Source organism: Mycobacterium sp. (assembly GCF_965230835.1).
GTDB lineage: Bacteria > Actinomycetota > Actinomycetes > Mycobacteriales > Mycobacteriaceae > Mycobacterium.
Window position 1 is genome coordinate 2766846 of the sequence record NZ_CBDDLW010000002.1, and the last position, 115343, is coordinate 2882188.

The following is a 115343-nucleotide window of genomic DNA, read 5'->3' on the forward strand; positions in this document are numbered from 1 at the left end:
TCCGGATGTCCTGTCGTGCGCCGTAGGACGAAACCAGGTGCAGGGTGGCGACGCTGGCGCCTATGTCCACGCTCTTGAAGGTGAAGGGGCGATCCCACCAGAGTTCTTCCATGGTGGCTTCCACCGAGTCGACCTCGTCGGGCGCCGCAAGGGTGCGAACGCCGACAGGGCCGATGGGCCAGTCCGAATTGAGCATGTCCATGGTCTGCTTCGCCCGCACACCGGGCGGCGTCCTGGTGTCGATCTGGCTTGCCGGGCTCGATGCGTTCGCATGCGAGGCTGTCGAGGAGGCGCAGCCTGGTGCTAGCGGCACTACCAACGCAGCGGCAGCGCCCAGCATGACGAAGCGGCGCAGCGCCCGGCGCTGGCTAGCCAGTCTCACCGGGCCCGACAACGTCGAGGACAACCTCGAACTCCAGCAGCGCTGCGCCAGTTGCCACCGGCTGGGCTTGGTAGCCGGCGTGGGCTTCGATGGCGGGTCCATTTGCCCACGCCTGAAATGCTTCATCAGACTCCCAGTGTGTCACTACGAAATAGCGATCTTCACCCGCTACCGGCCGTAGCAGCTGAAACCCGAGGAAACCCGGAGACTTCTCGACCGCGTGCGCGCGATGGGCGAAACGCTTCTCCAGCTCAGGGCCAGCGTCAGTGGGCACGTCGATCGCGTTGATCTTCACCACTGACATCCCGCTAGGCTACCGTGCCATTCTGATGGGGTTACCCGGCTCCCGAGTGATAGCGGACGTACTCGCAAAATGGCAGGTATGCCCACTGATCTGTTGACGCACCGGGGTGGACGGGGAGAGCCGCTGGTTCTGGTGCATGGGCTGATGGGTCGTGGTACTACCTGGTTGCGTCAGGTTGCGTGGCTCAGCGGGCTGGGCGCCGTATACACCTACGACGCGCCCTGGCACCGAGGCCGCGACAACGACGATCCGCTCCCGATCAGCACCGAGCGATTCGTCGCCGATCTGGGTGACGCGGTGCGCGCGCTGGGTGAGCCAGCCCGGCTGATCGGCCATTCGATGGGCGCCTTGCACTCGTGGTGTTTGGCCGCTGAGCGTCCCGACCTAGTTTCGGCGCTGGTGATCGAGGACATGGCCCCGGATTTCGTTGGCCGCACCACCGGCCCCTGGGAGCCGTGGCTGCACGCGTTGCCAGTTGAGTTTAGTTCTGCCGAACAAATATTCGCGGAGTTTGGACCGATCGCCGGCCAGTACTTTCAGGAAGCCTTCGACCGGACGGATACGGGCTGGAGGCTGCATGGCCACACCTCGCGCTGGATCGAGATAGCCGCCGAGTGGGGCACCCGCGACTACTGGGCGCAGTGGCGCGCCGTGCGGTCCCCGGCGCTGCTCATTGAGGCCGGCAACTCGGTCACGCCGCCCGGGCAAATGCTTGAGATGGCTGACATAGGCTGCAAAACAACGTATTTACGAGTACCCGAAGCGGGTCACCTGGTTCATGATGAGGCGCCCAATGCGTACCGGGAGGCAGTCGAAGCTTTCCTGACGGCGTTGAAAACGCGCGACTGATGCGGCTACTCCTCACCCGGTAATGCGAACCGGCCGTCCGGGGTTCGTGTTACCAGACCGTCGACAAGCAACGATTCCAATGCCCGGTCGCACTGCTGGGCATCGCTGAGCCACGCCACGTCTAGCTCTGTTCGAGTCACCGGAGATGTTTGGGCGCGTAGCACGTCGAGCAGGCGGCCACGCACCTGACGATCAGTTCCCGCGTAGCGTTGGGCGCGGCGCGCTGGACGGAGCGGGGGCGGATAGCCAGCCTGGCGCCACTCACACGCTTCGATCGGGCACAGCCCGCAGCGAGGCGTCCGCGCGGTGCACACGATGGCGCCCAATTCCATCAGGGCCACCGAAAACTCTGGCGCCGTCTGGTCTTGTGGCAGTAGCGCGTTGACGTCGGCGTGGTCGCGTGCGGCCGACGCCGGGCCCGGGTCGGCGCGGCCGTGCACAGCTCGGGCGACAACGCGGCGCACATTGGTGTCCACCACCGGCACCCACTGGCGGTATGCGAAACATGCCACCGCGCGTGCGGTGTAGCTGCCGACACCGGGAAGTGTTAGTAGGACCTCGATATCGTCGGGCACTACATCGTCGTGGTCTCGCGCAATGGTGATGGCGCACTCGTGCAACCACTTGGCCCGCCTCGGGTAGCCGAGCTTGCCCCAGGCGCGCAGAACGTCGGCGGTGCTTGCCGTCGCGGTGGCCGAAGCGGTCGGCCACCGTTGCACCCAGTCCGGCCAAATTTTCAGCACCCGGGCGACCGGAGTTTGTTGCAGCATGAACTCGCTGACCAGAACCTGCCACGCGCTGACGCCGGCTTCTCGCCAGGGCAGTTCGCGACGCGAGCGGTTATACCAGGCGAGTAGGGCCTCAGCTGGGATGGGTGGGGAGCCGGTCACGGGTGGGTGCGGCAGAATGTGAGACATGCCCAACTCCACCCCAGTCTCCGCATGGAAAGCACTCAAAGAGGGTAACGAGCGATTCGTCGACGGTCGCCCTGAGCATCCCTGTCAAAGTGTCGAACATCGGGCGAGCCTGGCCGCTGGCCAGAAGCCGACCGCGGTGATCTTCGGCTGCGCCGATAGTCGGGTGGCTGCGGAGATCATTTTTGACCAGGGGTTGGGCGACATGTTCGTCGTCCGTACAGCCGGACATGTCATCGATTCGGCGGTGCTGGGCTCGATTGAATACGCGGTCACGGTGTTGAACGTGCCACTTGTGGTCGTTCTCGGCCACGATACGTGCGGCGCGGTCAATGCCGCGCTGTCGGCGGTTGACAGCGGTGCGCTGCCTGGCGGCTACGTGCGCGACGTTGTGGAAAGGGTTGCGCCATCCATCCTGCTGGGCCGACGCGACGGTTTGACCAGCCCGGAAGAATTCGAGCAGCGGCACATCCATGAGACGGTTGCTCAGCTCATGGTTCGCTCGACGGCGGTCGCCGAGCGGGTCGCCGCAGGAAGTTTGGCGATTGTGGGGGCCACCTACCAACTCGCCGCCGGCAAAGTGGTGCTGCGTGATCACCGAGGCGACATCGGCGAACCGCAGTAGCAGATCTTTAGCGGTCATCGGCCGCTCAGCCGCATGGCGACCAATATGCCCGTTCGGTCAGCCAGGGCGGCAGCAAGCTGCTCCACCCCAGTGGTTGCCCGATGTGGCACCCAAGACGATCAGCGTCGCGACACGCCGAGAGAGGTCGAACAACTCGGGGTGACCTGGCCTTACCGTGAAAATGTGCTGGATCTTGAACCGCATGGCCCGTTGCCTACCGAGATTTACTGGCGGCGCCGGGGACTAGCCCTCGGTGTTGCCGTAGTCGTGATCGGCATTGCGGTCGCTGCGGTTATCGCTTTCGTGGGCAAAAGCGCCGGGGCCAAGCCTGTCAAGGACAACAAGCCTGGCTCCGCTGAACAGCACTCAGCCCCAGCGGCGCCGCAAGCCCCTAAGGCACCCCAAAAGCCTGGCCAAAACGAAGGTCACGCTGCCGCCCCGCCGGGGCGGAATCCAGCGGCTCCCACGCCTACCGCCGCGGTGAAACCGCCGCCGGTGCTCAAGGAGGGCGATGACTGCCCTGATTCGACACTTGCTGTCAAAGGTTTGACGAACTCGCCGCAATACTTCGTCGGCGACCAACCGAAGTTCACGATGGTGGTCACCAACATCGGGCTTGTGTCCTGCAAACGCGATGTCGGCGCCGCGGTGCTGGCGGCGTACGTCTATTCGTTGGACCACAAGCGGCTGTGGTCCAACCTGGACTGCGCGCCTTCGAACGAGACCCTGGTCAAGACCTTCGCCCCCGGTGAACAGGTGACTACAGCGGTGACCTGGACCGGGATGGGGTCGGCACCGCGTTGCCCGTTGCCGCGGCCTGCGATAGGGCCGGGTACCTACAACCTGGTTGTTCAGCTGGGAAATCTTCGGTCAAACCCGGTTCCATTCGTCGTGAATCCGCCACCGCCTCCACCTGGGCCGGCGCCGGCGCCAGGGCCACCGGCCGCCCCGCCACCGCCTGAGGCGCCGCGCGCAGCCCCTGGCAGGTAGCCGGCATTCGAGCCCGCCGGATTGCTCACTGGTCGGCGATGGTTGATTCCGCCAGCTGGGAAAGCCCTTCTCGAACGTGCCGAGCCCACACCGTGCCGATGCCCTCCACCGATTGCAGGTCGTTGGCGCTGGCCGCTAGCAGGCCTTGTAGCGTTCCAAATGCTCGGACTAGGAGCTCGACGTGGGCGAACTGCAGTCGAGGTATTCCGGCCATCGCACGGTAGCCGCGTGGACTCAGCGCTAAGTATTGGGTCTCGGTCGTTGTCGGGTATCCGAAAACCTTCGCCAGCACCGAAAGTTCTAGAAGTTCGGTGTCCGACATAGCGTCTAGCTCATCGAGGGTGCTAGAGATCTGCAGCTCGGACAGGGGCCCGGGGTTCGCGTGATAGTCGCGCACGATCAGGTCGCGGGCGGTGTCGTTACCGCCCAGCAACTCCTCCAGTTGCAACCGCAGCTGACGCCCGTCAGTGCCAAGCTCGACAACCTCGTAGTCGATCGCGAGACCGATCCGGTGTACCAACTCGAGCCGCTGCACGACCGTCATAACATCGCGCAGCGTGACGAAGTCTTCGATTTCGGCCCTCGACAATTGGCGGTTCATCTCATCGAGCCGGGTCTTGTGGCGTTCCAAGGTGGCGATCGCCTGATTGGCCCGCGACAGGATGGTTGCCGAATCGGCTAGCATTCGGCGCTCGCCGCCGACGTAGACCGTCACGATATTCATCGAGTGGCTGACCGAGATCACCGGGTAGCCGGTCTGGATCGCGGCGCGTTCGGCCGAGCGGTGGCGGGTTCCGGACTCATCGGTGGATATCGACGGATCGGGAACCAGCTGCACGTTGGCTCGCACGATGCGGGTGCCGTCGGTGGACAACACGACGGCACCGTCCATTTTGGAGAGTTCACGTAGTCGTGTTGGTGCGTAGGGGACATCGAGGGAGAAGCCGCCGTCGCAGATGGCCTCAACACGCTCGTCGTGGCCAAGAACGATCAGCGCGCCGGTGCGGCCGCGCAAGATCCGTTCCAGGCCGTCTCGGAGTCCGGTGCCTGGTGCCAGGCGGGCGACGGCTTCGCGCAGGGTAGGGCGAGTCACAGCGTGCATTCTGCTACGGACGGGCTACCCGATGGGGTGTGACTGGCCGGTCCGCGCGTCACCTGCTGGCGCGTCAGCGGTCGTTGCGCGGTCGTGGCGGTGGCGCCATGGTGGTCGGCGAGGTCGATCACGTGCTCTAGCGCTGAGACGATCGTGGGTGCGCGAAGCGTTCGCAAGCCCGGTGGCGCGATGTCGGCACCTGCGTCGCGGCCGGGGGGGATGAGCGCGAAAGTGAAACCCTGACGAGCGGCTTCAGCCAAACGTTGTTGCATGCCATTAACCTGCCGCAAATCACCTGCCAGCCCGACCTCACCGATCATCACCGCGGTCGTCGGTAGCGGCAGATTTGCGTATGCGGAGGCCAGCGCGATCGCGACTGCGAGATCCGATGACGGATTTGTCAACCGCATCCCGCCGACGGTGGACAGGTAGATGTCGTTGGGTGCGATGGTCAGTTGGGCATGCTTTTCCAGGACGGCGGCGATCATCGCTGCGCGGGCATGGTCTATTCCACTGACCGCTCGTCGCGGTGAGCCGCCGGACGGCGTTGCCAGCAATGCTTGGACTTCGCCAATGAGTGGTCTTCTCCCGTCCAGGGTAACGGTGATCGCGGTGCCGGGGACGGGCGTGAGCCGTTGATCCAGGAAGAGGTTCGATGGGTCTGCGACGGCGTCGATTCCGTTGCCGTGCAGCAGGAAGCAGCCGACCTCGTCAGCGGCGCCAAACCTGTTTTTGACGCCACGGACCATCCGGACTTCGCTGTTGCGGTCACCTTCGAAATGCAGCACAACATCGACGAGGTGTTCGAGCGAGCGTGGTCCGGCGATTGCCCCGTCCTTAGTGACGTGACCAACCAAAATCATTGCCGCCCCACTGGTCTTTGCCACGGCGGTGAGCCCAGCCGTTACGGCACGCACCTGGGTGACTCCGCCGGCGACGCCGTCGGACTCACTGGCGGACATCGTCTGTACCGAGTCGACGATGACCAGATCGGGTCGGACGGTCTCGATGTGGTCTAGCACCGCGTGCAGGTCGGATTCGGCGGCGAGGTAAACGTCGTCGATCTCCTTGCCGTCGCAGCCGGTCCGATCGGCGCGCAGCCGGATCTGACCGGCGGATTCCTCGCCTGAGATGTACAGCGCACGTTGTCCGGACTGTGCGCAGCGGTGAGCGACTTTGAGGAGCAAGGTTGACTTGCCGACACCGGGATCACCGGCGAGCAATGTCACCGAACCAGGCACCACGCCACCGCCGAGCACCCGGTCGAGCTCGTCGATGCCTGTTGAACGGCGCTGGCTCAGGGTCGGCTCGATGGAGCTGATCGGCATAGGTCGTGAGGTCGCACCGGCAACCGGACGGCCTGACCGGCGGCTGCGCCCGACCGCATGGTGCGGTTTCGCCTCGTCGACAGTGCCCCAGCTACCGCACTCTAGGCAGCGTCCAACCCACTTGGCGCTCAGATGGCGACATTCAGAACAGCGGTACTGGAAACGTGCATTGGCCACGCCGTGACCGTAGCTGGCGGGTATGACAGCTACGGGCAGCTAGATCAGGAATTGTCGGCGGGAGTCGAAGCATCTTCTCCGGGCGAAGCGAGCCCGGCCGAAATTGGCACCATCACGCTAGCTTGCCCAGCCTTCTCGAAATTGAAAGTGAAGCTATAGGTGAGGCCGTTTGAGATGGGCTTAGTCAACGTGACCGTCGCTTTGGCCGTCTCATTGGACCGCAACGGGCCCGGTGCGACCTTCTGGCCGTCCGGGCTACCGACCAATAACGTCCCGCCGGCAGGCAGCATTGCGTTGCCGGTCACCGCCACCGGACCGATCTCACTGGTGATGCTCGTCAGTCGGTCCGTCACGTCCGGCGATTGGTTGACGGCTACCAGCACCAGGCTCACGGCTCGGCCGGGCTGGAGGCAATCACTTGTCTGCTCGGCTTGGATACGGATGTCACGCAGCGCCACATTGTTGAGCGTGAGCTTGTTGCCATTGACAGCAGGCTCCTGAGTCGCCGTCTGAGAAATTTGGCCGGCTCCGCAGCCGCTCAGCGCGGCAGCAATCAGGCCGCCCATAGCGACCTGGGCGGCCAGTGAGCGAAGGCGGATCTTGCGGTTCACGCGGTGCCTCCTGCTAGGCCTCGTACTGGAGTCGTCACGTAGCTGTGACGGCATAATCAAGATGGTTCGTCTAAGTAGACTAGTGGTTAGCTTCCTGCTGCGGTAGGCGCCACCTCAATCGGGTCAGATTTGGGTTGTTAGCGGCGCCTACAGCGCCGGTGGTGATGTCCGTCGGCTAGGTGCCCTCAATCGATCGGCGTTCGCGGCCTAGCGGGCCAGAAAGCCCACCGGCGATGGCCCGATGCACCGCGCATTGCACGTCTGAAGCCGCCTGTCAACCCCCAGTATCCATCCGATGTGCCCCTGACCTGCACTGTTGATGTACGTGCGTTGCGGTGGCGTGTTAGGATGAAGCAACGAAAGGGGCTCGAATCAGATGATCTTCAAGGTCGGCGACACCGTTGTCTACCCGCACCACGGTGCTGCGTTAGTCGAGGCGATCGAAAGCCGAACCATCAAAGGAGAGCAAAAAGACTATCTCGTCTTGAAGGTGGCGCAGGGTGACCTGACCGTACGCGTGCCTGCCGATAACGCAGAATATGTTGGTGTTCGCGATGTCGTAGGTCAAGAAGGTCTTGACAAGGTTTTCCAGGTTTTGCGCGCCCCGCACACCGAAGAGCCAACCAACTGGTCGCGTCGCTACAAGGCCAACCTTGAGAAGCTTGCTTCCGGCGACGTGAACAAGGTCGCCGAGGTGGTGCGTGATCTGTGGCGCCGCGACCAAGAGCGTGGCTTGTCCGCCGGCGAGAAGCGAATGCTGGCCAAGGCCCGGCAGATTTTGGTCGGTGAATTGGCGCTTGCCGAGAGCACTGACGACGCCAAGGCGACGACCATCCTCGACGAGGTTCTGGCCGCCGCGTCCTGAATGCCCCGGGAAGCTCGGTGATCGGGGGTCCGGGCAGCGTTGTCGCAATCGTCCCGGCCGCCGGTTCGGGGGAGCGCTTGGCTGCGGGTGTTCCCAAGGCGTTCTATCGAATTGAAGGCCTCAGTTTGGCCGAGCGGGCTGTCGGTGGCCTGCTGGAATCTGGGGCAGTTGACACTGTTGTCGTAGCAGTGCCCCCGGACTGCATCGATGAGGCAAAACGCCTCCTCGGCAGCCAAGTCGTGGTTGTTCCCGGTGGCTCGAACCGTACCGAATCCGTCGGTCTGGCGTTGTCGGCTGTCGCTGCCTGGTCGGGGGCCTCGGAACCGGAGTTTGTGCTGGTGCACGATGTGGCGCGGGCGCTGACGCCGCCGGATTTGATCGTGCGGGTGGTTGCCGCGTTGCGGGCCGGCCAGGTTGCCGTCGTTCCGGCGCTGGCGCTTTCTGACACCATCAAGGCCGTGGATGCCAACGGGGTGGTTCTGGGTACGCCGGCGCGGGCCGGCCTGCGAGCGGTACAGACCCCGCAGGGATTCGCTTTCAGGCTGCTCGAGCGTGCCTACCGGCATCTTCCAGAAGCTGCTTTGACCGACGACGCATCCTTGGTTGAGCAGATCGGTGCCCAGGTCCAGGTAGTGCCGGGAGACGCACTCGCATTCAAGATCACTACCAGGCTGGATGCGTTGCTTGCTCAAGCGATTGTGCGTCGATGAACGAGTTGCCACGTGTCGGACTCGGTACCGACGTGCACGCGATCGAGCCCGGCCGGCCGTGTTGGCTGGTGGGGTTGCTGTTCCCGAGCGCCGACGGTTGCGCTGGACATTCCGACGGCGACGTCGCCGTGCATGCCCTCTGCGATGCCGTGTTGTCGGCTGCTGGGCTGGGCGACATTGGCGATGTCTTCGGCGTCGACGATCCGCGTTGGCAGGGCGTCAGCGGTGCCGATATGTTGGGCAATGTCGTCGAGCTGATCACCCAACATGGTTATCGGGTCGGCAATGCCGCCGTTCAGGTCATTGGCAACAGACCGAAGATCGGTTGGCGTCGGTTCGAGGCGCAGGCGGTGCTGTCGCGTCTGTTGAACGCGCCGGTATCGGTGTCGGCGACGACCACCGACGGGCTTGGCCTTACCGGGCGCGGCGAAGGCTTGGCAGCCATCGCGACCGCTTTGGTGGTTCCGCTCCGATCTTCCTAGCTGCTGCAGCGGCACACCCTGCATCGCGGCGAGAAACCGCCGCTGTTGCGGTATAGGCGAGTCCAGGCCGGCGGGCGTAGCGGGCGGCGATCTGGTCCGCGTGGCGGTTCAAAGAAGAGCTGGGCGAATTCAACCCCAGCAAGGCAGTAAGCTGGCACGTCGTGACCGATCGCGCTGGCCTGCGGCTCCATGATACGGCGGCTGGCGCTGTGCGTGATTTCGCACCGCTGCGGCCCGGGCACGTCTCCATCTATCTGTGTGGAGCCACCGTGCAGAGTCAGCCGCATATTGGGCATGTCCGCAGCGGAGTAGCCTTCGACATCCTGCGCCGATGGTTTGTTGCGCGGGGCTATGACGTCGCATTCATTCGCAATGTGACCGATATCGACGACAAGATTTTGACCAAGGCTGCTGCTGCGGGCCGGCCGTGGTGGGAGTGGGCAGCCACCCACGAACGAGCATTCACCGCCGCATACGACGCCCTCGACGTGTTGCCGCCGTCAGCAGAACCACGCGCTACCGGGCACGTCACACAGATGATCGAGCTGATCGAGCGCCTAGTCGAGGCAGGCCACGCTTACACAGATCTCCGGGAAGGCGGCGGCGACGTCTACTTCGATGTGCTCAGTTATCCCGACTACGGTCAGCTGTCCGGGCACAAGGTCGGCGACGTCCATCAAGGCGAGGGCGTGGCTAATGGCAAGCGCGACCAGCGGGACTTCACCCTGTGGAAGGGGGCCAAGCCCGGTGAGCCCTCTTGGCCGACGCCGTGGGGCCGCGGACGTCCCGGGTGGCATCTCGAATGTTCAGCGATGGCCGGCAGCTACCTGGGCAGCGAATTCGATATCCATTGCGGTGGGATGGATCTGATTTTCCCGCACCACGAGAACGAAATCGCGCAGAGCCGTGCCGCCGGCGACGGGTTCGCTCGCTACTGGCTGCACAACGGCTGGGTGACGATGGGTGGGGAGAAGATGAGCAAGTCGCTGGGCAACGTGTTGTCCATGCCGGCGATGCTGCAGCGGATCCGGCCAGCCGAACTGCGCTACTACCTCGGCAGCGCGCACTATAGGTCGATGCTGGAATTCTCCGAAACCGCCCTGCAAGACGCGGTCAAAGCCTATGTCGGGGTCGAGGACTTCCTACACCGCGTTCGTACCCGGGTGGGAGCGGTAGCTCCGGGCGAGTGGACTCCGCGGTTCGCCCAGGCGCTTGACGACGACTTGTCGGTCCCGATTGCGCTGGCCGAGGTGCACCGTGAGCGTGCGGAGGGCAACCGTGCGCTCGACGTTGGTGACCACGACGGCGCGCTGGTCAGCGCCCGCGCAATACGCGCGATGATGGGCATCTTGGGCTGTGACCCGCTGCACGAGCGCTGGGAAAGCCGCGATGAGACGTCGGCGGCGCTGTCTGCCGTCGATGTCTTGGTACAGGCCGAACTGGAGAATCGACAGCGGGCTCGCGAACAGCGCAACTGGGCGCTCGCCGACGAGATCCGGGATCGGCTTAAGAAGGCCGGTATCGACGTCACCGATACCGCAGACGGGCCGCAGTGGTCGCTATTGGGCGGAGACAGCAAGTAGATGGCCGGCAACTCGCGGCGCCGGGGAGCGGTACGCAAATCCGGCAGCAAGAAGGGCCCTACCGTCGGATCTGGTGGCCAGCGCAGGCGGGGCTTGGAGGGGCGCGGCCCCACGCCGCCGGCCCATATGCGGCCTAATCATCCCGCTGCGCAGCGACCCCGTCCGCAGCCGCGCCGGCACGGCAAACGCACCGACGAAACCGAAACCGTGCTGGGTCGCAACCCAGTGTTGGAATGCCTGCGTGCCAGTATTCCGGCCACTGCTTTGTACGTTGCGCTAGGTACCGAAGCTGACGAGCGATTGACTGAATCGGTTTCCCGGGCGGCCGATTTAGGTATCGACATCTTGGAGGTGCCGCGTACTGACCTGGACCGAATGACTGCCAACCATCTGCATCAGGGCATTGCGCTGCAGGTGCCGCCGTACGCCTACGCCGATCCCGACGATCTGTTGGTGGCTGCTAGGCAAGCACCGCCGGCGCTGTTGGTTGCATTGGACAACATTTCCGACCCGCGCAACCTCGGCGCGATCGTACGGTCGGTGGCAGCCTTCGGTGGCCACGGCGTGCTAATTCCCCAGCGCCGCTCTGCCTCGGTGACTGCAGTCGCTTGGCGCACCAGCGCTGGTGCCGCGGCCCGGGGTCGCGTCTCATCGCTGGTGTAAATGGTCACGGGCGTAGGTTCCGTCGCAACCGACGAAAGCTATGAAGGAGGGGCTACGCCCGTGACCAAGCGAGTATCGCCGATTGAGCGTGTGCGTGTTGAGATGGATCAGTTGTTCGCCGCGACCGAGCGGCCGTTGACCGAGATTTTGGAGGAGGTCGGGCGGTTATCGGTGCGTCTGGTGTTTCAGGTCGCCGTGGAGGCCGAGGTAGAAGCAGTGTTGGGCCGAGCCCGTCACCAGCGTCGGGTTCAGGACGGCCCGGGCGGGTACCGCAATGGGTATCAACCGCCGGCGACGGTGAAGACCACGATGGGCTCGGTCGAATTATGCCGCCCGAAACTACGCGACACCGACGAGCGGTTCTGTTCGCGGCTATTCGGTGCCGGGGTGACGCGCACCCACGCTCTGGAGGCGTTGGTGATTTCGGGATGGGTGCGCGGTTTGTCGGATCGCGACATCGAGGCCGCGTTGGCCGAGGTGCTGGGCTCGCAGGCGGCGTTGTCGCGCTCGACGGTGAGCCGGATTTGTGCGGCCATCAAAGACGAGTTCGCTGCGTGGTCGTCTCGACGCCTTGATGAGCTGGTGTTGGACTACCTGTTCTTGGATGCCTCGAACTTTCGGATGCATCCCAACGCCCCGGCCGAGCCGGTGCTGGCCGCCTGGGGCATCTGCACCGACGGCAAGCCCCTGTTTATTGGGCTGGCCCCAGCCGCAGCGGAGTCGGCTGATGCGTGGGCCGACTTCTTGGCTGACCTGAGGAACCGGGGACTACGCCCGCCGCTACTGGGCATCTCCGACGGGGCGCCGGGCCTGATCGCCGCATGGGAGACCACGTTTCCGGCAAGCCTGCGTCAGCGGTGTCTGATCCATCGCTGCCGTAACGTCATCGCCAAGACACCTGTCGCGGTCCAGGACGAGATCAAAGCCGCGTTCTGGTCGATCTTCGATGACATTGACCAGCCACCCGGCCAGCAGGCCGTGGATGAAGCCACCCGCCGCGCCGAGGAGTTCACCACCACATACCGCGGGCTCTACCCAGCCGCGGTCGCTTGCCTGGCCAACGACTTCGCCTCGCTGAGCGTGCATTTGCGCTTCCCCCGCCAACACTGGACACGCATCCGCCATTCCAACCTCATCGAACGCACCTTCGGAGAATCCCGTCGCCGGGTCAAGGTCATCGGCCGCCTACCCGGCGAAACCAGCTGTCTGTCGCTGGTATGGGCCGTCCTCGACCGCGCCAGCCGCGGCTGGCGCGGAGTCACCCAAACATCAGCGACCAGCCGCCACCTCCAAGAACTACGCCACCAACTGCTCGAGCCACCCCGCCCACTGCATCCCCCCACCACAACAACCACGACCGACACCACCGCCGCGTAACATGACCACCAGGAACATGCGCCCAGCGTTTTTACACCAGTCCTAAGACGCCACCCGGCCCGGATCCCGGTGGCCCGGGCCACCAATCTCACCCGGACCCTGCAGAGTTGGGCTGATCGCGGGCTGCGGGTGATCGGCTTGGACGCGGGCGGGGACACCACCGTCGACCATCTCGACGGTGCCGACCCGCTCGTCATAGTGGTCGGCTCGGAGGGCAAGGGGTTGTCCCGGTTGGTGCGACAGAACTGTGAACAGGTGGTGTCCATCCCGATGGCCGACCAGGTGGAGTCGCTCAACGCCGCGGTGGCTGCTGGTGTGCTTCTCGCCGAAGTCGCCCGGCAGCGCAGAAGCTGACCAGTTGCTGTCCTGCCCAGCGCACGCTCACGCGAATCGCTGCCGCGTTTGTGCGGCCACGCCACGTCGGCGGCCGGCGCTGCGCTCAGTGCGTCAAATGCCCAGCAGCTGCGCGCTTGCCCACAGTGCGACCACCGCCACGACTAGGGCGGCGGGAACGGTACACAACCCGAGCCGGGTGTACTCGGCAACGCTAGCCTCGACGTTGTGTTGACGTAGCACGCGGCGCCAGAGCAGGTTGGACAGCGATCCCACGTAGGTCAGGTTGGGGCCGATATTGACTCCGATCAACACGGCGAGGATGGCCACCGGACCGCTGGTCGCGGCCAAGGGCACCAGCACCAATGTCGCGGGCAGGTTGTTGACCATGTTAGCCAGCACCGCCGCAATCACTGCGGTTCCCAACAGCGCCAGTAACCCTGAACCGGTCGGCAGCAACCCGGACATCCTGGTGGACATACCGTTGACCATGACAGCTTGCACGACAACGCCTAAGGCGAGCACGAACAGCAAGAACGGCACGTTCACCGCATGCAGGATCTCTGCCGGCGACGTGTGTCCGCGGCGGAGGCTGCGCACTGCCAACACCGAAGCACCAGCAAGCGCAACCCATGCCGGCGCCACGCCCAGTGAGTGGCTGACCGCGAACCCGGCAAGTGTCAGCGCCATGACCACCAGGACAAAGATGGGCGGCTGCGGTGGTGGTCCGTGCTTCTGGTCATCCGGTTGCTCGCGCAGGTCCGAGGCGAAAAACCATCGGAAGATGATGTACACGGCTGTCACCGCGGACAGCCACGGCAGCGTCATCAGCAGGGTGAACTTGGTGAATGAGATATCGGCGGCGTTGAAGGCGAGCAAGTTGGTCAGATTCGATACTGGCAGGAGCAGCGAGGCGGCATTGGCCAGATGGGCGGTGGCGTAGGCGTATGGGCGCATCGGGGTCCGCAACCGTCGGACGGTAGCCAAGACCACTGGGGTCAACAACACCACGCTGGCATCCAAACTGAGCACTGCGGTGATGCTGGCAGCTATGACGAACACCTGCTTCAGCAGCCCTCGCGGTCCGTCGCTGGCCCGCGCCATCGCGGCGCCCGCGGCATCGAAGAGACCCTCGTCGTCGCACAGCTTCGCTAGCACCAGCACCGCACCAAGAAATCCGACCACACGTGCCAAGGAGGCCACCTCGGCGGTCGCCTCCTCAGCCGAGATTGCGCCGACCGCGATCAGGATGGTTGCTGCTGGGATCGCGGCCAGCGCCTCCGGCCAACCCCGCGGACGGGCAACCGCGAATCCAAGAACGATGGCAAGCAGGACTAGCGCGAGGGTCAGGGTCAACGGCTAGATCCAGGGGTCCTCACGCTGCCATACCGTCGGCATTTGCAGCGCGACGCCGTCCGCTGTGGCTAGCCCGTCGAGCACACGGATGGAATCGTCCAAGTCGTCGCCCACATAGGGCAAAGCCCGCAATGGCTTGGACAACGGGCGGAAAAAATCATCCCAGTGGATCAGAACGACACGGCGCGCGCCGACCGTGCGTACCGTCTCGGTCCAGTAGTCGACGAGATACGGCTCCGGTTTTAGGCCGAGTTGACCGACACTGAGGTAGACGACATCGGCGCGGTGGCCTGCTAATCCGCCTTTCACGAAACCAGCGCTGCCTTGGATCAACAGCCGTCGGTCGGACGGCCGGTGGTGGATCAGCGTCGACCACGCTTCACCGCACCGATAGGCCGATATTTTTACCGGCGGTATCAGGGGCTCGCTGATGACGCCGGGATACCGGTCGGGCGGGCAGTGGTGCGACGCCAGCAGTGTGACGTCGTAGCCGCCCAATCGAAGTGGTTCACCGGGGACCACGATGGTGAGACGGTTCTCCGGCAGTCCGTAGCCGCGCCCGACATTGGCCGTGGACTCGCCGCCGACCAGCTGTGCGCCGGTCCGATCGGCGACCAGCGCGGAGTCCATCGCATGGTCGACATGGGTGTGCACGGGTATTACCGCGGCAAGCCGCGACACGTTGGCCCGGGCAAGGCAGCCGTCGACGCGCGCCGGTGAAGGTGACACCTTGCGAGCGGCGACGTGGGCCAGGCTGGGGCGAGAGAAATATCCGTCGGTCATCAGCGCCGACGACCCGTCGTCGAGCAGCAGGGTCGCCACGCCTAGCCACATAACCGACAGCGGTGTATCAGCGGTGGCTGTAGGCACACTGAACCGATGTGAGTGCCGGGCTATGTCAGGCCGGCCGAATTTCAGCCGCATCAGCAGAACGCCTTGAGTTCGGTTCCGGCGGCTTTGAGCTGATCGCGCACTGCCGCTGCGATCTCCACGGCCGCTGGCGAATCGCCATGCACGCATACTGATTCGGCCGTGACGGCAAGTTGCGTACCGTCGACAGCCGTGACCTGGCCGGCGGTCACCATGGTAGCCACCCGCCGAGCAATCGCTGCCGGATCGTGCAACACCGCGCCCGGTTCGCGGCGGGAAACCAGCTGGCCGTCAGGCTGATAAGCGCGGTCGGCGAAGGCTTCGGCTACGGTGCGCAGGCCGCGACTGGCTGCCTCGTCGAAAAACACTGAACCGGCCATACCCAGTACCGGCAGTCCCGTGTCCACTGCTCGCACCGCCTCAGCGACGGCCGTGGCCTGCTCGCGGTCGGACACGATCGCACTGTACAGGGCGCCGTGGGGTTTGACGTAGGCTACTTCGGAGCCGGAAGCCTGGGCGAGCGCCTGCAACGCACCGATCTGATAAACGACATCGGCGAGCAGATCTTTGGCAGCAACATCGATGTAGCGCCTGCCGAACCCGGCGAGATCGCGGTAGCCCACCTGAGCTCCGATCCGGACTCCGCGTTGTGCGGCCGATCGACACACTCGCAAGAGGCCGGCGGGGTCACCAGCATGAAAGCCGCACGCGATGTTGGCACTGGTGACAATCCCGAGCATGGCGTCGTCGTCGCCAAGCCGCCAGACGCCGAAACCTTCGCCCAGGTCGGCGTTGAGGTCGATACAGGTCACTTAGCCAGCTTAGAAGCTAGGCCATCATGAGCTTCGGGAGTGAGCGGTGCGTCGGGCAGCTGAGCAAGCCGGTGTCCAACTCACAGCCAAAATCGCGATGGAGTTATTGCGTTGACGTGGTGTCCCGGCGCTAGCGCGCTTAGCGCTGAGTCACCCTGGCCGCGATTTGTTCGGCGATGTCGCGTGCTCCGGAACTGGTCGGGTCGTAATCGCATGTCACGATGTCGATGGAGATATTGTTGCGCACGGTCAGAGCTCGCTGGCAGTTCCATCCGTCGCCATCCTCCTGAACCTGCGAGACACCGAGTGTGCCGTTGTCGTTGGTGACGGCCGCAACGGTCCACACGGTGTCGGACTCGCCTGGGTTCACATCAAAAAACCGACGGTTTGAACAGGCGTTCCAGCTCTGCACAGAGGTGCGGTAGAAGGCGGCGGCCGCACGAGCGGAGGGGAAAGCGACGACGGCTTGAATAGCGTAGTGCTCGCGGTCTTGGGAGTCGTCGATGCTGTCGTCGAGCCGCTGGCCGCGTACCGCGGTCCAGCCGGTGTCGGCATAGACCTCTGCTTGCGCGGGGCCATCGATAGCCAGGCAATTCTTGTCGGCGACGCTATCACTCCAGTCCCACATCTCATCGGTGCCGAACCACAGCTCCATCGAGGTCGCACCCAGCGCTTTGTCGATCTCGTCGACGTCAAGCAGCAGTGTTTCGAGAGCAGAAACGGGTATCGGGTCCTGATTGAGCGGTCCGGCGTTGTTGGGCGCCACGGCGCTCCCGTCGACGGTGACTGTGCAACCGGCGGCGAGCATGCACGCACCGGCCAGAGCGGCTATCGGCAGGCGCATGGTTCCTCCCGGGATCGGCGTCGCGAGACGATGCGCGGGTGCCGCGCGACCGACTCGGCCGGTGCGACCAGCTTAAGCGCACGGCTGCCACCAGCGCCGGGGCAATCAAGAAAGACTAGGGGCTCAAACCGTTCGTGCGGACCGGCCAGCGGCCCGAGTAGTAGCGCCGGCTGGGCGATGTGCAGCGTCGGCGGTAGCCTCACGGAGCGTGAGTCCCACATCGAGTAGTCGGGCGACGCTGGCGTCGGTAGCGGCCGAACTCAATGTGTCGCGCACTACGGTCTCCAATGCTTTCAACCGGCCGGATCAGCTTTCCGCGCAGCTACGTGAGCGGGTTCTCGCCGCAGCCAAGCGGCTGGGGTACGCGGGGCCTGACCCAGTGGCGCGATCGTTGCGAACCCGAAAAGCCGGTGCTGTCGGTTTGGTAATGGCCGAGCCGCTGACCTATTTCTTCAGCGACCCGGCGGCGCGGGATTTCGTTGCCGGAGTTGCGCAATCATGTGAAGAACTGGGCAAGGGGCTACTACTGGTCGCGGTTGGGCCCAGTCGAAGTCTCGCCGACGGCACGGCCGCCGTACTCGCTGCCGGAGTGGACGGATTCGCGGTGTATTCGGTGTGTGACGATGATCCGTACCTACAGGCGGTTCTGCAGCGGCGACTGCCGGTGGTGGTGGTCGATCAGCCTAAAGGCCTGCCCGGTGTATCTCGCATAGGCATTGACGACCGTGCGGCGATGCGCAACCTAGCTGACCATGTGCTGGCGTTGGGGCATCGCGAAATTGGGTTGCTCACTATGCGACTTGGCACGGACTGCCGCCAAGGCCTGGTAGATGTTGAAAGGCTGAAGTCAGCGACCTTTGAGGTGCAGCGGGAACGCGTCATCGGCGTTTGGGAAGCGATGGCAGCTGCCGGCGTCGATCGGGACGCGCTGACCGTAGTGGAAAGCTACGAGCACCTGCCGACATCGGGCGGCAATGCGGCGAAGGTGGCGTTAGAGGCTAATCCACGGATTACGGCGTTGGTCTGCACCGCGGATATTCTGGCCCTGTCAGCCATGGATTACCTTCGGGCACACGGCGTTTACGTCCCCGGTCAAATGACCGTGACCGGGTTCGATGGGGTGCCCGAGGCGCTGAGCCGCGGGCTGACCACTGTCGCGCAGCCGAGCCTGCGGAAGGGCCGCCGGGCAGGTGAACTACTGCTGAATCCGCCGCGATCCGGCTTGCCGGTTGTCGAGTTGCTGGACACCGAGTTGATTCGAGGCCGCACGACGGGACCGCCAGCGTAGCTGGTCCGCAGGTGTTAACCGGCTTCCTGATTACCGATCAACAGGCGCACAGCCAGGTCCAGCCGCTTGCTGACGTCGGTAGCCGAAGCTCGTCGGGTGAGCCACGCAAGCAGGTTCGACAACCACACATCCGAGATCACTCGTGCTGTGTGGTATTGGTCCTCGGTGGGTACGCCGTCGCTCATCGCCCGCGCGAACATGGAGTCGATCAGCTTTTCGACTTGGTCGACTTCACTTGCTGCCGAAGCGTCCGCGAAAACGTAGGCACGCGTCATCGCCTCGGTGAGTAGCGGGTTGCGTTGCATCGCGCGGTTGAGCTTGGCGACCATGAAGCTCAGCCGCTGAAACGGAGTCCCGCCGCTGACTGCGGATCGGTCGGTTTTTGCGTCGATGCGGCTGAATTCACGACCTAACGCCGACACCAGTAGATGCACCTTCGACGGGAAGTATCGATACAGCGTCCCAACGGCGACATCGGCTCGGTCTGCTACGGCGCGCATCTGAACGGCCTCGTACCCGCCTTTCGACGCAATGGCCATGGTGGCATCTAGGATTCGCTTCCGGCGCTCTCGCTGCGCTTCTGAGCCAAGTTCGGACTCGGCCAGTACCGCCATCTTCATGACCTCGCGGGGCGGTGTATCGGGAGTCTGGCCCGGATTGGTGTTCGCTGGCGACATGAAGTGGGCAGCTCTCCTCCCGGGCGGTTCGTGCGCAAACGCTACACGTGCCGTGCGTAGATCTTGTACCTCCCGCAGCGAGTCGGCGGCGTGTACTGGTGTAATAGCTGTCGACTTGACGGTTGGTTGTTTGCACTATTAGAACACGTTATTAGAACACGTTCTAGTGCGTAAGAATGGTTCATTGCCCTGTGAAATTGCTGACGCGGAGGACTGATAGTGGTAGTGACCGTCACCGAGGAACAGATCGCGGCACGCGAGTTGGTGCGCGACTGGGCCCGCACGTCATCTTCCGGCGAGGCGGCGACCGCGGCGATCCGTGATGTCGAGCAAGGCAACCCGGATGCCTGGCGGCCAGTGTTCGCCGGCCTGACAGACCTGGGACTGTTTGGCATTGCCGTCGCCGAAGACCGTGGCGGAGCCGGCGGCAGTATCGAGGATCTCAGCGTCATGGTCCAGGAGGCGGCCGCGGCATTGGTGCCGGGGCCGGTGGCGACCACAGCCTTGGCCACATTGGTTGTCTCTGATCCCGAACTGCAGGGTGCGCTGGTGTCGGGCGAACGATTCGCTGGGTTGGCGTTCGATGGCGATGCGCAGCTAGATGGCGAGGCTTCTCGGGCAACCGGCACGTTCCCCTGGGTGCTGGGCGCTACGGCCGATGCGCTACTGCTGTTGCCGGCCGCTGGGAAATGGCTGCTCGTGGACGCCAGCAGCGACGGCGTGCTCGTCGAGCCGCTTGACGCTACCGACTTCTCTCGGCCGCTGGCGCGAGTGGTGCTGACCTCGGCGCCGGCCGTTGTTCTGGATCAGTCGGGGGAGAAAGTAGCGGACCTGGCCGCGACGCTGCTGGCTGCCGAGGCGGCCGGATTGGCCCGATGGGCGTTGGACACCGCGGTTGCCTACGCCAAAGTGAGGGAACAGTTCGGCCGGCCTATTGGCAGCTTCCAAGCGATCAAGCACCTCTGCGCGGAGATGCTCTGCCGCGCTGAGCAAGCCGATGTGGCGGCAGCCGATGCTGCCCGGGCTGCAGCCGAATCTGATCGCGACCAGCTGCCCATAGCGGCGGCATTGGCCGCGAGCACCGGTATCACAGCTGCGAAGGCCAACGTCAAGGATTGTATCCAGGTGCTCGGCGGCATCGGCTGCACCTGGGAACACGACGCGCATTTGTATCTGCGCCGGGCGTACGGGATTAGCCGGTTCCTGGGCGGCGCCGAGCGCTGGCAACGACGGGTAACGGCGCTGACCAAGGCCGGGGTTCGCCGCCGGCTGAGGTTAGACCTGTCCGACCTGCCTGATGTCGCGGACTTGCGACCGCAGATCGCCGCTGCGGTCGGTGAGGTCGCCGCGCTACCCGAAGAGAAACAACAGGTTGCCCTGGCCGAGGCTGGACTGCTGGCACCGCACTGGCCGGTGCCCTACGGGCGGGCCGCGTCGCCGGCGGAGCAGCTGCTGATCGATCAGGAGCTGGCGAAAGCCGGCGTGGTGCGTCCAGATCTAGTGATCGGTTGGTGGGCGGCGCCTACCATTCTTGAGCACGGCACACCCGAACAGATTCAACGGTTCGTGCCCGCCACTTTGCGCGGTGAATTCATCTGGTGCCAAATGTTTTCCGAGCCCGGCGCCGGATCGGACCTGGCTTCGCTGCGCACCAAGGCGGTGCGCAGCGACGGCGGCTGGCTACTGACCGGGCAGAAGGTGTGGACTTCCAAAGCGCACCTGGCGAAGTGGGGGGTGTGCTTGGCGCGTACCGATCTTGATGCGCCGAAGCATAGAGGCATCACCTACTTCTTGGTGGATATGGCTTCGCCAGGCATCGAGATCCGCCCGCTGCGCGAGATCACCGGCGACGCGCTGTTCAATGAGGTTTTTTTGGACGGTGTGTTTGTCCCTGACGCGATGGTTGTCGGCACGGTGAACGACGGTTGGCGGCTGGCGCGGACCACCTTGGCCAACGAGCGGGTCGCGATGGCGACCGGGACCGCGTTGGGTGACCCGATGGAGGAACTGCTCGCGCTCTTGGACGAGATCGAGCTGGACGCCGCCCAGCAGGACCGGTTGGCCAGATTGATTGTCACCGCAGCGACGGGCGCGCTGCTGGATCAGCGGATCGCTCAGCTGGCCGTGGGCGGCCAGGACCCAGGTGCGCAATCAAGTGTGCGCAAACTCATCGGAGTGCGTTACCGGCAAGCGCTGGCCGAATACATGATGGACGTGACTGAGGGCGGCGGCCTGGTCGAGAATCATGCGGTGTACGACTTCCTGAACACCCGGTGTCTGACGATCGCCGGCGGTACTGAGCAGATTTTGTTGACGGTGGCCGCCGAGCGGTTGTTGGGTTTGCCGCGCTAGGTGTTCCGGGGCGCGGTGGAATACCGAAGAATCCGGGCGGGTCGCCAAGGTTGAGCGGCCGAGTGGCCAGCCGAATCGGCTCAGTTCGTGGGCGTGACGTCAGGTGCACCGCTGGTGCACCGCACAAGCGAACCTGGCGGCTAGCTGTCGCTGGGAAAATATCAGGAAAATGTGGTCTGCGCGCAGGTGCTGGGTGAGGTGAGGTTGACGCCCGGGTAAACCACCTGGATGTGGGCGCAGACGATCACGTTCGCGTCGGTCTTCGGTTGGCCGGTCGACCGATCGGTGGCGTCGATGACGCCAACGGTTTGGTACTTGTCCGGCGGGCCTTCACCGAAGTAGACGGTGGTGACGACATCGGATCCGCCTTGCTTCATGACTCTTTCGAACTGGCCGCTGCCGTGTACGTCCAGGTATGCCAGCCGGTTACTTGACCGGATCTCGGTGGTCTGCCGCGCCCACAGGCCGGGCGGGAAACCGATCGCGCCGGCAGGCGTGCGCAAGTTGGCGCCCGCAGTGAAGTCGCAGCTGGCGCTCGCTGCGTGGCAATCGACCAGGGTATGTGTTTCCAGTTGAGTGACCTCGTCGACCGGGAACAACGTGGTTGCGGTGTTGCTCGCTGCCCTCGACATCGGAGTCATCGGGTTGGGCAAGAAGAGCATTGTCATGGTCACCATCGCAAAGCCCGCCGCAAGCCGCCTCATCGCGCTTCCCTTCCGTCGCACCGACCTCAAGGGTGAACCTAGTTCCGCGACTATTCGTCGTAGGTCACTTCCACGGAATCAGATTCCGGGTGAGATTGACAGGCCAGAATTATCCCGTCGTCAAGATCCTGCTGCTCCAGCACGTCGTTGATCTCCATATTGACGCGACCTTTGCGTAGTGTGCAGGCGCACGCGCCGCAATGGCCTTCCCGGCAGGAGAACGGCGCATCGAGGCCCGCAGCGAGCAGAACATCGAGCAGTTTGGCGCTGCGTGGCCACGCCACGGTGTGGGTCTCACCGTCCAGCTCCACCACTGCGGTTGCCGGCGCTTCATCGCTGGTGTCCTCGATTTTGACCGCGGCAAACGGATCTGAATCCAGTGACTTGAACACCTCGATGTGTATTTGCTCGGCGGGCACCTTCAGCCCTTCCAAGGCATCCCGGGCTGCCTGCATGAACGGGCCGGGCCCACAGATGAACGCCGGTCGGTCGGTGAATGGGCTGGCTAGCTTAGCCAGCGCGGCCGCACTTGGCAGTCCCTGCAGCGACTCCAGCCAGTGCAGCACGGTGAGCCGGTCGGGGTACTTGGCGGCCAGCTCACTCAGGGCACTGCTGAAGATGACCGAGCGGTCGTCGCGGTTGGCGTAGATCAGCGTCAGCTGCCCGTTGCCTTCAGTGAGCGCCGACTTGCAGATCGCCATGATCGGGGTGATCCCGCTGCCCGCGGCCAGCAGAAGGAAATCGTCATCGAGTGTCTTGGGCACGAAATTGCCCGACGGGGCCAGCGCGTGGATGCGCATGCCCGCATGCGCGTTGTCGCACAGCCAGTTGGACGCATAGCCGTCTGCGGTGCGTTTGACGGTGACTGTCAGCGCCTTGTCGGTGAACGGGGAGCTGCACAATGAATAGCAGCGCGCCACCGAGCCGGTCTGGTCACTGGGAACGCGCAGCGTCAAGAACTGGCCGGGCGCGTAACGCAACCGTTCCGCTGGAATGGCTTGGTCGTCGGGCCCGTTCGGCGTGGTGAAGACCAGCGACCGCGCGTCGTCGGTTTCGGCGACGACCTCGGCGATCTGCAGTTCAAGGACGTGGTCGCCGAGCGGCTCGTCGGGAATTGCCTCGGTCAAGACCAACCCTTTCTTCGGTAACAACTAGAACATGTTATAGAAAACTGGTTTAGCATTGCTACCAGCCGCAGGAATACCCTGCTCGACACAAATCGGAACGTGTTCTAGTCTTTCACTAGGTTCCAGTATCCGCCCCGTGTGGGCCATCAGCGGCCGTGGCACCTTTCCGCACTCTCAGGAGGCAAACCTAAGTGACGACCATTCAACAGCGTGATGCGCAGGCGGTGTTGGCTTCCATCGATGATCTGCTTCCGCAGATACGCGAGCGCGCCCAGGCGACGGAGGACCTGCGCCGGCTGCCCGACGAGACCGTCAAAGCACTCGACGAAGTGGGCTTCTTCACCCTGCTGCAGCCCGAGCAGTGGGGTGGGCTGCAGTGCGAACCCGCGTTGTTCTACGAGGCAACGCGGCGGCTGGCGAGCGCGTGCGGCTCCACAGGCTGGGTGAGTTCAATCATCGGCGTGCACAACTGGCATTTGGCGCAGTTTGACCAGGCAGCCCAAGAGGAAGTCTGGGGCGACGACCCGAAAACACGGATTTCGTCGTCGTACGCTCCAATGGGCGCCGGTGTCGTCGTCGACGGCGGCTACCTGGTCAACGGTTCGTGGAACTGGTCTTCTGGCTGTGATCATGCCACCTGGTGCTTCTTGGGGGGGCCAGTTATCAAGGACGGGCGCCCAGTCGACTTTGGCAGCTTCCTGATCCCACGCACTGAGTACACGATCGACGACGTGTGGCATGTGGTCGGCCTGCGCGGTACTGGCAGCAACACCGTCGTCGTCAAGGACGTCTTCGTGCCGCGGCACCGTTTCCTGTCTTACAAGGCGATGAACGATCAAACCGCCGGGGGGCTCGAGACCAACACCGCCGCGGTCTACAAGATGCCCTGGGGCACGATGCACCCCACCACCATTTCGGCGCCGATCGTCGGTATGGCCTACGGCGCCTACGCCGCGCACGTTGAGCACCAGGGAAAACGGGTGCGTGCGGCGTTCGCGGGGGAGAAAGCCAAGGATGACCCGTTCGCTAAGGTTCGTATTGCCGAGGCGGCCAGCGACATCGACGCCGCGTGGCGCCAGTTGATCAGCAACGTTGGCGACGAGTATGCCCTGTTGGCTGCTGGCAAAGAGATTCCTTTTGAACTTAGAGCCCGCGCTCGACGCGATCAGGTGCGTGCGACCGGCCGGTCGATCGCTTCGATTGACCGGTTGTTCGAGGCGTCCGGTGCTACTGCGTTGGCCAATGACGCGCCTATTCAGCGGTTCTGGCGCGACGCGCACGCCGGCCGGGTGCACGCTGCCAACGACCCCGAGCGTGCGTACGTGATCTTTGGGAACAACGAATTCGGCTTGCCGGCCGGCGACACGATGGTTTGATCGGAGAAGCCTGAAGCGATGACTGTTAGCCAGACGGGTGTCGAAGACCAAGTTGCGGAATTGACGTTCGAATCCACCTCGCGGTTCAAGGAGGTGGACGTTGACGGGCCCTTGAAGCTGCACTACCACGAGGCTGGTGTCGGCAACGACCAAACGTTGGTGCTGCTGCACGGCGGTGGGCCAGGTGCGTCGAGCTGGACCAACTTCTCGCGCAATATTGCGGTGCTGGCTCAGCGTTTCCATGTGCTGGCCGTCGACCAGCCTGGATACGGCCATTCCGACAAACGCGCCGAACACCCGCAGTTCAATCACTTCGCCGCCAAAGCGCTTAAAGGGCTCTTTGACGAGCTGGGATTGGGGCGTGTTCCGCTGGTCGGTAACTCGTTGGGCGGTGGCACCGCAGTGCGGTTCGCGCTCGACTACCCGGATCGTGCTGGACGCCTGGTGCTGATGGGCCCGGGCGGACTTAGCATCAACCTGTTCGCCCCGGACCCCACCGAAGGCGTGAAACGGCTATCCAAGTTCTCCTTCGAGCCCACCCGAGAGAATCTCGAGGCGTTCCTGAAGATCATGGTTCACGACAAGAGCCTGATCACCCCCGAGTTGGTGGACCAGCGCTTCGCGTTGGCCAGCACGCCGGAATCGCTGGCGGCAACCCGCGCGATGGGAAAGTCGTTCGCAGGAGCCGACTTCGAACTCGGCATGATGTGGCGCGAAGTGTATCGGCTGCGGCAGCCGGTTTTGTTGATTTGGGGCCGTGAGGATCGGGTCAACCCGCTCGATGGTGCGTTGGTCGCCTTGAAGACTATTCCGCGTGCGCAGCTGCATGTCTTCGGACAGTGCGGGCACTGGGTGCAAGTGGAAAAGTTCGACGAATTCAACACGCTGACCACTGATTTCCTGGGAGGTGCGCGATGAGCATCCGCGCGTTGGGTTATCTGCGGATCGAGGCCACCGATATGGCCGCCTGGCGCGAGTACGGTCTGAAAGTTCTCGGCATGGTGGAGGGCAAGGGCGCCATCGAGGGTGCACTGTATCTGCGGATGGATGATTTTCCAGCTCGCTTGGTAATTCTGCCTGGAGACCAAGACCGGCTGTCGGCGGCCGGTTGGGAATGCGCGAATGCCGAAGGCCTGCAAGAAATCCGTAACCGCCTGGATGTCGAGGGCACACCGTACAAGGAAGCCAGTGCCGCGGAATTGGCTGACCGGCGGGTAGACGAGATGATTCAGTTCTCCGATCCATCCGGCAACTGCCAAGAGGTATTCCACGGCGCCGCTCTGGAACACCGCCGCGTGGTCAGTCCATATGGGCACAAGTTCGTCACTGGCGAGCAGGGCCTGGGACATGTGGTGTTGTCCACCCGAGACGACGCTGAGGCGCTGCACTTCTACCGGGACGTGCTCGGTTTCAAGCTGCGCGACTCGATGCGGCTGCCGCCGCAGATTGCGGGACGGCCTGCCGATGGGCCGCCGGTTTGGCTGCGTTTCTTCGGGTGCAACCCGCGTCACCACAGCCTGGCTTTTCTTCCTATGCCGACCCCCAGCGGCATCGTGCATCTCATGGTTGAGGTCGAGCAGTCCGACGATGTGGGTTTGTGCCTGGACCGGGCGTTGCGACGCAAGGTGCCTATGTCAGCCACGTTGGGGCGCCATGTCAATGACTTGATGTTGTCTTTCTATATGAAGACACCTGGCGGTTTCGATGTTGAGTTCGGTTGCGAAGGGCGAAAAGTCGCGGATGAGGAGTGGATCGCCCGCGAAAGCACCGCGGTGAGCTTGTGGGGTCACGACTTCACCGTCGGCTCCCGCGGCTAGCACACTGATGTCGGAGCAGATCGATCCACGAGTCTTCCGTCAGGTGCTAGGGCAGTTCTGCACCGGGATCACCATCATCACCACCGTGCACGACGACGTACCCATCGGCTTCGCTTGTCAGTCCTTCGCGGCACTGTCCCTGGACCCGCCGCTCGTTTTGTTTTGTCCGACCAAGCAGTCGCGCTCGTGGCAGGCAATCGAGGCCAGCGGCCGGTTCTGTGTCAACGTGCTCACTGAAAAGCAGAAGCATGTGTCAGCGCGATTTGGATCGAAGGAGCCGGACAAGTTCGCCGGCATCGATTGGCGTCCTTCGCGGCTCGGTTCGCCGATTATCGAGGAGTCGTTGGCCTACGTCGACTGCACGGTGGCGTCGGTACACGACGGCGGCGATCACTTCGTGGTGTTCGGCTCGGTGGATTCACTGTCCGAGGTTGCTACGGTCAAGCCGCGGCCTCTGTTGTTCTATCGCGGCGACTACACCGGCATCGAGCCAGACAAGACCACGCCGGCCCATTGGCGCGATGACCTAGAGGCATTCCTGACTACCACCACCCAGGACACCTGGCTTTAGCTTGGCTCGCTAGCGTAGCGCTGCTGCAAAAACCGGCATGAGCAGGCCGCGAAAATCGCCGCGGAATGTGCTTCGAGCACCTCAACTGTGGAAATCGGCGACCGGATTGCCCGAGCATGTCGCTATCACAGCAGCGCCACGCATCCCGGTAGTCGGGTTGGCGGCCACCGTTTCGACGTTCGGGCCACAATGGCATTTATGGCTATGGATCTGGCGGGGTACTTCGAGCGTATCGGCTACCGTGGTGCTGCGGAGCCGGCTCTGGACGTGTTGCAGAATCTGGTGGCTGCCCACACCAGAACTATCCCTTTCGAGAACCTCGATCCCCTGCTCGGGGTTCCGGTGCATGATCTGAGTGCGCAGGGGCTCGCCGACAAGCTGGTACGCCGACGCCGCGGCGGTTACTGCTACGAGCAGAACGGTCTATTGGGTTACGTGTTGGCAGAACTCGGATTCCGGGTGCGTCGCTTCGCCGGCCGCGTCGTTTGGCTGCGCTCACCAGATGAGCCCATTCCGGCGCAGACCCACACGCTTCTAGCGGTCACGTTCCCCGGCTCGCGCGGGACTTATCTCGTCGATGTGGGCTTCGGCGGCCTCACGCCGACCTCGCCTATTCCTTTGGAGACTGGCAGTGTCGCGCAGACACCGCAAGGGCAGTACCGCCTTGACGACCACGACGATCGGTTGGCTCTGCAGGCCATGGTCGGTGGCCAATGGCAGCGGCTCTATGAGTTCACCACCGAGACCCTGCCGTTGATCGATCTGGAATTGGGCAGCTGGTATGCCTCAACCCACCCGTCGTCGATCTTTGTGACCGGCCTGATGGCTGCCCGGGTTGTCGATGGCGAACGGTGGAATCTGCACGGCCAGAACATGACGATCTACCGAGCCAGTGAGACCGAGAAGGTGGTTCTTCAGGACGCGGCAGCCGTGGTGGATGTCCTCAATGACCGGTTCGGCATCAACATCGCCGATGCGGGTGAGCGCAGTCTGCTCGAAACGCGTATCGCCGAGGTATTTCTTTAGGCGCCTTGTTGGTCCGGTAGCCAGCCCTCGATTCGGCGCAGAGCCTCGTCGATGTCGTTCGACGGTCCGGCGAACGACAGACGTACGAATGAACTGCCGCGAGCGGTGTCGAAGTCAATGCCCGGAGCGATCGCAACACCGGTGTCAGCCAGTAACTTTGAGCAAAAACCCAACGAATCGCCGGTGAAGTCCGAGACGTCAGCGTAGACGTAGAACGCACCGTCGGTAGGTGCTAGCCGATCGATACCGATGCGTCGTAGACCATCGAGGAGCCGAGTCCGGTTGCCTGTGTAGTGGCGCAGGTTGCCATCGGCTTCGGCGGTTGCCTCTGGCGTGAACGCCGAAACAGCCGCGACCTGCGACAGTACCGGAGGGCAAATCGTGAAGTTGCCGGTAAGGCAGTCCACCGCGCGCCGCAGCTCGGACGGCACCAGCAACCACCCGAGTCGCCAGCCCGTCATCGCGTAGTACTTGGAAAAGCTGTTGACTACCACTGCGTTTCGGGATGTTTGCCATGCGCAGCTGGTCGGCGGGGCGCCGTCGTACACCAGGCCATGGTAGACCTCATCGCTGATTAGCCGAACGCCGGAAGCGTCCGCCCAAGACGTGATCGCGGCCAGTTCGGCAGGCGGAATGACCGTGCCGGTGGGATTGGCCGGGCTAGCGACGATAACACCGTGCACCGGTGGATCCAGCTCAGCGAGCATCGCTGCGGTGGGCTGGAACCTGGTTTCGGGTCCGCATTGGAGTTCTACAATCTCACATCCGAGTGCTGACAAGATGTTTCGATAGCACGGGTAGCCAGGACTCGCCAGCGCCACCCGGTCGCCTACGTCGAAGCATGCCAGAAAGGTGAGCAGAAAGCCGCCCGAAGACCCCGTGGTGATTACTACCGCATCTGGGTCCACGGCGATGCCGTGCTTGCGTTGATAGTCCGCCGCGATCGCGGCGCGCAGTTCTGGAATCCCCAGCGCCACGCTGTAACCCATCTGATTAAGGTGCAGTGCGGCGGCCGCTGCGGCACGAACCGGCTCAGGTGCGCCCGCACTGGGCTGGCCTGCCGACAGATTCACCAGATCACCGTGGCTGCGTTGGCGCTCTGCGGCCGCCAGCCATACATCCATAACATGGAACGGCGGGATGCCAGAGCGAAGTGCGACTCGACCACTCACGGCTTCTGCGCCGCCTCGGATTCCAGCCGCCTTAGCACCTCACGCGTGGTGTCGAGCAGCTGAGCGCTGCCATGCGCGCGCTTGAAGTACAGGTGCATGTCGTGTTCCCAGGTGATCGCGATGCCGCCGTGCAGCTGAATGCCCTCGGCTGCAGAATTGTTCAGGGCCTCGGTGGCAGCAAGCCGCGCCAGGGCCGCATTCGTCGGCGTGGGCTCGTTACACGCGTCGGTGACGACGGCCTTGGCCGCAGCGATCTCGACATACAGATCGGCCATCCGATGCTTAAGTGCCTGGAAACTTCCGATCGGGCGGCCGAATTGAACCCGGCTCTTCGCGTATTCGACGGTCAATTCCAGACAACGCTCAGCGGCGCCGATCTGCTCGGCGGCAAGCAGGATAGCCGCGGTATCAGCAATACCGGGATCGGCGCCCAACGGTTCGGTTTCCGCTGCCTGTACACGGGCGAGCCGGCGGGTGGGGTCCATAGTGGTGACCGGTTGCGCGCTGAACCGGGTCCACCGGTTCAGTTGACCGTCCGCAGCCGCGACGACGACATCCGCGATATCCCCGTTGACCACGTAGTCGGGGTCAAGGACCAACGCGCCGATTGAGGCCCCTTCGGTCAGGGCTTCCAGCGCCGTGATGTCCGGGTCAGATGCGGCTAGTAGCGCAAGCTCCGTCAATGTGGTGCCTAACAGCGGGGACGGCACCAGGGCCTTGCCGAGCTCCTGCAAAACCGTTGCGGCGTCTGCGAGTTCGCCGCCAGCACCACCAAACTTCTCAGGGACCACCAATGCGGCCGCGCCGACTTGCTCACACAAGAGTTGCCACAGCGCCTCGTCGTAGCCTCGTTCGGACTCCATCGCTGTCCGCACCGCAGCCGGGCTTGCGTGCTTGGTCACCAGGGCCGCGACGGTTTCTGCCAGCAGCTGCCGTTCTTCAGTCATCAGCGCCGCTCCTCCTCATCGCTTCGCTCTGCATCGTCGCCGACGCCGGTCATCAGCGCCGCTGCTGCTCATCGCTTCGCTCTGCATCGTCGCCGACGCCGGTCATCAGCGCCGCTGCTGCTCATCGCTTCGCTCTGCATCGTCGCCGACGCCGGTCATCAGCGCCGCTGCTGCTCATCGCTTCGCTCTGCATCGTCGCCGACGCCGGTCATCAGCGCCGCTGCTGCTCATCGCTTCGCTCTGCATCGTCGCCGACGCCGGTCATAGCGCCGTGAGCAGTCGGCGCCTATGCAGCGTGGGATCGCCCCAAGCCGAGCGTAATGCCTGCACCCTAAGTAACCACAAGGACAGATCGTGTTCCTGGGTGAACCCGATCGCACCGTGAACTTGCAGGGACGAGCGTGCGGACAGCAGGGCGGCTTCGGCCGCCGCAACTTTGGCCGCGCTGACGTCGCGAGAAGCCAAAGTCAGTGCGGCGCCATGGACCAAGGGACGGGCCAGTTCGATTGCGATATGGACGTCGGCGAGCTTGTGTTTGATGGCCTGATACGAGCCGATCGCGCGGCCGAACTGGGTGCGTTGCTTGGCGTATTCGACGGCGGCGTCGAGCAGTGCCTCGGCGGTACCGACCAGCTGCGCCGCGGTGGCCAGTGCGCCGAACTCGTAGGCGCGCTTGACGTCTGCCTGCCAGGATGTTCCGGTTGCCGTCACGTCGTAGAGGTGGCGGCTGGGGTCGACCGACTCATGGCAGCCTGCCAGGCCGCCAACCACCTCAGCCTCGCTGACGTGGTCGGCGCTTTCAGACGGGGCCAGCAGCACCAGCTGGGCGGCGTTGGCTGCGACCGCCCGCGGCACTTGTGGTGGGATTGCGACAGTGACCATGAGCTCACCGGAAGCCAACCCCGCGCTGCGTTCGTCATCGGCGAGTAAAACCGGTGCAACGGCTATAGATTCCACGACTGGACCGGGAACGCACCAACGGCCGAGGCGTTCCAACGCGACTACCAAGTCAATGGGCTCAGCGTCTAAGCCTTCAAACTTCTCGGGCACGTTCAACGCCGTGATACCGAGATCGGCCAGCTGCTCCCACACCTTGCGGCCGGGTGTGAGATCGCCAGCAGACCAGGCGCGGACCGCGGCCGGCAGGTTTGCGGCGGTCAGCGCGGCGTCGATGCTGGCAGCGAAGTCGCACTGCTGTTGGTCTAGCGCAAAGTCCACTATTTGCTGCCTCCAGCCTTCTCCCGCGGCAGGCCCAGCAGCCTTTCCGAAATTATATTTCGCTGAATTTCGTTGGTTCCGGCGTAGATCGGGCCGCCTAGGGCGAACAGCAGAGCTTCGGTCCATGGGCTAGCCAGTTCGCCGTCGGCGCCGAGGATGTCGAGCGCGGTCTGGTGTAGTTCCACGTCGAGGTCGGACCAGAACACCTTCGTAACCGATGATTCCGCGCCGAGTTCTCCACCGGCTGCCAGTCTGCTCACGGTGCCGAACGTCTGCAACCGGTAGGCGTGCGCCTTAATCCATCCATCGGCCACCCGATCGGCGAATTCCGCTGGTGAGCCGCGGTCCTTCCACAGCTGAACCAAGCGCTGCGCCACCGCAAGGAAGCGGGCGGGGCTGCGCAGCGACATACCACGTTCATTGCTGGATGTGCTCATGGCTGCGCGCCAACCGTCGTTTGGTGCGCCAATCACATCTTCGTCGGGGACAAAAACATTGTCGAGGAAGATCTCACCGAATCCGGTGTCACCGCCCAGCTGGACGATTGGCCGTACGGTGATCCCGTCGGCCTTCAGATCGAACATGAAGTACGTCAGACCACGATGACGCTGTGCTTCCGGGTCGGATCGGAACAGGCCGAATCCCATGTCGGCGAAGGGAGCCCGCGAACTCCAAATTTTCTGTCCGTTGAGCAGCCATCCGCCGTCCGTCTTGGCCGCGGTGGAACGCAGCGACGCCAGGTCGCTGCCCGCTTCGGGTTCGGACCATGCCTGCGCCCAGATCTGTTCACCACTAGCCATTTTCGGCAGAATTCGGTCTAACTGTTCGGTAGTGCCGTGCGCGAACAGGGTCGGCGCCAGCATCGAGGTTCCGTTCGCGCTGGCCCGGCCGGGCGCTCCAGCGCCGAAATATTCCTCCTCGAAGACCACCCAGTGCAGCAGGGGGGCGTCGCGGCCGCCATATTTCTTTGGCCAGGTGATCACGGACAGGCCGGCATCAAACAACACGCGGTCCCAGTGGCGATGCTGCAGGAAGCCCTCAGCGTTGTCATAGGACTTAGTGGGGATCGACTCCGCATTGGCGGAGAGGAAATTCCTCACCTCGGCTTGGAACGCTAGCGTATCGTCGTCGAAAGTTAGGTCCATTCAGTTCAACTCTCGCAGTTGTGGTTTGACCACCTTGCCGCCAGCATTGCGCGGCAGCGTGTCGACGAATCGCACCGACCGCGGCGCCTTGAAGTTCGCTAAATGCTCACGTGAGTACGAGATTACCGACTCTTCGCTGACACTAGACCCCGCCCGCGCGACAATAAATGCCCGACCAACTTCGCCGAGCCGTTGATCGGGAACTCCGATCACCGCGGCATCGGCCACGCCGTCCATCCGGGCCAGCACCTGCTCGACCTCGGCGGGATATACGTTGAATCCGCCACAGATGTACATGTCCTTGAGGCGGTCGGTGATTCGTAGGTTTCCGGCTTCGTCAACGGCACCGATGTCGCCGGTGTGCAGCCAACCGTCGCTATCAATAGCGGCGTCGGTTGCTTCCTGGTCGTCTAGGTAGCCGAGCATCACGTTCGGGCCGCGTAAGAGCACTTCGCCCGCCTCTCCGTCCGCCGAATCGATGCGTAACTCGAAGTCGGCGAAGGGACGTCCGCAGGTGGTCGCGACGGTCACCGCGTCGTCCTCGGGGCGGCACATCGTTCCCATTCCGTTGGCTTCGGTCAGTCCGTAGGCGGTCAGGACAATATCGAAATCCAGTTCGGACTGCATGCGTTCCACCAGCACGACTGGCACGGTGGCCGCCCCGGTCACCGCGAACCGCAGCGAGCTCAGGTCGTGGTCCTGCCGCGCCGGGTGGTCGAGCAGCGTCTGGTAAATCGTGGGCGGTCCGGGGAGCACAGTGATGCTGTGTTGCTCGATCGCCTGTAGCGCGCGCAGCGGATCGAAGGTGAGGTGCGGTATCAGGGTCGCACCGGTTTGCAGGCAGGCCAGGATGCCGGCCTTGTAGCCGAAGTTATGGAAGAAAGGATTGATACACAGGTAGCGGTCGTCGCTGGTGATTTGGCCGCGGGCGGCCCACGCCGCCGAGCCGGCCAATGATTGCTGGTGGGCGCACAACACGCCTTTGCTTCGGCCAGTGGTGCCGGAGGTGAACATAATGTCGCTGATGTCATCGGGCATGACGGCGGCAACGCGGACCTTGACGGTGTCGGCGGCTCCGGGCTCATTGCCTCTGGCCATGAACTCGTCCCATGTTCCGTCGTCTTCGTCGATCGGCACCCGCACGATGTGGCGTAGCGCGGGCAGTGCGTCGCGGCTCAGATCGCCAACTCGGTCGGTGTCAAGGAAGCGGCCCATCCCAAACAGCACTGGCGCGGCTGTGCGGGCCAGGATGTCGGCGGCCTCTGGCGCGGTGTAGCGGGTGTTCAGCGGGACGATAGCGGCGCCGGCGTGGTGGATAGCCAGACAGGCCACCACCCAATGCCAGGTGTTCGGTGACCAGATGGCCACTCGGTCTCCGGGCTCGACCCCGAGCGAGATCAGCGCGGCTGTCGCCCGGTGCACCTCGTCGCGCAAGGTGGCGGCGGTAATGCAGCGGTCTTCGGTGATGATGGCGTTGTGGTCGGGGAACTGGTGGGCGAGGCGATCTAGCGCCGCGGGCACGGTGCGGGTTTGGCTGACCATCGATGCTCCTCTGTGCTTGATTGCCCGGCTTCTCCGCACGCCGCCGCGCGGCAAGCATCGCCGCTAGGCTAACAAAGCAAGTGCTTGGTAGGTTAGCCTACAGGGCATGCAAGACGTCGAGGACTTCCGGGCGGAGGTCCGCCAGTGGCTGGCCGACAATCTTGTCGGCGAGTTCGCCGCGCTGCGCGGTCTCGGCGGACCGGGGCGCGAACATGAGGCGTTCGAAGAACGTAGGGCATGGAACCAGCATCTCGCGGCTGCTGGGCTGACGTGTCTGGGTTGGCCGGTCGAGCACGGCGGACGCGGATTTCCGACCGAACATCGAGTCGCGTTCTACGAGGAGTATGCCCGCGCCGATGCGCCGGACAAGGTCAACCACTTCGGAGAAGAGCTGCTAGGTCCCACTCTGATCGCGTTCGGAACGCCAGAGCAGCAACAGCGCTTCCTGCCGCCTATCCGCGATGTCACCGAACTGTGGTGTCAAGGGTATTCGGAGCCTGGCGCCGGCAGCGACTTGGCAAATGTTTCGACCACCGCCGAACTTGACGGCGATCAGTGGGTGATCAACGGCCAGAAGGTATGGACCTCGCTGGCGCATGTGTCGCAGTGGTGTTTTGTAATAGCGCGCACTGAAAAGGGCTCCAAACGTCACGCTGGCCTGTCGTACCTGCTGGTGCCGCTGGACCAGCCAGGTGTGCAAGTCCGGCCTATCGTCCAGATCACCGGGACCTCCGAGTTCAACGAGGTGTTCTTCGACGATGCGCGCACCGACGCTGACATGGTGGTAGGCCAACCCGGCGACGGTTGGCGGGTGGCAATGGGAACCCTGACGTTTGAGCGCGGCGTTTCGACCCTGGGGCAGCAGATCGTCTACGCCCGCGAACTTTCCAACCTGGTTGATCTCGCGCGGCGTACCGGTGCCGCCGAAGACCCCTTCGTCAGGGAACGGTTGACCCGGGCGTGGGTCGGACTGCGAGCTATGCGCAGTTATGCGCTGGCCACCATGGACGTTGAACAGCCCGGCCAGGACAACGTGTCGAAGTTGTTGTGGGCCAACTGGCATCGTGCTCTGGGTGAGCTGGCGATGGATGTGACGGGCAAGCCCGGGATGGCGCTGTCGGATGGCGAGTTCGACGAATGGCAGCGCTTGTATTTATTCACTCGCGCCGACACGATCTATGGCGGTTCGAACGAAATCCAACGCAACATCATTGCCGAGCGAGTGCTCGGTCTACCCCGGGAGGCCAAGGGATGACTTTGTCCGAAGTGCCGAAAGAGGTTGCCGGACATGGCCTTCTTAGCGGCAAAGTGGTCGTGGTTACCGCGGCTGCCGGTACCGGCATCGGTTCGGCCACCGCGCGCCGCGTTCTGGCGGAGGGTGCCGACGTCGTGGTCTCCGATCACCATGAGCGACGGCTGAGCGAGACCGCCGCTGAGTTGTCGGCGCTGGGACGTGGCCGGGTCGAGAGCGTGGTCTGCGATGTGACGTCCACCGCTGCAGTCGACGCCCTGATCGCGACGGCCACCGAGCGGATGGGCCGCATCGATGTGCTGGTCAACAATGCTGGGTTGGGCGGGCAAACGCCAGTGGTCGATATGACCGACGACGAGTGGGACCGAGTACTGGATCTGACGCTGACGTCGGTGTTCCGGGCTACCCGCGCCGCTTTGCGCTACTTCCGCGATGCGCGGCACGGAGGGGTTATCGTCAACAACGCCAGTGTGCTTGGCTGGCGGGCTCAGCACTCGCAGGCGCACTATGCGGCCGCTAAAGCCGGGGTGATGGCGTTGACTCGTTGCAGCGCGATAGAAGCCGTCGAGTACGGGGTACGGATTAACGCGGTGTCGCCCAGCATCGCGCGACACAAGTTCCTGGACAAGACGACGTCGGCGGAGTTGTTGGACCGGCTGTCAGCGAGCGAGGCGTTCGGCCGTGCCGCCGAGCCCTGGGAAATAGCTGCCACTATCGCTTTTCTGGCCAGCGAGTACTCCAGTTACTTAACTGGGGAAGTCATCTCGGTATCAAGCCAGCATCCCTGAGCGAGGCCCGGTCGGTCGATCGCGGATGTGCGGCTGAAACCGCGGGTACCGCAGACCTGTTCATCGGCCGCGTCGACTGAGATTGACGGGCCTGTCATGTCTCCGTGCTGGGCCTGACAGACCTGTACTCGTGCCTTAGGCCCAAACACCAGTCCCGTTGGTCGTACGAACAACGGCTCGAAATCGTGGGCGCAGATCAGCAGGCTTCATGGCCGGACAACACGGTGCGTAGCCATTGCGGTAGCCCCGATGCGGGGTCAGCGGGAGTCAGGTGCCGTGCGCCACTGGATGGCCTTGCTTAGGTTAACAATTCGTCGCCACAGCGGGGCTTGTGCAACACATCCTCAACGGAATACTGCGTTCGCAGTTGTTTCCTTCGTCCCCTGCCCGGGTTCGCGGGAGCCTCGAGCAAGGCGGACGCATTCATTGGGAGACGCCAGTGTTGCTTGGCCCTGTTTGTAATCGTGTTTCGGTTGTTCGGTATCTGCGAAGGCCAACTTAACGTGCAGATGTTCGGCGCGGGTCGTCGTTCTTCAGATTCCGACAGCTTGTTCCAGGTCCTTGAGCGAAGATTCCAGGTGCTCAATCAGCCGCTGCAGAGACGGCACACTGCGCTGGCAGGCGATCAACCCAAAGTCAAGTTTGCCTGAATTGCTCGCCAAGGTGATGTTTAGGGCTTGGTTGTTTTTGACGGACGACATTGGGTAGCCGGCGTCGATCCGAGCCCCCCGGTAGTACGTAGGCTCTGGAAGTCCCGGCATATTCGAGATGACGAGGTTGAACGGTGGCCGCGCTGCGCCTAGGAAACCTGACGGAGCCAGCGGTGCCATTGCGCTCAGTGCAAACAACACCAGTCCCAGCATTCGCGGCTGGCCGGCTAGCACCTCTTTGCTGGCGCGCGTCGATGCATTGATCGTCTCAAGCCGTTTGCCGGCATCCTTAAGGTGTGTAGCAAGATTGCATAAGATGCCACCGACCATGTTGCCGCCGGCATCAGCTCCTTTTTTTGGGCGCAGACTCACTGGAACCATTGCAATCAGCGGTGTATTCGGGAGGGTGGCGTCTTAGGACTGGTGTAAAAACGCTGGGCGCATGTTCCTGGTGGTCATGTTACGCGGCGGTGGTGTCGGTCGTGGTTGTTGTGGTGGGGGGATGCAGTGGGCGGGGTGGCTCGAGCAGTTGGTGGCGTAGTTCTTGGAGGTGGCGGCTGGTCGCTGATGTTTGGGTGACTCCGCGCCAGCCGCGGCTGGCGCGGTCGAGGACGGCCCATACCAGCGACAGACAGCTGGTTTCGCCGGGTAGGCGGCCGATGACCTTGACCCGGCGACGGGATTCTCCGAAGGTGCGTTCGATGAGGTTGGAATGGCGGATGCGTGTCCAGTGTTGGCGGGGGAAGCGCAAATGCACGCTCAGCGAGGCGAAGTCGTTGGCCAGGCAAGCGACCGCGGCTGGGTAGAGCCCGCGGTATGTGGTGGTGAACTCCTCGGCGCGGCGGGTGGCTTCATCCACGGCCTGCTGGCCGGGTGGCTGGTCAATGTCATCGAAGATCGACCAGAACGCGGCTTTGATCTCGTCCTGGACCGCGACAGGTGTCTTGGCGATGACGTTACGGCAGCGATGGATCAGACACCGCTGACGCAGGCTTGCCGGAAACGTGGTCTCCCATGCGGCGATCAGGCCCGGCGCCCCGTCGGAGATGCCCAGTAGCGGCGGGCGTAGTCCCCGGTTCCTCAGGTCAGCCAAGAAGTCGGCCCACGCATCAGCCGACTCCGCTGCGGCTGGGGCCAGCCCAATAAACAGGGGCTTGCCGTCGGTGCAGATGCCCCAGGCGGCCAGCACCGGCTCGGCCGGGGCGTTGGGATGCATCCGAAAGTTCGAGGCATCCAAGAACAGGTAGTCCAACACCAGCTCATCAAGGCGTCGAGACGACCACGCAGCGAACTCGTCTTTGATGGCCGCACAAATCCGGCTCACCGTCGAGCGCGACAACGCCGCCTGCGAGCCCAGCACCTCGGCCAACGCGGCCTCGATGTCGCGATCCGACAAACCGCGCACCCATCCCGAAATCACCAACGCCTCCAGAGCGTGGGTGCGCGTCACCCCGGCACCGAATAGCCGCGAACAGAACCGCTCGTCGGTGTCGCGTAGTTTCGGGCGGCATAATTCGACCGAGCCCATCGTGGTCTTCACCGTCGCCGGCGGTTGATACCCATTGCGGTACCCGCCCGGGCCGTCCTGAACCCGACGCTGGTGACGGGCTCGGCCCAACACTGCTTCTACCTCGGCCTCCACGGCGACCTGAAACACCAGACGCACCGATAACCGCCCGACCTCCTCCAAAATCTCGGTCAACGGCCGCTCGGTCGCGGCGAACAACTGATCCATCTCAACACGCACACGCTCAATCGGCGATACTCGCTTGGTCACGGGCGTAGCCCCTCCTTCATAGCTTTCGTCGGTTGCGACGGAACCTACGCCCGTGACCATTTACACCAGCGATGAGACGCGACCTTCGGGAGTGCGTTCTGTTCGATTAGGTAGTAGCGCAGCGCTCCGGCGCACATCGCCAAGACGGCGTCATTGACGGTCACCCCGGCAGCTTGCTTGACCCGCATGATCCGGTCCAGTGCCCAGGATTGAGCCGCGTATTGACGTGCTTGGCCGATCTTGACATTGAACATGCTGTGTGGCGCTGCGAACGGCATCGTCAGCTGCTGATTCGATATGGCCGCGCGGGCTAGCTTTAGCGCCGACAGCGGAAGTCCAAGAGCGGATCCCGTCATCTTGGCCAAGGATTCCAGCGCCGAAGGAGTGAAGGATTCCTGGTGTGGTGGTCGAGGCAGGCTCCAGATAGCCCGCAGCGTATGGTCGTTGGGGTCGGTCGAAAACGCTCGTTGCATCATCTTCGCGGCCGAAACACCATCGAAGAGAACGTGGTGCAGTTTTACATACATGGCGAACCGGCCATCGGCTAGCCCCTCCACCACATGCACCTGCCACAACGGGCGGTCGCGATCAAGTAGGTCGGTATGCAGCCGAGAACTCAGCTCGAGCAAGTCGCGAACGCGCCCTGGTGGTGGCAACGCAGAGAGTCGCACGTGATGGTCGACGTCGATGTCGTCGTCGTAGGCCCACGCCGTGTGAGCGATTCCGCCACCGATCTTGTTGGGGCGCTTGCGGAATGTGGGCTGGAACTCGTCGTTGGCAACCAACGCTTCGTAGAAGTCGCGAACGAACTCCGGACCCGAGCCTGGCGGCGGCTCCAGCAGCACCAAAGCGCCTACGTTCGAAGGGTTTCCGAGTGATTCGCTGAACAAGAACATCAAGTCGGTGGGCGTCATCCACTCCATGCCCCTATTACACAGTCCCGCACATAGCATGGCCACAGCGCCCCTGCCCTTTGTGCGCGCGTCGCGGATAGGTGAGAGATGTTGCAGTACAGGGCGGTTCGCGGTCAATGTCGGGAACTGTGTCGCGTTTTTGTCGGCGGCGCACCGCATAGTGGCAGCTATCGTCACATCGCCAGCGCGCGCGGTCGTGTTGTTGGCTCGGCGATTTCCCCGCTCGGTGCATCACGCTGTCCGACGTTTTTTGCGTCCTGGACTTGGGCCTGCCTGCCGATCGGCAATTGCAGCGGCGGTAGTGACGAGGCTTAGGCTACGCGCCTAACCGCGGCCCTGTTGTCCGCAGTCAGGCGGTCGTAGGAGTTGAGTCCACGCCTTGCTAAGACGGTTTTAGCCACGGCGTTGTCCGGGCAAAGCCCGACGCGGCCAACCGGGCTGGCCGAGCAAGCGCTTGGTTGCTAGTCTGGTTGGGTGGACCGAGTAAGCGGTCAAGCCAACAGCCGGCGGCGCGAGCTACTAGAGCTAGCCGCGGAGATGTTCGCTGAGCGCGGCCTGCGCGCCACCACCGTGCGCGACATCGCAGACGGGGCGGGCATCCTGTCCGGCAGCCTGTACCACCATTTCGCATCCAAGGAAGAGATGGTCGACGAGCTGCTGCGTGAATTCCTGGACTGGTTGTTCGACCGCTACCAGGAGATTGTGGACACCAATGTCGATCCGCTGCAGCGGCTGAAGGGGCTATTCATGGCCTCTTTCGATGCGATTGAGCATCGGCATGCTCAGGTAGTCATCTATCAAGACGAAGCTCAGCGGTTGTCGTCGCAGCCTCGGTTCTCATACATCGAGGATCTGAACAGGCAGCAGCGCAAGATGTGGGTTGAGGTGCTCAATCAGGGTATCGACCAGGGTTGCTTCCGGCCTGACCTTGATGTCGACCTGGTCTACCGATTCATCCGCGACACGACCTGGGTGTCGGTGCGCTGGTATCAGCCAGGCGGGCCGCTCACCGCTCAGCAAGTGGGACAGCAATACCTGGCTATCGTTCTTGGCGGGATCACGAGAGAAGGAGTCTGAAATGTCCGAAGCGTACGTGGTGGAGGCGGTGCGTACCGCGGTTGGCAAACGCAACGGATCGCTGGCCGGCGTGCATCCGATCGACTTGGGCGCGCGCGTGTTCCAAGGTTTGTTTGAGCGTGTCGATGTCGACCCCAGTGTGGTCGACGACGCGATCGTGGGCTGTGTGGACGCTATTGGCGGGCAGGCCGGCAACATCGGCCGGCTAGCCTGGTTGGCTGCCGGCTATCCGGAGGAAGTGCCGGGTGTCACCGTGGACCGGCAATGTGGGTCCAGCCAGCAGGCGATTTCCTTTGGTGCGCAAGCGATCATGTCTGGAACGGCAGATGTCATCCTGGCCGGTGGCATGCAGAACATGAGTCAGATCCCGATTGCCTCGGCGATGGAAGTCGGCAAGCAATTCGGTTTCACCTCGCCGACGGGGGAGTCGAAAGGGTGGTTGCACCGCTACGGTGACGAAGAGATCTCGCAATTCCGGGGTGCTGAGCTGATAGCGGAGCGATGGGATCTGTCTCGGGAGCAGATGGAGCAGTTCGCGCTGAGTAGCAACGAGCGTGCCTTGGCGGCTATCCGTGCTGGGCATTTCGACAATGAGATCGTGCCGGTTGACGATTTCCGCGTCGACGAGGGGCCTCGCGAGACCACGCTGGAGAAAATGGCCGGACTCAAAACTCTTGTGGAGGGTGGTCGGCTGACCGCCGCACTGGCCAGCCAGATTTCCGACGGCGCCAGCGCTGTGCTGCTGGCCTCCGAGCAGGCTGTCAAAGACCACAAGTTGACGCCACGGGCCCGCATCCACCACATCAGCGCCCGTGGTGCCGACCCGGTATTCATGTTGACCGGGCCAATCCCGGCTACCCGCTACGCGTTGGAGAAGACGGGTCTGTCCATCGACGACATCGCGACAGTCGAAATCAATGAGGCATTTGCACCGGTTGTGCTGGCCTGGCTCAAGGAGATTAAGGCTGATCCGGAGAAGGTGAATCCCAATGGCGGGGCCATCGCGCTGGGTCACCCGTTGGGTGCGACCGGAGCCAAACTGTTCACCACGATGCTCAACGAGCTCGAGCGCACCGGCGGTCGCTATGGCTTGCAAACGATGTGCGAAGGCGGCGGCACGGCTAACGTGACGATTATCGAGCGGCTTTAGCCGCTCCGAGACGCCGAAAGGGAACGTGGTAGTGCGGTAACTACCGCGTCACGAATGGTTTTCGCCCATGGTGGACGACTGTCGTGAAGATCGTGGCGCAACGAACCGGCGCATTGGTGAAGGTAATCGACGCCAACCTGGCGACGCGGTGTTGGTTGCGGCTCAGTGCTGATTCACTCCATGTCGGCGCAGACCTGGTATCGGGATTCCAGCAGAGCTAAGCCAGCAATTCTTGCAATTACGCACCGACCGTGACGGATCCGCTGATACCGTTTCCACTGACCAATTGACGTGACTGCGTGATCACTGGGCGAGTGCGCCTTTTGATCCGACACGTATTGGGAGGCTTCGGATGTCTTACCTGATCGCCGCGCCAGAGGCGGTGTTGGCGGCAGCAGCGAACCTAGCTGATATTGGATCGACAATCAGCGCGGCGAACGCGGCGGCGGCCGCGCCGACTACCGGAGTGCTCGCCGCTGGCGCCGATGAAGTTTCGGCGGCAATAGCGGCGCTGTTTGGCGCCCACGCCCAGGGGTATCAGGCGCTAGGCCAGCAGGTAGCCGCGTTTCATGCTCAGTTCGTGCAGGCGGTGAGTGCCGGTGCCGACACCTATGCCAGCGCTGAGGCGGTCAGTGCGTCGTCTCTGCAAGCCGTGCCGCAGGATGTGCTCGGTGTGATCAACGCGCCCACCCAGGCGCTGCTCGGGCGCCCGCTGATCGGCAACGGTGCCAACGGAGCCCCGGGGACCGGGGCAGACGGCGGAGACGGCGGAATCCTCATCGGTAGCGGCGGGGCCGGTGGGTCCGGCGCGCCTGGTCAAAATGGTGGGGCCGGCGGGAGCGCCGGGTTGTTCGGCAACGGCGGTACCGGAGGGGCCGGTGGTGTCGGCGGCGACGGCTACTTCAACGGGGGCGCAGGCGGGGCCGGCGGGGCCGGCCGGCTGTTCAGTGCTGGCGGGGCAGGCGGCGCCGGTGGTGCGGGCGGCTTCACCGCCGACAGTGGTGTTGGAGGCGTCGGTGGCGCCGGCGCCAGCAGCGGCCTCTTCGCGGTAGCCGACGGTGGGGCCGGCGGCGCAGGGGGCAGCGGCTTCAACGCCGGTGGGGCAGCTGGCAGCGGCGGCAACGCCGGATTATTTGGTACCGGCGGCCACGGCGGAACCGGTGGGTCGGGCGGCACCACCGGCAGCACGACAAGCCAGATCAGTGTTGGCGGGGCCGGCGGTGACGGCGGACGCGGTGGATGGTTGGCCGGAGTCGGCGGTACCGGTGGGTTCGGTGGATTCGGGCAAGGTCCCTCTGGCGGAATTGGAGGTTCGGGCGGAGACGCCGGGCTATTCGGCGTCGGCGGGGGAGGCGGCACCGGAGGTCTCGGTTTTCTAGGCGTCGGCGCTGCGGGCGGAGCTGGCGGCGATGGCGGCCTGATCTACGGCGACGGCGGGGACGGCGCGCGTGGTGGGCAGGGCGGGGCCGGCCGCGGCGGTAACGCCGGTTCGGGTGGTTCCGGTGGGTTCCTTGGCGGTAACGGCGGGAACGGAGGTGTAGGCGGGACCGGTGCCGGCGGGACCGGCGGTGCCGGCGGGAACGGCGGCCGGGCATGGTTGTTCGGCGTAGGTGGTGACGGCGGTGACGGCGGCGACGGCGGTTGGCTGTTGGGCATCGGCGGTGTTGGCGGCGCCGGCGCATTGGGCGCCGGCGGCGATGGCGGTGCCGGCGGTGACGGAGGCGCCGGCAGCATCGGTGGATTGGGCATTGGCGGGGCGGCCGGTAGTGGCGGCGGCAGCGGCCTCGGCGATGGCGGTGCCGGTGGGGCTGGCGGTCCCGGGGGGCTGCTCGGTGGGGATGGCGGTGCCGGCGGTGCCGGCGGTCACGGTGCGATCGGCTTCGAAGCTAATACCGCGGCAGGCGCTGGTGGTGCCGGTGGTGCTGGTGGCGTCGGTGGCGCGCTGTTCGGGGATGGCGGGTCCGGCGGATCTGGTGGTCACGGTGGGGTCTCCATGGCCGACGCCGCCAACACCGGTGGTGCCGGCGGTGTTGGCGGTGCCGGTGGCGCGCTGTTCGGAGAAGGTGGTGCGGGTGGAGCTGGCGGTGTCGCGGGCATTGGCACTACCTCCGGCGGTGCCGGCGGTGCCGGCGGTGGGGCTGCATTGATTGGCAATGCTGGCGGCGGTGGCACCGGTGGTAGCGGTGGCTCCGCAGGGGATGGCGGTGCCGGCGGCGATGGCGGCGACGCCGTGATCGGCATCGGTGGAAATGGGGGTAACGGCGGGAACGGTGCGACGCCGGGTAGCGGAGGCGCCGGTGGCAGCGGGTTAGTGTCCGGTCAGGATGGAATTAGCGGGTCCTAGCGGCGGGGTCTGGCGCGCTGAGATCAAGGGCGTCAGGCGTCGTAATCTACAGCTACGAATGGCGTTGTCGGGTGTGACTGGCAGGTCAGGATATAGCCGCGGTCAAGTTCGTCGGACCCCAGCGCGAAGTTCTGGTCCATCTCGGTGTCGCCGTCGATCAGTTTTGCCCGGCACGTGCCGCACGCACCGCCCATGCAGGCATACGGGGTGTCAGGGCGAACCTGCAGTGCGCCTTCCAGGATCGAATCACCTGGCGCCAGGTCAAATGTCGACTGCTGCCCGGACAGTGTGAGCGTCACGGTCGCGGTCGCATAAGCGCGCTCGGTCGCCGAGACGGTGGGATAACCATGGAACAGCTCGAGGTGAATGTGCTCGGAGCCCACCAGATGCTCGATCAAGGTCTCGCGCACAGCGAAGGCCATCTCCATCGGGCCGCAGATGAACCACTCGTCGACGCTGCCAGGCGGAATGCTGCTGGTCAGCCAACGGTTGAGTTTCTCCTGATCGATCCGGCCGCGGAGTTCGGGAGTATGCAACGACTCGTTGGACAACACGTGCAGGACCTCCAATCGGTCGGCATAACGCGACTCGAGGTGATCGAGTTCGGTGCGAAACATTGTCGACTCCCTGGTGCGGTTGCCGTAAATCAGCGTGAACCGGCTTTCGGTCTCAAGCTCAAGCGTCGTCGCGAGGATGGAGAGCACCGGAGTGATCCCGCTGCCGGCGACAAGACCCACATAGTGCTTTCGGTTGAGCGGATGCAGCGAAGGGCCGAATTGGCCGGTCGGAGTGATCAATTCAAGCACGTCGCCAGCTTTGAGTTCGTCGGCAACAAACGTCGAGAACTTGCCGCCTGGAATGTGTTTGACAGCGATCCGCAACTGGGCCCGTGTTGCGGCCGCGCAGATCGAATAGTTGCGTCGAACACCTTCACCCCCTAGGTCGGTGCACACTGTTACGTGCTGGCCCGGCTCGAATGCGAATGCGTCGCGCAATCCTTCCGGTACCGCAAAAGTGACCAGGGTGCTATTGGCGGTGATGGGATCGACTGAGGCGACTGGGACGCGATGCGATACCGCGTGTGGTGAACTCGACTTCGCCGGCATACGCACCGGTAGCAGTCGAGCGAGCCTGCCGTTCAACGCTTTCCACTCTCGAAACTCGTCCGGATTCAATTGTTGGCCAAAGACGGTGGAGATCGCGGCACTGCGCTCGAGGTAGGCCTCTTCGTTGCGGTGCCATGTTCGGAGGTATCGGTAGAACGGCACCGACGGGTGCAGATGGTGCACTAGGTGATAGTTCTGCGACAGCAGCATCGGGGTGAAAAGCCATTCCATCCCCACCCGGTTGCGGGTTGCGCGGTATCGGTTGCTGCGCTGGGTGTTGTCCAGGCCATGGTGGGGTAGCCAGTCAAACCACCAAGCTAGAACCGTGAGACCAATGCGTTGCGGGATCAGGAAGACAACCGCGAGTGTCGCGAAGTTCCCGGTGACGATCGCAACGGCCAGGCCGGCGAGGCTCAGGCTGAGCATCAACCCGGTTTCGGCGACCTCCGCGACCGGTCGGCTGCGGGCTCGCGGGAGATAGTACGTGAGGTAGTAGTACTCGACCAGTGACCAGCGTAGCGGCAGCAGCCACAGCGGGCCGTGCGACGCGAATGTGTCCGGGTCTTCGGCGTCATCGTTGGCATGTCGATGGTGCTGGATGTGGATGAATCCGAACGACGAGAAGCCAACGACTGGACCGACGAACAGCCACGCCAGCCGGCCGAACAAACCGTTGACCCAGCGGGTAGAGCTGATTGAGTAATGGGATGCGTCGTGCACGACGGTGAACATCACAAAGGTCACCGCCGCGTTGGCCGGGATTGTGCCCCAGGCTGGCACCCAGCCGTTGACGTAGCCCACCGTCGACAGCGCGAATGCGGTCAACGCACCGAGGAAGATCCCAACCGTTGGCAGCGCCAGCTTCGGCACCGATTCGCCTGGGTCCGGCAGCGCGTGGCGTGCCGGGGAAGTTGCCCCTGCCTGGTCTGTCGCGCCGCTGGTCGACATAGCAAAAATAGCCTAGTCGACACGCGTCAACTACTCCACCAGCGCCGAGGCGGCCTGCAGATGGGTGATGGCGTCGCTCACAATCGACTCGATCAGCTCGGCGCAGGACGGCAGGTCGTCGAGGATTCCAGCGACCTGACCCGAGGCAAGCACGCCGGCCTCGGCGTTGCCATCCACCAGCCCAGCTTTCAGCAGCATAGGAGTGTTGGCTGCCATCACCACCTGAGACCAGGTCAATTCCTTACCGCGACGCATGGCGAGGCCGTCGCTGACCATCGACCGCCAGGTCATCTGCGACATCTTCTTGAACTTACTTGCATTGCGCACCGCTGCCGTGAATCCCTTGGCCCGCGAACCGCTTTCCAGCTTGTCGACGAGTCTCGTGCGAAGCACCCGGTGCGGCATGCCATCGACGCGCGTGGTGACAACCGTGCCATCCAGCGCCGCCTCCAAGTAGCGTCGTTTGATCGCATCCGGCACAGTGGACTCCGACGTGAGTAGGAACCGGGTACCCATAGCCACACCGGCGGCACCGTAGGACAGCGCGGCCGCGAGCCCGCGGCCATCGAAGAAACCGCCTGCGGCGATGACCGGGATGCCAGTTCCTTGCACGGCGTCCAGCGCGGACGGCAGCAGTAATGTCGTTGCCACCGGCCCGGTGTGCCCGCCGCCTTCGCCGCCTTGCACGATCATCGCGTCGGCGCCCCACGCCGCGACCTTGCGAGCATGCTTGGCCGCACCGATCGAGGGGATGACTACCGCACCGGCTTCCTTGAGCCGGGCTATCAGCTCCGGTTTGGGGGCTAACGCGAAAGAAGCCACTTTGACGCCCTCGCGCACCATCAACTCAACACGGTCGGCAGCGTCGGCGGCATCGGCGCGGATGTTCACCCCGAACGGCTTGTCGGTGGCCGCTTTGACCTTGCCTATCGCGGTCGCCAATTCGTCGACGGTCATGGTGGCTGACGCCAAAATTCCGAGACCGCCTGCGTTTGCCGTGGCTGATACCAGTCGGGCGCCGGCGACCCAGCCCATCCCGGTTTGCACCACGGGGTGCGTCACACCGACCAGATCAGTCAGCGGTGTGCGCAACTTCACGATCGTATCTCTTTGTCGCGCAGTGCTTTCGGGTCAATGACTTCCCGGATCAGATGCAGTTGGTCATCGGTGGGCAGCTGGGTCGGGTTGGCCTCGTCCAAGCCATCCACTTCGAACGATGTTTTCTCCCGCACGTCTTCAGGGGTCACCCCAGGGTGCAGACTCAATGCCCGCATCGTGGCACCCGGGCCGCCGAAGTCGAAAACTCCAAGGTTGGATACCACCCGGTAGACGCCGGTGAACCGAAATGCTGGATTGCCGGCGTCAACCTTGTCGTATCCGATGCCGGAGATCACGTCGACGGCATCGGTGAACACTCGCTTCGAGTGGTTACCCACCCAGTAACTGGTCGCGTGGTTGATGGAGTTACCGGGCGCGCCGCGGACGCCGAACATCTGCCGGGTCGGATGCTGTAGTGGCCCGAACGCGGATAGGTTCTGATTTCCAAAGCGGTCAATTTGGTTGGCGCCCATGACCACATGCCGCCGTCCCCATGCAAGTGTCTCGAACACGCGGCCAAACGGCATCCAGCCCTCGACCGCGCCGGTCTCGCCCAGCGCGGGGGTGTCCGCCAGCAGCCGGGCCTCGCCATCGGTCAGCAGAATATCGGGGGAAAAGGTTAGCCGTGCTAGCCGCGCGCCGACTGAGGCCATGTTGGCCATCGGGCTGACCATGATTTCGCCTGCGTCTCTAAACAATTCGGCGCATGCGACTGCACATACTTCGGCACGGGTGGACACGACACTGGTCATGATGCGCTCTCCTGCCCAAATGCGCGGACGGCTGCCTGATAGTCGGATTCGTCGCCAGATAGGTAGGTCTGCACGAACTGTTGCCAGCTCTCCTCGGATGCGGCGGCCTGCGCGTAGTGTCGCTGGAACTTCTCGTCGCGACCGTAGTCCGGTGCGGCGGTGGTGAAGTGAGCACCTCCGGGTGCTTCGACGACCGCGTCGACCATCATGCGGTTCGCCAGTAGCGCCTGCGGCGGTACCGTCTTGATCAACTCCTCGGTTGACACGATGCGCTCAACCGAAAGGAAGCGTTTCTCGGCGGCCATCAGGAAGAGATCGTCGAAGTAGGGATCGATGCCGCTGTATGCGGCGTTGCCTTGGCAGTCACCGAGATTCAGGTGTGCGAAAGCGGCGTCCAGGCGCAGCGCCGGCATTGCGATCAGCGTCTCGTGTCCGCCGTTGGGTGCGGGGTACGGGCTCGTTACGGTTCGCAGCTCGCCCTCCCAGAAGTCCGGTACCGAGCTGCCCAGCCCGGCCCGGATGGGCAGGAACGGCAGGCGCTGCGCCGCTGCTTGCAGCCCGCAGCGCAGCATGCCCTCGTCCATTTCCCGGGCCTCGATCGTTCCGTTGGTGCGGGCCTTGGCGAACCACGGGTCGTAGAAGGGCGGCGAGTCCAGTGAGACGAAACCGTAGTACGCCCGTCGGACTTTGCCGGCTGAGCACAGCAACCCCAGGTCGGGTCCCCCGTAGGTGACCACTGTCAAATCGGTGACCTCGGAGCGCAGAATGGCGCGGATGAATGCCATTGGCTTGCGCCGGGAGCCCCAGCCGCCGATGCCGATGGTCATTCCGCTGCGCAATTGGGCTACTGCATCGTCGAGGGTGGTTCGCTTGTCGCTCATGACTTCTTCACAAACGCGTCGCGGTGCTCGTCGGCAACCCCGGCGAGATTGAGCTCGAAGGTAAAGCCCTGTTCCATCCGGTAACTCGAGTTCACTCGTTGTACGTCGATGAAGTTGAGCGCCTCTTTGGCCGCACGAATGACCCGAGTGTCTTTGGCGGCAATGTCGCGGGCAACCCTCAATGCGGCCTCGTCGAGTTGATCGCGGGGAACCACCTCGTGCACGGAGCCGAAATGGTGCAAGGTAGCGGCGTCCACAGTGGCCGCGGTGAAGAACAGTCGCCGCATCATGTGTTGCGGTACCAGGCGAGCCAGGTGTGTGGCCGCGCCAAGCGCGCCGCGCTCCACTTCTGGCAGGCCGAAGGTGGCGTCGTCGGACGCCACGATGACGTCGGAGTTACCGATCAGGCCGATTCCGCCGCCGACGCAGAACCCGTTGACCGCGGCGATCACTGGCACCGCGCATTCATAGACTGCGCGGAAGGCGGCGAAGCAGCCGCGATTGGCGTCGATCAAGGCGGTATGGCCTTGGGTCCGCTGCATCTCTTTGATGTCGACGCCCGCGTTGAAACCGCGTCCCTCGGCTCGCAGGATTACCGCGCGGGTGCCGGGATCGTTGCCGGCAGCCGTCACCGCGTCGGCAAGCTCGAACCAGCCGCGTGACGGGATGGCATTGACAGGTGGGTAGTCGACGGTAACCGCGACTATGCCCGGTTCGGTGGTGCGGCAGTTAATTGTCATGGATTCCTCGGCTACTTCCAGGGGCCGGCTGCCTGAGCAAGCATTTGCTTGGTACGCTAGCATAGTGACCCATCCTGAAGGAGCTGGTGCCATCAATTTCGGCCTGGCTGGGCAGGTCGTGCTGGTTACCGGCGGCGTTCGCGGGGTGGGTGCCGGTATCAGCTCCGTCTTCGCCGAGCAGGGTGCGACGGTCATCACGTGCGCACGTCGAGCTGTCGAAGATCTGCCCTATGAGTTTTATAGCTGCGATATCCGCGACGAAGATTCGGTGGTTCGGCTCATCGGTGAGATTGGCGAGCGACACGGTCGTCTCGATGTGTTGGTAAACAACGCCGGCGGATCACCCTATTCGCTAGCGGCTGAGGCCCGGCCATCATTTCACCGCAAAATCGTCGAACTCAATCTACTTGCGCCGCTGCTGGTTTCGCAGCAGGCTAATGCGCTGATGCAAGAGCAGCCGAACGGCGGCTCGATCGTCAACATCTGCAGCGTCAGTGGCCGACGTCCTTCCCCGGGCACCGCGGCTTACGGCGCGGCTAAGGCTGGCTGCGAAAACCTCACCACCACGCTAGCGATGGAATGGGCGCCCAAGGTTCGGGTCAATGCGTTGGTTGTTGGCATGGTGGAAACCGAACAGGCTGATCTGTTCTACGGTGATGCCGAATCGATTGCTCGCGTCGCTGCCACTGTGCCATTGGGGCGGCTGGCACGACCTACCGATATCGGCTGGTCTGCGGCTTTTTTGGCTTCCGGCCTGGCGTCATACGTCAGCGGTGCCGCGCTAGAGGTGCACGGCGGCGGCGAGTTGCCGCCGTATTTGGCCGCCTCGAGTGCCAACAAGTAACGAGTTAAGGAGCAATGATGGGTTTGGTTGACGGCCGCGTCGTCATCGTTACCGGGGCCGGCGGCGGCATTGGCCGTGCGCACGCGCTGGCCTTTGCCGCCGAAGGTGCGCGCGTTGTGGTCAATGACATCGGAGTTGGTCTCGACGGTACGCCAGCAAGCGGTGGCAGCGCGGCGCAAGATGTCGTCGACGAGATCATTGCTGCTGGTGGTGAAGCTGTCGCGAATGGATCCAACATTGCGAACTGGGAGCAATCGGCCAGTCTGATTGCTGCCGCTGTGGATACCTACGGTGGGTTGGACGTTGTGGTCAACAATGCCGGCATCGTGCGCGACCGGATGATGGCCAACACTAGTGAGGAGGAGTTCGACGCTGTCATCGCCGTGCACCTCAAGGGCCACTTCGCCACAATGCGGCATGCGGCGTCGTATTGGCGTCAGCTTTCCAAAGAAGGAAAGGCTGTCGATGCGCGGATCATCAACACCAGTTCCGGTGCGGGTCTGCAAGGCAGCATCGGGCAAGGGAATTACAGTGCCGCCAAGGCCGGTATTGCCGCGATGACGCTCGTCGCCGCCGCCGAAATGGGCCGCTACGGTGTCACCGTCAACGCGATCGCTCCGTCAGCTCGCACTCGCATGACCGAGACGGTTTTCGCGGAGATGATGGCGAAACCCGATGAAGGCTTCGACTCGATGGCGCCCGAGAACGTCTCGCCGTTGGTCGTGTGGCTGGGCAGCAGCGAATCCCGCGACGTCACCGGCAAAGTATTCGAGGTTGAGGGCGGCAAGATCCGGGTCGCCGAAGGTTGGGCCCACGGACCGCAGATCGACAAAGAGTCAAAATGGGATCCGGCTGAGTTGGGCCACGTCGTCGCCGACCTGCTGAGCAAGGCACGCCCACCGGTCCCGGTCTACGGCGCCTAGGTCGGAGACCAGCGTCAAGCGTGCTGGCTAGGGCGCGGGCTGTCGGCAAGGACGTACGGCGCCGTCGGCTAGGGATCGCAAATGACGATCGGAATCGTTCGATCGGTCCATGACTGGTAGTCGTTGTAGGTCGGATACATCTCAACCAACTGCGCCCAGTACTTGGCGCGCTCCTCCTCGGTGGCGTCGCGTGCGGTGCGGTCGAGCAGCTCTTTTTTGATCTGGACCTGCACTTTGGGGTTGGCCTTGAGGTTGAGGTACCACATCGGATTCTTCGCACTGCCGCCCTTCGACGCCGCGACGACAACCCGCTCGCCGTCGCGAAGGAAGTACAGCGGGCTGACCCGCGCCTGCCCGGTCTTGCGGCCGGTGGTGGTCAGCAGGGCGACCGGAATTTTCTGAAACGTACCGCCCAGCCCTTCGCCGCTGCCGCGCCGGTACATGAAAGTGTTGAGACGAGACATCCATTTAATGATGGAATCGGTGAACGGCGAATTCAGAAATCGCGGTGGTGATTTCGGCATGGCAGCATCCTATCGGCTGGGGCGGCGAGATGTTCGCTGCCGCCGAGTTAACCAGGTCTGTTTCTGTGCTGCAGTGCCGTGGTTATGGGAGTTGAGAGGCGAAAGCCGAACGGATCTCAGCCGGCGTTCTGCTCATCCCGGGTGATCGCGATCCGAGCTTCGGGCGCAGTGATGTGTGTGTGCGGCGGCCAGTGGCGCTGGTATCTTTCGGTGTTTTTCCAGGTTTGAGGCTTCCGCCGAAACGGGCTGACCGCGCCGGTCACTGTGTCGCCGGCGATAGCGGCCAGCGGTTCACCCGACGCGGCTGCAAATCGATTTGCCCAAGTAGCTCGACAATGGTTCGCAGCTGATTTCTCGCGTTGCAGCGGTTACGTGATGGCAAGTAGGGTTAGCCAACATCTCACGGCGCAAGGTGGCGTCTTAGGACTGGTGTAAAAACGCTGGGCGCATGTTCCTGGTGGTCATGTTACGCGGCGGTGGTGTCGGTCGTGGTTGTTGTGGTGGGGGGATGCAGTGGGCGGGGTGGCTCGAGCAGTTGGTGGCGTAGTTCTTGGAGGTGGCGGCTGGTCGCTGATGTTTGGGTGACTCCGCGCCAGCCGCGGCTGGCGCGGTCGAGGACGGCCCATACCAGCGACAGACAGCTGGTTTCGCCGGGTAGGCGGCCGATGACCTTGACCCGGCGACGGGATTCTCCGAAGGTGCGTTCGATGAGGTTGGAATGGCGGATGCGTGTCCAGTGTTGGCGGGGGAAGCGCAAATGCACGCTCAGCGAGGCGAAGTCGTTGGCCAGGCAAGCGACCGCGGCTGGGTAGAGCCCGCGGTATGTGGTGGTGAACTCCTCGGCGCGGCGGGTGGCTTCATCCACGGCCTGCTGGCCGGGTGGCTGGTCAATGTCATCGAAGATCGACCAGAACGCGGCTTTGATCTCGTCCTGGACCGCGACAGGTGTCTTGGCGATGACGTTACGGCAGCGATGGATCAGACACCGCTGACGCAGGCTTGCCGGAAACGTGGTCTCCCATGCGGCGATCAGGCCCGGCGCCCCGTCGGAGATGCCCAGTAGCGGCGGGCGTAGTCCCCGGTTCCTCAGGTCAGCCAAGAAGTCGGCCCACGCATCAGCCGACTCCGCTGCGGCTGGGGCCAGCCCAATAAACAGGGGCTTGCCGTCGGTGCAGATGCCCCAGGCGGCCAGCACCGGCTCGGCCGGGGCGTTGGGATGCATCCGAAAGTTCGAGGCATCCAAGAACAGGTAGTCCAACACCAGCTCATCAAGGCGTCGAGACGACCACGCAGCGAACTCGTCTTTGATGGCCGCACAAATCCGGCTCACCGTCGAGCGCGACAACGCCGCCTGCGAGCCCAGCACCTCGGCCAACGCGGCCTCGATGTCGCGATCCGACAAACCGCGCACCCATCCCGAAATCACCAACGCCTCCAGAGCGTGGGTGCGCGTCACCCCGGCACCGAATAGCCGCGAACAGAACCGCTCGTCGGTGTCGCGTAGTTTCGGGCGGCATAATTCGACCGAGCCCATCGTGGTCTTCACCGTCGCCGGCGGTTGATACCCATTGCGGTACCCGCCCGGGCCGTCCTGAACCCGACGCTGGTGACGGGCTCGGCCCAACACTGCTTCTACCTCGGCCTCCACGGCGACCTGAAACACCAGACGCACCGATAACCGCCCGACCTCCTCCAAAATCTCGGTCAACGGCCGCTCGGTCGCGGCGAACAACTGATCCATCTCAACACGCACACGCTCAATCGGCGATACTCGCTTGGTCACGGGCGTAGCCCCTCCTTCATAGCTTTCGTCGGTTGCGACGGAACCTACGCCCGTGACCATTTACACCAGCGATGAGACGCGACCGAATCATCACCAATCTGGTTGGGTCGGGCTCAAATGAAGAACCTTCTAGCCATGAGGTCGATCCCTTCCTGCAGAATGTTGACCGCTACATACAACGAGGCTGATCACTGCGCCGAAGTTCGATCACAGATGAGGCTCGGGTAATAGCTGCGCAGCCCGATTTTGGGGCGGTGGCCTGACATCGGCTCGACACGCTTCAGTGATCGCGTGGCGCGCTCGCCGAAGACCAGCACTGCTGTATTCACGGCTTCTCCACAGCAGCCAGCTTCGGGACCGGTACTGTCTACCTGGTGCGTCGAATGCGCGGCTGAAATCGAACTCTGATGTGCTCAATCTCGGCTTTCCCGCTTGGATGCTCGGCGGGAATCACGAAGGTTTCATTCACTCGCGAGATGACCCGCCGGCCGGCGAATGCCGCTTTGGTCAGCACGTCGTAGACTGCGTGCACCTCATCGCCGATGATTCGATACTCCGGCGGCGTCGTAGCGGCGATGACTCGCTACTGCGGCCCGCGATTGAGGCTGCGCCGCAGGTGATTTCCGGAGAAGCCGTTCTTGATGCCCTGCTCGATCCGAGTGCATTCGGCCGCAAACGGAACGGCGTCGCCGTCGTGGTTGACCAGGGCGTCGATATAGGTCTGGGCCGCGGCAATACGGCTGTGGTCGGAAACGTTCACCGACGGGTTAAATCCGCTCGATGATGGTGCCGGTGGACAGTGCGCCACCCGCGCACATGGTGACTAGCGCGGTGCTTTGGTCGGTGCGCTCCAGCTCATGCAAAGCGGTGGTAACTAGCCGGCTGCCGGTACAGCCCACCGGATGGCCCAACGCGATCGCGCCGCCGTTGACGTTGACCCGGGCCATGTCGGGCTCGTGAACCTGCGCCCAGGACAGCACCACGGAAGCGAAAGCCTCGTTGATCTCGACGATGTCGATGTCGCCCATCTTCATGCCGGCCTTTTCCAACACCCTCGCCGTCGATTGAACCGGACCGTCTAGGTGGTAATAGGGCTCTGCGCCGATGAGGGCCTGGCTGACGATCCGTGCCCGTGGTCGCAACCCCAGCGCCTTGGCTCGTTCTTCGTCCATCCACAACACAGCCGCCGCGCCGTCGGAGATCTGAGACGACGTGCCGGCGGTGTGGATGCCGCCCTCAAGTACGGGCTTTAGACCGCTCAACCCCTCCAGCGTGGTGTCGCGCAAGCCCTGATCCCGGGAGACCATGTGCCGTTCGCTGGTTGGCTGCTTTTGTTCGTCGAGCACCGGAGCTTCGATCGGGGAGATTTCCCGGTCGAAACGGCCTTCCTCCCAGGCCTGCTTGGCTTTGGCCTGGGAAGCGAGTCCGAAGGCATCGAGATCTCCGCGGGAAATGCCACGCCGCTTGGCGATCCGCTCTGCTGCCTCGAACTGGTTCGGCATGTCGATGTCCCACGACTCCGCCCGAATCAGCGAGCGGTCTGGTCCGGCGTTCGCGCCAAGACCGACCCGGCTCATCGCTTCGATACCGCAGGCGATGCCGACGTCGATGGCGCCGATGGCGATCAACCCGGCAATCAGATGATTGGCCTGTTGGCCACTGCCGCACTGGCAGTCGACGGTGGTGGCACCGACCTGCTCCGGTAAACCGGCAGTAAGCCATGCCACCCGACTGATGTTGTTGGACTGCTCGCCGAACTGGGTCACGCACCCGCCGATGACCTGTTCGACCTCGCCAGGGTCGATCCCGGCCTTGGTGACCAGTGCCTTTTGCACCGCACCCAGTAACTCGGTCGAGTGCAGTCCAGACAGCCATCCATTGCGTTTGCCGATCGGGCTGCGAGTGGCCTCAACGATTACCGGGTTACCCATGTCGCCAGGCTAGAACACGTTTCATTACTCTGACAAGCGAGGGGGCTGCGAGTCCTTTTTTCTACGGTGAAGGCATGTTTTACTGAGACCAGAGCGCCACTAGGAGAACTAGTGTCCTGGAGCCGCTAGGTATGGAATAGCAGTAAAGGAGAAGTAATGTGCCCAGCCCCAATCTCCCGCTCGGGTTTGATTTCACCGATCCCGACATCTACGCCGAGCGGTTGCCAGTCGAAGAATTCGCCGAGGTTAGGGCCACCGAGCCGATCTGGTGGAACGAACAGGCGCCGGGTAACGGTGGGGGTTTCCACGATGGCGGCTACTGGGCGATAACCAAGCTCAAGGACGTCAAAGAGGTGTCGCGCCGCAGCGACATTTTCTCCAGCTGGCAAGAGGGCGTGATACCTCGGTTCCACAACGACATCGAGCGCGAGAATATTGAGGTCCAGCGGTTTGTCATGCTCAACATGGACGCGCCGCACCACACCCGGCTACGCAAGATCATTTCCCGCGGTTTCACCCCGCGGGCTATCGAACGCTTGCGTGGCGAACTCAACGAACGTGCCCAGAACATCGCTAAGGCCGCTGCGGCTGCGGGCTCCGGGGACTTCGTCGAACAGGTGTCGTGCGAGCTCCCGTTGCAGGCGATCGCCGGGCTTATCGGCGTTCCGCAGGAAGACCGCGGCAAGCTGTTCGATTGGTCGAACGAGATGACTGGTACCGAAGATCCTGAGTTTGCCCATATCGATCCGAAGGCATCCTCGGTGGAGTTGATGACATACGCGATGAAGATGGCCGAGATCAAAGCCGCGAATCCAGGTGATGACATCGTGACCGCGCTGATCCAAGCTGACATCGACGGTGAGAAACTCTCCGAGGACGAGTTCAGCTTCTTTGTGGTGATGCTTGCGGTTGCGGGCAATGAGACCAGCCGCAACTCGATTACCCAAGGGATGATGGCGTTTGCCGACAATCCCGACCAGTGGGAGCTGTTCAAGAAAGAGCGTCCGCAGACGACCGCCGATGAGATCGTCCGCTGGGCGACCCCGGTCACCGCGTTCCAGCGCACGGCGTTGGAGGACTACGAGTTGTCCGGCGTGAAAATCAAGAAGGGCCAGCGGGTGGTGATGTTCTATCGGTCGGCCAACTTCGACGAAGATGCCTTCGATGACCCCTGCACGTTCAACATTCTGCGGAACCCGAACCCCCACGTTGGCTTTGGGGGCACCGGTGCGCACTACTGCATTGGTGCTAACTTGGCCAAGATGACGATCGACCTGATTTTCAACGCCGTGGCTGACCACATGCCAGATCTCAAGCCGCTCTCCGCGCCCGAGCGGTTGCGGTCAGGTTGGCTCAACGGCATCAAGCACTGGCAGGTCGACTACACCGGTAAATGCCCGGTTCCGCACTGATGGATTTTCAGCTCACGGCAACACAGCAAGCTGTTGTAGACGTCGTTACGTCGGTCCTCGACCGGGAGTCCAGCTCGGCGACGACATCGCCGGAGGAGGCGGCGGGCACGGTCGAGTCTGCCTGGGCTGCGCTCGTCGACGGCGGCGTGACCGCCCTGCCCGTTCCGGAGCGCCTCGGGGGCGACGGCGTCGGGCTGCCTGAGGTTGCTTCGGTTTTGACCGAATTGGGTCGACACGGAACGGTCACACCCGCGCTTGCGACGCTGGGCCTGGGTACGGTGCCAGTGCTGGACTTGGCGTCGGAGGAGCAACAGGATCGGTACCTGGTCGGCGTGGCCAAGGGCGGGATAATTACCGCGGCTCTCAACGAGCCTCGTGTCGCGTTGCCCGATCGGCCAGTTACCAGCTTTGCCGGTGGCAGATTGTCCGGCACAAAGGTCGGCGTCGCTTACGCGCAGCGAGCGGACTGGATGATAGTGACGGCCGACACTGCTGTCGTGGTGGTGTCACCGCGCGCTGATGGTGTGGAGCTGATCAAGACGCCGACATCGAATGGGTCGGACGAGTACACGGTGACTTTCGCCGATGTCGTGGTTGATGATTCGGACATTTTGGCTGATGCGGCGGCGCCTCGGGTCAATCAGCTTGCACTGGCTGTGATGGGCGCTTACGCCGATGGTTTGATGGCCGGGGCGCTGCGACTCACCGCTGACTACGTGGCTAACCGGAAGCAGTTCGGTAAGCCGCTTTCGACTTTTCAGACCGTGGCAGCGCAGCTCGCCGAGGTGTACATCGCCTCGCGCACTGTCGATTTGGTGGCGAAGTCGGTGGTGTGGCAGCTGGCTGAAGGTCGCGATGTCGAACCTCAAGCGAGCCAAGACCTCGACGTTCTGGGGTACTGGGTAACGTCGCAAGCGCCACCGGCGATGCAAATCTGCCACCATCTGCATGGCGGCATGGGCATGGATATCACCTATCCGATGCCGCGGTACTACTCCACGATCAAAGACCTGACCCGGCTGATGGGCGGGCCTTCTCATCGTCTGGAACTGGTGGGAGAGCAATGTTCATCGATCTGACACCGGAGCAGCGGCAGTTGCAGGCCGATCTGCGCCAGTATTTTTCCAGTTTGATCACGCCGGCCGAAGCGGAGGAGATGGCGAAGGACCGTCACGGCAGCGCGTACCGGGCGGTGATCCGGCGGATGGGTCAAGATGGGAAGCTCGGTGTTGGCTGGCCGACGGAGTTTGGTGGCCTCGGCTTCGGTCCGATCGAGCAGCAGATATTCGTCAACGAGGCGCATCGGGCTGACGTCCCGTTGCCCGCTGTGACGCTGCAGACGGTGGGCCCCACCTTGCAGATGTACGGCACCGAGATGCAGAAGAAGAAATTTTTGCCGGAGATCCTGGCCGGTGAGGTGCATTTCGCGATCGGCTACACCGAGCCTGAGGCCGGTACTGACCTGGCATCGCTGCGCACCACCGCCGTTCGTGACGGTGACTACTACATCGTCAATGGCCAAAAGATCTTCACCACCGGTGCCCATGATGCCGACTACATTTGGTTGGCGTGCCGCACCGATCCGGAAGCTGTTAAGCATAAAGGCATTTCAATCCTGATCGTGGACACGAAGGATCCCGGCTACTCGTGGACGCCGATTATTCTCAGCGACGGCGCGCACCACACCAACGCCACCTACTTCAATGACGTGCGGGTACCGGTCGACATGTTGGTCGGCGAGGAGAACGGCGGATGGCGGTTGATCACGACCCAGCTCAACAACGAGCGGGTGATGCTCGGTCCCGCGGGCCGGTTCGCTAGCATCTACGATCGAGTGCACGCATGGGCGTCCAAGCCGGGGGCCGACGGTGTCACTCCGATCGATCACGACGATGTCAAGCGCGCTCTCGGTGAAATTCGTGCGGTCTGGCGGATCAACGAGCTGCTCAATTGGCAGGTGTCGGCTGCCGGAGAGGACATCAACGTGGCCGATGCGGCTGCGACGAAAGTATTTGGTACCGAACGCGTGCAACGTGTCGGTCGCCTCGCTGAAGAGGTTGTGGGCAAATACGGGAACCCCGCCGAGCCGGACACCGCCGAACTACTCGACTGGCTTGACGCCCAAACTAAGCGGAATCTGGTGATCACCTTCGGGGGCGGTGTCAACGAAGTCATGAGGGAAATGATTGCTGCCTCCGGACTCAAAGTGCCGAGAGTGCCCAGGTGACTGACATCCAGGAAGCTGTCGCCAAGATCAGGGCGGCAGGGAGCAGCAAGCTGCGAATAGCCCGTGATCCAGTAAACCGGCCGATGATCAACAACTGGGTGGAGGCAATCGGCGACCGCAACCCCATCTATGTGGATGAGGCGGCGGCCCGTGCAGCCGGCCATCCGGGAATTGTGGCCCCACCGGCGATGATCCAGGTATGGACGATGTTGGGTCTGGGCGGGGTCCGGGCCGACGACGATCCGCTGCCGCCGATCGTCGAGCTGCTCGACCAGGCCGGCTATATCGGTGTGGTGGCTACTAACTGCGAGCAGATTTATCATCGCTATCTGCAGCCTGGCGAGGAAGTGGGTATCACCGCTGAGCTAGGTGACGTGGTGGGGCCCAAGCAAACTGCGCTTGGTGAAGGCTGGTTCGTCAACCAACACATCGTGTGGCGAGTTGGAGACGAGGATGTAGCCGAAATGAATTGGCGCATACTCAAATTCAAGCCGGCAGGCGCTGAAACTGGATCGGTTCCTGCCGATCTGGACCCTGAAGCCATGATGCGGCCTGCTTCGTCGCGCGACACCGCGTTCTTCTGGGAAGGTGTCGCGGCCCATGAGCTGAGGATCCAGCAGCTTCCTGACGGCAGCCTGCGGCATCCCCCAATCCCAGCGGTGTGGCAGGACAAGTCGGAGCCAATTGACTATCGAGTGTCCGGTGGTAAGGGCACAGTGTTCAGTTTCGTGGTGCACCATGCGCCCAAAGTTCCTGGCCGCTCACTTCCATTCGTAATCGCGTTGGTGGAGCTTGAGGAAGGGGTGCGCATGCTCGGTGAGCTGCGCAACGTCGACCCGGCAGAGGTGGCTATCGGAATGCCGGTGCGCGCAATCTATATCGACTTCCCGGCCGGCGATAGCGGCCCGGAGTGGACTCTCTATGCTTGGGAACCCGACGCATGAGCGCGCCGGTTGTTAAGGTCGGCGCCACCCTGCCCGAACTCAATCTTTATGGAGATCCAACTTTTATCGTCTCAACGGCGCTAGCTACCCGCGATTTCCAGGATGTCCACCATGACCGGGACAAGGCGCTGGCCAAGGGTTCGAAGGACATTTTCGTCAACATCCTCACCGATACCGGGTTGGTGCAGCGCTATGTCACCGACTGGGGTGGGCCGTCGGTGTTGATCAAGTCGATCGCTCTTCGGCTCGGCGTGCCGTGGTATGCCTACGACACGGTGACGCTCTCCGGTGAGGTGGTCGCGGTGGATGAAGGCCTTGTCACGGTAAAGGTGGTGGGTCGTAACAGCCTTGGCGACCACGTGGTCGCAACGGTCAAGTTGACAACAGGAGGCGCCTGATGTTGTCGAATAAGGCGGCTATCGTCGGTATTGGCGCCACCGATTTTTCCAAGAACTCCGGACGAAGCGAGTTGCGACTCGCCGCTGAAGCGGTACGAGCCGCCCTCGACGATGCCGGTTTGACGCCGGCCGACGTCGACGGGTTGACCACCTTCACGTTGGACACCAATACTGAAGTCGCTGTGGCGCGTTCGGTCGGCGCCGGCGAGCTGACCTTCTTCTCCAGGATCCCCTATGGCGGTGGCGCGGCATGCGCGATCGTCCAGCAGGCGGCGATGGCCGTTGCCACGAGGGTGGCCGATGTGGTGGTGGCCTACCGAGCTTTCAATGAGCGTTCTGGCACTAGGTTCGGCCAAGTTCAGACTCGGCTGACAGCGAACGCCGATTCCACGGGCGTGGACAACTCATTCTCGTATCCACACGGGCTTTCGACCCCTGCGGCACAGGTCGCGATGATCGCCAAGCGCTATATGCACAAGTGTGGCGCCACCAGCCGCGACTTCGGTGCCATCTCGGTAGCCGATCGTAAGCACGCCGCCAAGAACCCGAAGGCCTACTTCTACGAAAAGCCGATAACTATTGAGGAACACCAGAATTCGCGGTGGATCGCTGAGCCGTTGCGGTTGTTGGATTGCTGTCAGGAGACCGATGGCGCGGTAGCCGTTGTGGTGACGTCGGTAGACCGAGCGCGCGATCTGCGGCAGCGGGAAGTGGTAATCCGTGCCGCCGCGCAGGGCTCGGGCCCCGACCAGTACACGATGCTGAGCTATTCGCGGCCCGAGCTAGCCGGACTGCCCGAGATGGGCTTGGTTGGCCGTCAACTGTGGCAGCAGTCGGGCCTCGCGCCGGATGACATCCAGACCGCGGTTCTCTACGACCATTTCACTCCGTTTACGCTGATCCAGCTCGAGGAGCTGGGATTTTGCGGCTGGGGTGAGGCCAAGGACTTCATCGCCGATGGCGCGATAGAGGTTGGCGGGCGCCTGCCTATCAATACTCACGGTGGCCAGCTTGGCGAGGCCTACATCCACGGTATGAACGGGATCGCAGAGGGGGTTCGGCAGTTGCGGGGAACCTCGGTGAACCCGGTGCCCGACGTCGAACACGTGCTTGTTACCGCGGGCACCGGGGTGCCCACCTCCGGACTGATCCTCGGCTAGTCGAGGCACGTTCGGAGCTAGGCGGCTGGGACGAGTTCGACTCCGCTGAGCACGGCGGCGTTGTCGCGTCCAGGCGCGACAACGTTGGCCAGCAAGCCCTCGCCATTTTTCCAGACGCAGACCTTGAGTGTCTCGCCTGGGAACACCACGCCGGCAAAGCGTGCGCCGTAGGCGGCTATCGCGTTGGCGTCTCCGTCCAGAAGTGCGTCCGCGATGGCCTTGCAGGTCATGCCAAAGGTGCATAGTCCATGCAGGATTGGCTGCGGAAAGCCTGCGGCCGCTGCGAATGTCGGATCCGAATGCAGTGGGTTGCGGTCACCGCAGAGTCGGTACAGCAGTGCTTGTTGGGGCAGCACAGGCATCGCGATCTCCAGATCAGGTGCTCGGTCTGGCGCCGAATCTGATGATGACGGCCCACGAGAACCGCCGAATCCACCTTCGCCGCGCGCGAATATCGACCGCTTCTGTGTCCATAACGGTGCGCCGTCGGGCGTGGTGACTGTTGTCTCGCTCAGGATTACTGCGGCTTTGCCTTTGTCCCAGATATCGGTAAACCGGGTTACTGCCCGAGCTGAGCCAGACGGCGGCAGCGGTGCAGGAACCTCGACCCGTTCGCTGCCGTGCAGGACCTTGCTCAGTTCAACATCGATGCCCGGGAACTGCACGGCCGGCGGTTCGGTGGCGTGGAACGTCGCCGCCACTGTGGCGAAGGTCGGCAGCACCTGCGGTGAGCCGTCTACCAGGTAGCGCAGTTCGCCGGGGTCCATCGGATCTGCGCCGGCGCCCAGTCCCAGGTGATAGAGCTGCACATCAGAGCTGGTCCAAGAAAATTCGACCGGGTCTAGCACTGCGTTCAGGGCGACTTCGACGTCGATAGGCATAGTAGTGGTTACTTCCCCGCCTGCTCGGCGATGTGTAGGGCCGCAAGGTAGCCGAACGTCATAGCTGGCCCGATGGTGCCACCGGGGCCGGGGTAAGTGTGTCCCATCACCGGACTGCTGACATTGCCTGCGGCGTAAAGGCCGTCGATGACGCTGCCGTCGTCGCGGAGGGCACGACCATTGACGTCGGTGCGGATACCGCCCTTGGTGCCGAGGTCGCCGGGCACCATCTTTGCCGCGTAGTAAGGCGGGTGGCTCACTTCGCCAAGGTTGGGATTGGGCTTGTTCGTCGGGTCACCGTAGTACCTGTCGTAGGCACTCTGACCGCGCTGGAAGTCCTCGTCCACGCCGGATCGCGCAAATCCGTTGAAACGCTCGATGGTGGCTTTCAATTCGTTCGCGGGAAGGCCGGCTTTGTCGGCCAGTTCATCGAGCGAATCGGCCTGCAGGATCACGCCGGACTCCAGCCATCTACGTGGAACACGTTGTCCAGGCTGCAATCCCGCGAAAATATAGCGCTCCCGATATTGTTGGTCGAATACCAGCCACGCGGGAATGTTCTCGCCGGGTCCGGAGCCCTGGCCGTGGTTTCCGCCATACATATGGTGGCACGCTTCGACGTAAGGCATCGACTCGTTCATGAATCGCTTGCCGGACATGTTGACGATGATCGACCCGGGGGAGTTGCGCTCCGACAACGCGAACCACGGTTTGCCCACCAGCGGTACTGTTGGGCCCCACCATGCGTCGTCCATGAAGTCCAGCGCGGCACCAAGCTTCTCACCGGCAACGATCCCATCGCCTGTGTTGGCCTTGGCGCCGACAGTCCATTCGGTGGTGATCGGAGCACGCTGGTACTTCACCCGCATCTGTTCGTTGTGCTCGAAGCCACCGCAGGCGAGGATGACGCCTAGTCGTGCTCGGATCAACTGAGGCTCAGCCGATTCCGATGATTCGGTGGCCTGGGCGTAGACCCCACGCACTACGCCGTCCTCGACATACAGGTCGGTGAGCGCGGTGTTGAGTTGCACCGGAACGTTCGCCTTTTGTAGCCCGATGCGCAGCGGCGCGATCAGCGCTCGCCCCATTCCGACGAGGTTCTTGCCGGTCGCCTTTGCCCACATTGTGCGGGCGCCGACTTTCATGCTCCGCAACACACCTCGGGGGTGTCGCTTCAATTGGTTCAGCCGCACATAGTCCTGTTGCATCACGACCACATTTAGCGGCACCTTGCCGTAAGGGGGCTCTAGCCCGGGCATGTCTGCGCCAAGTTTGCGTGCGTTGAACGGCTTTGGCTCGATCGAACGACCCCCGACGCGCCCGCCCACAGCCTCGGGGTAGTAGTCGGAGTAGTTCGGCACCCAGCACATCTTCAATGGTGTGTGCTTCAACACGAACGACAGCATCTCGGGCCCGCGGTTGAGGTAGGTGTCTATACGGTCCGACTCGACCACGTCGCCGACGATGCCGTGCAAATAGGCGCGGGCGGCCTCTGGCGTGTCCTTTATGCCGGCTCGGTTGAGTACCTGGTTGTTGGGAATCCAGACCCCGCCGCCTGAACGTGCCGTCGAGCCGCCGAAATGCGGAGCCTTTTCGATGACTACTGTTGACAGACCCCGGTGCGCGGCGGCGAGGGCAGCCACCATGCCGGCGCCACCGCTCCCGACCACGACGACGTCGTAGTCCTGTGCTGTCATGTAGAACACGTTATAGAATTGCCCGGGTCGGGCGCTACTGGCCCGGTCACAACAACGAGGGGAATTCGGTCAATGCTCACTGTTGCGACTCGCGATGAGCTGGCCGCCAACTTGGCCCAAGCCGAGCGTAGCCGTGAGCCGATCGCTCCGCTGACCGCTGCCTACCCGGGTATCGACGTCGTCGACGCCTATGAGATCCAGCTGATCAACATTCGGCAGCGGGTGGCCGAGGGCGCTCGGGTGTTGGGTCACAAGGTGGGGCTGTCCTCCTTGGCGATGCAGCAGATGATGGGCGTCGACGAGCCCGACTACGGGCACCTGCTCGACGGGATGCAAGTGTTCGAGCACTCTCCGGTCAAAGCCGGCTGCTACCTGTCGCCGCGGGTGGAGGTCGAAGTCGGTTTCGTCCTGGCCGCGGACCTGCCCGGTGCGGGCTGCACCGAGGGCGACGTGCTGGCGGCAACCGAAGCGCTGGTGCCGTCGATCGAACTCATCGATACCAGGATCACCGACTGGAAGATCGAGCTGTGCGACACCATAGCCGACAACGCCTCGTCGGCAGGTTTCGTGCTCGGGGCGGCGCGGGTGTCGCCGGCCGATATCGATGTGACGAAGATCGACGCGACGCTTACCCGCAACGGGGAGGTGGTGGCTGAAGGTCGCAGCGACGCGGTGTTGGGCAATCCGGTCACCGCGGTGGCCTGGTTAGCTCGCAAGGTGGAAAGTTTCGGGGTGCGGTTACGCAAGGGCGACATCGTGCTCCCCGGATCATGCACGCGGGCGATCGATGCGGGTCCCGGCGACGAATTTGTTGCCGATTTCGCAGGTCTGGGTTCTGTTCGGTTGTCGTTCGAATAGTTGCGAACTAGTTTCGGTATTAAGAGCACCAAAGGAGCAACATGCCGTCGAAGGCAAGTGCGGCCATTGTCGGGTCAGGGAACATCAGCACCGATCTGCTGTACAAGCTGCTGCGTTCGGATTGGCTGGAACCGCGGTGGATGGTGGGGATCGACCCGGAGAGCGAAGGCTTGGCGCGAGCGGCGAAGCTGGGTTTGGAGACCACTCACGAGGGAGTCGACTGGCTGCTTGCCCAACCAGAGAAACCCGACCTGCTTTTCGAGGCGACCAGCGCCTATGTGCACAAGGACGCGGCACCTAAGTATGCGGCCGCCGGCATCCGAGCCATCGACCTGACCCCGGCCGCCGTGGGCCCAGCAGTGATCCCGCCGGCGAACTTGCGCGATCACTTGGACGCGCCGAACGTGAACATGATCACCTGTGGGGGACAGGCGACCATTCCGGTGGTCTACGCGGTGTCACGTGCGGTCGCTGAGCAGGGCGGAGTCCCCTACGCGGAAATCGTCGCCTCGGTGGCTTCAATGTCAGCGGGACCAGGTACAAGAGCCAATATCGATGAATTCACGAAAACAACGTCCCGGGGCGTGGAGACCATCGGTGGTGCAGCCCGGGGCAAGGCGATCATCATCTTGAACCCCGCCGACCCACCCATGATCATGCGCGACACCATCTTCTGCGCCGTACCGGAGGATGCCGACCGCGATGCGATCGCCGCCTCGATTCACGCGGTAGTCGCCGAGGTGCAGGAGTACGTGCCGGGATACCGGTTGCTCAACGAGCCGCAGTTCGATGAGCCATCGCTGAATTCCGGTGGACAGGCTGTGGTTACCACGTTCGTCGAAGTCGAGGGCGCTGGCGACTACCTGCCGCCGTATGCGGGCAACCTTGACATCATGACCGCGGCAGCCACCAAAGTCGGTGAGGAGATCGCCAAAAAGACGCTATCCGGCGACGAGCCTTCGCGCGAAAAGCGCGAGCCGGTAGGAGGAACGCGATGACCGGTATTTGGGACGTCCGTATCACGGACACTTCGCTGCGTGACGGGTCGCACCACAAACGCCACCAGTTCACCAAAGACGAGGTGTGCGCAATCGTGGCTGCTCTCGACTCCGCCGGTGTACCGGTGATCGAGGTAACGCACGGTGATGGTCTAGGAGGGTCGTCGTTCAACTACGGTTTCTCCAAGACGCCCGAGCAGGAACTGATCAAACTCGCCGCAGAGACCGCTCAGGAAGCGGCGATCGCGTTTCTGATGCTGCCCGGGGTGGGCACCAAAGAAGACATCAAGCAAGCGCAGGACAACGGCGGGTCGATTTGCCGGATTGCCACCCATTGCACCGAGGCGGACGTGTCGATTCAGCATTTCGGGCTGGCTCGCGAGCTGGGCTTGGAGACTGTCGGGTTCTTGATGATGGCTCACACCATTTCGCCGGAGAAGCTGGCGGCTCAGGCTCGGATCATGGCTGACGCTGGATGTCAGTGCGTCTACGTGGTGGACTCGGCGGGCGCGCTGGTTCTCGATGGCGTATCTGATCGAGTTTCGGCTCTGGTCACCGAGCTGGGGTCGGATGCGCAAGTGGGATTTCACGGGCACGAAAATCTCGGGTTGGGGGTGGCCAACTCGGTGGAGGCGGTCCGAGCGGGTGCCAAGCAGATCGACGGCAGCGCCCGTCGTTTCGGCGCCGGAGCCGGTAACGCGCCGGTGGAGGCCCTGATCGGAGTATTCGACAAGATCGGCGTGAAGACCGGCATCGACTTTTTCGACATCGCCGATGCCGCGGAGGACGTTGTGCGGCCGGCCATGCCCGCCGAATGTCTACTCGACCGCAACGCTCTGATCATGGGGTATTCCGGGGTCTATTCCAGCTTCCTCAAACACGCTGTCCGTCAGGCGGAGCGCTACGACGTGCCCGCCGCCACGTTGCTGCATCGCGCCGGGCAGCGCCGACTCATCGGCGGCCAGGAAGACCAGCTCATCGATATCGCTCTGGAAGTCAAACGCGAACTAGCTGGTGGCTAGCCAGTGGCCCGATGGCGGTCGTGGGGTCGGAAATGAGTACCCTGGCCGAGCAGACCCGCTGGATGGATGCCGTCGAACAGGCGGCGCTGGTCGAAAAGGGTGAGGTGACCCCAAGCGAGTTGCTTGAGGCCGCCATCGAACGCATTGAGCGACTCAACCCGCTGCTGAATGCGGTGGTGCTCGAGTGGTTCGATGACGCACGGCGCGTTGCTACCGATCCCGCGTTGCCGCACGGTCTCTTGCGCGGCGTGCCTTTCCTGCTCAAAGATCTCTACACGATGTTCGCTGGGCAGACGGTGTCGAATGGCAATCGTGCGCTGAAAGAAGCGGGGGTCGTCGACACCGCGGATACGACGATCGTGTCCCGGTTTAAGAACGCCGGCTTGGTGATCGCCGGACGCACAAACAGCCCGGAGTTCGGCTCGCTGCCAACGACGCAACCACTGGCGTGGGGACCGACCCGGAACCCGTGGGCGCTCGACCGCACGTCCGGTGGATCGAGCGGCGGAGCGGCGGCGGCGGTTGCCGCCGGAATGGTCCCGATGGCGAATGCCTCCGATGGCGGCGGCAGCATCCGCATCCCAGCGGCATGTTGCGGCTTGGTTGGGCTGAAGCCGAGCCAGGGCCGCACTACCGTAGGGCCCTGGCGGGCCGAGGTGGGCCTGGGGGTGGAGCACTGTGTCAGCCGCTCAGTTCGCGACTCAGCCGTGTTGCTCGACGAAGTCTGTGGCCCGGGAATCGGCGACTCGGTGATAGCGCCAGGGCCGGAGCGGCCCTACGCGGAGGAGGTCGGCTCCCCGCCGGGGCGGCTGCGGATCGGCTTCCTCGACGTGCATCCCCGTGCTGAGTTTGTAGACCAGGCCTGCGTCGATGCGGTGCGGTCAGCGGCCAGGATGCTTGAGGGGCTCGGGCACTTCGTCGAGCCGGGGTGGCCGGCTGCGCTCGGTGATCAAACTCTCACGCCGAAATTCATGATCTTGTGGGCCGTACAAATGGCAATGGCCGCGCGGGCGGTCGGCGAGAGGTTGGGGCGCGACGTGACGGCCGAGGACTTCGAACCAGTCAACTGGGCCCAGGTCGAGCAGGCCCGGCGGTTCAGCGCCGTCGATGTGGCTGTGGCGCAGGACGCCATGTACGGGTTCCGTCGGCGCATACAGCAGTGGTGGGCCGACGGGTGGGATCTGCTTCTGACGCCTACCTTGGCCGAGCCGCCGCCGCTGTTGGACGAGTTCGTCGATGACCCCGACGACTCCTTGGCGCCGATGCGTCGTGCACGGAGATTCTGCCCGTTCACGCCGCCGTTCAATATGAGCGGGCAGCCGGCTATCAGCCTGCCGCTGCATCAGGGTGACGGCGGGATCCCTATCGGCGTGCAGCTCGTCGCCGGCTACGGCCGAGAGGATGTTCTGCTGCGAGTCGCTTCACAACTGGAGTCGGCCCACCCCTGGGCAGATCGTCGGCCCCCGGACTGATTCAGCTACCTACGCTCACTAGTCGATCGGGGCGTCAGCCTACCGTGGACTGCAGACGTCGCCGCTGATCTGCGCCGCAATAATCCGGCCGCCGGCGCGGGTGCGATAAAAGCCTATCGACCAGCCTCTGAGCCGTCATACGTTGGGAACGACCAACAGCTGCCCGGGCATCTTGAGGGCGACGGACATCGGGAGTCGTTGGGTGTGAATGTTAGCCATTGACTCAAAATAGGAACACGTTCTAGCGTCAAGGCGTGTTTTCTGATCCGCTCACTAAGGCGATAGCGGAGGCCGAGGAGTTGGTGGCCGCCGCACCGCACATCGAAACCGAGGCCGACCTGCTTGAAGGATTGCAGTACCTGGCCGGCTGCGTTGCCGGGTGTCTGCATCTTGCCTTCGACTATGAACGCGACCATCCCTTCCTGCTGTCCGGTACCGGGCCGTTCACCAAAATGGGCTTGGACAATCCCGACACCGTGTACTTCGGCACCCGGGTGCATCCCAACCACGACTACGTGGTCACCGGCCAGCGTGGCACTACCACGGACCTGAGCTTCCAGGTGCTCGGCGGCGAATACACCGACGACAAGGTGCCGGACAGCCAGGCCGCGTTCGACGATCGGGAACTCGACATCGCTGCTGACGGCAGCTTCCAGTGGCAGCTGCGGCCGACGAGCCCGAGCCAATTGGTGATCCGCGAGGTGTACGGAGACTGGTCACAGCAGCGCGGTACGGTCACCATCTCCAGACTGGACAGTGCTGGCACCCCACCACCGCCGCTGACTCGCGACAAGCTCGAAAAACGTTATGCAACAGCAGGAAATCAGCTGGTGAATCGAGTGAAAACCTGGCTTCAGTTCCCGCAGTGGTTCTATTTGAACATTCCCGGCAACACTATGGTTTCGCCGCGGCTGACACCCGGTGGCTTGGCAACCCAGTACTCGTCGGCCGGGCACTTCGACTTGCAACCCGATCAGGCACTGGTGATTACTGTGCCTGTGACGGATGCTCCGTACTTGGGTTTCCAGTTGGGCAGCATGTGGTACATCTCGCTGGACTACATCAACCACCAGACTTCGCTGAACGCCAGCCAGGCCCAAGCGGATCCGGACGGAAAGATCCGCATCGTCGTGGCGGATCAGAATCCAGGAGTGACCAACTGGGTCGAAACGCTGGGCCATAGGCGTGGTTTTCTTCAGTTCCGCTGGCAGCGGGTGTCTCGTGCGCTCACCGAGGCCGACGGACCCACTGTCGAGCTTATCGACGTCGACGCGATACCGGCCACGTTGCCGTATTTTCAACACAACAAGATCACTGAGGAGGACTGGCGCGCGCGAATTGCTTTGCGCCAAAAACAAATTGCAGTCAGGATGCTGGGCTGAGATGAGACGGCGATGAGCGGGATGCTCAAGGAAAAGGTCGTGGTGATCAGCGGTGTCGGTCCTGCGCTCGGCACCGCGTTGGCGCTGCGGTGCGCGCGCGACGGCGCCGATCTGGTGCTGGCAGCCCGCACCGCCGACCGGCTGGACGAAGTTGCCAAGCAGGTCGACGGAACCGGGCGTCGGGCGGTGGCGGTGCCTACCGACATCACCGACGAAGATCAGGTAGCAGCCCTGGTTGATTCCGCAGTGGCCGCGTACGGCAAGGTCGATGTGCTTATCAACAACGCGTTCCGGGTACCGTCAATGAAACCGTTGGCTGGTACCACATTTCAGCACATCCGCGACGCTATCTAACTAAGTGTGCTGGGTGCGCTGAGGCTCACCCAGGCGTTCGCGCCGACGCTGGCGGAGTCCGCAGGATCGATCGTTAACGTTAACTCGATGGTGATCCGGCACTCTCAGCCGAAGTACGGGGCCTACAAAATGGCCAAGTCGGCCTTGCTGGCTATGTCGCAGTCGCTTGCCGCCGAACTCGGCGAGAAGGGTATCCGCGTTAACTCCGTTGTTCCCGGCTACATCTGGGGCGATACCTTGCGAGGCTACTTCGAGCATCAGGCCGGTAAGTACGGAATTACGGTGGATCAGATCTACGAATCCACGGCAGCGAACTCCGATCTCAAGCGGCTGCCCACCGAAGATGAAGTGGTGTCGGCGATTCTGTTTCTCGCCAGCGACATGGCTAGTGGTATCACGGGGCAGACTCTGGACGTCAATTGCGGGGAGTATCACACCTGATGGCTGAACGAACCGATGTCGGCACTGTAGACGATCTACACGCGTCGGCCACCAAACTGACCGGGCTTGACGACTTTGGCGCCGACGACGACAACTACCGTGAGGCGCTGGGCGTGCTATTGGAGTCCTACCAGCGCGAAGCCGGCTTGACCGTGTTCGGCAGCAAGATTTCCCGGTTTTTCCTGCGGGGTGCGCTGGCGGCAAGGTTGCTGTCCGAGGCCGCCTGGAAGCAGTACCCGGAGTATGCCGACGTCGCTATCGAGCGCCCGATCTTCGTCACAGGCCTGGTACGTACCGGAACAACTGCGCTGCATCGGCTGCTCGGTGCCGATCCGGCGCATCAAGGCTTGCACATGTGGTTGGCCGAGTTTCCGCAGCCTCGCCCGCCTCGCGAAACCTGGGATTCAAACCCGCTGTACCGTCAGCTTGACGCGCAATTCACACAGCACCAGAACGAGAATCCGGGATACACCGGCCTGCATTTTATGGCGGCCTACGAGCTGGAGGAGTGTTGGCAGCTGCTGCGGCAGTCGTTGCATTCGGTGTCTTACGAGTCGTTGGCGCACCTACCTAGTTACGCGCAGTGGCTTTCGCGCCAAGACTGGACGCCGTCGTATCTGCGACATCGCAAGAATCTTCAGCTGATCGGGCTCAATGACGCCGAAAAGCGTTGGGTCTTGAAGAATCCGAGCCATTTGTTCGCCTTGGATGCATTGATGGCGACATATCCCGACGCGCTCGTAGTACAGACGCATCGGCCGGTCGAGACGATCATGGCTTCGATGTGCTCGCTTGCTCAGCACACCTCAGACGGGTGGTCTACGACTTTTGTCGGCGCCCAAATCGGCGCCGACGCGATGGAATCTTGGTCACGTGGCCTGGAGCGATTCAATACCGCGCGTGCCAAATACAATCCGGCGCAGTTCTATGACGTCGAATACCGAGATCTGATCGCCGATCCGATAGGCACGGTGACGAATATCTACCGCCACTTCGATATTCCGCTATCCGAGCAGGCTCGGTTGGCCATGGAGAACATGCACGCCGAGAGTCAGACCGGTGCCCGAGCACCGAAACATACTTACTCGTTGGCCGATTACGGGCTGACTGCCGAGACGGTAAAGGAGCGGTTTGCCGGGCTGTGATTCGCCGAGCTGCGCTCAGTCGGCGTCCAGATATCCCTCCGCCACCGCATGCTCAATGCTGTCAGTCAACCGTGGGCAGGCTTTGGTGCGTGCGGTGTTCCCGCCGCTGGCACGCACCTCGGCGAAGTGCGCGCAGCGTGCTGCCGCCTCGGCGCTCCATTGAACCGCTGTGTGGGTCGGCCCAAGCTTCTTGACAGCCACCGTGACATGGCAGAAGCGGCAATCCACCGGGTGGAGTCCGGACTTTAGGTAGTACTCGCGATCAGCGCGGGTTGCTTCGGCAACTGCCGCAGCACGTTTCGGGTCGTCGGCGAAATCCCTTGACTTCGACGCCAAACCGGAACGAGCACCCTGATAGCTGCCGTCACGCACAGGCGAATCATGGTGATCGTCGTGATCACCATGCAGCAGCAGCATCGACCGTGCCAGCCGATCGACGTCGGGGACCGGCGGCTGATCGCCCAACGAGTTCATGTGGGGTCGGTCAGTGCTGCTCGGCGGGCACATCAGTGGAGGCCGGCGTGGCTGCACCCGACTCCAGGTCTTTTGCCGCTTTGAGGTTCTCCTCGACCTCGGCATTCCAGAACTCGTTGGCGCGGGTGGTATCGATCTCGATCTCGAAGCGTTCCACCATCTCTGGGGTGATGTCGGCTACGTCCACGTAGAACTGCTCATACCAGCGACGCAGCTGATAGACGGCGCCATCCTCCTCGACCAGCAGCGGGTTGTCGATCCTGGTCTTGTTCTTCCAGATCTCGACGTCCTGCAGAAAGCCCTTGCTTACGCCTTCGGTGAACACCCGGGAAAGCTTGTCGGTCATCTCCTCGGCCATTCCCTTGGGCTTTTCGACGATGACACCCCACTGCAGCATGAAGGAATTCTGGGTTACCGGGTAGTGGCAGTTGATCAAGATCGACTCGGCCTTGTAGCCGCTGTAACTGTTGTGCAACCAGTTGATCATGAACGACGGCCCGAAGTAGGAGGCCTCCGAGTCCAGGTGCGTTTCACCGTACTGACGCCCCAAATTATCGATGTCGGGCCGGCCCACGTCGTGCAGATACTGCGAGGCGATGTGGCCCTCGAAGACGTTCTTGAAGTACGTCGGCAAGCCGAAATGGATATAGAAGAAGTGCGCCATATCGGTAATGTTGTCGATGATGTCGCGGCAGTTGGAGCCCTCGATGAGGATGCGGTTCCACCGCCACTCGGTCCATTCGTCGCTGGCCGCTTCGGGTATGTCGGGGATTCTCACGGCCGGGTCCGGTGGATTGCCTTCGTGGTCGTGCCAGACAAACAACAGGCCGCCGCGCACATCGGTCGTCCAGGACCGGGTACGGGCTGTCCTTGGTGTGCGCTTGGCGTACGGCACCAACTTGCAGCGGCCGTCGCCGCCCCAGCGCCAGTCGTGGAACGGGCAGGCGACCGCATCGCCCTTGATGATTCCCTGTGACAGGTCGCCGCCCATGTGCCGGCAATAGCTGTCGAGGACTTTCAGCTCACCCTGTGAATCGGCGAATACCACTAGTTTGGTGCCGAACACTTCCACCGGGTGTGGTTTCCCGTCCAGAAAGTCCTTTGCGACGCCCAGGCAATGCCAGCCGCGGGCGTACCTGGTCGGCAGAGCGCCGGAGTCAATCTCCCGGACGCCGACTGCAGTGGTGTCGGTACTCACCCTGTCACCTCCAGCTCGGTATCTCTAACTAGAACACGTTACAGTTTTTCTGCCGCAACGCGCAACGGCGGTGGGTCTGACCGCGGAAAATCAGTATTGGGCGTATATCTATACGATGCCGCTGTTTGTCTTCGAGGATCGGGCGCCCATCATCGATCCCACCGCCTTCGTGGCCCCGACCGCCACCCTGATCGGCGACGTCACTATCGAGGCAGGCGCGTCAGTCTGGTTCAACACTGTGCTGCGCGGTGACTACGCGCCGATCATCGTACGGGAGGGTGCGAACGTGCTGGATGGAGCTGTATTGCACGCGTCACCCGGCGTCCCCGTCGACATCGGCCCCGGGGCCGATGTCGCGCACATGGCTGTTGTCCGCGGGGTCCACGTGGGTGCTGAGGCTTTGATCGCCGATCACGCTACGGTCCTGGACGGGGTGGTGCTCGGTGCCCGGTGCGTGATCGCGGCGCAATCGTTGGTGGTGGCCGGCACCCACATTCCGGAAGGAATGCTGGCAACCGGGGCGCCAGCTGAGGTCGCGGGCCCGGCCGACACATCGGGCGCCGAAATAGGGGCCAACATCGATCCGCGGTATTACCGCGACCTGGCCCAACGATATAAGGCCGGCCTACGGCCGATCTCCGGTACGCCGAGCTAAATCGGTCGGCTGGTTGCCGCCGCCCTTTCCAATTCCCAGTAGGCGCGCAACGCCACCAATTGGCCATCATCGTTGGCCTTGTAGGTGAAGACGCCTTCTGCGGTGATCTGGTGCCCGCCCATGGTGATGACGATGTCGCCGACGTTGGCTTCCTCATTCCCACATTGGTAGGTGTCACGGAAGTTGAACTCGATTTTGTCGGTGCTGGCGATGGCCTTGTCCCAAAAGGCGGATATCGCGTCGCGTCCCCGGTGTCCCTTGCCCTCGGGATCAAACGGCGACGGCCCGATGGGGTCCTCCACAACGGCGTCATCGGCGAACACCGCCAACCACGCCTCCTTGTCTCGTGACCGGACTGCCGCACGCGAGCGGCGTCCGGCTTCGTGGGCGGGATGTGGGCTTTTGGCCTGCTTCTCGGTCATGTTTGTTCCTGCCAGCCGGAGTGGATGTAGGTGTCGGCGAAGCGTTTCAGCGAATCCTGCTTTTTGTCGAGCGGCGCGTCGAAGCCAAGGCCGTCAAAAATCCAAGGGATGACGATATTGTCAGTAATCCCAATCTCAGCCAGCTCGCGGTGACCGTCTACACCGAACTTGTCGATGCAGACGGCTTGGAACTCGAACTGTTGGTCGGCCCGACCGTATTGGGTGCGTAGGGCGTTGATTCTTCCCACAGCCTCGGCCAGTTGCCTGCCGGTCATCATCGCGCTGGTCCAGCCATCGCCGACGCGCGCTGCCCGGCGCAGCGCAACGTCGGTGTGCCCGCCGACGTAGAACGGAACCGGAGCGCTGGGTGCCGGACTCATTTGTAACCGGTCGAAATCGTAGAACTCGCCGTGGAACTCGACCATTCCGCCGGCTAGTACTAGCTTGATGACTTCGATCATTTCGTCGACTCGTGCGCCGCGGCGTTTGTAGGGTACCCCGCACCACTCGAATTCTTCTGGTGCCCAGCCGATCCCGATTCCGAAGCCAAATCGGTTGCTGGTCAGGTTCGCCACCGAACCGACTTGCCGCGCCAGCAGCAGCGGGTTGCGAGAACCGAGCTTCAACACATTTGTGTAGAACCGCAGTGTCGTGGTGACCGCTCCCATCGCGCCGGCGGCGATCAGCGGGTCCACCCAGGGGGTGTTCTGGTCCCACATGCGCGATCCGTCAGGAGTGTAGGGATATTCGGCAGCGGCCTTCTCCATGTAGAACAGCGAATCGGGCAATGCAATCGCGTCAAACCCGACCTCCTCGGCCGTCTTGGCGATGCTGATTAGCTCGTCGACCGGTCCCATCGCGACGCTGCAGGTGTACTTCATCCGGTTTGTCGCGGCTTCTCGCTTCCGACGACCCACATCGAGTAGTACTGTGAGCCACCCCCGTAGGCATGCCCGAATGCCTTTCGGGCGCCCGGTACCTGATGATCCCCACCCTTGCCCATCACCTGGATTGCCGCCTCGGCGAAGCGAATCAGGCCCGAGGCCCCGATCGGGTTCGAACACAGTACGCCCCCGGAGGGGTTAACTGGCAGCCGCCCGCCGATTGCCGTCTCGCCGGCTTCGGTGAGCTTCCAGCCTTCCCCTTCGGCGGCAAATCCCAGGTTCTCCAGCCACATTGGCTCGAACCAAGAGAACGGTACGTAGATTTCAGCGGCGTCGATTTCGTCGACGGGACTCGTGATGCCGGCCGCTTTCCACAGCGCGGCTGCCGCGTCGCGGCCGGCCCGGGGGTTGACTTGGTCACGTCCGGAGAATGCCAACGGTTCGGTGCGCAGCGCGGTGGCATGGATCCAGGCCACCGGATGTCCGTCGGCTATCCGGACTTCGGCGATCTGCTCATCGCCGATGACGACAGCGCAGGCGCCGTCCGACGATGGACAGGTCTCGTCGAACCGTATGGGATCCCACAACATCTGGGACTCGAGCACTTTCTCCACGGTGATGTCGGGTTGCTGCAGGTGTGCCAATGGGTTACGGCTACCGTTGAGCCTGTCTTTGACCGCGACCATCGCGCCAATGTTGGTCGGCGCCTCGGCGCGGCGGATGTATGCCCGGACGTGCGGGGCAAAGTATCCACCTGCGCCGGCACCAACCGGCTTGGTGAACGGTACCGGGATCGACAGCGCCCACATGGCATTGGATTCCGACTGTTTCTCCCAGGCCATGGCCAACACGCGACGGTACTTTCCGGACTGAACCAGGCTGGCGGCCACCACGCCGGTGGATCCACCGACCGAACCCGCGGTGTGTACCCGGATCAGCGGCTTGCCGGTAGCGCCCATGGCGTCGGCCATGAACAATTCCGGCATCATGACACCCTCAAAGAAGTCAGGCGCCTTGCCGACCACGACGGCGTCGATATCGTCGAAGCTGGACCCGGAATCGGCGAGTGCTCGGTCGATGGCTTCGCGCACCAGACCGTTCATCGAAACGTCTTGGCGCTTGGCGACATACTTGGTCTGTCCAGTGCCGAGCACTGCCGCGGGCTGTCCGGCCATCAGTTCTTTCCTTCCATGACCGCGATCAGATTCTGCTGCAGCGCCGGCCCGCTCGTGGCATGCGCCAGCACCCGTCCGGCTGATTCGTTCCAGATGTGTTGTGCTGCGAAGCCGATACGCTCCAATCCGGCGACGAACATCGGGTTGGCGGCCAGCGCGCCGCCGGAAGGGTTCATCATCGCCGACTCCGGGAGCCCGATCGCCTCGGTGAGGATCAGCTGTTGGTGCGTGAAGGGCGCGTGAAGCTCGGCGACGTCAATCGTGCTGGCGTTGCCGCCAGTGGCTGCGCGGGCTGAGGCCGCGGTGGACGAGGACACAGTAAGGTCGCGCACACCCAACGACGGGGATTCGACGCGGTGCTCGAAACCGGTGATCCAGGCAGGGTGCTCCCGTAAGTCACGGGCACGGTCGTCCGCTGCGAGCACGATCGCGGCGGCGCCGTCGGTGATCGGCGCGATGTCGTGGCGTCGCAGTGGGTCGGCGAAGAACGGGCGGCTGAGTAGCTCGTCGACGCTTTTCGCGGGTGGTTCGGTGTCCACTCGTTGAGCGTTGGCAAACGAATCCAGCGCCACATGCGCCATCTGGTCGAACGTCCACTTACCCGTATCCAGGCCGATGCGGGCCTGCAGGCCGGCCATCGACACAGAATCCGGCCACAGCGGCGCCACGGTATAGGGATCGGTTTGTCGTGACAGAACGCGACGCAGGATCCCGGCGGAGGATTTCCCGAAGCCGTATACCAGCGCTGTGTCCACCTCTCCAGTCAACAGCTTGATGTAAGCCTCGTAGAGTGCCCATGCCGCGTCCATCTCGACGTGCGATTCGTTGATCGGCGGAACGGCGCCGATCGTGTCAATCGCCGAAATGAACGAAAATGCCCTTCCAGCAAGGTAGTCCGAGGAGCCGGAACACCAGAACCCGATATCGGCCTTGGTTATGCCCAGGTCGGAATACAACTGGGCGAAGCACGGCATCAACATCTCGACGCCGTTCGTGGTGCCGTCGGTACGGCGTACGTGCGGGGCGTGGGCGAAGCCGACCACCGCGACGTTACGAGCGCTCATGCAGGTAGCCCTTTACAGATGGTGTTTGTAGGTGTCGTAGTCGGCATCGGGTTCTCCGGAAGGCCGGAAGTACTCGATGTTGTCGATGCCTGGTCCCCATTCCTCTGACGGCTTCCACACTGCCTCGACGCGCATGCCCATCCGGACTTCGTGGGCGTCGATCTCGGAGACCAGGTGCAGGAAAGCGATGTCGGCGCCGTCGAGGAGCACATAGGCGGCCACGTAAGGCGGTTTGATGCGTTGTCCCATGAAGGGAATGTTGATAATCGCGAACGTCGTCACCGTGCCCTTGTCGGGCAGTTCGACGAACTCAGTGGTCGGCAGGCCGGTAGCTGGATCGGCTCCATGCGGAGGGAAGTACACGTTTGTTTTTTCGGGGCCATCGCTGCGGGTGCGCGCGCCGAGCAACTTGCCCTGCGAGAGCGCCCGCAGGTAGGCGCTTTCCTCATGCGAGGCGGTGTGCTGAATTTCCATCCGAACGGGGGTGACGATCATCGTGACTGGATCGCGGTCGCCTGGTTGCTGCTCGGGCACGGCCTCGGCGTCCGCGCCGAGCGCAAAGTAGGCGATGTCGGTGATCGCCCCGACCGGCTCGTCGGCCCAGTGCACATGGACCCGAGCGCCGGTGCTGATCCCCGAAGGGCCCGCGGGTCCGGTGTCCACCGCGTGCATCAACGGTGTGTCGGCGCCGTCCAGCTTGATCAGTGCCCAAGCGAACGGCCGATCCAGCGGCTGGCCCTCGAGTGGTTCTGGTTGCCAGGTCCAGGATACGACGGTACCGACGCTAGACACCGGTACCATCTCGGTCAGCGGCTCGTAGGTAACCGGGTCATATTCCGCGGGCGGCACATGGACCCGGCCATCCGATCCGCGCACTCCCAGAACGCGGCGTTCACGTAGGGCGGTGAAGAACTTGCTCAGCGTGTTCCCGACCGAACGGGTGTAGTCGAAGGCGAACGTCAACGGCGCGGAGAGAGGTGGCTCAGGGTGGTCGATCAGGCCCGGGCCGCTCGAACTGGCTGTCACGCCTTCGAGTAGAACAGGTTCTAAGAACGGATTCAACATAGGTCTGGATGAGCTTCCAGGATCGCCCGGCTGCCGGGCTGGAAATCCCGGGGAAGGATGGAAATCATGAAGCTGGGGTTGCAGCTGGGGTATTGGGGTGCTCAGCCACCGGAAAATGCCGCGGAACTTGTAGCCGCGGCGGAGGATGCCGGGTTCGACGCCGTGTTTTCCGCCGAGGCCTGGGGCTCCGACGCGTACACACCGCTGGCCTGGTGGGGTTCGTCTACTCAGCGAGTGCGGTTAGGCACCTCTGTCATCCAGCTGTCCGCCCGTACCCCGACCGCGTGCGCGATGGCCGCGCTGACCCTTGATCATCTCAGTGGCGGCCGGCACATCCTTGGACTCGGTGTGTCCGGCCCACAGGTGGTCGAGGGTTGGTACGGCCAGGCATTTCCCAAGCCGCTGGCTCGCACCCGCGAATACATCGACATCATTCGTCAGGTGTGGGCTCGGGAAAAGCCAGTCACCAGCGACGGCCCGCACTATCCGCTGCCGCTGACGGGGGAGGGTACGACAGGCCTGGGTAAGGCGCTAAAACCCATCACCCATCCGTTGCGTGCCGATATTCCGATCATGCTGGGCGCCGAGGGGCCGAAGAACGTGGCGCTGGCCGCCGAGATCTGTGACGGCTGGCTGCCCATCTTTTACGCGCCGCGAATGGCCGACATGTACAACGAATGGCTCGACGAGGGATTTGCTCGTCCTGGAGCTCGGCGTAGCCGTTCGGACTTTGAGATCTGCGCGACTGCCCAAATAGTGGTTACCGACGACCGGCCGGCGGCGTTTGCCGGTATCAAGCCTTTCCTGGCCCTCTACATGGGCGGTATGGGCGCTGAAGGAACGAACTTCCATGCCGACGTCTATCGCCGGATGGGTTACGCGGAAGTAGTGGACGAGGTCACCACCCTTTTCCGCTCGGACCGTAAGGACAAGGCCGCGGAAATCATCCCCGACGAACTCGTTGATGACGCCATGATTGTCGGGGATCTGGACTACGTGCGTAAGCAGATCGCAGCCTGGGAGGCCGCCGGTGTGACGATGATGGTGGTCGCTGCGCGTAGCACGGAGCAGGTCCGCGACCTGGCGGCCTTGCTTTGAGGGTTCTTGCCAGGGTGTTAGAACGCGTTCTAGATTGACCGAGTGGAGTTCGGGTCAGATCGTGCGGGCATCGCCGAATGTCATCTCCACGTTGGCCGCCGATTGGCACGCCAGCGCTCGTTTAGGCAGGCCCAGCGATTCAAGTTCTTTGGCGTAGGGATGGCCCCCCAGGCGCAGGCGAGCGCCGCCGAGCCGGGCTCGCATCCCCGATATGCGCATTTCCCAGGGGATTTCTCGAGTGACGCCGTCTTGATGAGAGTATGTCGTCAGCACTTGCGCCCCACGCGTCGGCACCGGCAAGCCCGGACGGACCTCCATCCCAGCGATCAGTTGACCGCCCGCGCTGACCTCGAAGCCGAACGTCCTTCCCTCATGAACAGTGAAATCTGCCATGACCTTCGGGAATCCCCAGATGGTTCGGCCCGCCTCGAGCGTGAATTCCTGGTCTACCGGCAGGTGGTGAATGAACGCGGCGGCTTTGGCCAGCGCCCGGGGCCCGCGAGGCGCAGGAGCTGTCGCGTTGGGCGGGTTCACCATGATCGCGGTGCCGTACTCGTGATACTGTCCCAGATCCCCATCGACGTAGCGCACCAGCATCTGCAGCACGATTGCGCGACCAGGCAGGTATTCGCAGACTTGCAGTCCGCTGTAGTCGACGAGGCGCTGTGTTGCCGCGGCGGGCACGGAGAACATCGCGGAGTGCAAATTCGCGGTGCGGACGTGTACCGGCATGGTGAGCACGGTGCCGGCGATGGTGTGTTGCGAGCCAGACATGACACTCACTGTAATGCGGAGGAATGCGATGACTGAAGTAGTGGTTCCGACGGCATCGGAGACGAGACCCGACGTCGATCTGACCGACGGCAACTTTTATTCCGACAGCGCGAAGGCGCGTGCAGTGTACCGGTGGATGCGTGCCAACCAGCCGGTTTTCCGGGATCGCAACGGTCTGGCGGGCGCGACGAGCTATCAGGCGGTGATCGACGCTGAACGGCGGCCTGAGCTGTTCTCGAACGCCGGTGGAATCCGTCCGGACCAGCCCGCGATGCCCATGATGATCGACATGGATGATCCCGCGCATCTGTTGCGGCGCAAGCTGGTTAATGCCGGGTTCACCCGCAAGCGGGTCAAGGACAAGGAGAAATCGCTCGGTGAGCTGTGCGACACGCTGATCGATGCGGTCTGCGAAAAGGGCGAATGTGACTTCGTGCGGGACCTGGCCGCGCCGTTGCCGATGGCAGTCATTGGCGACATGCTCGGGGTGCGCCCCGACCAGCGCGAGATGTTCCTGCGATGGTCCGACGATCTGGTGACGTTCCTCAGCTCGCATGTATCCGACGATGATTTCCAGATCACCATGGACGCCTTCGCCGCTTACAACGACTTCACTCGGGCGACTATCGCCGCGCGCCGGCAACAGCCGACCGACGACCTGGTCAGCATTCTGGTCAGTTCTGAAGTTGACGGCGAGCGGCTAAGTGACGATGAGCTGGTCATGGAGACGCTGCTGATTCTGATCGGTGGCGACGAGACCACCCGGCACACGCTGAGCGGCGGAACCGAGCAGCTGGTGCGGCACCGTGACCAGTGGGACCTACTGCAGCGCGACGTTGATGCGATGCTGCCCGGTGCGATCGAAGAGATGCTGCGCTGGACGTCGCCGGTAAAGAACATGTGCCGCACGTTGACCGCCGACACTGAGTTCCACGGCACCGAGCTTCGCGAAGGCGAGAAGATCCTGCTGCTTTTCGAGTCGGCGAACTTTGACGAAGCGGTGTTCTCCGAACCAGAGCACTTCGATATCCAGCGAAACCCGAACAGCCATATGGCATTTGGTTTCGGCACGCACTTCTGTTTGGGCAACCAGTTGGCCCGCCTGGAGCTGTCATTGATGACACGGCGGGTTTTGGAGCGGCTCCCCGACCTCCAACTAGCCCCCGACAGCGCGACTCTGCCGCTGCGGCCGGCGAACTTCGTCAGCGGCTTGGAGTCGATGCCAGTGGTGTTCACCCCGAGCGCGCCGCTGCGCGCCTAGGTTGCTAGCGGTTCTGGAACTGGGGTTTGCGCTTCTCCGCGAAGGCCCTCGGGCCTTCTTTGGCGTCGTCGGAGAGAAAGACCTTGATACCGATCTGGGTGTCGATCGTGAACGCGTCGTTTTCGGCCATCCCCTCGGTTTCACGGATCGTTCGCAGGATCGCTTGTACGGCCAGCGGTCCGTTGTTCTCGATGAGTTCGGCGATTTCCAGCGCTTTGGTTAGCGCCTGCCCGTCCGGCACGAGATATCCGATCAGGCCCATCTCCTTGGCCTCGGCGGCCGTGATGTGCCGCCCGGTGAGCAGCAGGTCGCAAGCCACGGTGTAGGGAATCTGCCGCACGAGCCGCACGGCCGAGCCGCCCATTGGGTAGAGACTCCATTTGGCCTCGGAGATGCCGAACTTGGCGCTCTCGCCGGCAATACGAATGTCTGTGCCCTGCAAGATCTCGGTCCCACCGGCGATCGCAGGTCCTTCGACGGCTGCGATCAGCGGTTTGGTGAGCCGACGACCTTTGAGTAGTGCGTCTATCCGCGACGGGTCGTAGCTGCCGTCCTTGAATGAGTCGCCGGGCGGCCGCTTAGTTGCTGTTTTGAGGTCCATGCCGGCGCAGAAATATCCACCCGCCCCCGTTAAGATGCAGCACCGGATGTCGGGATCATTGTCCACCCGGTCCCACGCCTCGACCATGATTTGCATCATTTCGCCGCTGAGTGCATTGCGTGCCGCTGGTCGGTTCAGCGTCACGATGAGCGTGTGACCGCGCTGCTCCACCAGCGCGTCTGGCTCCGATTCGACGTTTGCTGCCGCTGCGGAAATATCTGTGGCCACGGCTACCGCCTCTCCCTCGATGTGGGCACCAGCTTGTCAAGAAATGTAACACGTTCTAGTTTGGTGGCCGTGGCCCTGAATATTGCTGATCTCGCTGAGCACGCTATCGACGCTGTGCCTGACCGTGTAGCCCTTATCTGCGGCGACGAGCAGGTGACCTACGCCCAACTTGAGGAGAAAGCCAACCGCCTCGCGCACTACCTGATGGAGCAGGGAGTGCAGAAGGACGATAAGGTCGGCCTGTACTGCCGCAACGGCATCGAGATCGTCATCGCGATGCTCGGCATCGTCAAGGCGGGCGCCATTCTGGTGAACGTCAACTTCCGCTACGTGGAGGGCGAACTTCGCTACCTCTTCGATAACTCCGACATGGTGGCACTGGTGCACGAAAGGCGGTACTCCGACCGGGTCGCCAACGTGTTGCCGGACACCCCGAACGTCAAGACGATCCTCGTTGTGGAAGACGGCAGTGACACCGACTACCAGCGTTATGGCGGCGTCGAATTTTCCTCTGCAATCGCGACGGCTTCCCCGGAGCGTGATTTCGGTGAGCGCAGCGCCGATGCCATCTACTTGCTCTACACCGGCGGCACGACTGGTTTCCCCAAGGGCGTTATGTGGCGCCATGAGGACATCTATCGTGTTCTGTTCGGTGGGACAGATTTCGCGACTGGCGAATTCGTCAAGGACGAGCACGACCTCGCCAAGGCAGGCGCGGCGAATCCGCCGATGATTCGGTACCCGATTCCGCCGATGATCCACGGCGCCACGCAATCGGCCACCTGGATGTCGCTTTTCTCGGGTCAAACCACGGTCCTCGCACCCGAGTTCAACGCGGACGAAGTGTGGCGCGCGGTTCACACTCACAAGGTCAACCTGCTGTTTTTCACCGGGGATGCCATGGCGCGCCCGCTGCTCGACGCTCTTTCGGCCGACAATGACTATGACCTGTCCTCGTTGTTCTTGCTGGCCAGCACCGCGGCGCTGTTCTCGCCGAGTATTAAGGAAAGGCTGCTTGAGTTGTTGCCCAACCGGGTTATCACCGACTCGATTGGTTCTTCGGAGACTGGTTTTGGCGGCACCAGCATCGTGGCCGCCGGCCAGGCGCATTCGGGGGGGCCGCGGGTAACCATTGACCAGCGCACCGTGGTGCTCGACGACGACGGCAACGAGGTTAAGCCGGGTTCTGGTGTGCGTGGCATTCTCGCCAAGAAGGGCAACATTCCGGTCGGCTACTACAAGGACGAGAAGAAGACCGCCGAGACGTTCAAAACGATCAACGGGGTGCGGTACTCGATTCCCGGTGACTACGCGCAGGTGGAGGAGGACGGGACGGTCACCATGCTGGGGCGTGGCTCAGTCTCGATCAACAGCGGTGGCGAGAAGATCTACCCCGAGGAAGTCGAGGCCGCGCTCAAGGGGCATGCCGATGTCTTCGACGCCCTAGTAGTTGGTGTGCCCGATCCCCACTACGGTCAGCAGGTGGCTGCTGTGGTGCAGGCCCGGGAGGGGCGGCGACCGCCGCTGGCCGAGCTGGACAGTTTCGTGCGGTCGGAGATCGCCGGGTACAAAGTGCCGCGCAGTCTATGGTTTGTTGACGAGGTGAAGCGCTCGCCCGCCGGCAAGCCAGACTACCGCTGGGCCAAGGAGCAGACTGAGTTACGGCCCGCTGATGAGGTGCGTGCCAGCCAGGTGACGACTGGCGCTTAAAGACTGGTGCGGCGCCGGCTGATCCCGGTGTCGCACCATCTTTGTGCGCCGGGCTCTTCCAATGCCTTCGCGGTGCGGTTCTCAATCGTCACACGGCTGATCCGCGACACCGTGGTTCTGCAGAATCGCCGCCATTCGGTGCGGGCGACTACAGTCGAACCGCGATGACGATCGATGTGTGGATGCAGCACCCAACCCAACGGTTTATCGGCAACGATGCGTTCGCGTCACTTCGGCGCTGGACCGGTGGGTCCATCCCGGATACCGAGATCCCGATCGAGGCGACCCTGGCGGTGATGGATGCCGCGGCCGTTGACCGCGGGCTGATCAGCGCGTGGCGCGGTCCCAACGGCCAGGATCTGATCTCCAATGACGAGGTTGCCGAATGGGTCCGAATGCACCCCAGTCGGTTTGCCGGTTTGGCGACCGTTGACCTCGACAGTCCGATGGCAGCGGTCCGCGAGCTGCGGCGCCGGGTGCGTGACGACGGGTTCGTTGGCCTGCGGGTGGTGCCCTGGCTATGGAACGCGCCGCCCACCGATCGCCGTTACTACCCGCTGTTCGCTGAATGCGTGGAGTCTGGGGTGCCGTTCTGCACCCAGGTCGGGCATACCGGGCCGCTGCGGCCATCGGAGACCGGGCGTCCGATTCCCTACATCGACCAGGTAGCCCTCGACTTTCCAGAGTTGATGATCGTGTGCGGGCACGTGGGTTATCCGTGGACCGAGGAGATGGTCGCTGTAGCCCGCAAGCACGCGAATGTTTACATCGACACCTCGGCCTACACCATCAAACGGCTACCGGACGAGCTGGTGCGATTCATGAAAACCGGTACGGGACAGCGCAAAGTTCTCTTCGGCACCAACTACCCGATGATCGCTCACGCGCATGCCTTGGCAGGTCTCGACGACCTCGGGCTCAGCGACGAAGCCCGTCACGACTTTCTTCAGGGCAACGCCCAGCGCGTATTCCGGCTCACCGGGCACGAGGTCCACACATGAACGGCGCCCAGGCGCTGATCAACACCTTGGTCGACGGCGGCGTCGATGTGTGCTTCGCCAACCCAGGCACCTCAGAGATGCACTTTGTGGCCGCACTCGACACGGTCGCGCAGATGCGGGGGGTGCTGACGCTTTTCGAAGGCGTGGCCACCGGCGCAGCCGACGGCTATGCGCGTATCGCCGACCAGCCGGCGGCAGTGCTGCTGCACCTGGGGCCCGGACTTGGCAATGGGCTGGCCAATCTGCACAACGCGCGTCGCGCTCGGGTTCCGATGCTGCTTGTCGTCGGTGACCACGCTACCGATCACAAGCAGTACGACGCCCCACTGGAATCCGACATCGACGCGCTTGCCGGCACTGTCTCGGGATGGGTGCGCCGGACAACGGATAGCCGCCGGGTCGCAGTCGATGCGGCCGAAGCCATCGCCGCGAGCCGGGCCGGCTCGCAGATCTCCACGCTGATCCTGCCCGCGGACGCATCCTGGTCCGCGGATGCCTCCGCCGCCGGTCCCGTTCCGACGCAACCGATGGCGACGCCTGTGGACGTGGCGCCGGTAGGCGCGGTGCTGCGCTCCGGAGAACCCACCATGATTCTGATCGGTGGCGACGCTACCCGGGGGGCCGGCCTGACGGCGGCCGCACGGATCGTCGAAGCAACTGGAGCCCGTTGGCTATGTGAGACTTTCCCGACTCGGCTGGAACGCGGCGCCGGTATTCCTGCGGTCGAACGGTTGGCCTATTTCGCGGAGGCCGCTGCGGCCCAGCTCGACGGTGTGAAGCACCTGGTGCTGGCGGGGGCCAAGTCGCCCGTTTCGTTTTTCGCCTACCCCGGCATGCCGAGTGATCTGGTGCCGCCCGGCTGCGAGGTGCATGTACTGGCCGGGCGCGGCGGTGCGGTTGACGCACTAGTCGCATTGGCTGACGAGGTAGCGCCGGGGCGTTGGGCGCCGGTGGCTCCAGCGTTGCGCCCACAGTTGCCGGAGGGTCCGTTGACCTCGGCCTTGGCCGCCGACGTGATTGGCGCGCTGATGCCGGAGCGAACGATCGTGGTCGACGAGTCGAACACGTCAGGCGTGGCGCTGGCGCACGCTACCGCCGGAGCGCCGGCCCACGACTGGCTCACATTGACCGGTGGTGCGATCGGCTACGGTATCCCAGCCGCGCTGGGTGCCGCGGTCGCAGCCCCGGACCGTCCGGTGCTCTGTCTGGAATCTGACGGGTCTGCCATGTATACGATTTCGGGGTTGTGGACTCAAGCCAGGGAGAACCTCGACGTCACCACAGTGGTCTATGACAACGGCGCCTACGACATTCTGCGAATCGAGCTGCAACGTGTCGGCGCCGGAGCGGCCCCTGGCCCCAAGGCAATGGATCTCCTCGACATATCACGTCCGGCAATAGATTTCGTCAAGATCTCCGAAGGAATGGGTGTCCCCGCGCGGCGCGTCACCACGTGCGAGGAATTAGCCAGCGCGCTGCGGGCTGCCTTCGCCGAGCCTGGTCCGCACCTGATTGACGCCGTCGTGCCGTCAGTATTGGGGTAGCTCAGGCTGATATCCGACGCGCCAGTTCGGCTCTAGCGCCAAGTGCCGAGGCCGCCCGCAACGTGGCGTCAGCTTGAGGCGCCTTGGTTGCCCTGGTTGCCGGTAGCGCCGGCGATTCCGTCGGTGCCGGCGGATGCGCCGGCCCCTCCGGCGAACCCGCCGCTGCCGAGGTCCCCGCCGGCTGAGCCGTCGCCGCCGTCGCCGCCGTTTCCGCCGTCGCCGCCAGTGCCGCCGCTCCCGCCGTCGCCGCCGTCGCCGCCGTTTCCGCCGTCGCCGCCAGTGCCGCCGCTCCCGCCGGCACCGCCATCGCCAGAGGTGCCGATGCCACCGGCGCCCACGGCGCCGCCATTTCCGCCGCGCCCTGCGTCGCCACCCAGCCCGCCGATGGAGCCAACCCCGCCGGTTCCGCCATCGCCGCCGTTACCGCTGGCGCCGGTGCCGGAGTTCGTGCCGCCGGTACCTCCGTTGCCGCCCGCGCCGCCGACCGCGCCGGTTCCGCCGTCGCCGCCGTCGCCAGCAGTGCCGCCGGTTCCGCCGCTGCCGCCGTTGGAGCCACCGGCACCACCTGCGCCGCCGTCGCCGCCAGTTCCGCCATCGCCGGCGTTGAGGGTGCCGTCGTTGCCGTTGCCGCCGGTTCCGCCATTACCAGCTGTGCCGGTAGCGCCGGCGGCAACGTTCCCGCCGTCGCCGCCGTTGCCGGCGGTGCTACCCACGGATCCATCAGTGACGTCGCCGCCATTTCCGCCATCGCCGCCGGCCCCAAAGTCGCCGCCGTCGCCGCCGGCTCCACCGTTGCCGGCGTCTGCTATGCCATTGGTGCCGGTTGCCGACGCGTCGCCCCCAGCTCCGCCCTCGCCGCCAGCTCCGCCGGAAATGCTGCCGGTCCCGCCCGTACCGCCGAGCCCGCCGGTCGCGGTCTCGTCGTCGTTGGTGTTGGTGCCGGTGCCACCGGCACCTCCGTTTCCGCCCTGCTGAACTTGAGTGAACGGGGGGCTGCCGGAAGAGGGGCTACCGTCCGTGCCGGGTCCACCGTTGCCGCCGGTCGGGCTACCTGCGCCGCCGGCTGTGCCAGTCGCGGCCTGAGGCACCGTCGCAGGTATGGCGGTGTTGACACCGTTTGCGCCCATACCGCCGGTCCCGCCGGCACCGCCGGTCCCGCCGTCACCGCCAATACCTGTGCTGCCGATGCTGCCGCCGGTGCCGCCGCCAGCGGCCCCACCCGAGCCAGGCGCGCCACCGTTGGAGCCCATTCCGCCGTCTCCGCCGTTCCCGGCGTTGGGTGTGGCGTCGACAGTGGCCGAGAAGGTCTGCGAGCCGTTGGCGCCGTCCGTGCCGTTCCCGCCGACGTTGCCGTTTCCGCCGGCACCGCCGTTTCCACCGTTTCCACCGCTGACGCCGACCCCGCCGGCACCGCCGTTTCCGCCGGCGCCGGCTAGTCCGGAGGCACCGCCGTCGCCACCATCGCCGGCTGACGAGCTGTCACCGACGCTGGCGCCGCCCGCTGCGCCGGTGCCTCCGTTGCCGCCCGCGCCGGCCATGCCGCCCGCGCCGCCGGTTCCGCCCGCGCCGGCGACGCCGCCGGCCAGGGTGCCGCCCGTTCCGCCGGCGCCGGCCATGCCGCCCGCGCCGCCGGTTCCGCCCGCGCCGGCGACGCCGCCGGCCAGGGTGCCGCCCGTTCCGCCGGCGCCCCCGGTGCCGGCATCGCCCCCGGTACCTCCGGCGCCGCCCGAGCCTGCTGGCGCGCCACCCAAAGCTTCGCTGCCGCCCGCAACGCCGTTGCCGCCGTCTCCTGCGGCACCCGCGTCGCCGCCGGCGCCCCCGGTACCGCCTGCGCCGCCGGCGCCTAGCGCGCCGCCCCCGCCGCCGGTGCCGCCCATGCCGCCTGCCCCGCCCGCGCCGCCGGTACCACCAGCGCCGCCGTCTGGGGCGATAGTGGTTGTGGCGTCTGGTGTGACGCCATCGCCGCCGTCACCGGCGGCACCGCCGTTGCCGCCAGCGCCGGCAGCGCCGCCGTTTCCACCGCTTCCGCCGATGCCGCCAGCGGCGCCGCCGTTTCCGCCGTTACCGCCGGCGCCCCCGGCTCCGCCACTGGCACCGGTGTCTCCAACAGGTGCGGTGCCAGTGTTGGTGGCGCCGTCGCCACCCGCGCCGCCGGTGCCGCCCGCGCCACCGGTGCCGCCCGTGCCGCCGTTGCCACCGGTGCCGCCGTTGGCACCTGCTGCGCCCCCAGCGCCTCCTTCGCCACCGTCGGCGCCGGCGACACCGTCGCCGCCGGCCACCCCGATGTTGCCGCTGTTGTCGGTGCCGGCAGCTCCGCTGCCGCCTTGGCCGCCCGTTCCGCCCTGCCCGCCGATGCCGCCGATGCCGGTGCTCCCGGTCGTGCCGCCGTTGGCGGCTCCGCCAGTGCCGCCCGCGCCACCTGCGCCTCCTGCGCCGCCGTCGCCGCCGATGGCCAGACCGGCGGTGGTGCTGAGGTTGCCGCCGTCGCCGCCGTCGCCGCCTGGTGCGCCGTTTCCGCCGTTTCCGCCGGTGCCGCCGGTTCCGCCGGCGCCGCCGGCCATACCGCCAGCCCCGCCGTCCCCACCGCCGCCGCCTGCGGTGCCGTCGCCGCCCGCGGTGTCGGGAATTGCGCTGTTGTCAGTGCCGTTGGCGCCCATGAAGCCGCTACCGCCAGCGCCGCCGTTCCCGCCGTTTCCACCGGCGCCGGCGCTACCCGCTGTGCCGCCCGTGCCACCCGCGGCGCCACCGCTGCCAGCGGAGCCGCCGGCGCCACCGACACCCCCGTTTCCGCCGCCGCCGTCGCCACCGGGGCCGCCGGCCGCTGAGGTCGCATCGGTGCCGGCACTGCCGGCTCCGCCCAGGCCGCCGGTTCCGCCGGTGCCGCCGTTACCGCCGCCTCCGCCTGCCACTGCGGCCCCTCCGGCCCCTCCGGCCCCGCCGGCTCCGCCCGCAGAGCCGGAGTTGCCGCTGACGCCGTCGCCGGTGACGGTCGCGCCGGCGACACCGGCTCCGCCGGTGCCGCCTTGGCCGCCGGTTCCCCCGGAGCCAACGCCACCGGTCAGCCCGGCATTGGTGAGAAATCCCGCGACGCCGGCGGCACCCCCGGCACCGGCGGAGCCGCCGGTGCCGCCAGCACCACCAGTACCCGCGGTTGTGAACCCGACGGTGGCGGCTGCACCGGCGCCTCCCATGCCGCCGGTGCCGCCTTGGCCGCCGAGTCCGCCGGCCCCGCCGTGGCCAATCAACACCGGGCCGGAGCCTCCGGCGCCGCCGTTGCCGCCGTTGCCGCCAAGACCACCATTTCCGCCGGTGGCACCGGTGCCAGCCGCGGCGTTGTCCCCAGCCGTGCCGTTGCCGCCCTGTCCGCCCGCACCGCCGTCGCCGCCGTTCATAAACAGCCCACCCGCGCCGCCGCTGCCGCCGGTACCACCGGCGCCGGCAGCGCCGCCGGCCCCGGTACCGGCGGAACCGATCCCACCTGCGCCGCCCGCGCCGCCCGCGCCGAACAGCCCCACGCCTGCGCCGCCGCTGCCGCCGGTTCCGCCGATGCCGCCGCCGGTGCCGCCCATGCCGCCGGCCCCGCCGGCCCCGCCGCCGCCGATCAGCCACGCGCCGGCGCCGCCGGTGCCGCCAGCGCCACCTATACCGGCGGCGCTGCCAATGCCGCCCATGCCGCCGGCTCCGCCGGTGCCAAACAGCAGCCCGCCGTTGCCGCCGCTGCCGCCGCTGGCACCGCCGCTACCGCCCAAGCCACCGGCTCCACCATTGCCCCAGAGCCCGGCTGACCCGCCGTTGCCTCCAGCCTGGCCCGGCGCGCCGGCGGCGCCGGCGCCGCCGCTGCCGAACAACCACCCGCCGTCTGCGCCGTTGCCGCCCGGTGTTGTAGCGTTCGCGCCGTTGCCGATGAGTGGGCGCGACAGGAAGGTCTGCAACGGCTCGGCGCTGGCCGCCTCCGCGGAGGCATATGAGTTGGCGCCCGCGTTAAGGGCTTGCACAAACTGGCTATGGAAGGCCGCCGCTTGTCCGGCTAGCGCTTGATAGTTCTGGGCGTGCTCGTTGAACAGCGCAGTAATCGCGGCGGACACCTCGTCGGAAGCCGCGCTCACCAAACCGATCGTTGGCGCGGCGGCGGCAGCATTGGCCTCGGTGATCGTCGAACCAATATTGGCCAGATTCGCCGCTACCGCAGTCATCGTCTCCGGGGCGGTGAGCACGTATGACATCCGGCACCTCGCACGATGTGAGCCCGAACCGATCCTGGCCGACTTTCATCGACCAGTGGTTAGGCGCGAATCGTATCGCGATACGGTCAGCTCAGTGGGTGTTTCTGCGAAGGTCGAAGGGGCCCTTGCCTGAACTGGCGACAGCCCGGCCTACCGGGGAATGGGCCATACGGGATCATCGCAGTTTGTGCCTTCTGCTGATAACTGCCGCTTGAGCACTTTGAAGGTCATGGTGCGGGGCAGTGTCGCGGCAACCCGGACGTACGACGGCCACTGTTTGGGCGCTAGGTCGGGCTGCTCCGCCAGGAAGGAGCGGAACGTGTCGGCGTCGAACCGTGCGCCAGGGGCTAGCGCCAACGCCGCCATCACCTGGTCGCCCACCACCGGATCGGGTATCGGGTACACCACAACCTCGGCGGCATCGGGATAGCGCAGCAGGACTCGTTCGATCGGCGCCGTGCCGAGATTTTCGCCGTCCACCCTCATCCAGTCGCCCAGCCGGCCCGCGAAGTACGCATAGCCGGCTTCGTCTCGGTAGGCCAGGTCGCCACTGCGGTAGATGCCGCCCGCCATCCGCTCGGCTTCGGCGGCACTGTCGTTGTAGTAGCCCTCGAATCGGCCGGGGCCCGCCGTGTTTACCAGCTCGCCGACCGCCCCCGGGGGGCATTGTTCGCCGGTGTCGGGGTCGACGATCTGGATCTCTTCCGGCAGTGGACCCAGTGCACCTGCCGGTGTGTCGGGAGTCCGGGCAATCGCGACGCCGCCTTCGGTCGAACCGAATCCGTCCGTGACGGTGCACCCGAACCTGCGGGCGAAACGCTCGACGTCACCGGGCGCGCCTTCGTTGCCGTACACCGCCCGCAGCGTGTTGTCTGCGTCGTCGTCCTTCTCGGGCGTGGCAAGCACATACGACAATGGCTTGCCCACATAGTTGGCGTAGGTGGCGCCGTAGCGGCGGACGTCGGCGATGAACTGCGACGCAGAGAACTTGCGTCGCAACGCGATTGAACCCTGGCTGGCGATCGCGACTGCCCAGCCGACCATGACCGCGTTGGAATGGAACAGCGGCATCGATACATAGCAGACGTCGTCCCGGTTCAGCTCAAAACGCTGCGCTATCATTGCGCCGGCGACGGCAACCTTGCTGTGGCTACACTTCACGGCCTTCGGATCTCCGCTCGTCCCCGATGTGAAGATCAGCATGAAAAGATCAGCAGGGCAAGCGGATTGAAAAGCTACTTCCGCCCCAGAATGGGCACCGACCTCGTCGGCCCACTCCTCGGAATCGACGTTCAGATGGTCGATGCCGTCGAGTGTTGCAGCCCATCCTGCGTCGGCAAGCACAAGTTGGCAGTCGGCGCGTTGGATATCGCGTACCAGCGCCGCGCCGCGGCGCAACGGGTTGAGCCCGACGGGCACGATCCCAGAAAGTCTGGCCGCTACCAACATCGCTGAGAAGAAGGGAGTGTTCTCTAGCAGCACGCCGACATGCGGGGGGCGTGCCGGGTCGAGGCGCTCGCGCAGCGCCGCTGCGATGGCAGCACCGTGCCGGAGGTGGTCACGCCAGCTGGTGAAGGATTCTTCGAAATAGACGCCCTGGTCCTCGATCTGGGCCAGCGGCAGCAGCAGTTCGGTGACGGTGCTAGCAGTCGGATCTAGGGTCGGGTGCACTAGCGATGTCACTTCCCCCGTTGGGAAGCAGCCCAACCTCGTGGTGCGGCAGGGGCCATCGGGCGCGGGCTAAGCAGGGGTCTGTGCCAGCTCGCGACCGATCTGGCGCAACTGCCTGGTGGCACCGCCCAGTGCGAACTCGGTCTCTTTTGCCGCTAGGAAATAGCGGTGCACCGGATGATCGGTGTCGATGCCGACGCCCCCGTGAACGTGCACGATGGTGTGTGCCACCCGGTGCCCGGCGTCGGAGGCCCAGAATGCGGCGGTGGCCACGTCGATGTCGGCGGGGAGGTCTTCTGCTACCCGCCAGGCCGCTTGGGTAAGCGTCATTCGCAGCCCTTTGACGTCGATATAACCGTCGGCGAGTCGTTGTCCCACCGCCTGGAAGCTGCCGATGGGGCGATCGAACTGCTCGCGGGTGCGCGCATACTCGGCAGTCAGTTGCAGTCCCCGCTCAAGTACTCCGAGTTGAAAAGCACTGTGCCCTAAGGCGGCATGCGTATCTAGCCAAGTGGCGACGTCGCTGCCGCCGACCCGCCGGGTGGACTCGATCTCGGTTCCGTCCAAGGCGAGATGGCCGACGCTGCCCAGGCCCGTGGTGTGCAACGCGGTCAGCGTGACTCCTGGATCTTCGGCAGAAACAAGGAAAACTACTGTGCCAGAATCGGTTTCGGCTGGGACGAGGAAGGCGTGTGCTAGTGGGCCATAGCTGATCTGGGTGCGAGTGCCGGTGAGCCGGTAGCCGTCGCCGGCCTTCGTCGCCTGCACTGGTCCCTCGCCCATCTCGGCGTGCAGCGCGACCGCGAGGATTTTCTCACCCGCTACAGCTGGCTCGCCCCAGCTCTGTTGCAGCTCGTCGGAACCGAACTTCGCCAGCGCGCCAGCAGCCAACACCACCGACTCCAGGTACGGTACGGCAGCCAACTGGTGCCCCAGCGCAACCAGCACTGCTGTCTGCTCAAGCCCCCCGAAACCATCGCCGCCCACCGATGTCGGGACTGCGCTGGACAAAATGCCCGCGTCGATGAGTTTGCGCCACAGCTTGAGGTCGAACCGTTGATCGAGTTTGTCGAGTTCGCGTTGATGCTCGGGGGTGCATACCGCGTCCACGATCGTGTCGACCAGACCGCCGAGATCCTGGGCCGCTTCAGTCGTCGAGAAATCCATGGCTGTTTCGTCCTTACTGGTCAGCGGTTGGCTCGGGGCAGTCCCAGTGCGACCATGCCAATGATGTCGCGCTGGACTTCGTTGGTGCCGCCGCCGAAGGTCAGGATCAAGCATGCCCGGTGCATCCGCTCGACCCGGCCGCGCACCAAGGCGCCTGGCGAGTCCTGACGCAGGGTTGCCGCGGTGCCCAGCACCTCCATGAGCAACCGGTAGGCCTCGGTAGCCAGTTCGGTGCCGAACACCTTGGCGGCTGAGGCATCGGCGGGCGACGGGGCTTCGCTTTGCGCGGAAGCCAGCTCCCAGTTGATCAGCTTGAGAACCTCGGCCTTGGCGTGGACTCGGGCCAGATTCAGTTGGACCCACTCGGAGTCGATGAGCCGGGCGCCGCTGGCATCTTTGGTATTTTGCGCCCATTCGCGAACTTCGCGGAGGCACAAAAAGATCGGCGCAGGCGACACCAGGGCGACCCGTTCGTGGTTGAGCTGGTTGGTGACCAAGCGCCAGCCCGCGTTCTCCTCGCCGACGCGGTTGGTCTGGGGCACTCGAACATCGGTGAAATAGGTCGCGCTGGTGTCTGGACCGGCCATAGTGTGTACCGGCGTCCAGGAGAAGCCGTCCGCTGTAGTCGGCACGATCAACACGGAAATGCCACGGTGTTTTTTGGCCTCGGTGTTGGTGCGCACCGCCAGCCAGATGTAGTCCGCGTACGCGATCAGGCTGGTCCACATCTTCTGGCCGTTGATCACGTAGTCGTCACCGTCGCGGACCGCGGTGGTGCGCAGATTAGCCAGGTCGGTGCCGGCGCCCGGTTCCGAGTAGCCGATTGCGAAGTGCAAATCCCCGGCCGCGATCTTTGGCAGGAAGAACTTCTTCTGCTCCTCGGTTCCGTAGGCCATGATCGTCGGCGCGACGCTGTTGATCGTCAGGAACGGTACCGGTGCGCCGGCGATCGCTGCCTCGTCGGTGAAGATCAGCTGGTCCATCGCCGAGCGGTCCTGGCCGCCGTATTCCTGGGGCCAGCCCAACGCGAGCCAGCCATCCTTGCCCATTTGCGCGACCGTCTCCCGGTACACATTGCCGGTGCCGTATTCGCCCTGGACCGAACTCAGCGCCTCACGGCGCTCCGGTGTCATCAGCTCGGTGAAGTAGGACCGCAGTTCGCGCCGCAACTCCTCCTGTTCAGGGGTGTAACTGATGCGCATTCGAGCCGCCTCCGATCAACCGATCACGTCACGTGCCTGAGCCATTGCAGGCCGGTTTGTTGACGCCATAACCCATGTCAACGGATACCCGTCCGTTACCCCGGTTGTAACACGTTCTAGTCTGGGAATCCAGCGACCGTTTCATCAGCCGTGGCGGAACTCCTTGGGAGCCCGAGGATGGTGTTACATACTGATTTAGGAACAGACGAGAGCTGACCGAGTTGTCTGGCCGGGTTCAAGGAGGTTGCCGTGCGGGTGATAGTGGACCATGACCGTTGCGAAGGCAACGCGGTGTGCTTGGGAATCGCGCCGGATGTCTTCGACCTAGACGACCAGGATTATGCCGTGGTGAAGACCGATCCCGTTCCCGCCGACCAGGAAGATCTGGTCGAGCAAGCCATCGCCGAATGCCCGCGCGCTGCATTGTCGCGTAGCGACTAGGCGCAGGCTGATACCGGGTAACCCGAGACTAGAGGTATTCATAAATTGACCAATAGTGCGAACGCGACCGATCTGTCCGGAAAGGTCGCGATAGTGACTGGCGCTGCCGCCGGATTGGGTCGGGCGGAGGCGGTGGGCTTGGCCCGACTCGGCGCCACCGTCGTTGTCAACGACATTGCAGCCGCTCTGGATGCTTCCGGCGTTCTCGACGAGATCAGCGCCATCGGCTCTAAGGCGGTGGCGGTGACTGGCGATATCAGCCAACGGGCGACCGCCGATGAACTGATCGCTTGTGCCGAGGGTCTGGGCGGGCTCGACATCGTGGTGAACAACGCCGGTATCACCCGGGACCGGATGCTGTTCAACATGACCGATGAGGATTGGGACCTCGTGGTCGCCGTGCATCTGCGCGGTCATTTCCTGCTCACCAGAAACGCTGCCACCTACTGGCGCGCCAAGGCCAAACAGGCCAGCGATAGTGGAGGTGCCATCTTCGGCCGGATCGTCAACACGTCGTCGGAGGCCGGTCTGGTGGGGCCGGTTGGGCAAGCCAATTACGCCGCCGCCAAGGCCGGCATTACCGCGCTCACTCTGTCGGCCGCGCGGGCGCTGGGCCGCTATGGGGTGTGCGCGAACGCGATCTGTCCGCGGGCTCGCACTGCGATGACAGCCGACGTGTTCGGGCCGCCGCCCGATGTCTCCGACGCGGGGGAAGTGCAGATCGATCCCTTGTCGCCGGAGCACGTGGTGACCCTGGTGCAATTTTTGGCCTCTCCCGCGGCAGCGGATGTCAACGGTCAGGTGTTCATCGTCTACGGTCCTGACGTGACGTTGGTGTCGGCGCCGAGCGTGGAACATCGATTCAGCGCGGAGGGCGCTGCCTGGGAGCCTGCCGGGCTTAGTTCGGCTTTGCGGGACTACTTTGCCGACCGGGATCCGGAATTGAACTTTTCGGCTGTGAGTCTCATGGGCCAGTAGAGGCAAGGAGCTTGTTGGGGACGACCCCCGACAGTTGGAATCGCTATCGGATTGACGCCCTGCGGCATTGGTCTTGACCTGGCGAAACTGTGGTAGGCCAGGCGGATCCGGAGTTCGTTGACGGGGCTAAGTTGTTTTGGGTTACTATGATCCGGTTCTCGCCGCGAAATGTGCGCGAAATGTGTACGTGCTGAGCGCGTGCTGGGGACACGCTGACTTCGCCGCGGGCAGCAGACGGGGGGGGACCAGGTTGATTCAAAGGCTTGCGGTTCCGGCCCGGGCCGTTGGCGGCTTCTTTGAAATGTCGATCGACACCGCTCGAGCTTCTGTTCGCCGCCCCTTCCAGCTCCGTGAGTTCCTGGATCAGACCTGGATGATCGCTCGCGTCTCGTTGGTCCCCACGCTGCTGGTCTCCATCCCATTCACCGTCCTTGTGGCATTCACCCTCAACATTTTGCTTCGCGAAATCGGGGCCGCCGACCTCTCGGGTGCGGGAACGGCATTCGGCACGATCACCCAGCTGGGCCCGATCGTGACGGTGCTCGTTGTGGCCGGTGCCGGAGCTACTGCGATCACGGCCGACCTGGGAGCCCGCACGATTCGTGAGGAAATCGATGCGATGCGGGTGCTGGGCATCGACCCGATCCAGCGGCTGGTTGTGCCCAGGGTTATGGCGTCCACTCTGGTTGCTCTGCTCCTCAACGGCTTGGTCTGCGCAATCGGACTTTCCGGCGGGTATGCGTTTTCGGTGTTTCTACAGGGCGTCAACCCGGGTTCCTTCGTCAACGGGCTGACCGTGCTCACCGGGCTGCCGGAGTTGCTGCTTGCTGAAGTTAAAGCGCTGCTGTTCGGGGTGATGGCCGGGTTGGTCGGGTGTTATCGGGGCCTGACCGTTAAGGGTGGACCCAAGGGCGTCGGCAATGCGGTCAATGAAACCGTTGTGTACGCGTTCATTTGTTTGTTCGTCATCAACGTGGTCATGACCGCCATCGGCGTACGAATCTCGGTCAAGTGAGCAATCGATGAGCTACGACGCCACCATCCGGTTTCGCAGGTTCGTGTCGCGGCGGTTGTCTCAACCGGTCGACAGCTTCGGGGAGCAGGCGCTTTTCTACGGCGAAACTATGCGCTACATCCCCAACGCCATCACCAAGTACCGCAAAGAGACCGTTCGCCTGATTGCTGAGATGACGCTGGGTGCCGGGGCGCTTGTCATGATCGGTGGCACAGTCGGAGTCGCGGCCTTCCTGACGTTGGCGTCTGGCGGCGTTATCGCGGTTCAGGGCTACTCGTCGCTGGGGGACATCGGTATCGAAGCGCTGACGGGATTCCTCTCGGCGTTCCTCAACGTTCGGGTTGTTGCGCCGGTGATCGCCGGTATCGCGCTGGCGGCCACCATCGGTGCCGGCGCCACCGCGCAATTGGGCGCGATGCGGGTTTCTGAAGAGATCGATGCCGTGGAATGTATGGCAGTCCACTCAGTGTCGTATCTGGTGTCAACTCGGCTGATCGCCGGCCTCGTCGCGATTATTCCCCTGTACTCGCTGGCGGTGCTGGCCGCGTTCTTTGCTGCTCGTTTCACCACAGTGTTTATTAATGGTCAGTCCGCGGGCCTCTACGACCACTATTTCGACACATTCCTCATCCCATCCGATCTGTTGTGGTCGTTCTTGCAGGCCATTGTGATGGCGATCGCAGTGATGCTCGTACATACCTACTACGGTTACAACGCCACTGGTGGGTCGGTCGGCGTCGGCGTCGCCGTCGGTCAGGCCGTGCGAACCTCGCTGATCGTCGTGGTGGTCATCACCTTGTTTATCTCGTTGGCCGTTTACGGTGCGTCCGGTAACTTCAACCTCTCCGGGTAACGAATCGACTACGGGCTCGGAAAAAGAACATTAGAAAGAAACAGGAAGAAAAGGACTCGGATAAGCACAATGTCAGGTACCGGATCGCGACGCACGAGCGCTCGGGTGGCGGCGGCGCTGTTGGCCGGTCTGCTCGTGGGATCGGCGGTCCTGACATACCTTTCCTACACTGAGGCTTTCACGTCCACCGATACCGTGGTGGTCTCCGCGCCGCGCGCTGGGTTGGTGCTGGAGCAGGGCGCCAAAGTCAAGTACCGCGGCATCCAGGTAGGCAGGGTCGAGGACATCGCCTACCGCGGCGACCAGGCGCGGGTGAAGCTAGCTATCTTCCGCAACGAAATGCACTTCATCCCGTCCAACGCGACGGTCCATATTGCTGGCAACACAATTTTCGGCGCCAAGTCTGTGCAGTTCATTCCGCCTAAGAATCCTGACTCCACGTCGCTGCGCCCGGACGCGCATGTGCAAGCCGTATCGGTGCAGCTGGAAGTCAACACCTTGTTCCAGTCGCTCATGGACCTGCTGCACAAGATTGACCCGGTTGAATTGAACGGGACACTAAGCGCGTTGTCCGAAGGCCTGCGCGGCCACGGCGATGACCTGGGCGCGTTGCTGTCGGGACTCAATACGCTGACGCGGCAGGCGAACCCGAAGTTGCCTGCGCTGCAGGAGGACTTCCGCAAGGCGGCCATCGTCACCGACGTGTTTGCCGATGCCGCGCCTGACCTCAACACGTTGTTCGACAACCTGCCGACGATCAATCGGACGATCGTCGAACAACAAGACAACCTCAATGAAACGCTGTTGGCGGCAATAGGGCTGAGCAACAACGCCTATGACACGCTGGCGCCGGCTGAAGAGGACTTCATTGCCGCCATCAAGCGGTTGCGGGCCCCGGTTAAAGTGGCGTCTGACTACTCGCCGGAATTTGGTTGTCTGTTCCGAGGCATTGTGCGAGGCATCAGAGAGTTCGCCCCGCTGCTCGGTGTACGCAAGGCAGGACTGTTCACGTCGTCGAACTTCATCCTGGGATCGCCGTCCTACACCTATCCGGAGAGTCTGCCGATCGTCAACGCCAGCGGAGGCCCGAACTGCCGGGGTTTGCCTGACATCCCGACCAAACAGACCGGCGGCTCGTTCTTCCGCTCGCCGTTCCTGGTCACTGACAATGCGCTGGTGCCATACGAGCCGTTCACCGAGCTTCACGTCGACGCGCCTTCGACGCTGCAGTTCCTCTTTAACGGCAGCTATGCGGAAAGGAACGACTTCTGATGGCGGGCTCGGGCGTCCCGTCGTTCCGATCGGTGTTGATCAAGGTCAGCATTTTTGCAGTGGCGATGCTGCTTGTGGGGGCCGGCCTCATTGTGGTCTTCGGCGAGTTTCGGTTCGGTCCGGAAGGCACCTACCACGCCACCTTCACCGACGTGTCGCGGCTGAGGGCCGGGCAGAAGGTCCGCATCGCCGGAGTCTCGGTCGGTTCGGTGCAGGGTGTCACGCTCAACCCGGACAACACCATCGACGTAAAATTCGGAGTCGACAAGCGATACACGCTGTACTCGTCTACGCGCGCGTTGGTCCGGTACGAGAACCTGGTGGGCGACCGGTTCTTGGAGATCGCTTCGGGTCCCGGGGAGCTTCGAAAACTGCCCCTAGGCGGGACGATCAACGCCCAGCACACCCAGCCTGCCCTCGACCTCGATGCTCTGCTAGGTGGGCTGCGGCCGGTGCTCAAAGGCTTGGACGGCGACAAGTTGAACAGCATCACCGGTGCTCTCATCCAGTTGCTGCAAGGGCAGGGTGGCGCGCTATCCAAAGTGCTCGCCGACACCAACGCCTTCTCGACGGCGCTGGGCGCACGTGACCAACTCATCGGCGACGTAATCAACCACCTCAATGTGGTGCTGGGCACGGTCGACGAGAAAAGCGCCCAATTCGGGACCAGCGTCGACCAGCTGCAGGAGCTGATCACCGACCTGGCCAACAACCGCGACTCGATTTCGGGCGCCATCCCGCCGCTGGCGTCGACGACAAGCGATCTGACGACGCTGTTGAAGAATTCGCGGCGGCCATTGCAGGGCGTCTTGGAAAACGTGCGGCCCTTAGCCACTGAGCTGGACGACCGCAAGGCCGAGCTCAACAACGATATCGAGCAGCTCGGCGAAGACTACCTGCGGTTGTCCGCGCTGGGCTCCTACGGGGCGTTCTTCAACATCTATTTCTGCACGGTGACGATCAAGATCAATGGACCGGCGGGCAGCGATATTCTGTTGCCGATCGGTGGCCAGCCCGATCCCAGCAAGGGGAGGTGCGCTTTTGCCGAATAGCAAACATGAGCGCGACCCACTACGCACCGGTGTTTTCGGCCTGGTGCTGGTCGTCTGCGTCATGCTCATCGCGTTTGGCTACGCCGGGTTGCCCTTTATGCCGCAGGGCAAGATCTACAACGCTTACTTCGCGGATGCCGCCGGTATCGGCCCGGGTAACTCCGTCTATGTGTCGGGTTTCAAGGTGGGCACCGTGTCGGGTGTCAGCTTGGCCGGTGACAGCGCGAAGGTCACCTTTAGCGTGGACCGCAAGGTGGCGGTCGGCGACCAGTCACTGGCGGCGATTCGGACCGACACTATTTTGGGTGAGCGCTCCATCGCGGTGAGCCCGGCCGGAACCGGCGAGGCGACCACCATCCCGCTGAGCCGGACTACTACGCCGTACACGCTCAACGGGGCGCTGCAGGATCTGGGGCGCAGCGCGACCGACCTGAACAAGCCGCAGCTCGAGAAGGCGCTGTCGGTGCTCACGGAGACTCTGCACGACGCCACCCCGGAGCTGCGGGGTGCCCTAGACGGAATTACGTCGCTATCGCGAACCCTGAACCGCCGCGACGAAGCGCTGCAATCTCTGCTGGAGCACACGAGGTCGGTCACGGGAGTGCTGTCTGAACGCGCCAAGAAGGTTAACAAGCTGGTGCTCGACGGCAACCAGCTATTCGCTGCCCTCGATGAGCGGCGCGCCGCGCTGAGCCAGCTGATATCGGGCATAGATGATGTGTCAGTACAGATTTCCGGCTTTGTCGCTGATAATCGCAAGGAGTTCGGTCCGGCGCTGAGCAAACTCAATCTGGTACTGGAAAACCTCAACGAGCGCCATGACTACATCGTCGAAGCGATCGAACGGGTGCCGACGTATGCGACCACGCTCGGCGAGGTGGTTGGAACCGGGCCAGGTTTCAACGTCAATGTTTTCGGAGCGATACCGGCGCCGCTAGTAGCGACCGTGTTCGACGCCGTATTCCAGCCGGGCAAGCTCCCAGACAGCTTCGCAGACTACCTGCGGGGGCTGATTCAGGAGCGTTGGATCATCAGACCGAAGTCGCCGTGATGCCGGGGTTGTCATGATTAAAGGGATCCTCGGCAGCCGGGGACTCCGTTACGCAACTGTGGTCGCATTGGTCACGGTTCTGGTGGGGGGCGTATACGTGCTCTCATCCTCGGCAAACACACGAACTTTCGTCGGCCACTTCACCTCGGCTGTCGGGCTTTATCCCGGCGATCAGGTTCGCATCCTGGGTGTCGAGGTGGGCAAGATCGACTCGATAGAACCGCGTCCCGGCGACGTCAAGATCACGATGTCGGTGTCGGGGAATGTCAAGGTGCCCAAGGACGCACAAGCCCTGATCATGTCGCCGAACCTGGTTGCGGCGCGATTTATTCAGCTCACCCCCGCATATACCGGGGGGGCGGTGCTGCCGGACGGCGCGACCATCGATCTGGATCGCACCGGGGTTCCGGTGGAATGGGACGAGGTTAAAGAGGCTCTGACTCAGCTTTCTGCTCAGCTCAGCCCCGCGGCGGGATCGATACAAGGTCCGCTCGGCAACGCGATCAACCAGGCTGCCGACTCACTCAACGGCAATGGCGAATCTTTCCACAATGCATTGCGCGAGCTTTCGCAAGTCGCTGGGCGTCTCGGTGATTCACGCAGCGACCTGTTCGGTACGGTCAAGAACCTTCAGGTGCTGGTCGAGGCTTTGTCGAAGAGCAACGAACAAATCGTTCAGTTCGCCGGGCACGTGGCGGCGGTGTCGCAGGTTCTGGCCGACAGCTCGCGTGGTCTGGACAAGACGCTGAGCACGCTCAATCAGGCGCTCTCGGATGTCCGGGGCTTTCTCAGCGAGAACAACGAGACGTTGGTCGGAACTGTCGACAAGCTCAGTGAATTTGCCCAGACCTTGAGCGGCGAGAGCGACAACCTAGAGCAGGTACTGCACGTGGCGGGACCCGGCATCGTCAACTTCTACAACATTTACGATCCCGCGCAGGGCACTTTGAACGGGTTGTTGTCGTTGCCTAACTTCGCCAATCCCGTGCAATTCATTTGCGGCGGCTCCTTCGACACCGCCGCCGGGCCGTCGGCACCCGACTATTACCGGCGGGCCGAGCTCTGTCGTGAACGGTTGGGTCCGGTGCTGCGCCGGCTTACCGCGAACTTCCCGCCGATCATGTTCCACCCGATCAACTCGATCACCGCCTACAAGGGCCAGATCATCTACGACACCCCGGCAACGGAAGCCAAGGCCAAGACACCGGTTCCGGAGTTGACCTGGATACCCGCTCCCGGTTCGGGTACGGAGGATCCGAAGGATCTGCAGAATCTGCTGGTTCCGTCGACTCCCGGGTCAGGATCGCCTGGCGGGGGCGACGCGACAGCACCGGGTCCCGCACCGGACGCACCGCTTCCGGCTGAGCAGGGGACCGGCTGATGAAACGAATCTGGCTACATGCCTGCGTATTGGTGGCCGGCGGTGCGCTGCTGACTGGATGCCAGTTTCAGGGGCTGAACTCGCTTCCCTTGCCCGGCACGGCCGGCCACGGCTCGGGAGCGTACTCGATTACGGTCGAGCTACCAGACGTGGCGACACTGCCGCAGAACTCACCGGTCATGGTCGATGAGGTCACGGTGGGCAGCGTGTCGGGCATAGAAGCTGTCCAGCGGCCGGACGGATCCTTCTACGCCGCGGTGAAGTTGGCGTTAGACAAAAACGTGGTGCTGCCGGCAAACGCCATCGCCACGGTCGCCCAGACTTCGCTGCTGGGTTCGCTGCACGTTGAGCTTGCCCGGCCGAAAGGAAAACCGTCGCCAGATAAGCTGGTCGACGGGTCGACAATCACCGAGGCCAACACGGATCGCTTTCCCACCACCGAAGAGGTGTTCTCGGCGCTCGGCGTGGTGGTCAACAAGGGCAATGTTGGTTCGCTGGAAGAGATCACCGACGAGATTTACCAGGCTGTCGCGGGCCGTCAGAACCAGCTCGTCGACCTGGTCCCCAACCTGGCAAAGTTGACAGCCGGGCTCAACCGGCAGGTCAACGACATCATTGACGCGGTAGAGGGGCTGGACCGATTCTTCGCGGTGCTGTCGCGTGATACAGACAAGCTGGGCCGGACGTTAGACACACTGCCCGAAGCGGTCGGGGTACTCAACAAGAATCGAGGCCGCATCGTTGACGCATTCGCCGCGCTCAAACGGTTGGCGATGGTCACCTCACACGTGCTGGCCAAAACCAAGGTGGATTTCGCCGAAGACGTCAAAGGTCTGTATTCGGTCATCAAGGCCCTCAGCGACAGCCGAGAAGACTTTGTGACTTCGTTGCAGCTGTTGCTGACGTTCCCATTCCCCAACTTCGGGATCAAGAATGCGGTGCGCGGCGACTACCTCAACGTATTCACGACATTCGACCTCACCCTGCGCCGCATTGGCGAAACCTTCTTCACCACCTCGCTCATTGATCCCAACATGGCGCATATGGCCGAGATCCTCAACCCGCCCGACTTCTTGACCGGTGAACTGGCGAACCTGTCCGGACAAGCCGCCGACCCGTTCAACATTCCGCCTGCGGCGGAGGGGGGGTAAGGGGCCAGTCGATGATTGACAAACTCACCAGGATCCAACTCTACGTATTCGCTGTGATCACTGTGCTCACATTGACCGTGATGGCCATCTTCTATCTGCGTTTGCCGGCTACCTTCGGTATCGGAACCTATGGTGTGAGCGCGGATTTCGTCGCGGGCGGCGGACTCTACAAGAACGGCAACGTCACCTATCGCGGCGTCGCAGTAGGACGGGTGAAATCGGTTGAGCTGAACGCTGACGGCGTCACCGCGCAGATGCGGTTGAACAGCGGAACCAAGATTCCCGCGAATGTCGTTGCCACCGTGAAGAGTGTTTCGGCAATCGGTGAGCAGTACGTCGACTTGGTGCCGCCCGATGATCCATCGACTGCCACGCTGCACAACGGATCTGAGATCGAACGGAAGAACACCCGGATTGGTCGCGACGTCGCCGACTTGCTGCACGAGGCAGAGACGCTGGTCAACAGCCTGGGGGACACCAGGTTGCGCGAGGTCTTGCACGAGACGTTCATCGGGCTCAACGGCACTGGTCCAGAAGTGGCCCGGCTGGTCGAATCGGCGCGATTGCTGGTGGACGAGGCCAACGCCAACTATCCGCAGGTCTCTCAGTTGATTGATCAGCTTGGTCCGCTGTTGAAGGCGCAGATTCGCGCCGGCAGTGACATCAAGTCACTGGCAGACGGGCTCGCGGGCTTTACCTCCGAGCTCCGGCAGGCCGACCCTCGGTTGCGCGACGTGTTGGCGACCGCCCCCAGCTCCATCGACCAGGCCAGCACGGCGTTCTCCGGTATCCGCCCATCGTTTCCGGCGCTGGCCGCGAGCTTGGCCAATCTGGGCCGAGTGGGCGTGATATATCACAAGTCACTTGAGCAGCTCTTGGTGGTTCTGCCGGCGCTCTTCGCCGCAATCACCACGTCAGCGGGCGGCGCGCCCCAAGACGAGGGGGCCAAGCTGGACTTCAAGATAGACCTGAATGACCCGCCGCCGTGCGCCACAGGCTTTCTGCCCGCGCCTTTGGTCCGCTCACCGGCCGATGAATCGGTGCGCGAGCTTCCGAAGGATCTGTACTGCAAGACCGCGCACAACGATCCCAGTACCGTGCGCGGGGCCCGCAACTATCCGTGTCAGGAATTCCCGGGCAAGCGGGCACCGACGGTGCAGTTATGTCGCGACCCGAAAGGTTTCGTGCCTATTGGCACCAACCCGTGGCGCGGCCCTCCGATCCCATACGGCACGCCGGTAACGGATGGGCGGAACATTCTGCCGCCCAACAAGTTCCCATACATCCCGCCGGACAGTGACCCTGATCCAGGTATTCCCGTGGTTGGGCCGCCCCCGCCCGGTGAGGTGGCCGGACCCCCGCCGGCGCCGCATCAGCCGGCGAGGGTTCCACCGCCGCCCAATGACAATGGTCCGCCTCCACCGTTCACGTCGTGGATCCCGCCGGGATACCCACCGGAGCCGCCGCAGGTTCCATATCCGGCCAGCATCCCGCCGCCACCGCCGGAGGGCACCGGACCGGCGCCGCAGGCAAGCGGACCCGCTTACACCGTCTACGACCAAAACACCGGACGCTTTGCCGATCCGACCGGTGGTACTGGTATCTTCGCGCCCGGCATCAATGGCGCGTCGAGCGCCGAGAATTGGGTGGACCTAATGCGTGATCCGAGGCCGATGTAGGTGGCGCCGGTAAGCAGCAGATGAGTGAAGGTGCTACGATAGTTCCTCGCCTCCGGCTAGTGATTTGACGCGCAGCGACCTGAACGCGTTGTTGAGAGGAATAAGGTCGGCGCTGACGATCACCCGCTGTTACCTATGCGTCGTCCTTTACCAGCCGATAGATGCGGTATGTGCTCCTGTTTCAAGCGGCTGCACTGTGATGCCGAGCGGTAGGCGGTGCGCCGTGGCGCGGCTGATTGGTCGCAAGCGGGTCGGCGTAGATGCGGGAAATGAATTGCCTGTCCCTTTAATCAGCGCTGCGCTTTATGGCTAGCGCGGATCGAATCACCGACGTATCCGAATGCGAGAAATATTCTAGATGTGGGTGCTGTCTTTTTCGCTGCTGGGGCCAGTCGCGTCGGCGTCGCCGAGGCTGTCTTGGAGTTGGTCGAGGGGGTCTTTGCCTCCGCTGGTTCCGAGGCGGTGCGGTGGCGCTGATCCGCTGCCTGAGGTGGGGATTCGGTCAGGGTCGACGTCATTCATCGTTCCGGGACCGCCGCCGCCTCCGCCGCGCTCGATGACCGGACCATCGTCGCCCGGGGTCGGTGGCGGAGGGGGCGGTGTGGGCGTCGAGGTGGCTCCCGGCGGCGGGGGTGGAGGCAGTTGCGTGGATGTTAGCGACGTGGGTGGTGGTTGGGAGGTGACGGTGGACGGCGGCGGGGCTGGTGGTGCGGGCGGCAGGTGCAGTGCTTTGATCTTGTCGGCCAACCGCGCGGCCGCGTCGTTGCGGACCGTGCGACGATCAGGGTTTGGGTCCGAGTTGTCCTGGAAGCAGTGCGCAGGCGCGCCCGAGATCACTTGCAGGGCAGCGTTGTAGCGTTCTTCGGCGCGGGACTTATCTGTGTTGGACGCCGCGATGTCGCCTTGAGTTTCTCGGACTAGCTCGAGGTTGATCCGTGTTGGGCAGGAGTCTGGTCCGCCGTTGCGGGCCAAGGCGGCGTTGAAGTGATACTCGGCGTCGTTAAGTCTGCCTTCCAGCACGGCCAGATCACCGGCGATGAACGACACCTCGCCCGGCTCAATGATATTGAACGTGTCTAATGTTGAGACGTCGGCACGTAGTGCGTCGATGTCGTGGTCAGCAAAGTCTGACATAGCTGCGTTGCCGATCAGCATGGTCGAGATAATCTTGGCGACACTCGCCAGCAGCAACAGTGCGCCGGGTAGCGAGAAAATAATGAGGCGCCGACGCAGCCGCAATCGTGATGGGCCGCGCCGCCACCACCATGCTGCGTGCTGGCGGGCGCGGCGCGCAGCGATCCTGGGGTCTTGTCGCAGCATCAGAGCCTCGCTTGCCGAAGTATGCGGCTGCGGCGGAATTCCCGCAAGGTCAAGTAGGTTTCGCCGAGCGCTGTCGGCGGCAACTGAATACTGACCAGTGGGCGGCAATTGAAAATTGACCAGCTTCCTAGAGTGCCTTGGCTATGTGTCAAGGAGGAGGCAGGTGTTGAACGTGGAGGATTGGGCTGAGATTCGCCGGTTGCGCCGGTCGGAGCAGTTGCCGATTGCCGAGATTGCGCGGGTGATGGGTATTTCGCGGAATACGGTGAAGTCGGCGTTGGCTTCTGATGGGCCGCCGAAGTATCGGCGTGCGGTGAGGGGTTCTGTTGCTGATGAGGCCGAGCCGCGGATTCGGGAGTTGTTGGCGGCCTATCCGCGGATGCCGGCGACGGTGATTGCTGAGCGGATCGGTTGGTCGTATTCGATCCGCACACTGAGTGGGCGGGTGCGTGAGTTACGGCCACTGTATTTGGCGCCGGATCCGGTGTCACGGACGACGTATGTGGCCGGTGAGGTCGGGCAGTGTGACTTCTGGTTTCCCGATGTTGTGGTGCCGGTGGGGTATGGCCAGGTTCGTAGGGCGGCGACGTTACCGGTGTTGACCATGGTGTGTGGGTATTCACGGTGGGCTTCGGCGCTGTTGATTCCGACACGCGCTGCCGAAGACTTGTATGCCGGTTGGTGGCAGCATCTTTCGACGTTGGGTGCGGTTCCACGGGTGTTGGTGTGGGATGGTGAGGGCGCGGTCGGGCGGTGGCGGGCACGCCGACCAGAGTTGACCCCGGCATGTCAGGCTTTCCGCGGGACCTTGGCCACCACGGTAGGGATCTGTAAACCCGCTGATCCTGAGGCCAAGGGTCTGGTTGAACGGTTCCATGACTATTTGGAGCGGGCGTTTTTGCCGGGGCGGGTGTTTGGCTCCCCAGCCGATTTCAACATCCAGTTGCAGGCCTGGCTGGTGGGGGCCAACCACCGCCAGCATCGGGTGCTGGGATGCCGGCCAGCAGATCGCATCGCCGCCGATACCGCAGCGATGCTGGCATTGCCGCCGGTTGGGCCCAGCATCGGATGGCGACGCTCAACGCGGTTGCCTCGCGATCATTACGTGCGCCTCGACAGCAACGATTACTCGGTGCATCCGGCCGCGATCGGCCGCCGTATCGAGATCATCGCAGATCTAAACCGGGTGCGGGTCTGGTGTGACGGCACGCTGGTCGCCGACCACGACCGGATCTGGGCCAAACATCAAACGATCAGCGATCCCGAACATGTCCAGGCCGCGAAACTGCTGCGGCGCAAACGGCTCGAGGTTGTTGGTCCACCGCATCACGTGGAGGTCGAACAACGCCGTCTCGCTGATTACGACGCCTTGTTGGGCCTTGACGGGCCGGTGGCGTGATGGCTGCCAAGACCGCGACCAGCAGCCGTGATGTCACCGCCGAGCTGGCGTATCTGACCCGGGTGTTGAAAGCCCCGACGCTGCGTGAGGCCATCGAACGTCTCGCTGAGCGCGCCCGAACCGAAGCGTGGAGCTATGAAGAATTCCTCGCGGCGTGTCTGCAGCGTGAGGTGTCGGCTCGGGAATCTCACGGCGGCGAAGGGCGCATCCGCGCTGCCCGCTTCCCATCACGTAAATCGTTGGAAGAGTTCGACTTCGATCATGCCCGCGGTCTCAAACGCGACATCATCGCCCATCTGGGCACCCTGGACTTCGTCACCGCTAAAGACAACGTGGTGTTCCTCGGCCCACCAGGGACCGGCAAGACCCACCTGGCGATCGGGATTGCGATGCGCGCTTGTCAAGCAGGTCACCGCGTTGCGTTCGCGACCGCTTCGCAATGGGTTGATCGTCTTGCTCGCGCCCATCACAACAGCACCCTGCAAGCCGAATTGGCGCGGCTGGCCCGCTACCCCCTGCTGGTTGTCGATGAAGTCGGCTACATCCCGTTTGAACCCGAAGCCGCCAATCTGTTCTTCCAACTCGTGTCGTCGCGTTACGAACGGGCCAGTCTCATCGTCACCTCGAATAAGCCCTTCGGGCGGTGGGGCGAAGTGTTCGGCGACGACGTAGTCGCCGCCGCCATGATCGACCGACTCGTCCATCACGCCGAAGTCATCGCCCTCAAAGGAGACAGCTACCGCATCAAAGACCGAGACCTCGGCCACACCACCACAGCCGAGGACCAATGAAACCAAGCTGGTCAATTTTCGATTGCCGAAACCTGATCAGTTTTCACTTGCCGTTGACAGAGCGCGAGGGCTGCGGCTAAACCGGTAAACACCCAGTAGAGTTCGGTGCGTTCCACGGTGCTGGATGCAATCACTGGCGAGCCACCGGGGTCCGTCAGGTCGACCGCGGGCACTACGGGGGTAATGAGGCCGGTGTCGCGGTGAAAGTACGGTACGCCCAGTTCTACGGCGATCGCCTTGAGCGCGTCTTCGTTGAGGCCAGAGTTCGCCGCCTGGTCAGCTCGCTCATCCCACATGTAGATCAGCTTGCCGTCGACGTAGCCCTGCGGAATCGGTCCACCTGCCTGGGTGCCGTAGCCCAGGACGGCACCGCCGCTGATCGCTCCGCGGGGTATGTCGAAGCCGGCCTGGGCAGCCCGCGAGCCCCCGGCCCCTTCCCCGAAATAGAACACGAGGTTCTTCGAGTCACGATAGTGCTTGGTCGCTTCGTCCAATTTGGTGCGCAGCAGATCATCGGCGGCGCCGACGTTGACCATAAACATCGCATCGGGGCCGACTTCGGTGTAGGTCGACAGTCCCTGTATGAGCGGCTTGAGGTGGCGTCTTAGGACTGGTGTAAAAACGCTGGGCGCATGTTCCTGGTGGTCATGTTACGCGGCGGTGGTGTCGGTCGTGGTTGTTGTGGTGGGGGGATGCAGTGGGCGGGGTGGCTCGAGCAGTTGGTGGCGTAGTTCTTGGAGGTGGCGGCTGGTCGCTGATGTTTGGGTGACTCCGCGCCAGCCGCGGCTGGCGCGGTCGAGGACGGCATCCATACCAGCGACAGACAGCTGTTTCGCCGGGTAGGCGGCCGATGACCTTGACCCGGCGACGGGATTCTCCGAAGGTGCGTTCGATGAGGTTGGAATGGCGGATGCGTGTCCAGTGTTGGCGGGGGAAGCGCAAATGCACGCTCAGCGAGGCGAAGTCGTTGGCCAGGCAAGCGACCGCGGCTGGGTAGAGCCCGCGGTATGTGGTGGTGAACTCCTCGGCGCGGCGGGTGGCTTCAGTATCCACGGCCTGCTGGCCGGGTGGCTGGTCAATGTCATCGAAGATCGACCAGAACGCGGCTTTGATCTCGTCCTGGACCGCGACAGGTGTCTTGGCGATGACGTTACGGCAGCGATGGATCAGACACCGCTGACGCAGGCTTGCCGGAAACGTGGTCTCCCATGCGGCGATCAGGCCCGGCGCCCCGTCGGAGATGCCCAGTAGCGGCGGGCGTAGTCCCCGGTTCCTCAGGTCAGCCAAGAAGTCGGCCCACGCATCAGCCGACTCCGCTGCGGCTGGGGCCAGCCCAATAAACAGGGGCTTGCCGTCGGTGCAGATGCCCCAGGCGGCCAGCACCGGCTCGGCCGGGGCGTTGGGATGCATCCGAAAGTTCGAGGCATCCAAGAACAGGTAGTCCAACACCAGCTCATCAAGGCGTCGAGACGACCACGCAGCGAACTCGTCTTTGATGGCCGCACAAATCCGGCTCACCGTCGAGCGCGACAACGCCGCCTGCGAGCCCAGCACCTCGGCCAACGCGGCCTCGATGTCGCGATCCGACGAACCGCGCACCCATCCCGAAATCACCAACGCCTCCAGAGCGTGGGTGCGCGTCACCCCGGCACCGAATAGCCGCGAACAGAACCGCTCGTCGGTGTCGCGTAGTTTCGGGCGGCATAATTCGACCGAGCCCATCGTGGTCTTCACCGTCGCCGGCGGTTGATACCCATTGCGGTACCCGCCCGGGCCGTCCTGAACCCGACGCTGGTGACGGGCTCGGCCCAACACTGCTTCTACCTCGGCCTCCACGGCGACCTGAAACACCAGACGCACCGATAACCGCCCGACCTCCTCCAAAATCTCGGTCAACGGCCGCTCGGTCGCGGCGAACAACTGATCCATCTCAACACGCACACGCTCAATCGGCGATACTCGCTTGGTCACGGGCGTAGCCCCTCCTTCATAGCTTTCGTCGGTTGCGACGGAACCTACGCCCGTGACCATTTACACCAGCGATGAGACGCGACCCTGCTTGAAACTCCACACATCATCGGACAGTGGCCAATCTAGTGTGGCCTTGGACGCGAAACTGATCAGCGCGAACCGCGCTCGCGGGTATTGGTCGGTCAGCGCAATTATATCGCTGCGAATACCCGACATGCGTGACTTCGCGTCGTCGTAGTCTTCCACCCGTCCGTCCAGCGAGCGGTCGACTACGATGAACACGTTGGCGCCGACTTTGGCTTCGGTGCTTTGCTTGCGGATCATCGTGGGGCAGGCGTTGTCGATGGCGTTGGCCAAGCTGATGACTGCTTCGTTGACGTGTGCGGACTTGGTGTTCCAGCGGTGCTGCAGCGCCTGATCGCGATCAGATCGAGAGCGATGGCGACCAGGACGCTGGCGGGAACGATAGGTTGAAACGTCATCGGCGCAAAACCGCCAAATTCCCTTTGATGGCGTCTTGCTCAGCAATGGCGCGTTCGGGTAGTCCCAGCTCCGCTTTGTGACGACGATGCCTATGGGTAGCACGACATTGGGCGGATTAGCGCGGATCTTGTCGAGTTGAGTTGCCAAACTTGGGTCGGTGCTCGACGGATTCGCACTAATCAGTACATCGGCGGGGTTGTAGACGCTATAGCGTCCACCTGTGGCGCCAGCGATCTCTGCCAGTGCCTGGTTGGATTTGTCGAGTAGGGCATCAGAGCTGGAAAGCAGACGCCACGAACGAGGAACCGTCGGAGTCGGTGCTCGAATATGACAGCCCGCTTTCGCGGATGTTCGCGCTGATCGTGTCCAACTCAGTGATCACCGGCGTTTGCGCCGCTTTGTAGCGGGCGAGGGCACTTTGAACGGCCAGCCCGGTCTGTCCTCGGAGCTGAGACACCATGGCATCGCCGATGCCCTCGATAGCGTGCAAGTTGGTCGCGTCTCATCGCTGGTGTAAATGGTCACGGGCGTAGGTTCCGTCGCAACCGACGAAAGCTATGAAGGAGGGGCTACGCCCGTGACCAAGCGAGTATCGCCGATTGAGCGTGTGCGTGTTGAGATGGATCAGTTGTTCGCCGCGACCGAGCGGCCGTTGACCGAGATTTTGGAGGAGGTCGGGCGGTTATCGGTGCGTCTGGTGTTTCAGGTCGCCGTGGAGGCCGAGGTAGAAGCAGTGTTGGGCCGAGCCCGTCACCAGCGTCGGGTTCAGGACGGCCCGGGCGGGTACCGCAATGGGTATCAACCGCCGGCGACGGTGAAGACCACGATGGGCTCGGTCGAATTATGCCGCCCGAAACTACGCGACACCGACGAGCGGTTCTGTTCGCGGCTATTCGGTGCCGGGGTGACGCGCACCCACGCTCTGGAGGCGTTGGTGATTTCGGGATGGGTGCGCGGTTTGTCGGATCGCGACATCGAGGCCGCGTTGGCCGAGGTGCTGGGCTCGCAGGCGGCGTTGTCGCGCTCGACGGTGAGCCGGATTTGTGCGGCCATCAAAGACGAGTTCGCTGCGTGGTCGTCTCGACGCCTTGATGAGCTGGTGTTGGACTACCTGTTCTTGGATGCCTCGAACTTTCGGATGCATCCCAACGCCCCGGCCGAGCCGGTGCTGGCCGCCTGGGGCATCTGCACCGACGGCAAGCCCCTGTTTATTGGGCTGGCCCCAGCCGCAGCGGAGTCGGCTGATGCGTGGGCCGACTTCTTGGCTGACCTGAGGAACCGGGGACTACGCCCGCCGCTACTGGGCATCTCCGACGGGGCGCCGGGCCTGATCGCCGCATGGGAGACCACGTTTCCGGCAAGCCTGCGTCAGCGGTGTCTGATCCATCGCTGCCGTAACGTCATCGCCAAGACACCTGTCGCGGTCCAGGACGAGATCAAAGCCGCGTTCTGGTCGATCTTCGATGACATTGACCAGCCACCCGGCCAGCAGGCCGTGGATGAAGCCACCCGCCGCGCCGAGGAGTTCACCACCACATACCGCGGGCTCTACCCAGCCGCGGTCGCTTGCCTGGCCAACGACTTCGCCTCGCTGAGCGTGCATTTGCGCTTCCCCCGCCAACACTGGACACGCATCCGCCATTCCAACCTCATCGAACGCACCTTCGGAGAATCCCGTCGCCGGGTCAAGGTCATCGGCCGCCTACCCGGCGAAACCAGCTGTCTGTCGCTGGTATGGGCCGTCCTCGACCGCGCCAGCCGCGGCTGGCGCGGAGTCACCCAAACATCAGCGACCAGCCGCCACCTCCAAGAACTACGCCACCAACTGCTCGAGCCACCCCGCCCACTGCATCCCCCCACCACAACAACCACGACCGACACCACCGCCGCGTAACATGACCACCAGGAACATGCGCCCAGCGTTTTTACACCAGTCCTAAGACGCCACCAGTCAGAGGAACCACGCGCAAGGTAGGTGAAGTCAGGCCAATGCGTTGGGTTTTATAGGAGCTGGCCTTTCGCGCGAAATAGTTCAGGTAGCCCGCAGTAGTGGGATCGGTGACCGGTTGGCCAACGCAGACCATAATGTCCTCGGGGTGCACCGATTCAAAGTTGCGACTAGCTGCTGAGAATCCGACCGGTCGTGCGGTAGTAAGCAGCGCCGCGGCGAAAACGGCCAGGAGCAGCACCAGCGTGATTAGCATTGACCAGAATTGCGTGCGTGCGACGCGGGCATATTCGGGCATACCGGTAAGCCGGCTGACGTGAGCCAGCGGCCGCAACACCTTGGTCATCTTGGCGATCGGCACCAGCATCCCCGCAGTGATCACCGCCGCCAGGGCGATCAGCCCGACGATGAAGACGGCGCTCCACCTCAAGTCCATGTGCGGATCACCGCCATTGTTGCCTGAGCTGCTCGGTCGACGTCGGCGGGTTCGGTTGCGAACTGGGCATCATTGAGCGCCGCGAAAACCGGTGCCGTTGTGGTGAGTTGGGTATCGTTGGTGATGTCGTCGATGTGCATGTACTGCGCTCGGGCGCCGGTCGATATGTTCAGGAAACTACGCAACGTGCGGCTCATAGCCGAAGCGGCCTGGCCCCCGGACAACCGCCCGCTCCGGTAGTTGCCCACGACTGCCGTGATGGTGCGGCTAAAGCGCCGTCGCAGCAGCCGGGTGTGCACACTGCGGACCAGTGGTATGCGGCGCAACTGCGCGGCCGGCAGTGTCCACACCTACACCCCGACGTAGTAGCTGACGATGGTGGCCGCGCACAGCGCCGCGACCACCCACCACCAGCCGGAGAATCCGGTGGGGCCGCCGAGGTAGCGCAGCAGGTCACCCGGCATGCTGGAATGCCTCAGTCATGGCGACGAGCTTGCTGCGGATCTCGGTACTGGCGCCGATCCGAGTGAATTGAACACCGCGGGAGACCAAAAACTGCTCGAGTTGGGCAATGCGGGAGGCTTCGCGGCGGCGGTAGGCGTCGACTATCCGTGGCCCCAAGGTTGCGCCGTTGAGCACGTAGCCGCCGGTGGCCACATCGTACCCATCACGTTCCCCCGCCGCGGATCCGACCGCAGGCAT

The 115343-nt window shown here is 63.6% G+C and carries 104 protein-coding genes and 7 pseudogenes (2 of these 111 cut by a window edge); 57 read left to right on the forward strand and 54 right to left on the reverse strand.

Annotated features, from left to right (window positions below; genetic code table 11):
• Together ACO07W_RS13125 and mhuD are read right to left on the reverse strand one after the other, a co-directional pair.
• A protein-coding gene (locus tag ACO07W_RS13125) for a Cpe/LpqF family protein (RefSeq protein ID WP_421845973.1) crosses the window boundary here: on the reverse strand, positions 1-340 show its 5' portion. The gene continues 971 nt to the left of window position 1, outside the view; 340 of the gene's 1311 nt are visible here — the first part of the coding sequence; it begins with the start codon at positions 338-340; the stop codon falls past the left edge of the window.
• Positions 341-368: 28 nt separating this feature from the next.
• Entirely contained in the window at positions 369-686 is a 318-nt protein-coding gene (mhuD, locus tag ACO07W_RS13130; RefSeq protein ID WP_421843767.1) for a mycobilin-forming heme oxygenase MhuD, read from the reverse strand.
• Positions 687-755: 69 nt separating this feature from the next.
• Here mhuD and ACO07W_RS13135 point away from each other — a divergent pair, with 69 nt between their 5' ends.
• Positions 756-1535, forward strand: a complete 780-nt coding sequence (locus ACO07W_RS13135) for an alpha/beta fold hydrolase (RefSeq protein WP_421843769.1) — start codon at positions 756-758, stop codon at positions 1533-1535.
• Between the two features lie 5 nt (positions 1536-1540).
• Here ACO07W_RS13135 and ACO07W_RS13140 read toward each other — a convergent pair whose 3' ends face one another.
• Positions 1541-2452 carry an A/G-specific adenine glycosylase gene (locus ACO07W_RS13140; RefSeq protein WP_421843771.1) on the reverse strand — a complete coding sequence of 304 codons (912 nt, stop codon included), beginning with the start codon at positions 2450-2452 and terminating at the stop codon, positions 1541-1543.
• Between ACO07W_RS13140 and ACO07W_RS13145 the strand changes: the two genes are divergently transcribed.
• Together ACO07W_RS13145 and ACO07W_RS13150 are read left to right on the forward strand one after the other, a co-directional pair.
• The gene (locus ACO07W_RS13145; RefSeq protein WP_421843773.1) at positions 2451-3074 is read left to right on the forward strand and encodes a carbonic anhydrase; all 624 of its coding nucleotides are present in this window, start codon (positions 2451-2453) and stop codon (positions 3072-3074) included. The two genes, ACO07W_RS13140 and ACO07W_RS13145, sit on opposite strands and share 2 nt — an antisense overlap.
• Positions 3075-3257: 183 nt before the next feature.
• Positions 3258-4064 carry a hypothetical protein gene (locus ACO07W_RS13150; RefSeq protein ID WP_421845974.1) on the forward strand — a complete coding sequence of 269 codons (807 nt, stop codon included), beginning with the start codon at positions 3258-3260 and terminating at the stop codon, positions 4062-4064.
• 25 nt (positions 4065-4089) lie between these two features.
• Here ACO07W_RS13150 and disA read toward each other — a convergent pair whose 3' ends face one another.
• Genes disA through ACO07W_RS13165 form a run of 3 tightly spaced genes read right to left on the reverse strand, consistent with a single transcriptional unit; the run spans position 4090 to position 7228 of the window.
• The gene (gene disA, locus ACO07W_RS13155) at positions 4090-5166 is read right to left on the reverse strand and encodes a DNA integrity scanning diadenylate cyclase DisA (protein WP_421843775.1); all 1077 of its coding nucleotides are present in this window, start codon (positions 5164-5166) and stop codon (positions 4090-4092) included.
• Complete coding sequence (gene radA / locus ACO07W_RS13160) at positions 5154-6662, reverse strand: DNA repair protein RadA (protein ID WP_421843777.1); 1509 nt, start codon at positions 6660-6662, stop codon at positions 5154-5156. Before radA ends, disA begins: the two co-directional genes overlap by 13 nt.
• A gap of 44 nt (positions 6663-6706) precedes the next feature.
• Positions 6707-7228: a hypothetical protein gene (locus ACO07W_RS13165; protein ID WP_421845975.1), complete on the reverse strand. Its 522-nt coding sequence runs from the start codon at positions 7226-7228 to the stop codon at positions 6707-6709.
• Positions 7229-7649: 421 nt separating this feature from the next.
• On the opposite strand from ACO07W_RS13165, the gene carD reads away from it, so the two are divergent.
• The 7 genes and pseudogenes from carD to ACO07W_RS13200 form a co-directional block, all read left to right on the forward strand.
• On the forward strand, positions 7650-8138 hold the full coding sequence (gene carD, locus ACO07W_RS13170) for an RNA polymerase-binding transcription factor CarD (protein WP_421843779.1): 489 nt from the start codon (positions 7650-7652) through the stop codon (positions 8136-8138).
• A gap of 17 nt (positions 8139-8155) precedes the next feature.
• Positions 8156-8848 (forward strand): 2-C-methyl-D-erythritol 4-phosphate cytidylyltransferase, encoded by a 693-nt coding sequence (gene ispD / locus ACO07W_RS13175; RefSeq protein ID WP_421843781.1) that lies wholly within the window; start codon positions 8156-8158, stop codon positions 8846-8848.
• Positions 8845-9330: a 2-C-methyl-D-erythritol 2,4-cyclodiphosphate synthase gene (gene ispF, locus ACO07W_RS13180; RefSeq protein ID WP_421843783.1), complete on the forward strand. Its 486-nt coding sequence runs from the start codon at positions 8845-8847 to the stop codon at positions 9328-9330. Before ispD ends, ispF begins: the two co-directional genes overlap by 4 nt.
• A gap of 161 nt (positions 9331-9491) precedes the next feature.
• Entirely contained in the window at positions 9492-10913 is a 1422-nt protein-coding gene (gene cysS, locus ACO07W_RS13185; RefSeq protein WP_421843785.1) for a cysteine--tRNA ligase, read from the forward strand.
• A pseudogene (locus tag ACO07W_RS13190) lies at positions 10914-11552 on the forward strand (TrmH family RNA methyltransferase); the annotation flags it as partial.
• Between the two features lie 126 nt (positions 11553-11678).
• Positions 11679-12953: an IS256 family transposase gene (locus ACO07W_RS13195; RefSeq protein ID WP_421840071.1), complete on the forward strand. Its 1275-nt coding sequence runs from the start codon at positions 11679-11681 to the stop codon at positions 12951-12953.
• A 57-nt stretch (positions 12954-13010) separates the two neighbouring features.
• A pseudogene (locus tag ACO07W_RS13200) lies at positions 13011-13307 on the forward strand (TrmH family RNA methyltransferase); the annotation flags it as partial.
• A 93-nt stretch (positions 13308-13400) separates the two neighbouring features.
• Here ACO07W_RS13200 and ACO07W_RS13205 read toward each other — a convergent pair.
• The 4 genes from ACO07W_RS13205 to ACO07W_RS13220 all read right to left on the reverse strand — a co-directional run bounded on the left by ACO07W_RS13205 (position 13401) and on the right by ACO07W_RS13220 (position 17168).
• Positions 13401-14642, reverse strand: coding sequence for an SLC13 family permease (locus ACO07W_RS13205; protein WP_421843787.1), 1242 nt, complete (start codon positions 14640-14642; stop codon positions 13401-13403).
• 3 nt (positions 14643-14645) lie between these two features.
• Complete coding sequence (locus tag ACO07W_RS13210) at positions 14646-15566, reverse strand: MBL fold metallo-hydrolase (RefSeq protein WP_421843789.1); 921 nt, start codon at positions 15564-15566, stop codon at positions 14646-14648.
• Complete coding sequence (locus ACO07W_RS13215) at positions 15566-16324, reverse strand: LamB/YcsF family protein (RefSeq protein WP_421843791.1); 759 nt, start codon at positions 16322-16324, stop codon at positions 15566-15568. The genes ACO07W_RS13210 and ACO07W_RS13215 overlap by 1 nt, the downstream gene beginning before the upstream one ends.
• A 139-nt stretch (positions 16325-16463) precedes the next feature.
• A complete protein-coding gene (locus ACO07W_RS13220) occupies positions 16464-17168 on the reverse strand; it encodes a sensor domain-containing protein (RefSeq protein WP_421843793.1) in 705 nt (234 codons plus the stop codon).
• 208 nt (positions 17169-17376) lie between these two features.
• Here ACO07W_RS13220 and ACO07W_RS13225 point away from each other — a divergent pair, with 208 nt between their 5' ends.
• Positions 17377-18456: a LacI family DNA-binding transcriptional regulator gene (locus ACO07W_RS13225; RefSeq protein ID WP_421843795.1), complete on the forward strand. Its 1080-nt coding sequence runs from the start codon at positions 17377-17379 to the stop codon at positions 18454-18456.
• A 14-nt stretch (positions 18457-18470) separates the two neighbouring features.
• Here the strand turns inward: ACO07W_RS13225 and kstR are convergent, their stop codons facing one another.
• Positions 18471-19070 (reverse strand): cholesterol catabolism transcriptional regulator KstR, encoded by a 600-nt coding sequence (kstR, locus tag ACO07W_RS13230; RefSeq protein WP_421845976.1) that lies wholly within the window; start codon positions 19068-19070, stop codon positions 18471-18473.
• 282 nt (positions 19071-19352) lie between these two features.
• On the opposite strand from kstR, the gene ACO07W_RS13235 reads away from it, so the two are divergent.
• Positions 19353-21485: an acyl-CoA dehydrogenase family protein gene (locus ACO07W_RS13235; RefSeq protein WP_421843797.1), complete on the forward strand. Its 2133-nt coding sequence runs from the start codon at positions 19353-19355 to the stop codon at positions 21483-21485.
• Positions 21486-21646: 161 nt separating this feature from the next.
• Here ACO07W_RS13235 and ACO07W_RS13240 read toward each other — a convergent pair whose 3' ends face one another.
• Both ACO07W_RS13240 and ACO07W_RS13245 read right to left on the reverse strand, forming a co-directional pair.
• Entirely contained in the window at positions 21647-22189 is a 543-nt protein-coding gene (locus ACO07W_RS13240) for a hypothetical protein (RefSeq protein ID WP_421843799.1), read from the reverse strand.
• Positions 22190-22239: 50 nt separating this feature from the next.
• Positions 22240-23316, reverse strand: a complete 1077-nt coding sequence (locus tag ACO07W_RS13245; RefSeq protein WP_421845977.1) for a 2Fe-2S iron-sulfur cluster-binding protein — start codon at positions 23314-23316, stop codon at positions 22240-22242.
• A gap of 191 nt (positions 23317-23507) precedes the next feature.
• Between ACO07W_RS13245 and hsaA the strand changes: the two genes are divergently transcribed.
• The 5 genes from hsaA to ACO07W_RS13270 all read left to right on the forward strand — a co-directional run bounded on the left by hsaA (position 23508) and on the right by ACO07W_RS13270 (position 28106).
• Entirely contained in the window at positions 23508-24692 is a 1185-nt protein-coding gene (hsaA, locus tag ACO07W_RS13250; RefSeq protein ID WP_421843801.1) for a 3-hydroxy-9,10-secoandrosta-1,3,5(10)-triene-9,17-dione monooxygenase oxygenase subunit, read from the forward strand.
• 18 nt (positions 24693-24710) lie between these two features.
• Complete coding sequence (hsaD, locus tag ACO07W_RS13255) at positions 24711-25610, forward strand: 4,5:9,10-diseco-3-hydroxy-5,9,17-trioxoandrosta-1(10),2-diene-4-oate hydrolase (protein ID WP_421843803.1); 900 nt, start codon at positions 24711-24713, stop codon at positions 25608-25610.
• Positions 25607-26509 carry an iron-dependent extradiol dioxygenase HsaC gene (gene hsaC, locus ACO07W_RS13260; protein WP_421843805.1) on the forward strand — a complete coding sequence of 301 codons (903 nt, stop codon included), beginning with the start codon at positions 25607-25609 and terminating at the stop codon, positions 26507-26509. The genes hsaD and hsaC overlap by 4 nt, the downstream gene beginning before the upstream one ends.
• A gap of 7 nt (positions 26510-26516) precedes the next feature.
• Positions 26517-27080 carry a 3-hydroxy-9,10-secoandrosta-1,3,5(10)-triene-9,17-dione monooxygenase reductase subunit gene (gene hsaB / locus ACO07W_RS13265; protein WP_421843807.1) on the forward strand — a complete coding sequence of 188 codons (564 nt, stop codon included), beginning with the start codon at positions 26517-26519 and terminating at the stop codon, positions 27078-27080.
• Between the two features lie 198 nt (positions 27081-27278).
• Positions 27279-28106, forward strand: coding sequence for an arylamine N-acetyltransferase family protein (locus ACO07W_RS13270; RefSeq protein WP_421843809.1), 828 nt, complete (start codon positions 27279-27281; stop codon positions 28104-28106).
• On the opposite strand, the gene ACO07W_RS13275 is transcribed toward ACO07W_RS13270, so the two are convergent.
• The 5 genes from ACO07W_RS13275 to fadD3 all read right to left on the reverse strand — a co-directional run bounded on the left by ACO07W_RS13275 (position 28103) and on the right by fadD3 (position 34130).
• Positions 28103-29278 carry a pyridoxal phosphate-dependent aminotransferase gene (locus ACO07W_RS13275; protein ID WP_421843811.1) on the reverse strand — a complete coding sequence of 392 codons (1176 nt, stop codon included), beginning with the start codon at positions 29276-29278 and terminating at the stop codon, positions 28103-28105. The two genes, ACO07W_RS13270 and ACO07W_RS13275, sit on opposite strands and share 4 nt — an antisense overlap.
• Entirely contained in the window at positions 29275-30225 is a 951-nt protein-coding gene (locus tag ACO07W_RS13280; protein WP_421843812.1) for an acyl-CoA dehydrogenase family protein, read from the reverse strand. Before ACO07W_RS13280 ends, ACO07W_RS13275 begins: the two co-directional genes overlap by 4 nt.
• A 261-nt stretch (positions 30226-30486) precedes the next feature.
• Positions 30487-31443: an acyl-CoA dehydrogenase family protein gene (locus tag ACO07W_RS13285; protein WP_421843814.1), complete on the reverse strand. Its 957-nt coding sequence runs from the start codon at positions 31441-31443 to the stop codon at positions 30487-30489.
• Complete coding sequence (locus tag ACO07W_RS13290; protein WP_421843816.1) at positions 31443-32588, reverse strand: acyl-CoA dehydrogenase family protein; 1146 nt, start codon at positions 32586-32588, stop codon at positions 31443-31445. The genes ACO07W_RS13285 and ACO07W_RS13290 overlap by 1 nt, the downstream gene beginning before the upstream one ends.
• On the reverse strand, positions 32589-34130 hold the full coding sequence (gene fadD3, locus ACO07W_RS13295) for a 3-((3aS,4S,7aS)-7a-methyl-1,5-dioxo-octahydro-1H-inden-4-yl)propanoate--CoA ligase FadD3 (RefSeq protein ID WP_421843818.1): 1542 nt from the start codon (positions 34128-34130) through the stop codon (positions 32589-32591). It lies immediately after the preceding gene.
• Positions 34131-34236: 106 nt separating this feature from the next.
• Between fadD3 and ipdE1 the strand changes: the two genes are divergently transcribed.
• Together ipdE1 and ipdF are read left to right on the forward strand one after the other, a co-directional pair.
• On the forward strand, positions 34237-35385 hold the full coding sequence (gene ipdE1 / locus ACO07W_RS13300; protein WP_421843820.1) for an acyl-CoA dehydrogenase IpdE1: 1149 nt from the start codon (positions 34237-34239) through the stop codon (positions 35383-35385).
• Positions 35382-36170, forward strand: a complete 789-nt coding sequence (gene ipdF, locus ACO07W_RS13305) for a (5R,7aS)-5-hydroxy-7a-methyl-1-oxo-2,3,5,6,7,7a-hexahydro-1H-indene-carboxyl-CoA reductase (RefSeq protein ID WP_421843822.1) — start codon at positions 35382-35384, stop codon at positions 36168-36170. The genes ipdE1 and ipdF overlap by 4 nt, the downstream gene beginning before the upstream one ends.
• A gap of 533 nt (positions 36171-36703) precedes the next feature.
• Here the strand turns inward: ipdF and ACO07W_RS13310 are convergent.
• The 3 genes and pseudogenes from ACO07W_RS13310 to ACO07W_RS13320 all read right to left on the reverse strand — a co-directional run.
• Positions 36704-37225: pseudogene (locus ACO07W_RS13310) on the reverse strand (WSD1 family O-acyltransferase); the annotation flags it as partial.
• 55 nt (positions 37226-37280) lie between these two features.
• Complete coding sequence (locus ACO07W_RS13315; RefSeq protein ID WP_421840071.1) at positions 37281-38555, reverse strand: IS256 family transposase; 1275 nt, start codon at positions 38553-38555, stop codon at positions 37281-37283.
• A gap of 128 nt (positions 38556-38683) precedes the next feature.
• Positions 38684-39520: pseudogene (locus ACO07W_RS13320) on the reverse strand (wax ester/triacylglycerol synthase family O-acyltransferase); the annotation flags it as partial.
• Positions 39521-39985: 465 nt separating this feature from the next.
• Between ACO07W_RS13320 and kstR2 the strand changes: the two are divergent.
• The 4 genes from kstR2 to ACO07W_RS13340 all read left to right on the forward strand — a co-directional run bounded on the left by kstR2 (position 39986) and on the right by ACO07W_RS13340 (position 44082).
• Positions 39986-40588 carry a TetR family transcriptional regulator KstR2 gene (gene kstR2, locus ACO07W_RS13325; RefSeq protein ID WP_421843824.1) on the forward strand — a complete coding sequence of 201 codons (603 nt, stop codon included), beginning with the start codon at positions 39986-39988 and terminating at the stop codon, positions 40586-40588.
• Position 40589: 1 nt separating this feature from the next.
• Positions 40590-41738 carry a steroid 3-ketoacyl-CoA thiolase FadA6 gene (fadA6, locus tag ACO07W_RS13330; RefSeq protein WP_421843826.1) on the forward strand — a complete coding sequence of 383 codons (1149 nt, stop codon included), beginning with the start codon at positions 40590-40592 and terminating at the stop codon, positions 41736-41738.
• An 83-nt stretch (positions 41739-41821) separates the two neighbouring features.
• Entirely contained in the window at positions 41822-41959 is a 138-nt protein-coding gene (locus ACO07W_RS13335; RefSeq protein WP_421843828.1) for a hypothetical protein, read from the forward strand.
• Between the two features lie 131 nt (positions 41960-42090).
• Positions 42091-44082: a PE family protein gene (locus ACO07W_RS13340; protein ID WP_421843830.1), complete on the forward strand. Its 1992-nt coding sequence runs from the start codon at positions 42091-42093 to the stop codon at positions 44080-44082.
• A 32-nt stretch (positions 44083-44114) separates the two neighbouring features.
• Here the strand turns inward: ACO07W_RS13340 and ACO07W_RS13345 are convergent, their stop codons facing one another.
• The 5 genes from ACO07W_RS13345 to echA20 are packed head-to-tail and all read right to left on the reverse strand — an operon-like array spanning position 44115 to position 49607.
• On the reverse strand, positions 44115-46136 hold the full coding sequence (locus tag ACO07W_RS13345; protein WP_421843832.1) for a fatty acid desaturase: 2022 nt from the start codon (positions 46134-46136) through the stop codon (positions 44115-44117).
• 30 nt (positions 46137-46166) lie between these two features.
• Positions 46167-47234 (reverse strand): (3aS,4S,5R,7aS)-5-hydroxy-7a-methyl-1-oxo-octahydro-1H-indene-4-carboxyl-CoA dehydrogenase, encoded by a 1068-nt coding sequence (ipdC, locus tag ACO07W_RS13350; protein ID WP_421843834.1) that lies wholly within the window; start codon positions 47232-47234, stop codon positions 46167-46169.
• Complete coding sequence (gene ipdB / locus ACO07W_RS13355) at positions 47231-47974, reverse strand: cholesterol ring-cleaving hydrolase subunit IpdB (protein WP_421845978.1); 744 nt, start codon at positions 47972-47974, stop codon at positions 47231-47233. The genes ipdC and ipdB overlap by 4 nt, the downstream gene beginning before the upstream one ends.
• Positions 47975-47982: 8 nt before the next feature.
• Positions 47983-48867, reverse strand: coding sequence for a cholesterol ring-cleaving hydrolase subunit IpdA (ipdA, locus tag ACO07W_RS13360; protein ID WP_421843836.1), 885 nt, complete (start codon positions 48865-48867; stop codon positions 47983-47985).
• A complete protein-coding gene (gene echA20, locus ACO07W_RS13365) occupies positions 48864-49607 on the reverse strand; it encodes a (7aS)-7a-methyl-1,5-dioxo-2,3,5,6,7,7a-hexahydro-1H-indene-carboxyl-CoA hydrolase (RefSeq protein WP_421843838.1) in 744 nt (247 codons plus the stop codon). The genes ipdA and echA20 overlap by 4 nt, the downstream gene beginning before the upstream one ends.
• Before the next feature lie 64 nt (positions 49608-49671).
• On the opposite strand from echA20, the gene ACO07W_RS13370 reads away from it, so the two are divergent.
• Entirely contained in the window at positions 49672-50451 is a 780-nt protein-coding gene (locus tag ACO07W_RS13370) for an SDR family oxidoreductase (protein WP_421843840.1), read from the forward strand.
• 17 nt (positions 50452-50468) lie between these two features.
• Positions 50469-51374, forward strand: a complete 906-nt coding sequence (locus tag ACO07W_RS13375; protein ID WP_421843842.1) for an SDR family oxidoreductase — start codon at positions 50469-50471, stop codon at positions 51372-51374.
• Positions 51375-51442: 68 nt separating this feature from the next.
• On the opposite strand, the gene ACO07W_RS13380 is transcribed toward ACO07W_RS13375, so the two are convergent.
• From ACO07W_RS13380 to ACO07W_RS13400, 5 genes and pseudogenes are all read right to left on the reverse strand, one after another.
• Positions 51443-51898, reverse strand: coding sequence for a nitroreductase family deazaflavin-dependent oxidoreductase (locus ACO07W_RS13380; protein ID WP_421843844.1), 456 nt, complete (start codon positions 51896-51898; stop codon positions 51443-51445).
• A gap of 466 nt (positions 51899-52364) precedes the next feature.
• Positions 52365-53639, reverse strand: a complete 1275-nt coding sequence (locus tag ACO07W_RS13385) for an IS256 family transposase (protein ID WP_421840071.1) — start codon at positions 53637-53639, stop codon at positions 52365-52367.
• A 230-nt stretch (positions 53640-53869) separates the two neighbouring features.
• The gene (locus ACO07W_RS13390) at positions 53870-54010 is read right to left on the reverse strand and encodes a hypothetical protein (RefSeq protein WP_421843845.1); all 141 of its coding nucleotides are present in this window, start codon (positions 54008-54010) and stop codon (positions 53870-53872) included.
• Positions 54011-54048: 38 nt separating this feature from the next.
• Positions 54049-54441: pseudogene (locus tag ACO07W_RS13395) on the reverse strand (hypothetical protein).
• A 7-nt stretch (positions 54442-54448) separates the two neighbouring features.
• Positions 54449-55612 carry a steroid 3-ketoacyl-CoA thiolase gene (locus ACO07W_RS13400; RefSeq protein ID WP_421843847.1) on the reverse strand — a complete coding sequence of 388 codons (1164 nt, stop codon included), beginning with the start codon at positions 55610-55612 and terminating at the stop codon, positions 54449-54451.
• Between the two features lie 158 nt (positions 55613-55770).
• Between ACO07W_RS13400 and ACO07W_RS13405 the strand changes: the two genes are divergently transcribed.
• The 6 genes from ACO07W_RS13405 to ACO07W_RS13430 are packed head-to-tail and all read left to right on the forward strand — an operon-like array spanning position 55771 to position 61753.
• Positions 55771-57024: a cytochrome P450 gene (locus tag ACO07W_RS13405; protein WP_421843849.1), complete on the forward strand. Its 1254-nt coding sequence runs from the start codon at positions 55771-55773 to the stop codon at positions 57022-57024.
• Positions 57024-58103, forward strand: coding sequence for an acyl-CoA dehydrogenase family protein (locus ACO07W_RS13410; protein ID WP_421843851.1), 1080 nt, complete (start codon positions 57024-57026; stop codon positions 58101-58103). Before ACO07W_RS13405 ends, ACO07W_RS13410 begins: the two co-directional genes overlap by 1 nt.
• Entirely contained in the window at positions 58088-59251 is a 1164-nt protein-coding gene (gene fadE29 / locus ACO07W_RS13415; RefSeq protein WP_421843853.1) for an acyl-CoA dehydrogenase FadE29, read from the forward strand. Before ACO07W_RS13410 ends, fadE29 begins: the two co-directional genes overlap by 16 nt.
• Complete coding sequence (locus tag ACO07W_RS13420; protein WP_421843855.1) at positions 59248-60195, forward strand: bifunctional MaoC family dehydratase N-terminal/OB-fold nucleic acid binding domain-containing protein; 948 nt, start codon at positions 59248-59250, stop codon at positions 60193-60195. The genes fadE29 and ACO07W_RS13420 overlap by 4 nt, the downstream gene beginning before the upstream one ends.
• Positions 60192-60593 carry a MaoC family dehydratase gene (locus ACO07W_RS13425; protein ID WP_421843857.1) on the forward strand — a complete coding sequence of 134 codons (402 nt, stop codon included), beginning with the start codon at positions 60192-60194 and terminating at the stop codon, positions 60591-60593. The genes ACO07W_RS13420 and ACO07W_RS13425 overlap by 4 nt, the downstream gene beginning before the upstream one ends.
• The gene (locus ACO07W_RS13430) at positions 60593-61753 is read left to right on the forward strand and encodes a lipid-transfer protein (protein WP_421843859.1); all 1161 of its coding nucleotides are present in this window, start codon (positions 60593-60595) and stop codon (positions 61751-61753) included. Before ACO07W_RS13425 ends, ACO07W_RS13430 begins: the two co-directional genes overlap by 1 nt.
• A 17-nt stretch (positions 61754-61770) precedes the next feature.
• On the opposite strand, the gene ACO07W_RS13435 is transcribed toward ACO07W_RS13430, so the two are convergent.
• Positions 61771-62634 carry a MaoC/PaaZ C-terminal domain-containing protein gene (locus ACO07W_RS13435; RefSeq protein ID WP_421843861.1) on the reverse strand — a complete coding sequence of 288 codons (864 nt, stop codon included), beginning with the start codon at positions 62632-62634 and terminating at the stop codon, positions 61771-61773.
• A gap of 8 nt (positions 62635-62642) precedes the next feature.
• Positions 62643-64331: a 3-oxosteroid 1-dehydrogenase gene (gene kstD / locus ACO07W_RS13440; RefSeq protein WP_421843863.1), complete on the reverse strand. Its 1689-nt coding sequence runs from the start codon at positions 64329-64331 to the stop codon at positions 62643-62645.
• A 72-nt stretch (positions 64332-64403) separates the two neighbouring features.
• On the opposite strand from kstD, the gene ACO07W_RS13445 reads away from it, so the two are divergent.
• The 7 genes and pseudogenes from ACO07W_RS13445 (at position 64404) to ACO07W_RS13475 (ending at position 72003) form a co-directional block, all read left to right on the forward strand.
• Positions 64404-65189 carry a 2-keto-4-pentenoate hydratase gene (locus tag ACO07W_RS13445; RefSeq protein WP_421843865.1) on the forward strand — a complete coding sequence of 262 codons (786 nt, stop codon included), beginning with the start codon at positions 64404-64406 and terminating at the stop codon, positions 65187-65189.
• Positions 65190-65230: 41 nt separating this feature from the next.
• Entirely contained in the window at positions 65231-66187 is a 957-nt protein-coding gene (locus ACO07W_RS13450; RefSeq protein ID WP_421843867.1) for an acetaldehyde dehydrogenase (acetylating), read from the forward strand.
• The gene (gene dmpG / locus ACO07W_RS13455; RefSeq protein WP_421843869.1) at positions 66184-67209 is read left to right on the forward strand and encodes a 4-hydroxy-2-oxovalerate aldolase; all 1026 of its coding nucleotides are present in this window, start codon (positions 66184-66186) and stop codon (positions 67207-67209) included. The genes ACO07W_RS13450 and dmpG overlap by 4 nt, the downstream gene beginning before the upstream one ends.
• A gap of 32 nt (positions 67210-67241) precedes the next feature.
• A complete protein-coding gene (locus ACO07W_RS13460) occupies positions 67242-68681 on the forward strand; it encodes an amidase (protein WP_421843871.1) in 1440 nt (479 codons plus the stop codon).
• Between the two features lie 254 nt (positions 68682-68935).
• Positions 68936-70063, forward strand: coding sequence for a hypothetical protein (locus ACO07W_RS13465; RefSeq protein WP_421843873.1), 1128 nt, complete (start codon positions 68936-68938; stop codon positions 70061-70063).
• Positions 70064-70075: 12 nt separating this feature from the next.
• Positions 70076-70858: pseudogene (locus tag ACO07W_RS13470) on the forward strand (SDR family oxidoreductase).
• Positions 70858-72003 carry a sulfotransferase family protein gene (locus tag ACO07W_RS13475; protein WP_421843875.1) on the forward strand — a complete coding sequence of 382 codons (1146 nt, stop codon included), beginning with the start codon at positions 70858-70860 and terminating at the stop codon, positions 72001-72003. Before ACO07W_RS13470 ends, ACO07W_RS13475 begins: the two are co-directional and overlap by 1 nt.
• 15 nt (positions 72004-72018) lie before the next feature.
• On the opposite strand, the gene ACO07W_RS13480 is transcribed toward ACO07W_RS13475, so the two are convergent.
• Positions 72019-72477 carry a hypothetical protein gene (locus tag ACO07W_RS13480; RefSeq protein WP_421843877.1) on the reverse strand — a complete coding sequence of 153 codons (459 nt, stop codon included), beginning with the start codon at positions 72475-72477 and terminating at the stop codon, positions 72019-72021.
• 10 nt (positions 72478-72487) lie between these two features.
• On the reverse strand, positions 72488-73675 hold the full coding sequence (locus tag ACO07W_RS13485) for a Rieske 2Fe-2S domain-containing protein (protein WP_421843879.1): 1188 nt from the start codon (positions 73673-73675) through the stop codon (positions 72488-72490).
• A 115-nt stretch (positions 73676-73790) separates the two neighbouring features.
• Here ACO07W_RS13485 and ACO07W_RS13490 point away from each other — a divergent pair, with 115 nt between their 5' ends.
• Positions 73791-74330 (forward strand): gamma carbonic anhydrase family protein, encoded by a 540-nt coding sequence (locus tag ACO07W_RS13490; RefSeq protein ID WP_421843881.1) that lies wholly within the window; start codon positions 73791-73793, stop codon positions 74328-74330.
• Here the strand turns inward: ACO07W_RS13490 and ACO07W_RS13495 are convergent.
• The 5 genes from ACO07W_RS13495 to ACO07W_RS13515 are packed head-to-tail and all read right to left on the reverse strand — an operon-like array spanning position 74327 to position 78901.
• The gene (locus ACO07W_RS13495) at positions 74327-74752 is read right to left on the reverse strand and encodes a nuclear transport factor 2 family protein (RefSeq protein ID WP_421843883.1); all 426 of its coding nucleotides are present in this window, start codon (positions 74750-74752) and stop codon (positions 74327-74329) included. The two genes, ACO07W_RS13490 and ACO07W_RS13495, sit on opposite strands and share 4 nt — an antisense overlap.
• Positions 74749-75633, reverse strand: coding sequence for a TIGR03619 family F420-dependent LLM class oxidoreductase (locus ACO07W_RS13500; RefSeq protein WP_421845980.1), 885 nt, complete (start codon positions 75631-75633; stop codon positions 74749-74751). Before ACO07W_RS13500 ends, ACO07W_RS13495 begins: the two co-directional genes overlap by 4 nt.
• On the reverse strand, positions 75630-76811 hold the full coding sequence (locus ACO07W_RS13505; protein ID WP_421843885.1) for a thiolase domain-containing protein: 1182 nt from the start codon (positions 76809-76811) through the stop codon (positions 75630-75632). Before ACO07W_RS13505 ends, ACO07W_RS13500 begins: the two co-directional genes overlap by 4 nt.
• Positions 76811-77875: a thiolase domain-containing protein gene (locus ACO07W_RS13510; protein WP_421843887.1), complete on the reverse strand. Its 1065-nt coding sequence runs from the start codon at positions 77873-77875 to the stop codon at positions 76811-76813. The genes ACO07W_RS13505 and ACO07W_RS13510 overlap by 1 nt, the downstream gene beginning before the upstream one ends.
• A 12-nt stretch (positions 77876-77887) precedes the next feature.
• Positions 77888-78901: a Zn-ribbon domain-containing OB-fold protein gene (locus tag ACO07W_RS13515; RefSeq protein ID WP_421843889.1), complete on the reverse strand. Its 1014-nt coding sequence runs from the start codon at positions 78899-78901 to the stop codon at positions 77888-77890.
• A gap of 105 nt (positions 78902-79006) precedes the next feature.
• Between ACO07W_RS13515 and ACO07W_RS13520 the strand changes: the two genes are divergently transcribed.
• Positions 79007-80038, forward strand: coding sequence for an LLM class F420-dependent oxidoreductase (locus ACO07W_RS13520; protein WP_421843891.1), 1032 nt, complete (start codon positions 79007-79009; stop codon positions 80036-80038).
• A gap of 54 nt (positions 80039-80092) precedes the next feature.
• Here ACO07W_RS13520 and ACO07W_RS13525 read toward each other — a convergent pair whose 3' ends face one another.
• A complete protein-coding gene (locus ACO07W_RS13525; protein WP_421843893.1) occupies positions 80093-80812 on the reverse strand; it encodes an acetoacetate decarboxylase family protein in 720 nt (239 codons plus the stop codon).
• Positions 80813-80840: 28 nt separating this feature from the next.
• On the opposite strand from ACO07W_RS13525, the gene ACO07W_RS13530 reads away from it, so the two are divergent.
• The gene (locus tag ACO07W_RS13530) at positions 80841-82073 is read left to right on the forward strand and encodes a cytochrome P450 (RefSeq protein ID WP_421843895.1); all 1233 of its coding nucleotides are present in this window, start codon (positions 80841-80843) and stop codon (positions 82071-82073) included.
• Between the two features lie 4 nt (positions 82074-82077).
• On the opposite strand, the gene ACO07W_RS13535 is transcribed toward ACO07W_RS13530, so the two are convergent.
• Entirely contained in the window at positions 82078-82890 is an 813-nt protein-coding gene (locus ACO07W_RS13535; protein ID WP_421845981.1) for a crotonase/enoyl-CoA hydratase family protein, read from the reverse strand.
• Positions 82891-82965: 75 nt separating this feature from the next.
• Here ACO07W_RS13535 and ACO07W_RS13540 point away from each other — a divergent pair, with 75 nt between their 5' ends.
• From ACO07W_RS13540 to ACO07W_RS13550, 3 genes are all read left to right on the forward strand, one after another.
• Positions 82966-84612, forward strand: a complete 1647-nt coding sequence (locus ACO07W_RS13540; RefSeq protein ID WP_421843897.1) for an acyl-CoA synthetase — start codon at positions 82966-82968, stop codon at positions 84610-84612.
• 164 nt (positions 84613-84776) lie between these two features.
• Positions 84777-85613: an amidohydrolase family protein gene (locus tag ACO07W_RS13545; RefSeq protein WP_421843899.1), complete on the forward strand. Its 837-nt coding sequence runs from the start codon at positions 84777-84779 to the stop codon at positions 85611-85613.
• Positions 85610-87157, forward strand: coding sequence for an acetolactate synthase large subunit (locus ACO07W_RS13550; protein WP_421843901.1), 1548 nt, complete (start codon positions 85610-85612; stop codon positions 87155-87157). Before ACO07W_RS13545 ends, ACO07W_RS13550 begins: the two co-directional genes overlap by 4 nt.
• 68 nt (positions 87158-87225) lie before the next feature.
• Here the strand turns inward: ACO07W_RS13550 and ACO07W_RS13555 are convergent, their stop codons facing one another.
• The 4 genes from ACO07W_RS13555 to ACO07W_RS13570 form a co-directional block, all read right to left on the reverse strand.
• Positions 87226-91380 carry a PE family protein gene (locus ACO07W_RS13555; RefSeq protein WP_421843903.1) on the reverse strand — a complete coding sequence of 1385 codons (4155 nt, stop codon included), beginning with the start codon at positions 91378-91380 and terminating at the stop codon, positions 87226-87228.
• A 150-nt stretch (positions 91381-91530) separates the two neighbouring features.
• On the reverse strand, positions 91531-93051 hold the full coding sequence (gene fadD17 / locus ACO07W_RS13560) for a long-chain-fatty-acid--CoA ligase FadD17 (RefSeq protein ID WP_421845982.1): 1521 nt from the start codon (positions 93049-93051) through the stop codon (positions 91531-91533).
• Positions 93052-93120: 69 nt separating this feature from the next.
• Positions 93121-94218, reverse strand: coding sequence for an acyl-CoA dehydrogenase family protein (locus tag ACO07W_RS13565; RefSeq protein WP_421843905.1), 1098 nt, complete (start codon positions 94216-94218; stop codon positions 93121-93123).
• 20 nt (positions 94219-94238) lie between these two features.
• A complete protein-coding gene (locus ACO07W_RS13570) occupies positions 94239-95420 on the reverse strand; it encodes an acyl-CoA dehydrogenase (protein ID WP_421843907.1) in 1182 nt (393 codons plus the stop codon).
• Positions 95421-95669: 249 nt separating this feature from the next.
• Here ACO07W_RS13570 and ACO07W_RS13575 point away from each other — a divergent pair, with 249 nt between their 5' ends.
• The 10 genes from ACO07W_RS13575 to ACO07W_RS13620 all read left to right on the forward strand — a co-directional run bounded on the left by ACO07W_RS13575 (position 95670) and on the right by ACO07W_RS13620 (position 106293).
• Positions 95670-95861: a ferredoxin gene (locus tag ACO07W_RS13575; RefSeq protein WP_421843909.1), complete on the forward strand. Its 192-nt coding sequence runs from the start codon at positions 95670-95672 to the stop codon at positions 95859-95861.
• A gap of 45 nt (positions 95862-95906) precedes the next feature.
• Positions 95907-96839 (forward strand): 3-oxoacyl-ACP reductase, encoded by a 933-nt coding sequence (locus ACO07W_RS13580; RefSeq protein ID WP_421843911.1) that lies wholly within the window; start codon positions 95907-95909, stop codon positions 96837-96839.
• Between the two features lie 250 nt (positions 96840-97089).
• Positions 97090-97854 carry an MlaE family ABC transporter permease gene (locus ACO07W_RS13585; protein ID WP_421845984.1) on the forward strand — a complete coding sequence of 255 codons (765 nt, stop codon included), beginning with the start codon at positions 97090-97092 and terminating at the stop codon, positions 97852-97854.
• A gap of 7 nt (positions 97855-97861) precedes the next feature.
• A complete protein-coding gene (locus ACO07W_RS13590) occupies positions 97862-98707 on the forward strand; it encodes an MlaE family ABC transporter permease (protein WP_421843913.1) in 846 nt (281 codons plus the stop codon).
• 69 nt (positions 98708-98776) lie between these two features.
• Entirely contained in the window at positions 98777-99979 is a 1203-nt protein-coding gene (locus tag ACO07W_RS13595) for a virulence factor Mce family protein (protein ID WP_421843915.1), read from the forward strand.
• The gene (locus ACO07W_RS13600; protein WP_421843917.1) at positions 99979-101031 is read left to right on the forward strand and encodes an MCE family protein; all 1053 of its coding nucleotides are present in this window, start codon (positions 99979-99981) and stop codon (positions 101029-101031) included. Before ACO07W_RS13595 ends, ACO07W_RS13600 begins: the two co-directional genes overlap by 1 nt.
• Positions 101021-102082 (forward strand): virulence factor Mce family protein, encoded by a 1062-nt coding sequence (locus ACO07W_RS13605; RefSeq protein WP_421843919.1) that lies wholly within the window; start codon positions 101021-101023, stop codon positions 102080-102082. Before ACO07W_RS13600 ends, ACO07W_RS13605 begins: the two co-directional genes overlap by 11 nt.
• Positions 102083-102095: 13 nt before the next feature.
• Entirely contained in the window at positions 102096-103463 is a 1368-nt protein-coding gene (locus ACO07W_RS13610) for a virulence factor Mce family protein (RefSeq protein ID WP_421843921.1), read from the forward strand.
• Complete coding sequence (locus ACO07W_RS13615) at positions 103463-104614, forward strand: MCE family protein (protein WP_421843923.1); 1152 nt, start codon at positions 103463-103465, stop codon at positions 104612-104614. Before ACO07W_RS13610 ends, ACO07W_RS13615 begins: the two co-directional genes overlap by 1 nt.
• 11 nt (positions 104615-104625) lie before the next feature.
• Positions 104626-106293, forward strand: a complete 1668-nt coding sequence (locus ACO07W_RS13620) for a virulence factor Mce family protein (RefSeq protein ID WP_421843925.1) — start codon at positions 104626-104628, stop codon at positions 106291-106293.
• Positions 106294-106647: 354 nt separating this feature from the next.
• On the opposite strand, the gene ACO07W_RS13625 is transcribed toward ACO07W_RS13620, so the two are convergent.
• Positions 106648-107613, reverse strand: a complete 966-nt coding sequence (locus ACO07W_RS13625; protein WP_421843927.1) for a hypothetical protein — start codon at positions 107611-107613, stop codon at positions 106648-106650.
• Between the two features lie 163 nt (positions 107614-107776).
• On the opposite strand from ACO07W_RS13625, the gene istA reads away from it, so the two are divergent.
• Together istA and istB are read left to right on the forward strand one after the other, a co-directional pair.
• Positions 107777-109012 carry an IS21 family transposase gene (gene istA, locus ACO07W_RS13630; protein ID WP_421839994.1) on the forward strand — a complete coding sequence of 412 codons (1236 nt, stop codon included), beginning with the start codon at positions 107777-107779 and terminating at the stop codon, positions 109010-109012.
• A complete protein-coding gene (istB, locus tag ACO07W_RS13635) occupies positions 109012-109803 on the forward strand; it encodes an IS21-like element helper ATPase IstB (protein ID WP_421839995.1) in 792 nt (263 codons plus the stop codon). Before istA ends, istB begins: the two co-directional genes overlap by 1 nt.
• An 11-nt stretch (positions 109804-109814) precedes the next feature.
• Here istB and ACO07W_RS13640 read toward each other — a convergent pair whose 3' ends face one another.
• From ACO07W_RS13640 to ACO07W_RS13655, 4 genes and pseudogenes are all read right to left on the reverse strand, one after another.
• Positions 109815-110339: a hypothetical protein gene (locus ACO07W_RS13640; protein WP_421843929.1), complete on the reverse strand. Its 525-nt coding sequence runs from the start codon at positions 110337-110339 to the stop codon at positions 109815-109817.
• A 114-nt stretch (positions 110340-110453) separates the two neighbouring features.
• Positions 110454-111732 (reverse strand): annotated as a pseudogene (locus tag ACO07W_RS13645) (IS256 family transposase).
• 102 nt (positions 111733-111834) lie between these two features.
• Positions 111835-112404: a hypothetical protein gene (locus tag ACO07W_RS13650; RefSeq protein ID WP_421843931.1), complete on the reverse strand. Its 570-nt coding sequence runs from the start codon at positions 112402-112404 to the stop codon at positions 111835-111837.
• Positions 112405-112528: 124 nt separating this feature from the next.
• Positions 112529-112747 carry a WXG100 family type VII secretion target gene (locus tag ACO07W_RS13655; RefSeq protein WP_421843933.1) on the reverse strand — a complete coding sequence of 73 codons (219 nt, stop codon included), beginning with the start codon at positions 112745-112747 and terminating at the stop codon, positions 112529-112531.
• Between the two features lie 129 nt (positions 112748-112876).
• Here ACO07W_RS13655 and ACO07W_RS13660 point away from each other — a divergent pair, with 129 nt between their 5' ends.
• A complete protein-coding gene (locus ACO07W_RS13660; protein ID WP_421840071.1) occupies positions 112877-114151 on the forward strand; it encodes an IS256 family transposase in 1275 nt (424 codons plus the stop codon).
• A 31-nt stretch (positions 114152-114182) separates the two neighbouring features.
• On the opposite strand, the gene ACO07W_RS13665 is transcribed toward ACO07W_RS13660, so the two are convergent.
• The 3 genes from ACO07W_RS13665 to ACO07W_RS13675 form a co-directional block, all read right to left on the reverse strand.
• On the reverse strand, positions 114183-114641 hold the full coding sequence (locus tag ACO07W_RS13665) for a hypothetical protein (protein ID WP_421843935.1): 459 nt from the start codon (positions 114639-114641) through the stop codon (positions 114183-114185).
• Positions 114632-114991 (reverse strand): hypothetical protein, encoded by a 360-nt coding sequence (locus ACO07W_RS13670; protein ID WP_421843937.1) that lies wholly within the window; start codon positions 114989-114991, stop codon positions 114632-114634. The genes ACO07W_RS13665 and ACO07W_RS13670 overlap by 10 nt, the downstream gene beginning before the upstream one ends.
• Before the next feature lie 103 nt (positions 114992-115094).
• Positions 115095-115343: the end of a DUF58 domain-containing protein gene (locus ACO07W_RS13675; RefSeq protein ID WP_421843939.1), read on the reverse strand. The gene runs 624 nt beyond the window's last position; only the last 249 of its 873 coding nucleotides appear in the window; its start codon lies off the right edge, out of view; the stop codon is at positions 115095-115097.

Coding starts and splice junctions, on each gene's coding strand:
- mhuD (WP_421843767.1), bottom strand. CDS start 686: ATGTCAGTGGTGAAGATCAACGCGATCGACGTGCCCACTGACGCTGGC.
- ACO07W_RS13135 (WP_421843769.1), top strand. CDS start 756: ATGGCAGGTATGCCCACTGATCTGTTGACGCACCGGGGTGGACGGGGA.
- ACO07W_RS13145 (WP_421843773.1), top strand. CDS start 2,451: ATGCCCAACTCCACCCCAGTCTCCGCATGGAAAGCACTCAAAGAGGGT.
- ACO07W_RS13140 (WP_421843771.1), bottom strand. CDS start 2,452: ATGTCTCACATTCTGCCGCACCCACCCGTGACCGGCTCCCCACCCATC.
- disA (WP_421843775.1), bottom strand. CDS start 5,166: ATGCACGCTGTGACTCGCCCTACCCTGCGCGAAGCCGTCGCCCGCCTG.
- ACO07W_RS13165 (WP_421845975.1), bottom strand. CDS start 7,228: ATGGGCGGCCTGATTGCTGCCGCGCTGAGCGGCTGCGGAGCCGGCCAA.
- carD (WP_421843779.1), top strand. CDS start 7,650: ATGATCTTCAAGGTCGGCGACACCGTTGTCTACCCGCACCACGGTGCT.
- ispF (WP_421843783.1), top strand. CDS start 8,845: ATGAACGAGTTGCCACGTGTCGGACTCGGTACCGACGTGCACGCGATC.
- ACO07W_RS13195 (WP_421840071.1), top strand. CDS start 11,679: ATGGATCAGTTGTTCGCCGCGACCGAGCGGCCGTTGACCGAGATTTTG.
- ACO07W_RS13210 (WP_421843789.1), bottom strand. CDS start 15,566: ATGCGGCTGAAATTCGGCCGGCCTGACATAGCCCGGCACTCACATCGG.
- ACO07W_RS13220 (WP_421843793.1), bottom strand. CDS start 17,168: ATGCGCCTGCCGATAGCCGCTCTGGCCGGTGCGTGCATGCTCGCCGCC.
- kstR (WP_421845976.1), bottom strand. CDS start 19,070: ATGGCGGTACTGGCCGAGTCCGAACTTGGCTCAGAAGCGCAGCGAGAG.
- ACO07W_RS13240 (WP_421843799.1), bottom strand. CDS start 22,189: ATGAGGCGGCTTGCGGCGGGCTTTGCGATGGTGACCATGACAATGCTC.
- hsaD (WP_421843803.1), top strand. CDS start 24,711: ATGACTGTTAGCCAGACGGGTGTCGAAGACCAAGTTGCGGAATTGACG.
- hsaC (WP_421843805.1), top strand. CDS start 25,607: ATGAGCATCCGCGCGTTGGGTTATCTGCGGATCGAGGCCACCGATATG.
- hsaB (WP_421843807.1), top strand. CDS start 26,517: ATGTCGGAGCAGATCGATCCACGAGTCTTCCGTCAGGTGCTAGGGCAG.
- ACO07W_RS13270 (WP_421843809.1), top strand. CDS start 27,279: ATGGCTATGGATCTGGCGGGGTACTTCGAGCGTATCGGCTACCGTGGT.
- ACO07W_RS13280 (WP_421843812.1), bottom strand. CDS start 30,225: ATGACTGAAGAACGGCAGCTGCTGGCAGAAACCGTCGCGGCCCTGGTG.
- ACO07W_RS13290 (WP_421843816.1), bottom strand. CDS start 32,588: ATGGACCTAACTTTCGACGACGATACGCTAGCGTTCCAAGCCGAGGTG.
- fadD3 (WP_421843818.1), bottom strand. CDS start 34,130: ATGGTCAGCCAAACCCGCACCGTGCCCGCGGCGCTAGATCGCCTCGCC.
- ipdE1 (WP_421843820.1), top strand. CDS start 34,237: ATGCAAGACGTCGAGGACTTCCGGGCGGAGGTCCGCCAGTGGCTGGCC.
- ipdF (WP_421843822.1), top strand. CDS start 35,382: ATGACTTTGTCCGAAGTGCCGAAAGAGGTTGCCGGACATGGCCTTCTT.
- ACO07W_RS13315 (WP_421840071.1), bottom strand. CDS start 38,555: ATGGATCAGTTGTTCGCCGCGACCGAGCGGCCGTTGACCGAGATTTTG.
- fadA6 (WP_421843826.1), top strand. CDS start 40,590: ATGTCCGAAGCGTACGTGGTGGAGGCGGTGCGTACCGCGGTTGGCAAA.
- ACO07W_RS13340 (WP_421843830.1), top strand. CDS start 42,091: ATGTCTTACCTGATCGCCGCGCCAGAGGCGGTGTTGGCGGCAGCAGCG.
- ACO07W_RS13345 (WP_421843832.1), bottom strand. CDS start 46,136: ATGTCGACCAGCGGCGCGACAGACCAGGCAGGGGCAACTTCCCCGGCA.
- ipdA (WP_421843836.1), bottom strand. CDS start 48,867: ATGAGCGACAAGCGAACCACCCTCGACGATGCAGTAGCCCAATTGCGC.
- echA20 (WP_421843838.1), bottom strand. CDS start 49,607: ATGACAATTAACTGCCGCACCACCGAACCGGGCATAGTCGCGGTTACC.
- ACO07W_RS13375 (WP_421843842.1), top strand. CDS start 50,469: ATGGGTTTGGTTGACGGCCGCGTCGTCATCGTTACCGGGGCCGGCGGC.
- ACO07W_RS13380 (WP_421843844.1), bottom strand. CDS start 51,898: ATGCCGAAATCACCACCGCGATTTCTGAATTCGCCGTTCACCGATTCC.
- ACO07W_RS13385 (WP_421840071.1), bottom strand. CDS start 53,639: ATGGATCAGTTGTTCGCCGCGACCGAGCGGCCGTTGACCGAGATTTTG.
- ACO07W_RS13400 (WP_421843847.1), bottom strand. CDS start 55,612: ATGGGTAACCCGGTAATCGTTGAGGCCACTCGCAGCCCGATCGGCAAA.
- ACO07W_RS13410 (WP_421843851.1), top strand. CDS start 57,024: ATGGATTTTCAGCTCACGGCAACACAGCAAGCTGTTGTAGACGTCGTT.
- fadE29 (WP_421843853.1), top strand. CDS start 58,088: ATGTTCATCGATCTGACACCGGAGCAGCGGCAGTTGCAGGCCGATCTG.
- ACO07W_RS13425 (WP_421843857.1), top strand. CDS start 60,192: ATGAGCGCGCCGGTTGTTAAGGTCGGCGCCACCCTGCCCGAACTCAAT.
- ACO07W_RS13430 (WP_421843859.1), top strand. CDS start 60,593: ATGTTGTCGAATAAGGCGGCTATCGTCGGTATTGGCGCCACCGATTTT.
- ACO07W_RS13435 (WP_421843861.1), bottom strand. CDS start 62,634: ATGCCTATCGACGTCGAAGTCGCCCTGAACGCAGTGCTAGACCCGGTC.
- kstD (WP_421843863.1), bottom strand. CDS start 64,331: ATGACAGCACAGGACTACGACGTCGTCGTGGTCGGGAGCGGTGGCGCC.
- ACO07W_RS13445 (WP_421843865.1), top strand. CDS start 64,404: ATGCTCACTGTTGCGACTCGCGATGAGCTGGCCGCCAACTTGGCCCAA.
- ACO07W_RS13450 (WP_421843867.1), top strand. CDS start 65,231: ATGCCGTCGAAGGCAAGTGCGGCCATTGTCGGGTCAGGGAACATCAGC.
- dmpG (WP_421843869.1), top strand. CDS start 66,184: ATGACCGGTATTTGGGACGTCCGTATCACGGACACTTCGCTGCGTGAC.
- ACO07W_RS13460 (WP_421843871.1), top strand. CDS start 67,242: ATGAGTACCCTGGCCGAGCAGACCCGCTGGATGGATGCCGTCGAACAG.
- ACO07W_RS13475 (WP_421843875.1), top strand. CDS start 70,858: ATGGCTGAACGAACCGATGTCGGCACTGTAGACGATCTACACGCGTCG.
- ACO07W_RS13480 (WP_421843877.1), bottom strand. CDS start 72,477: ATGAACTCGTTGGGCGATCAGCCGCCGGTCCCCGACGTCGATCGGCTG.
- ACO07W_RS13490 (WP_421843881.1), top strand. CDS start 73,791: ATGCCGCTGTTTGTCTTCGAGGATCGGGCGCCCATCATCGATCCCACC.
- ACO07W_RS13495 (WP_421843883.1), bottom strand. CDS start 74,752: ATGACCGAGAAGCAGGCCAAAAGCCCACATCCCGCCCACGAAGCCGGA.
- ACO07W_RS13500 (WP_421845980.1), bottom strand. CDS start 75,633: ATGAAGTACACCTGCAGCGTCGCGATGGGACCGGTCGACGAGCTAATC.
- ACO07W_RS13505 (WP_421843885.1), bottom strand. CDS start 76,811: ATGGCCGGACAGCCCGCGGCAGTGCTCGGCACTGGACAGACCAAGTAT.
- ACO07W_RS13510 (WP_421843887.1), bottom strand. CDS start 77,875: ATGAGCGCTCGTAACGTCGCGGTGGTCGGCTTCGCCCACGCCCCGCAC.
- ACO07W_RS13520 (WP_421843891.1), top strand. CDS start 79,007: ATGAAGCTGGGGTTGCAGCTGGGGTATTGGGGTGCTCAGCCACCGGAA.
- ACO07W_RS13525 (WP_421843893.1), bottom strand. CDS start 80,812: ATGTCTGGCTCGCAACACACCATCGCCGGCACCGTGCTCACCATGCCG.
- ACO07W_RS13530 (WP_421843895.1), top strand. CDS start 80,841: ATGACTGAAGTAGTGGTTCCGACGGCATCGGAGACGAGACCCGACGTC.
- ACO07W_RS13545 (WP_421843899.1), top strand. CDS start 84,777: ATGACGATCGATGTGTGGATGCAGCACCCAACCCAACGGTTTATCGGC.
- ACO07W_RS13550 (WP_421843901.1), top strand. CDS start 85,610: ATGAACGGCGCCCAGGCGCTGATCAACACCTTGGTCGACGGCGGCGTC.
- ACO07W_RS13555 (WP_421843903.1), bottom strand. CDS start 91,380: ATGTCATACGTGCTCACCGCCCCGGAGACGATGACTGCGGTAGCGGCG.
- ACO07W_RS13565 (WP_421843905.1), bottom strand. CDS start 94,218: ATGGATTTCTCGACGACTGAAGCGGCCCAGGATCTCGGCGGTCTGGTC.
- ACO07W_RS13570 (WP_421843907.1), bottom strand. CDS start 95,420: ATGCGCATCAGTTACACCCCTGAACAGGAGGAGTTGCGGCGCGAACTG.
- ACO07W_RS13590 (WP_421843913.1), top strand. CDS start 97,862: ATGAGCTACGACGCCACCATCCGGTTTCGCAGGTTCGTGTCGCGGCGG.
- ACO07W_RS13595 (WP_421843915.1), top strand. CDS start 98,777: ATGTCAGGTACCGGATCGCGACGCACGAGCGCTCGGGTGGCGGCGGCG.
- ACO07W_RS13600 (WP_421843917.1), top strand. CDS start 99,979: ATGGCGGGCTCGGGCGTCCCGTCGTTCCGATCGGTGTTGATCAAGGTC.
- ACO07W_RS13610 (WP_421843921.1), top strand. CDS start 102,096: ATGATTAAAGGGATCCTCGGCAGCCGGGGACTCCGTTACGCAACTGTG.
- ACO07W_RS13615 (WP_421843923.1), top strand. CDS start 103,463: ATGAAACGAATCTGGCTACATGCCTGCGTATTGGTGGCCGGCGGTGCG.
- ACO07W_RS13620 (WP_421843925.1), top strand. CDS start 104,626: ATGATTGACAAACTCACCAGGATCCAACTCTACGTATTCGCTGTGATC.
- ACO07W_RS13625 (WP_421843927.1), bottom strand. CDS start 107,613: ATGCTGCGACAAGACCCCAGGATCGCTGCGCGCCGCGCCCGCCAGCAC.
- istB (WP_421839995.1), top strand. CDS start 109,012: ATGGCTGCCAAGACCGCGACCAGCAGCCGTGATGTCACCGCCGAGCTG.
- ACO07W_RS13640 (WP_421843929.1), bottom strand. CDS start 110,339: ATGGTCAACGTCGGCGCCGCCGATGATCTGCTGCGCACCAAATTGGAC.
- ACO07W_RS13660 (WP_421840071.1), top strand. CDS start 112,877: ATGGATCAGTTGTTCGCCGCGACCGAGCGGCCGTTGACCGAGATTTTG.
- ACO07W_RS13665 (WP_421843935.1), bottom strand. CDS start 114,641: ATGGACTTGAGGTGGAGCGCCGTCTTCATCGTCGGGCTGATCGCCCTG.